Below are 115,343 nucleotides of genomic sequence, written 5' to 3' on the forward strand. Positions count from 1 at the left end.
TTCGTGGTCTTCCAGGCGCCGGGGCGGTTCAGGCTGTCGTTGCGGGTGAGGGCGTTGCTGCACAGTTGGCCATCGGGGGTCTTGGCCTGGAACTGGGCGCCGAGACCGTCCCGTAGCGCGCTCATCCAGTTCCACATGGTGTCCGGGTTGGCCTGGAACGCCTGCCAGCACATCGGATCCTGGGTTTGCATGGCCGGGTTGGTGTGCTGACTTCCCCAGGTCTGCCAGCACTGATAGGCGCGGGAGGCCGGGTTGATGATGGTGCCGTGGGCCTGGGCCGGGCTGCTCCAGGGCAGCGTGCCGATCACCATGGCGACCAGCACGACGAGCACCTGAGCAAATCGGCGGCCGGACTGAGTGGACTCGTGTGGGGGCACGGTGGTCCTCCGTTCTTCGGCGTTTCTGCGGACTCATGGGAGCGCTCCCGTGTCCAAAGCATTGCATCCATGTTTCGGGATATCAACCGATGTCTATCTGGTTTGGCGCGTTTGGGGGTCGTCCCCGGCCAGGCTGAGATCGACAGGGTCGTCTAGGGTGGGCCGCTGATGTTCCGAACCGGGGGAGAAAAACATGAAAACGGCACGTTTGAGCATCGCCGGAGTGGCGTTGGCGACGATCGCCGCGCTCGGCGCCTGCGGCAGTGGTGACGACACCGCCACGACCAGCACCGGCACCACGGTCACCGGTTCGTCGGCCGCCGCCACCAGTGCCGCCCCGGTCCCGGCCGGCGCGCTGGGCGAGCTCGTCGCGGCTTCCCAGAAGACCGCCACCACAACGGCCAAGATCGCGATGAAGAGCGGCGGTATGACACTCGGAGGAGTGTTCGACGCGCCGAACGAACTCGTCGAGATGGATTCGGACTTCGGCACCGCCGGCGGCATCAAGATCCGGCGGGTCGGCAACGACCTGTACTTCAAGGCCAGCGGCGGCATCGCCAGCTCCTACGCCGGCAACGGCAAGAAGTGGCTGCACGTCGACGCCAGCAAGCAGACCGGCACCCTGAGCGTGGAGCAGAACGACCCCGGCAGCACCGCCAAGCTGCTGAGCACCCTCGCCTCCGGAGTCACCGGCTCGGGCGGCACTTACAAGGGCACCCTCGACATGAGCAAGGCACCGACCGTGGCCAGCACGATCGGCTCGGCGGCCGGTGAGAAGTTCAAGGCGATCCCGTTCACGGCCGAGGTCGAGAACGGATACCTCACCAAGGTCACGATGGACATGAGCGGGGTCGCCAAGGGCGCCGGCAAGTCCGTCACGTCCTACTCCGCCTTCGGCGATCCCGTCGCCGTCACGGCCCCGGCCGCCGGCGAGACCATGGAGATGCCCGCCGCCGACATCAAGAAAATGGGCGGCTGACACTTCTGACAAAGGCGCCCCAGGTGATGGGGCGCCTTTTCGGTCAGTCCGGGAGCAGGGCTCGCAGTGCGGGTTCGGCCAGATCGAAATCAACTTCCGGCACGCCCAGTACGCTGCTGTAGACCACCGATTCCATCAGCCGCACATAAAGGAACGCCCGAAGTCGCAGTTCGTCCGGATCAGCGGTGACACCCGACTCGTGGAAGATCTCCAGTTGCGCGTCGACCGCCCGGTGGTGCACGTCGGTCGCGGTGGTGAGCAGCACCCGCGCCGCGGTCTGCGGTTCCGCGGCCACGAACTGTCTCAGCTGCTGGGCCCCGGTGACCATCTCGGCGAACGCCCGCGACAGGAACAGCACCCGGTCCGCGCCGGTCCCGGTCGCCTCGCCGGCCGCCTCGGCCAGGAAGATCCGGCCGATCGCCCAGAACACCTCACCGAACAGAGCGTCCCGGCTGCCGGCCGCCCGGTAGAGAGTCGCCCGGCTGATCACCATCTCACTCGCCAGCAGATCCATGTCGATTGTCGAGTGCTTCAGGTAATGCATCGCCGCACTACGCAGCAACACCTCAGAATCGATGACACGCCGAGCCGGCAAAGCGAACACTCTCCCTGTTTCTCCAGGGGATGCTAACCACGCGAATGCCGATCACCAACTGCCGGGAATCACCCTGCGGAACCGTCCGGACACGATTTCGCGCCCGATTCCTGTCCGCCTCGTCAGCGCTGTCCCTCTTGATCGGGGCCGGAACGCGGACCCACGCGCGCCCGAACCGCCGCCGATCTCACCCGTTCGACCTTCCGAGGTCACCGAGTCGGCGCCGAATCGCCGAGCCGCGCCTGGTGGCCGGGTCAAGCGATCTTGATGACTACCTTCCCGAAAGGGCCCTGGTTCAGGCGTTCATAGGCCTCGCGGGCGTCTTCGAGGTCGAAGACGGAGTCGACGACCGGCCGGATTCGATGCTCGCCGACGAACCTGAGCAGGCGTTCGAACGCCCGGACGTGACCGACGGCGATTCCTTGTACGCGGGCTTGCCGCCAGATCACGCTCATCAGGTCGAGCGGCGAGGTCTGGCCGTCGAGGAATCCGACGACGGCGACCATGCCGGAGCCTTTGACGGCCCGGACCGAGTCGGTGAGACCGGTACCACCGACGACGTCGATGACCATGTCGACGCCTTCGCCGCCGGTGAGTTCGAGTGCGGCGGCGGCCCAGTCGGGGGTGGTGCGGTAGTTGATGGTGTCGGTGGCGCCGAGTTCGCGGATGCGTTTGAGTTTGTCGTCGCTGCTGGAGGTGCCGATGACCCGGGCGCCGAGTGCGGTGGCGATCTGGGTGGCGAAGACGGAGACGCCGCCGGTGCCCTGCACGAGCACGGTGTCGCCGATGCCGATGTCGCCGTACTCGCGCATCGCGAACCAGGGGGTGAGTGCGGCGATCGGCAGGGTGGCGGCCCCCTCGTCGGACAGGTGCGCGGGCGTGGACATCGCGGCGGCCTCGGTGAGCACGGCGTATTCGGCGAGGCCGCCGTCGAGCGGCCCGCCGGTCTGGCGGTCGGTGTAGGACTCGCGCCACGGGCCGTCGATCCAGTCGAGGTAGAAGTGCGAGGTCACGCGGTCACCGACGGCGAACTTCGTGACTCCCTCGCCGAGGGCCGCGACGGATCCGGCGAAGTCCGCGACCGGGATGAGTCCCTTGGGCATCTTCTCGGGGGCGTAGATGCCCTCCACCAGGGCTTTGTCCCGGTAGTTCAGCGCGGCGGCCGCGACCTTGACCAGGATCTCGCCAGGCCCGGGCACGGGTACGGGCACGTCGTCGTAGAGGTGCAGATTGTCGAAGCCGAAGTCGTCGAGTTTCCAAGCGCGCATTGGTTGGACCGGTCCCGTTCGCAGGTGTGGCGGTGGCGTTCGGCGAGTGCCGACAGCCGCCACCGTACGACCTAATCTCGATTATGGTCAAACTTCAGCTCCATCAAACTTGATGTAGGTCGCTGATTCGACCGGCGTCGTACTATGGGAGATCCGTACTGTGATCCCTCCGAGGAGACGCCTGTGCCCCGCCCCCGCGCCACCCCCCGGATCATCGAGCACCCTGACGTCTCGCAGGTCTCCCTGCAGCAGGTCCTGGAGGCTTTGGTCGATCCCGTGCGGCGCGGCGTGGTCTCTCAACTGGCACGGGCGGGCCAGGAGTTGAGCTGCGGCACGTTCGACGCGCCGGTATCGGTCTCGACGTTGACGCACCACTTCAACGTGCTGCGTGAGGCAGCGGTGATCCGCCAGTACTACGTGGGCACGACGAAGATGAACGCCCTGCGCCTGGAGGAGATGGAGAGCCGTTTCCCCGGCCTGCTCCCGGCGGTCCTGGCAGGCTGCGTTTCATAGCAGGTGAGGCGCTTGTGCGCGGCGGTCTCACACTTTCACCGGGTGGTCGTCGGGCCTGGTTGACGTTCCCGGTCTACCGAGGTGAGAAGGCGGGCAACGATGGTGCGAGCAGTGGCGATTCAGCGGTTCGGGAACCCGGACGGGATGGCGCTGGTGGAGATCGCGGCCCCGGAACCCGAGGCGGGGCAGGTGGTCATCGCGATCGAGGCGATCGGGGTCGGTGGGGACTTCGTCGAGCTTTCCGGCGGAGTCAGTTCCGTGGACGCGGTGGCTCTCGGTGGCCCGGTGCCGGTCGCGCACTTCGCCCTCCAGCACGCGCACTTCAAGACCGGAGACACCGTTCTGGTACGTGGGGCGGCGGGCAGCATCGGCATCGCGGCCGTGGAGATCGCCGCCCGCGGTGGAGCCGGAGCCGTCGCGGTGACGACGTTGTCAGCGCAATGGGGCGAGCGGCTTCGGGCCCTGGGGGCGACGGAGGTTCTGGATCGTTCCGGGAAGGGCGATGCGGCGTACGACCTCATCATCGACATCGTCGGCGGCCCTGACCTGCCGGACTTCATCGACCGGCTCGCCCCGAACGGGCGCCTGATGGACGGGATCGTCCTGACTCCCTGATCGGGGTCAGTAGCGGTCCAGCCAGAGGACGTCAGTAGCGGTCCAGCCAGAGGACGACACCTGTCACGTCGTGCAGGACAGCCGCCGCGCCCGCCCGGATCGCGGCCGCGCACCGGGCCTCGGTGAACGTCGCCGGGTCGAAGGCCGAAGCCGCGCCGAGGCCCGCGCCGCGGAACGAGGCGCCGGTCCAGTCGACCGCTGTCACGTTGGCGGTCGGTTCGGCGATCTCCGCGCCCACGATCAGGAACTGCTGGTCGAGGTGGCTGGGGCTGACCAGGGCGAGCGGATCGATCAGGCCGTTGCCGGCGCTGACGATCAGATCCGGTCGCAGCGCCATGGCCTCGACGATCGCGTCGACGGGTTTCGTGGCGTCCGCGGTGACCGTCCGTAGCGACACGTCCTCCGCGGATGCCCAGTCGTGGACCGCTGTCACCAGTGCTTCCGCCGGGGCATCGGTGCCGATGGTCAGCAGGACCACCCGGTAGCCGGCGGGCGGGCGCACCGACGACCACGAACCCGGGCTCGGCGTGATGATCGCTTCCGGGGTGGGCGGCGCCGACGGGTCGGTGAAGCCCGTTCCGAGCGCGCCCAGCGGAGCCGGAGCGGGCCGTGATCGGGACCAGTCGTCGTGGTCGGCACAGGCGGAGACGAGGACGGCGGTCGCGGTGAACAAGACGACGGCCCGGAGAAGGCGGCGCACGGTGATCGTCCTCTGTCGGGGGAACGGAGCTTTGCCGGGGGAACGGAGCGACCCCTTTCCTACACCGGATCCCGCGCTGGTCCACGGGTTGCGCGGAGTTGTCGTCAGCGGTTCGCCCGGCATCTTGATCTTGTTAACCCGCGGGGTGCAGCGTGCCATCGCATGTCATCGCTCCACCGTCTCCTGGTTCCACTCGCTGCCGCCGTCCTGATCGGAATCGGCGCCGGCCCGGCCGCCGCACACGGATTCATCTCGACCGTCTACGCCGATGTCACCGCCGCCGGACAGGGTCACGTCCGGACCGTGCTGGAGCTGGAGTACGACCTGTTCGTCGTGTCGGCCGCCGACTCCGGTGGGAACGACGGCCTGTTCCAGGACGGCACCGCGGCGTTCGAAGCCGGTGACCCGCAAGCGCAGGCCGCCGCGCTGGACACCCACGCCACGACCGCGGTCGGCTACGTGACCAGCCGTTTCACGGTCGCTGCGGGTGGCCGGGCCTGCGTGCCGGTTCCGGTCGAGGGCTTCCGGATGGGTACGCGGGAGAACGTTCCGTACACCACCCTGGTCCTCGACTGGACGTGCCAGGCGGCAAGCGACTACGAACTGCGCAGCGTGCTGTTCCCCGCGTCCGAAGAGTTCGTCCGGGACACCAAGACGATCGTCACCTACGCGATCGGCGGCCGGACCGGAAGTGCCGCCCTGGACGCGGGCACGCCCGGGTTCTCCACCGCGCAGCCCTGGTACCAGCGGTTCGCCGAGTTCTTCGTACTCGGCGCCGAGCATCTGCTGTTCGGACTGGACCACGTGCTCTTCCTGCTGGCGCTGATCGCCGGATCCCGTCGCCTGCGGGAGATCGTGCTGGCAGCGTCGGCGTTCACCGCGGCCCACTCGGTGACGTTCATCCTGGCCGCTCTGGGCCTGGTCACGGTGCCGGCCAGCATCGTCGAACCGATCATCGCCCTGTCGATCGCGGTGGTAGCGGGCTGGGACCTGTGGCAGTTGCGGCGAGAAACCCCGGCCACGGGCCGGCTCGCGGTGGTGTTCCTCTTCGGTCTCGTGCACGGAGTCGGGTTCGCCGGTGCGCTCGGGATCGACGAGCCGTTCTCGTGGACGCTGCTCTGGTCACTGCTGGTGTTCAACGTGGGCATCGAGACCGTGCAGCTCGCTCTGATCGCGGTCACCTTCCCGCTGCTGACACTGCTGCGCCGACGGTCGCCCCGGACGGCACGCTGGGTGTCCGGTGTGATCGCGGCCGGGGTGTCCACGATGGGGCTGATCTGGTTCGTGCAGCGCCTGACGGGAAGCTGAGGTCTTCCGGCGTACGCCATCAATGATCTTGATCTTGTTAATGATCGGTTCATCGGACTGGACGAGCTTGATCCCCGCTTCCCGAACTTTCCCACTGGGAAGCGATCTCTCTCATCTACGGAACGGAAACCGATGAGAACGCACCTCATCCGTAACGGGGCAGTCGTCCTGGGGATGGCGGTGGCCGTCAGCGGCCTGGGCGCACCCGCCTACGCCGCCGACTCCGCCACGCTGAGCGCCGTCGTCCTGGGCGTCGGCGCCAACGAGACCCAGCGCATCGTGAGCTGGTACTCCTCGGCGGACACCACCCAGTCGGTCCAGCTCGCCCCGGCCGCTTCGGTGGTCGGCGGCGAGTTCCCGGCGAACGCGCCGACGTTCGCCGCCCTCGGCTCGGCCAACATCGCGAGCAGCGGCGGCTACAACCGGCACGCCACCATCACCGGCCTCGCCGAACACACCGCGTACCAGTACCGGGTGGGCTCGGAAGGCAACTGGTCGGCGGCGTACCCGTTCAAGACACAGGACTTCGAAGGCGACTACGACTTCCTGTTCTACGGCGACCCGCAGATCGGGGCGTCCGGCAACGTGGCCAACGACCAGGCCGGCTGGACCGACACCCTGGACGTCTCGCTGGCCGCCAACCCGAACGCCGAACTGCTGGTGTCCGGCGGCGACCAGGTGGAGACCGCCAACACCGAAGCGCAGTGGAACGCCTTCCTGGCCTCCGACAAGCTGCGCCAGTACCCGTGGGTGGCCACCATCGGCAACCACGACGTCGGCGGCAAGGCGTACGAGCAGCACCTCTACACCCCGAACACCGACCGTTCGGGCTCGTACTACTCCAACGGCAACCCGGCGTCCAACACCTCGGGCGGCAACTACTGGTACGTCTACAAGGACACGCTGTTCATCGACCTGAACAGCAACTCCTACGCCACCTCGCAGGGTGGCGGAGGCGACGCGGCGCACGTCAAGTACGTGACCGACGTGGTCAAACAGCACGGTGCCGAGGCGAAGTGGACCGTCCTGGTCTACCACCACTCGATCTACTCCGCCGCTGCGCACGCCAAGGACAGCGACGCGAAGGTCCGCCGGGTCGACTTCCCGACGACCTTCTCGGATCTGGGCGTGGACCTGGTGCTGCAGGGTCACGACCACGTCTACACCCGCAGTTACCTGATCAAGAACGGCCAGAAGGCGAACTCCGACGAGCAGCCCGGTGACGCCGAGGTGTTCGCCGGACCCGGTGGTGTGCTGTACGTGACCTCGAACTCGGCGTCGGGTTCGAAGTACTACGACATCACCAAGCCGGACGCCAGCGGCACCAACGGCCCGGACCCGTTGAAACCGGCGAACTACTGGTACAACTCGGTCCAGAACCAGGAGCACGCCCGCACGTACGTCAAGGTCGAGGTCCGCAACGACAAGCTGGTCGTGGCGAACGTCCGCAGCGCCGCCTCCACCGAGGCCGGTCAGCCGGTCGGCTCGATCGTCGACAAGGTGACGGTCCGCCCCTACCACGGTGACGGCCAGCAGATCCAGGTCGGCGTGCCGACGGCGGTTCCCGGCGAGTTCGGCTGGACCATCGACGGCCACAACGACCTGGTCGACCTCGGCACCGCGGTCGAGACGAACGGCGAGTACTTCGCCGCCACCGGCAAGATCAACCCGATCAAGGTGTCGGACAGCCGCCGCTCCCTCTCGCCGTGGTCGATCTCGGCCAGCGTCGGCGACTTCACCGACGCGGACAAGAAGTTCTCCGGCTCCTACCTGGGCTGGGGACCGTACCTGGCGACCGCCGGTGCCGGCGCCGAAACCGGAGCCGACGTGGCCTCCGGTTACGACGACGACGGCAAGGGCCTGTCGGTCTCCCGTGGCCTCGGCTACGCGGAACAGGGACACGCCCGCGGCACGGCAGTGCTCGGCGCCGACCTGGATCTGAAGATCCCGGGCGAAGCCGAGAAGGGCAACTACCGCACCACCTTGACGATCACCGCGCTGAGCAGCTGATCGCACCCCCTGGTGGGCGGGCGTCCTCCGGCGCCCGCCCACTTCTTCTAGGAGCACTCACTGATGAAGACCGTCGTTGTCGCCCTGCTGGCCGCCCTGGCGATACCCCCTGTCCAGGCCGCCGACGGCGACGTCACCTGGACGGTGCGCACCGCCTCCAACAGCCTCGGCGCCACCCGGTCGAGCTTCGGCTACGACGTCAGCCCCGGCACCACCACCAGTGACGCCATGGTCGTCGCCAACAAGGGCACCGAGGCGGTGAACCTGAAGGTCTACACGGCCGACGGCTACACCACCGACGCCGGCCAGCTGGACCTGCTGACCGGCGACAAGAAATCAAAAGCCATCGGCGCTTGGGTACGTCCGACGAGCACCGCCGTGACCGTGGCCCCCGGCAGGACCGTCGAAGTGCCGTTCACCATCACGGTCCCCGCCGACGCCACGCCCGGCGACCACGTCGGCGGCATCGTCACCTCCCTGACCGCCCCCGACAAGACCGCGAACGTCAACGTCGAACGCCGCCTAGGCATCAAGATCAAGCTCCGGGTGGCGGGCGACCTGGCTCCCGCCCTGGCCATCGAGAACCTGGACGCCGACTATCACGACGGTTCGGCGACGGTCTCCTACACGATCCACAACACCGGCAACGCCGTGCAGACGGCCAGTCAGGCGGTCACGGTCAGCGGCCCGTTCGGCTGGTTCCGCGCCGACGCCACCGGAATCGTCACCCCACCGGAACTACTGCCCGGCGAGTCCTGGCAGGTCAAGGTCCCGATCTCGAACGTCACCCCGGCGCTGCTGCTGACCGCGACGGCCACGGTCACACCGTTGCTGACCGACGCATCCGGCTCGACGACCGCCCTGAATCCGGTCACCGCCACCGCCACCACCTGGGCGTTCCCGTGGATGATCACGCTGCTGGTGGCCGTACTCATCGCGCTCGTGATCCTCGTCGTGGTCCTGAACCGCAAGCGGCGCGCCCGTCGCAAGGAACGCGAGGACGAACGCGTCCGCGAAGCGGTCGAACAGGCCCTGCGCGAGAAGGACACCGCTCACTGACACCGTGTACGTGACCTTGCCGTCCGGTGCGGAAACGGGTGTTCAGGGGTTGTGGATCTGGATCGGGAAGGACTGGGTCAGTGGGTTCGTGATGCCCGGGGCCGGACACCGGGCCCACAGGATCGGGGTGCGGATCGTGACGTCGGCGGGAATCGTGGCCCGCACGGTGAAGGTTCCGGTGGCGAGGTCGGTCGTCGTGGTCAGGTCGCGGCTGCCGGCGGTGGGTGCGGTGGCCAGCGGGCTCGGCTGCTCCTTTCGCTGCGCCATCGTCGGGCTCAGCGGGGCGCCCCGGTCCCAGCGAAGGCCGACCGACCCGGCCCGGCCCGGTGTACAGCCGGCGCCGGAGATCGTGATGAGGCCGCCGGAGACGGTCGTCGCCGGATCGGCGGTCAGTGTCCGGGGGTCGGCTGTCGTCGCCGGGGTGGGCTGATAGCGGTCGTGGCGGGTCAGCGGAAGAGCAGCGGTGGCGGCGGCGACCAGGACCACCGCGATGGCGGCGCCGCGGGCCGTGCGGCGGCGCTGGGCGCGGCGGTGCAGGCTCGCCGACGGCGGCTGCCGGGCGGCGAGAGCGCCCTCTTCGACCAGGCGGCGGAGGCTGTCGCGAGGATCAGACATGACGGGATACCTGTCCTTCCGCATCGGTGTCGGTGGCGACGTGCCGGGTCAGGATCGAGCGGGCCCGGGCGAGGCGACCACGGACTGTACTGACGCGCAGATTCAGCTGGGCGGCCACCTGCTCCCGATCACCGGTGTGCTGGTGCTCCACTCAGTTACGACCCACCGGGGCGGCGTTTTCGAGTTTCTCGGCGGGCGTCAGGGCGAGCCAGGTGAGCTGTTCCCACGTTGCCTTGCCGTCCGCCTTCAACTCCTTCACCAGTCGGTTCATCTCGGCGACCTGCACCGAGGTCCACGGCCCGCCTACTTTGATCTTCTCCTGGAGGCGCAGCAGTTCCTTGTTCGCCGACGTCTCGGCCTTGGCCTGGGCGACGGCGTTGTGGGACACGGACTGCCGAGCCGGTACGGGTGCGGCAACGGCCACCGGCTTGGCTCCGTTACCGGTGGAGGCGATCGCGGTAGTGGCCAGTGCGCCGCACAAGCCGGTGGCTACGGCACCGATGGCGATGGCCGTGAGCAAGGGCTTTCGCATGCTGGGTCCTTACTTCCCGAGGACATTGTCGAGACTTCCACGCCCCCGCCCATCGCCACGGCACACGACGACGATCTTCGTTACCGACCCGTTACCTTCGGCAGGGCCTCGGTAAACCCTACGGATCGATCGCACTCTCAGAGCTGGTGCTGGGCCCACTCAGTGCATTGCGCCCCGTACTGCTCCTCGCGGTCGACCGCGTTGTCGGTCCGGCCACTGGTCAGCCATCGGCGTTCGCCGTCACCGGTTTGGACGTATGTCATCCTGTACGACTCGAGATTTGCTCGGTCCTTGCGAACCTCGGATGCGTCCTCAACACCACGCCAGTAGCCGCGATCGGTGCAGAACGTGACCCGGGCCTCGTCCGGGCCGGTCTCCTCGACGCCCATGGCCTTGGCCCAGAGAGGACCCCTCGATGGGTTCTCGGCGTCCGTGACTTCGGCGGACGGCGCAAGGACCTCCTGGTAGTGCTTATCGGTGAAGAGGAACCGGCCGATCGGAATGATCGGGGTCCAATCGGTCTCGCTCCGCAGCCAATAGCTGAACACGAGACTCCGCCTGGCGGCAACGAGGTCTTCTGTCGCCGGCACCCCAGCAGGCTCCCAGGTGATCGGCAGTTCCTTGGTTCCGTCCATCGGCAGTTTCTGGTATGCCTCCTCGAAAGTCATCGCCGGCGCATCGCTACCTATCACACCTGGCGACGGCGATGCCCCCGGATTCGAGGGCGCATCGGTATCCGTGCAGCCTCCCGCTACAGCGCAGACCATCACGGCAACGACCGCCGCACCCCACCACTTCACTTCGATCCACCGTTCGCCGCTTCGGTCGTGAGGCCTTGTGCCCATGCGTAGCCACCCTGGTAGGACTCTGCTGCTTCGGTGGCGGCCTTGCCGACGGTGTCCAGGCCCCGATCACCCTTGTACTCCCGCCAGTCCACGATCTCCTCTTCAGCCCACTCTTCCATTGGCTTCAGATGGCCGCCCCGGTCGAAGAGGCTGTCGGGCAGGCCTTCGAGTCTGCCGCTGTACAGGAGCGCCGCTTCGGTGCCGGCAACCGCGGCGGCGCGGCTGCCGCCTAACATGGCGCCAACCTCGTACGTGACCCGGCCGCTACTGTCGATCTTCCCGCTCTCTTCGAGATCGCTGAGCACGTTGCCGGCGAATCCGTTGATCAGGTCGCTGGCGCCGGGCACTCGTGAGGTCGCCGCGCCCACGACCATCTCAGCGAGCGGGCCGGCGATCTTGTATCGGTCCTCGACGCTCGTGTTGTGTTTGTCATCCGACTCGGCGCTGGTCGCGTGTTGCTCCAGAGCCGCCCCGAAATCGACGGCGCCGAGCACACTGCCGTGGCGGTGCGAGATGACCTGCATCGCGTCCACGTTGGCATGGATGTCGGCGTCCGGGTTCAGACGACCGGCAAGGATGTTGTCGTACGTGCCAGCTGCATACACCGCCTCGGCCGCCGTTATGGTTCCGTGCGCGCCCTGATCCTTGCCGAGGTCGGCCAGAAAGCGCAACATATGGGTCTGATCGACCCGGAACGACTCGCTACCTGTCGGCTGCCCGGCGGCGATGTTCTCGTTCACGTCGACGATGTACGCCGACATGATCGTGCCTATCGAGTCCCGCAGCTGCGGCTTGATCAGATCCGTTTCCGCGAAGGTCTTCGTGTCCCCATTGTTCTCGCCGTTCGCGAGGCCCTCGGCTTCTTCGTCGACGTTGGTCTCGAAGATGATCGCCTCGACCAGGCGCCGCGAGTCCTCGCCGGGCTGACCGATCGTGGCACGTTCGAGGGCGGTGCCGAAGTCGTCGAGGGCGCTGCTCTTGTAATCGTCGCCGTGCCCAAGCACCTCGGCCGTCCAACCCGGCCCGCCAGGAGTATCCGCCGTCGGATTCCACTCCCGGTCGGTGAGCAGGTAGTCCAGCCGAGGAAGCCGCTCAATCGCGTGCCTCTCGCCTTGGGCGTCGGTGACACTGGTGTACTCGCTGACACCGGTGAGCAGGTCCCGGCCAGCCTCGCCGTTGCGAGACAGTGCGTCCATCAGGCCGTTCATCGGGTCGTACCCGGCGGGCGTCTTGTTGTCGTCGTGTCCTTGGGTCCAGTCAAGGCGCACGTTCTCCCCACGCGCCTCGCCCCACAGGTCGCTGCCCTTGCCCTGCTCGATCTCGAAGTCGACGATGTCTCCACCGATGGTCGACAGGAACCCGGAGTCGAAACCACCACTGTGCAGCAGCGGGCCGAGCAGCTGGTAACCGTAGACATCCTCCACGTACCGCATCGGGCTGGACGGGTCGCCGATGTCCATTCGGCTACGCCCGGCGGCCATCAGATCGGTGACCCATTGACTGGACAGCTCGTGCTGTCCGGGCACGTAAGTCTCGCCGCGTAGCCCGGTCGTGGCGCCGGTCTCGGTGGTCGCGGTCCCCAGCATCACTCCGAGGCCGTTCTGCAGATCGCGTACCAGATCAGCGGTGTTGTTGTTGAACAAGGCGTTGTCAGCGTCCTTGCCGGGGTAGTCGAGCTGGTAGGTGGCGAGGGTGCCGCTGAGTTCCAGCAGGCCCTTCGGCCCGAGAGCGGTGAGAAGATCAAAGGCGAAGACCTGATCCCTGCCGTACGTCTGGATAAGGTCCAGCAGTTCGTCGAACTCCGCGGCTGTCGGCTGGTACGCCGGGTCCTTGATCTTCCGCGCCAGCTCGGTGGCCCGGACGATCGCGCCGGGCGGGCTCGCCCCGAAACCGCTCTGGGCTGACGGCACGTTTTCGTTGATGATCCCGGCCGTCGCATCGTCCTGCGCCCGCGCGTACTCCACGACCGACCGCAAATCGTTGAGCAGCATTCCGGTCTCCCGGCCGGTCCGGTCCAGGTTCCCGCCCATGTACGCGGACGCGGGCGCAGTGATCGTCCCGGCCGCGGTATCCACGGTGTAGCCGCCCTGCTGGGCGGCTGCGACGATGCTCTCGGCCTGCTGCCGCAGCGAGCCCATCGCATACGCATGCTGATCCATCGCCTCCCGGATCCGCCGCGCCGGCCCGTAGGCGTTGCCCACTGCGGCGCTCACGGCGGCGGCCTCCTGCAACGTCGCGGCCGAACCCGCACCGCTCGGCCAGGCGAACGAGAAGTCACGAGTACCCCGGATCACCTGATCGGTGGCGTCGTCGATACCCCGCTCGAGTTGCCGCCACCGCTCTGCCGCCGCATGCCACGGGGCGGCGTCGAACGCCAGGAGAAGCTGCAGCGTCATCTCACTCATCAGACCACCTGCGATCCGCTGTGCCGCAACTCGTCAGCACCGGCCCGGTCGGTGACCTGATAGCTGTCAGCGGCATCCGTCATCGTCCGGCCGAGCCTTTCCACTCGGCCAGTCAGCCGGTCCAGACTCGCCGACCAAGCCGCCTCCGCGGCCTGCGCCGCCGTCCCGGCCGATGACCCGGGCTGAGCAGCAGGTGCAAGGCCGGTTCCGGCAGCCTTCATCGCCTCCAGCAACGTGACGGCGGCACCGGCGAGATCTGAACCCATGACACGCAGGGCCACCACATCGACCCCCAGTTGTCCCGGTTGCATCGACGCCCTCCCCCCGTCACGTTCCGCGATGCGCGCCTCTACCGGAACGTACGCCGGCATCGATGTCTCGGTTCGCCGAGCCGGTCCAGATTCTTCGGTCAGCTACCTGACATCGGCGTCAAGGCGGCCTTGGCGGTGCGGGCTGTGCCGGAGGTGGTCACCGGACCTGACAGCAGCCGGTGTCCCCGCGCCAACGCCTAACCTCGGACGTGCAGGCTGAAGCCTTTGCTGCCCGGCGCTTCCAGGTTCTCCTTCAACCGCAGCGACGGGATCTCGTAGTCGCCGAAGTTCTGACGCCGGAACGCGATCGGTTCGGTCGTCTCCAGGGACAGCAGTCGCTCCTGCCAGGCCTTCGCGACGTCCTCGAAGGCGCCGCCGGTGATCTTGTCGGTGCCGTACAACACGAACGGTGGCAGCACCTCCAGGCCCGGGTAGTACAGGATTCCGTGGTGGATCGGGAACAGCAGGTCCTCGATCGGGCCGTTGATCCCGCGGTCGGTGTAGTGGGACTCCGGGCCACCGACAGTCACCGACAGGAGCGCCCGCCGCCCCCGCAGCGTCCCCTCACCGAAACGCTCGCCGTAGTGGGTCTCGTCGTGCCGACCGACGCCGTACGCGAAGTGGAAGGAGAACACCCGGTCCACCCAGCCCTTGAGGATGGCCGGCATCGTGTACCACCACATCGGGAACTGGAAGATCACCGTGTCGGCCCACAGCAGCTTCTCCTGCTCGGCCGCCACGTCGAGGGTGAGCGCGCCGGCGTCGTACGCCCCACCCGAACTCGGGATCACTCGCAGCGGGCTCGTGGCGTGGGCACCGAAGTCAGCCGCGTCCACCACGGCCTTCCAGTTCATCGCGTACAGGTCGCTCACCCGCACCTCGTGCCCGGCGGCTTCGAGGGTCGACACGGCGATGTCCGTCAGCGCGCCGTTCAGCGAACGCGGCTCGGGATGGGCGTGAACGATGAGCGTCTTCATGGTTGTCCCCTTCAAAAGGCGTCTCGGTAGATTTTCGGCCGCCGGGACCACGGTCATTCAGGGGCGCCTCTTCCATCGGACCGGACTTCCTGGTACTGACAGGGCCACCTTCATGTGCGTCACCCGAGCCATACTGGCGGCATGGACGACCTGGCAGGCTTCCTGCGCACCCGGCGTTCCCGGGTCGACCCGGCCACCGTCGGCATCCCCACCGACAGCCGGCGCCGTGTCGAAGGGCTGCGTCGCGAAGAGGTCGCGCACCTGTCCGGAGTCAGCGTCGACTACTACGTGCGCTTGGAACAGGGCCGCGCCACCCAGCCCTCGGAGCAGGTCATCGACGCGCTCGTCCGGGTCCTGGGCCTCGACGAGACCGAACGCGGGCACCTGTTCCGGCTCGCCCGGCAGCGCCGTCCCCGCGCGAAGTCACCCAGTGGGCGCCTGCGGCCGGAGCTGCTGCGTGTCCTGGACCTGGTCACCGACGCGCCGGCCCTGATCATGGACTACCGGCTGGACGTGGTCGCCGGGAACCGTCTCGCCAGGCTCCTCTACGGCCGGGACGTGCCGGGTTTGAACACCGCCCGGCACCTCTTCCTCGAGGAGGCCGAGCGTGGCCTGTTCGCCGACTGGGAGAGTTGCACCCTCGACGTGGTCGGGCACCTGCGCCTGGCGGCCGGAAAATACCCCGACGACCCGCGCCTGGCCTCGCTCATCGGCGAACTGGCGATGGGCAGCGAGCGTTTCCGCCGCCTCTGGGCCCGTGCGGACGTGCGCGCCCGCACCCATGGACGCAAGGCGTACCGGCATCCGATGGTCGGGCTCCTGGAACTGCATCAGGAGAACTTCGCCCTGCCGGATGCCTCCGGCATGGAGCTGATCGTGTTGTCGGCAGCGTCCGGGAGCCCCGCTGAAGACGGACGGCGCCTGCTGGGCGCGCTGAGCGGGGACAGGGATAGCTACGGTGGGTTCGGGTGCGATCCGCACCCGAACCCACCACACGTCAGGCGATGGTGACGGCTGTCCAGGAGACCGCGGGCAGGTCGATGGTCAGGACGCCGTCGGTCAGCTTTGCCGAGTCGTTGGGGCGGGGCTTCACCCGGTCGGGGTCGGTCAGGGTGTTGGTCGCGTAGTGGTCGTCGTCCCAGATTCCTGTCGCGGTGGCTGAGGAGAAGTCGCCGAAGCTGGACAGGTCGATGGTCACCGTGGTGGCTTCGGTGGTGGAGCGGTTCTGCAGGAACAGCTGGACCGACGTGCCGTCAGTGGTGGCTGCCGCTGCCACGGCCGGGACGTCGCCGTACTTGGCGGTGGTGATGGAATCGACGTCGAGCGAGATGGAAAGAGCGGTGCCCTGGGCGGCGGCCGCGGTGATCGAGAACGGGTAGAACGTGGTCTGACGCCATGCCGGGCCGCCGGGCTCGGTCATGATCGGGGCGATCACGTTCACCAGCTGCGCCAACGAGGCCGTCGTTACGCGGTCGGCGTGGTTCAGCAAGGTGATCAGGAGGCCGCCGAGGGTCACCGCGTCGGCCACGTTGTAGACGTCTTCCAGCTGGCGTGGGGCGACCGGCCACTCGTCGATCGGGAAGGTGCCCTCGACCTCGTTCCAGCGGGTGAAGTACCAGACGTTCCACTCGTCGAACGAGATCTTGACCTGCTTGTCGGAGCGTTTCACCGCGGCCACGTGGTCGATGGTGGCCGCCACCGAGGCGATGAAACGCTCCATGTCGACGCCGGAGGCCAGGAAACTCGCGAGGTCGCCGTCGTACTCCTGGTAGTAGGCGTGGCAGGAGATGTAGTCGACGTCGTCCCAGGTGTGTTCCAGGACGGTGCGTTCCCACGTACCGAAGGTGGGCATGTCGCGGTTTGACGAACCGCAGACGACCAGCTTCAGGCGATTGTCGACCATTTTCATGGCCTTGGCGGTGCGGGACGCCAGCTTGCCGTAGTCGTCGGCGCTCAAGTGGCCCAGCTGCCAGTCGCCGTCCATCTCGTTGCCCAGGCACCACATCGTGACGCCGAACGGTTCGTCGCGGCCGTTCGCGCGGCGCTGGTCGCTGCGGGCGGTGCCGGACGGGACGTTGGCGTACTCGACCAGGGCCGTCGCCTCGGCCACGTTACGGGTGCCCAGGTTGACCGCCAGCATCAGGTCGCTGCCGACCAGATCGAGCCAGGTCTGGAACTCGTGCAGGCCGACCTGGTTGGTCTCGGTGGAGTGCCAGGCCAGGTCCAGGCGGCGCGGGCGGTTCTCCACCGGCCCGACGCCGTCCTCCCAGCGGTAGCCGGAGACGAAGTTGCCGCCGGGGTAGCGGATCGTGGTGACGCCCAGTTCCTTGACCAGCTCGACCACGTCGCGGCGGAAACCGTCGGGGCCGGCGCTCGGGTGGGCGGGTTCGTGGATGCCGTCGTAGACGTGCCGGCCCAGATGCTCGACGAAACCGCCGAACAGCCGGCGATCGACCTCGCCGATCCGGAACGCCGGGTGCAGGGTCAGACGGGCGTCACCCATGGTGCGACTCTCCTAGCTGGTGCTTACTGCCGAGCAGACGGTGGAAATCGGGGAACGGGTCGGCTTCGGGGCTCAGGCCCCGCGCAATCGTGAGCTTCACGGCCAGCAGTTGCAACGGGATGACGGCGGCGAGGACCGGCGCGCCGTCAGGGAGCAGGTCGCGGACGTCCAGGACGCGGGCTCCGAGGCCGTGAACGAAACCGGTCAGGGCGTCGGCTCGTTGGCCGCGCGGGTCCCGGTCGCCGACGATCACCAACAGGCTGGTGGGGGAGAGGCGGCGGTGCGGGCCGTGCAGGAACTCCTCGACGTCCCAGACCTCGGCCGGCAGCAGTGAGGTCTCCAGGATCTTCAGGGCGCCCTCGTCGGCTGCCGGGCGCCAGGAACCCCAGGTCACGATGTGTACGGCGGTCGGCGGGGCGGTGCCGATCAGCGCGTCGACGGTCGGGGCGGAGCGGTCGATCAGGTCGGACAGCAGGACGTCGAGGCCGGGGTGCGGGGCGAGTCCGGCGAGGGCCTGGAGGGTCAGGACCGTTGCGGTGAAGCCTTTGGTCTTGGCGCCGACCGGCTCGGGGCCGCAGCCGATGTCCAGAGTTACATGTCTGGGCGACGGCTGGCCGGACACCAGCAAGGTCTGCGACCCGGCGGCCTCAGCCCGGTCCAGCACCGCCAGCGTGCCGGTGCTGCGACCCGATTGGGACACCCCGACGACCAGCACATCGGGTCCCAGCTTCAACTCGGCATCGTGCAGCGCGTCCGACGGGATCATCACCCGCACCGGCACGGCGAAGGAGGCCGCCGCGATCCGGGCCGCGTGATACGAGGTTCCCGACCCGACGATCAACACCTTTTCCAGCAGCGGCGGTACGGGGGACAGCACGGTCCCGCGCGCGATCGCCGGCTGCTCCCGGATGAACGAAGCGACCGTCACGGCACCACCGAACCGAAGCGGACACCGACCGGGGCGATCGTGCCCACCGGCTCGGTCACGAGCGGATCTCCAGGCGCACCGTGCTGTCGCTCCATGCTCCGAGCAGGACGCGCTGGCCGGGTACGGTGTCGTGGCCGTGGACGTAGGAGTACGCCTCGCCGTCGTCGAAACTCGGCGGGAGTGTGTCGTCGTGACCTGTCACCCGTACCCCCAATCGGTCTTGATCTTGGTCCAACCGCACTGTCTCACCCCGGAGCCACCCGGTGCCAGCGATTGTCGGGTGCGCATCGACACCGGTGAGGGTGCCGTCGCCGAAGACCAGTTCCACCGCCACTCGGGTACGGGGACCGGTGATCCGCAGTTCCACGTCAGCACCGTCGTCCAGGAGTGTGACCTGTAGTTCCGTGGTCAGGGTCAGTGCCGAGAACGGACGCGCGGGGAAGTCCATCCGGGCGAAGAACCGGCTCTCGTCGGTCAGCGGATAGAGGCCGTCGGGGCGGCGGGAAGCCTGCGGCAGCGGCTGGTAGTAGCCACTGACCCGATCCTCGGACAGCACCAGCCGATCCCCGGTCACCTCCAGTGACGGGGGACGGAACGCCCCCAGCCCGAAGAACTGCGGAGCGACCCGCAGCGCGCGCAGTCGCGCCGTGCGATTGCGGACCTGGATGACTGTCGCGCTGTTGGACAGCCCGGAGGCGATCCGGCCGGTCGCCCGGGTGTCGGAACCGGCGAACACCGTGGTCGTAGTGGTGCCGGTGTGCTGCCGGACCAGGTTGACGGTGGGCCAGACGGTGCGGCCGCCGGCTCTTTCAGTGGCCACGGGCAGCGGGTCGAACAGGACCGGATCGACCAGGGCCTCGGCCAGATGCCGGGTGTACTCCAGTTCCCCGGTCACGCCCAGTGACGCCAAGCGGGCGAACTCCGGATCGTTGTCGGTCACCGCGAAACGGCGGAGCTGGCTGACATATGAATGCACGTGGAAGGTCTCGCGCTGGTCCTGGCGCCGGGAGTGCACGGTCACCACCTCGCCGTCGTCGTCGACGAGGCTGGTCAGGGTGCGCAGGTTGGCCCGTACCGGATCGAGTAGTTCCGGCCGGTTCAACAGCCGGGCCAAGGTGATCAGGGACGGGTTGGTGACGACCGAGGCGTAGATGGCGCTGCGTTCGGAGTAGAAGCCGTCCGCGTCGATGTCGACACCTTCGGCCAGCCACTCGTCGATCCGGTCCAGGAGCCGTTTGTCGCCGGTCACGTGGTGCAGGCCGGCCAGGGCGCTGGCCAGTTCCCAGCGGTGGTTCGGAGTGTGGACGCCGCCGGTCAGCATGGCCTCCACCGAGCGTTCGGCGATCTGTTTCAGCCGGAGCGCCACGGGGGAAGCGTTGTCCAAGATCTCAATGACCAGGCACACGTCGTTGAGAGTGAAGGCGCTGTCCGGCGGAGAGACCAGGTTGTCACCGTCGAAGAGCCCGGTCGGCCCCTGCAGACTCTCCAGGTGATCGAGCCACGGGTCGCTGGGAAGAGAAGCCAGGACCAGCGTCTTCACCGCCCGCATCGTCTCCCGGTGCGGCAGCCAGGGCACGACGTCCGGCAAGCCGGCGGCTTCCGCGTGCACCCCACGGAGCAGCAGATCGTGATAGTCCATCCGGATCAGTCCTTCAGGCCGGAGTTGAGGTCGGAACTCATCACATAACGTTGCGCCACCAGGAACATCGCCACCAGCGGAATGATCGAGATGATCGAGGCGGGCAGCAGCACCGTCCAGTCGATGTTCTCCGCGCCGATCAGCGACCGCAGCGCCACCTGCAGGGTGAACTTGTCCGGGTCGCCGAGCACGATCAGCGGCCAGATGTAGTCGTTCCACCGCCACTGGAAGCTGAAGATGCCCAGGGTGATCACGATCGGACGGGCCAGCGGCAGCATGATTCGGAAGAACACCGTCAGCTCGCGGGCGCCGTCGATCCGGGCTGCTTCCAGGAGCTCGTCCGGGACGGTCTTGTAGAACTGCCGGAACATGAAGATGCCGCTCGCGGTCAGGATCGACGGCACGATGATGCCGGCCAGGGTGTCGTAGAGGCCGAGGTCGCGGATCACCACGAAGGTCGGGCTCAGGATCACCTCGGTCGGCAGCATGGTGGTGGCCAGGATGCACATGAACAGCGCGGTCAGCCACCACGCCTTGTACTTGGCCAGGGCGTAGCCGGTGGCCGCGCTGACCACCACGGTCAGGATCGTGGTGATCGTCGCGACCAGCAGGGTGTTGCCGAAGTACAGCGAGAAGTCGACCCGGTCCCAGGCTTTGACGTACCCGGCGGTGGTCCAGTCCCGGGGCAGGATCGACAACGGGTAACTGAACAGTTCACCGCCCGGTTTGAACGAGCTGAGCAGGAACCAGGCGAGCGGGAAGAGGAACAGCCCGGCCAGCACCCACAGGGTCACGGTCGCCGGGGCGGAGACGGTCCGCCGGGTCCTAGATGTCACGGGTGGCCCTCTTCTCCAGACGGGTCTGCGCGTAGGCGACGATCAGCAGCAGCACCATCAGCACGATCGAGACGGCGCTGGCGTAACCGACGTAGGCGGAGTCGAAGCCGGTCTCGTAGATGTACTGGACGATCAGCCGGTTGGAGGTGCCCGGGCCGCCGCCGTTGAGCGCCTGCACCATGGCGAACTCCTTCATCTGCCCGATGATGCTGAGCAGCACGACCATGTACGACGTGGGCGCGATGGCCGGCAGGGTGATGTGCCGGAACCGCTGCCACGCGTTCGCCCCGTCCAACTGCCCGGCTTCCAGGTAGGAGACCGGCACGTTGCGCAGCGCCGCGATGAACAGCAGCATGTTGAACGCGGTGGCCGCCCACGCCGAGGCGACCACGACCACGGCCAGGGACAGGTCGGCGTTCGACTGCCACGGCACCGGGCCGAAGCCGAGCGTGCCGAGCAGGTAGTTGACGAAGCCGAAGCTCTCGCCGAACGTCCACCGCCAGATGACCCCGGTGACGATCGGTGAGATCAGCCAGGGCAGAAAGAAGATCACCTTCGCGGGGGTACGGCCTTTGGCGCGCTCGTTGGTCAGCAGCACCGCCACGCCGAGCGACATCACGTAGATCAGCGGCACCGAGCAGCAGACGAACAGCACCGTCCGCAGCAGCGAACTCCAGAAGTCGGCGTCGCCGGCCAGTTCGGTGTAGTTCTCGAAGCCCACGAAGTCGAGCGAGCCGATCCCGCGGTAGTCGGTGAACGAGTAGATCAGCCCGAGCGCTCCGGGCCAGACGAAGAAGAGGGCGAACAGCACCGCTGCCACCGCGGTCAGCAGCAGCGGCGCCACGGTGTAGCGGCCCGATTTGTGGGCTCTGGTCAACGGGTCCTCCGGTACCGTGCGCCGGCGGACCTGAGAAGGCCCGCCGGCGCGGCTGTCACTACTTGCTGTACTGCTTGGTGGTGTCGTCGCCGATCGCCTTGACCGTGGTCGCCAGGTCCTGCTCGCCGGCCAGGTACTTGATGGTCTGGTCCTTGAGCGGCTCGGAGTTCAGCAGCCGGCCCTCGTAGCTGTCGGCCAGCGCGGTGGTCGCCTGATAACCGGCGATCTCGTCGGAGGCGGCGATCTCGGCGTTGAACATCGCGAACGCGTCCTGGCTGGTCTTGTAGGTGACGCTCAGGCCCTCCTCGGCGGGCAGGAAGCCGGCGATCTGCGACAACTCGGTGTAGTTGTCCTGCCGGTACAGCCAGGACAGGAACTCCTTGGTCTCCTTCTCCACACCGGTGCCGTCGAACGCGACGATCCAGTTGGTGCCGATGTTGGTGGCGCGCACCGGCTGGGCCGGCATCAGCGCGGTGGTCCACTCGAAATCGGTGATGTTCTCGGCGAAGTCGGTGACCTGCCAGACCCCGGAGTAGTACGCGGCCACCTGACCGCTCTTGAACAGTGCCGACGGGTCGTCACCGGACACCCACACCGACTTGGGCATCACCTTGTCGTCGTTGAGGCCTTTGAAATACTCCAGGGCCTGACCGCCGGTGGCGTCGAGCGCGTAGGAACCGTCGGCCTGCTTCTGCACACCCTTGGAGCCGAACTGGTAAAGGAACGAGCGCAGCCGGTGGGCGGAGCCGTCCATCACCATGCCGTACTTGGCGCCGGTGGCCGCCTGCACCTTCTTGAGGGCGGCGACGTACTCGTCCCAGGTCCACGGCTTGTCGTCGATCCCCGGGTACTTCACACCGGCCTTGTCGAACAGTGTCTTGTTGAGGAACAGGCCGACCGCGGTCAGGTCGCTGGGCAGCGCCTGCACCTCGTCGTCGGCGTTGCGGACCAGCAGCGACGGCAGCACCTTCTCCTTTTCGGCGATGTCGCTGAGGTCCTGCAGGGCGCTCTGCCAGAGCGGGTCGACCTCGGAGGCGCGAGCCAGGGCGGGCAGGTTGTTCGCCTGGGCGCCGCTGCGCAGCCGGGTGGTCAGGTCGTCGTAGGGCACGTCGACGATCTCGACGTGGACGCCGGTCTCCTTCTCGTACTTGTCGGCCATGGCCTGGTAGCCGCCGCCCTGGCTGGCGTCGCCGGAGAGCAGGAACTGCAGGGACTTGGCGCCGGCCGCGTCATCGGAACCGGAGCAGCCGCTGAGGACAAGGGCACCGGCGAGCAGTGCTGAAATCAAGGAGTACTTGCGCATGCTGACCTCTCGGAAAGTCCTGGGGCCTCATTTGTTATCAGTCTGATGAGAAAGCCCTCAAGGCCTCTGACCTGGAATTAACGCAACTTAACGACCGCGAAACCTGGGAAACAGCCTCTTGAACGGAGCACGCAAGTCGTGGTTTCATCTCGCATTGATGACAAAGGGCGGGGAGGGCTGAGATGACCAGAGGGACCACACGAACCGCTACGACCAAGGTCGTCACGGACATCAACCGCACGGCCGTGCTCGACACCCTCGAACAGCGCGGACCGCTGACCCGGACGGCCCTGCGCGAACACACCGGCCTGAGCCCGGCGACCGTCGACCGGCTCTGCTCGGCCCTGCTCGACGAGGGCCTGATCGAACGGTCCGGCGTCACCGCGTCCCAGGGCGGACGCCCGTCCACCCTGTTCCGGTTCGCCGGCGAGCGCCGGGTCATCGTCGCCGCCGCGATCGCCGCCGACGGTCCCCGCGGCATGCTGGTCGGCGTCGACGGGTCGATCGTGGAACGCGCCGTCCGCCCCGCCGACGGTGATCAGCTCGACAGCGCCCTCGACCTGATCGCGCACCTGCTCGGCCGGGCCGCCGCCACCGGCCGGTCCAGCCTCGGCGTCGCCCTGTCGGTCCCCGGAGTCGTCGACGCCGAGGGCCGGGTCTCCAACTCGGTCGAACTCGGCTGGCAGCGCCTCGCCGTCGGCTCGGTGATCGAACACCGGTTCGGCCTGCCCTGCCTGGTGGAGAACGACGCCAACGCGATCGCCGTCGGGGAGTGGACCCAGGGCGCCGGAACCGGCACCGACAGCCTGGTCGCCGTGGTGCTCGGCATCGGTGTGGGCGCCGGCCTGGTCTCCGGCGGCCAGCTCGTGCGCGGCGCCCGGTCCGGCGCCGGCGAGATCGGCTACCTGCTCACCGGCCGCGACTCGCTCAGCCGCCTGTTCACCCGGCAGGGCGACCTGGAATCCCGCATCTCCGGTGATCAGCCCACCGACGAGGTCCTCGACTACCTGGCCCTCGCGATCGCCGCCCTGGCCAGCGTCTTCGACCCGGAGATGGTGATCCTGTCCGGGCGCCTGCCGGAGAAGTCCATCGTCCCCGCGCTGGAACAGCGCCTGACCGGCCGCATCCCGTTCGTCCCGCAGATCACAGCCGGCAAGCTCGGTGCCGACGCCGCTCTGCTCGGCGTCGCGGAGTTGCTGGCCCGCCGCACGAAGGGCTCCGTCTACCTTGCCTAGTACCTCCACGATCGGCGTCGACGTCGGCGGGACCAAGACCCACATCGCCGTCGTCGAGGCCGGTGCTCGCCGCGACGTGCTGGTCCCGTCCGCCGACTGGCGGCGCGGCCAGCTCTTCGACGACCCCGGCAACCTCACCCGGCTGGTCGAACTGATCACCGCGACGGTGCCCGGCCCGTACCGGATCGCGGTCGGCCTGCATGGTCTGGACACCGACGAGCAGCGCGCCAACGCCGTCGGCGAACTCACCCGGCGGCTACCCGGCAGCGTCCACGTCGTCAACGACGCGGAGCTGCTCGGACCCGCCGCCGGGCTCACCGAATGTCTGAAACTGATCGTCGGCACCGGTGCCATCGCCCTCGGCACCACCGACGACGGCACCCTGCTCGCCGCCGACGGCCACGGCAGCCTGCTCGGCGATGTCGGCAGCGGGCCCGCCCTGGTCCGGGAGACCGTCCGGGCCGGTCTGCGGCTCGCCGACACGCACAGCCCGGAGGCGGCCCTCGACGATCCGGCGATCGCGCTGCTCTGCGCCGCCTACGGCACGCCCACCCCCGGTGAGCTGGCCGTCGCGGTGACCGCGGACGACCCGTACCACTGGGGCCGGCACGCACCGCTGGTCTTCGACGCCCTGCACCGCGGCTCGCGGCTCGCCGCCACCGTCCTCGACCAGGCCGCCGACGCACTGGCCGGCAACCTGGCCGCGCTGCGCCGCCGGGGCGCGCGCGGTGACGTGGTCGTCGGCGCCGGTGGTGTGCTCACCGCCCAGGGTGAACTCCAGTCCCGTCTCACCGCCCGTCTGAGCGTGCGCGCCCCCGGTCTGACGCTGCGGGTTCTCGCCACGCCGCCGGTCGACGGGGCCCTGGTGCTCGCTGACCGACTTTGATCAAGAAAGACTCTGTACCTGTGACTTCCTTTCTCGAAGACCTGGCGTCTCCACAGCCCGGCCGTGGCGGCCTGCCCGCCCGCGCCCACCTGCACACCGACGCGCCCCGGCAGTCGCTGGACGGCACCTGGCAGGTGCGCCGCCACCCGAGTCCCCGGCACCTGACCGACGACCTCGACTGGTCGCCGATCCGGGTGCCCGGTCATCTGCCGCTGCAGGGCCACGGCGCGCCGATCTACGCCAACCTGGCCTACCCGTTCGCGGTCGACCCGCCGCACCCGCCGGACGACAATCCGGTCGCCGACCACCGACTGGAGTTCGCGGCGGACACGGCGGTCCTCGCCCACCCGTCGGTGCTGCGGTTCGAGGGTGTCGACGGTGCCGCCACGGTCTGGCTCAACGATGTCGAACTGGGCACTCTGCGGGGTAGCCGGTTGACCACGGAGTTCGACGTCACGGGCGTACTGCGTGGTGGAACGAACGTTCTTTCCGTCCGCCTGGCCCAGTGGTCCGCCCACAGCTACCTCGAAGACCAGGACATGTGGTGGATGCCCGGCATCTTCCGCAGCGTGACCTTGCTGGCCCGGCCGGACGGCGGCATCCGCGACGTCTTCGTGCACACCTCCTACGACCACCGCGACGGCTCCGGCACCCTGCGCGTCGAGGTCGACTCCTCGTCGCCGGTCACGATCAGCCTGCCCGCCTTCGGCGATCTTCAGCCGGGGGAGACCCATCACTTGCGGTTGGTGTCTCCCTGGACTGCCGAAACCCCGATTTTGTACGATTTGAGCGTACGCACGCCGAGCGAGTCAGTCGACCTGCGCATCGGATTCCGCACCGTGCACGTCGAAGACGGTGTCCTGAAGCTCAACGGCGCCCCGCTGCTGCTGCGCGGCGTCAACCGGCACGAACACGACCCGAAGCACGGCCGGACCGTCGACCTGGAGACCGCCCGCGCTGAACTGCTGCTGATGCGGTCGCACAACATCAACGCGGTCCGCACCTCGCACTACCCGCCGAACGCCGCGTTCCTCGACCTCACCGACGAACTCGGCTTCTACGTGATGGTCGAGAACGACCTGGAGACCCACGGCTTCGAACTCAACGGCTGGCGCGGCAACCCCAGCGACGACCCGCAATGGTCGGACGCCTACGCCGACCGGATGCGCCGCACCGTGGAACGCGACAAGAACCACGCCAGCGTGCTGTTCTGGTCACTCGGCAACGAGTCCGGCACCGGCGCCAACCTGGACGCCATCGCGGTGTGGGCGAAAGCCCGCGACCCCGAGCGGCTGGTCCACTACGAGGGCGACCGGCGCTCGATCTACACCGACGTGTACTCGCGGATGTACGCGATGACCGACGAAGTGGAACGCCTCGGCGCCGGCACCGCCCCGTCACCCCGGAACCTGCCGTTCGTGCTGTGCGAATACGCGCACGCGATGGGGAACGGTCCCGGCGGGCTGACCGAGTACCAGGACCTGTTCCACAAGTACCCGCGTCTGGCCGGCGGTTTCATCTGGGAGTGGGTGGAACACAGCCTGTACGGCGGGACCACTGAGGCCGGGCGGACCATCGAGCTGTACGGCGGGGACTTCGGCGAGAAGGTGCACGACGGCAGCTTCGTCGTCGACGGCCTGGTGCACGCCGACAAGACGCCCGGTCCGGCGTTGATCGACCTGGCCCGGGTGTACGCCCCGGTCTCTGTCGAGATCACCGGGGACACGCTGACGATCGTCAACCGGTACCACGGGCTGGATCTGTCGCACCTGGACGCGGAGTTGACCATCGGTGACGCGACGTCGGCGTTCGAGTTGCCGAAGCTCGAAGCGGGCGCTGCGACGACCGTACCGCTGGAAATCGATCTGACCAGGCCCGTCACGCTGACCTTGCGCCACCGCGAACACGGCCACGAAGTGGCCTGGGCCCAGCATCTCCCGGCCCGCCCGCCGGTCACCCTGACCAGCGCTGTCACCCCGGCCCTTGCCCCGGCCGGCACCGTTGTCCCGGCTGGCATCACGCTCGGTACGGCTGTCTTCGACCCGGCCACTGGCATGCCGATCCGGCTCGGGGACCTGGACCTGCACGATGTGGCGATCAGTCTGTGGCGGGCGCCGACCGAAAACGATCGCGGTGTCGGCTGGGACGAGACGCACCTGCCGCCAGTCGCCGACCGGTGGGCCGCCGCCCGGCTGCACGACCTGCGCACCCGGCTCGTCGACGTCACCACCGACGGTGCCGCCCTGGTCGTCCGGACCCGCAGCGGCCCGCCGATCATCGACGCCGGAGTAGACGTCACCTGGCGCTGGACCAGCGACGGCACCGCGCTGGCCCTGGACCTGACCATCACGCCGTATGGACCGTGGCCCTGTGACTGGGCTCGTGCCGGTGTCGACCTGCGCCTCGACCGCCCCACCACCCGGGTGGGCTGGACCGGTTACGGGCCCGGCCCGCAGTACCCGGACACCGGCCAGGGCGCCCGCCACGGCTCGTGGAGCGCCGATCGCGACGACTTCGCGGTCCGCACCGTGCGCCCGCAGGAACACGGCTCCCGCCGCATCGACGACGCCACCGTGGACCTCGGCGGCACCGGCCTGCAGATCTCCGGCGTCGACGTACCGATCACGGTCCGCCCGTGGTCCCGCGAGCTGATCACGGCCACCGGACACGACCACGAGCTGCCGGAAGCCACCGAGACGTGGATCTCGCTGGACGCGGCAGTCGCCGGAGTCGGCACCGCTTCCTGCGGCCAGGGAGTCCTCCCGCAGTACCGGCTGGCCCCGTCCACTCAACACCTGAAAGTGGTTCTGCGACAGTCATGAGTTCCCCTTGGCGGCTGCGCGGCCCGGTGCTGGCGGCGTACGCGATCAACGGTTTCAGCCTCGCGTCCTGGAACGTGCGGCTACCCGCGATCGCCGAAACCGCCGGCCTGGACACCGGCGAACTCGGCCGGTTCCTGATGGCCGGCGCGATCGGCACCCTGGTGACGATCCCGCTGACCGGCCGGTGGGTGGCCCGCTGGGGCGAGGCCCGCGTCTACTTGACGGCCACGATCGGTTTCGTGTTCGCCTACCTGGCGCTGGGCCTCGCCCTGCAGACAGCTTCGGTCGCCCCGCTGTTCGCCGCGCACGCACTGCACGGGGCGGTGTTCGCCGCCACCAACGTGCCACAGAGCGTGCTCGGCACCATCGCCGAGGCCAGGGTGGGCCGGTCGATCCTGTCCCAGTTCCACGCCGCCTACTCGATAGCCGCCGCCGCCGGCGCCGCCGCCGGGGGTGTAGCCGCCACCGCCGGGATGCCCCCAGACCTCCAGTTCGTGGCCCTAGCGGTAGTGGCCTTGGCAGGCCGTGGCGCAGTGTCGCTGACACTGCGCCACGCCCCATCCATGCCCACCCCCAGCACCGACCCGTCTCGCCGTAGCGCCGATGCCTCCCATTCCGGAGCCACCCCGTCCGGTTCCGGCGCCCGTCCCGTCCGGGCATGGCGGGACTCTCAAGTTCTCTTGCTGGGCCTGGTCGTCTTCGGTGCCGCCCTGTCCGAAGGCGCCGCCAACAACTGGGTCACCCCCACGCTGGTCGAGAACTTCCCGATCAGCGAGGGCGCGGCCGCCACCGCCGTCTCGGTGTTCCTGATCGCCCAGACCATCGGCCGGCTGGCCGGCGGCCGCTTCGTGGACCGGGTCGGCCCCAAGGTGACCCTGATCGTGTCCGGCTTGGTCGCGACCGCCGGCATCGTCGCCTTCAGCAGCGCCCAGGCCCTCTGGGTGTGCTGGATCGCGGTCGCCGTCTGGGGTTTGGGCGCCGCCTTGTCATTGCCGGTAGCGGTTTCGGTGGTGGCCCGAGGCCCGAACGCCGCCCACCGAATCGCCGCAGTGGCCTCCCTGTCCTCCCTGGCCAACGTCGCCGGCCCCCCACTGATCGGCGCGGCCGCCGACTTCATCGGCTTGCGCTGGGCGCTCGGCTCCCTGACGGTGATCCTGCTGTCCGGCGTGCTCGCGGCCCGCTTCGCCGTCCGCCCACCCACTCCCGCCGTCGCCGCGTTGGCCGCTTCCGCCGCCGTCTCCGCGTCCGCCGTCACCTCGGCCTCCGTCGCGTCCGCGTCTGACTCAGCTACCTCCGTGCCCACCCCGCGTGCCACCGAGGAAAGCCGCAGCGTCAACCGAAACACCGCATAGTCAAGGGCTCCACCCGACGGCGACACCGTCCTGGCCGATCGGTCTCCCGCAGCTCCGTTGCCGGTTACCGGCTTCGGTTCTGGCTGTCGGTTCCGTTTCTGGCTGGCGGGCCGGTGTGGCTGGTGGATTCGGTGAGTTCGAGGCGAGTCGCGACATCCGAGTTCGGGAAGCGAGAACGGCGGCATTCCTCGGAGATTGGATAGTGGTGTTCCGAAGGGTGTATCTTTGGGTGGCTTATATGGCGAAGATTGGCTTCGCCTACACCATTCTCGAAGATCTCGCGCAATGCACAGAGAATCAGACGAAGGCCCGTGGGATTTTTCCTCGGCCATCGCACGGTGACCACCACATGCACGGTCGTCCGGAGATACACCGAGTGTTACCGTGGCCAGCGCCCGACCGACACCACACTCATTCAATAGAATCCCACCCCGGCCCGATCGAGGCGGCGGCGTTCCCTGCTGGAGGCAGACCGGCACGAGAACGTTCGGTGCCGTCCGATCCGTGCCCGCCGATCGCCGAACGGAAGCCCCAAGCCGGGCCGCCGCGACCGGCGGCGTAGTCGCCAGCGCTGGCTGAGCAGTTGCCGCATCACAGGCCGAGGGTTCCGGCCCCAGTTCCGGCTTCGGTCCAGGCTCCGGTTCCCGCCTCACCTCGGGCTCCGGGACTGGCTCCGGCTCCTGGGTTGGCTCCGGGACTGGCTTCGGGGGCGAGGGGGCGGGCTGGGGCGCGGTCGAAGTCTGTGGCTGCTCAGGGGATGGCGGAGTCTGTGGCGTGAGAGAGGCCAACCACTCCCGGTCCTCGGGGGAGAGGTGCATGGAGTCGCGCGCTCGGATACGGCGAAGTTTCTCGGCGTGGCGGCGCTGAAGTCCCCAAGCGCGACGCATTTCATGCTCACGACGAAATTCGTCTCGGCTGGGAGAATAGTTCCTCGCCTTGGTCCGGTCACGCATTCCGGCAACGCTGAACAACGCTGGCTGACTCATACAAGAATTCTCCCGCACCCCTACGGAAAACTGTAAGAAGTGAATCATGCCAATTTCACCGGCGCCCCTCACCGAATAGGAGGCCGCCGGTGTGATCTCAGTGAGAAGCACATTTAGACCGCCGCATTCCCGAGTCTCGGGCACATCCGGGATGAACGTGGAGCCGTCGACAGGCAGACAGCCGAGGGACTTCGTCCGCCACCGCCTGCCACCCCGCTCCACTCCGGTCCGATCCCTCGAAGGGGTGCCGCCGGTCGGCAGGCGCGGGCTCGGCGTTAACCCGTGTGGATGACGGCCCTCCCTGTCCGGCCCCGGCCTGGCCCAGAATGGGGCGTCCGCCGGTTCAGCCCTGAGCCGTCCGTATGCATCGCCGGATCGCGGCTGGTCAGGTGGAGGGCGAACGGTGATGCCCAGGACGGTCGAATATCTCGCCGCGCGTACCGTCGACGACGTGTTGTCGGCGCTGGCAGACGGTTCCACGGCGGTGCTCGCCGGTGGGCAGAGCCTGGCCGTCGAACTCGGCCGGGCGGATCTGCCGGTTCGCCGGCTCGTCGACATCAACCACGTCGCGGGGCTCGCCACCCTCCGGCAGAGCGACGGTGTGCTGCGGGTCGGCCCGTTGGTGCGGCACCGGGTCTTCGAGACGGGCCGGGTCGGCGGCGCCCTCGGTGACCTGATGCGTGACGTCGTACGCCATATCGGGCATCCGCCGATCCGGGCCAGGGGCACGATGGTCGGCAGCCTCGCTTACGCCCATCCGGCCGCCGAATGGCCGGCTCTGGCGGTGACCGTCGACGCGCGGCTGCGCCTGACCGGCCCGGACGGCACTCGCATCGTGTCGGCCGAGGACTTCTTCACCGGGCCTTTCACCACCGTACGCCGCCCGGAGGAACTGCTGGCCGAGTCGATCCTGCCGGTACTGCCCGCAGGAACCGGGGTGGGTTACGCCGAGGACCGCCGGTTCACGATCTTCCCGCAGGCCGGTGCCCTGGCGATCGTGACGGTCACCGAGGGGCGGGTCAGTGCGGCGGCGATCGGCCTGGTCAACGCCGGTCCGCGCCCGCTCCGGGCACCCGCCGCCGAACGTGTCCTGCTCAGCTGTGGCCTCAGCGACGCCGCCATCACGGCCGCCGCCGAGACCGCTGCCGACACCGACGCGGACCTGCCGCTGACCGGCCACGATCACCGCCGGGAACGCCGTAACGCACTGCGAACCCTGGTCCGCCGAGCCCTGACCCAGGCCCGCTCCCGAGCGGACTCCCACCCGGTCTCCGCCACTCCGAGCGGCCAGGAGACGAGGCCAGGAGACGCGGATGGGAGACGCGGACGGGAGACAGGGATAGGAGACGCGGACGGAGACTGGGCGGGAGACGCGGATAGGAGACGCGGATAGGAGACGCGGACCGGAGAACGTGGGCGGGAGACGTCCTGATCAGCGCCGAGGTGTCTCCGGGGTGGCCAGTTTCGCGGCCACGTGGGTCCGGTCGGGGTGGCCCAGTTCGTCGAGGATCCGGTGGGCGTCCTGCCAGGCCGCACGCGCCTGGCCGGGCCGGGACGCGGCAGCGTGGGTGTCGCCGATCGCTACCAGGCTCTCCGCCACCAGCAGGCGTTCGCCGGTCTCCCGGCGTAGGGTCAGCGCCGTCTCGTGGCAGGTCACCGCGGCCCGGTCCCGGCCCAGCGCGGCGTTGATCAGCCCACAGCCGGACCACGCCACCGCCTCGCCGATGCGGTCGCCGATCGCCCGGTAGGCGGCCACCGCCGCCTGGCAGACCTCCAGCGCCCGAGGGCGGTCCCCGGTCAGGTAGTGGACGCAGGCGAACAGGTACAAGGCGAACGCCGGGCCCGCCCGCAGACCCGCCGTCACCGACAGTTGCAGCACCTCGTGGATGTGCCGCAGCGCCTCGGACTGCTGCCCGCCGCGCCAGCACAGCATGGCCAGGTCGCGGTGGGCGCGGGCCCGGCCGATCCGGTCGTCGTGCTGTTCGGCCAGGGCCAGTGCCGCACCGGCCAGGTCGGCGGCCGCATCGTGATGGCCGAGCCGGGCGTACGCGGTGCCGAGCACCCGCAGCACGTGGCTCTGCCCCACCGGATCGTCCCGTTCGCGGGCCGCGGCCAGGGCCTGCCGTAGCGCGGCGACCTCCTCGTCCCAGTAGCCGTGCCGGTCCAGGAACGTGACCAGGGCCAGGGCGAGCCGGAACGCGTGTGCCGGGAATCCGGACGCGAGCGCCTGATCGACCACGGCCAGCAGGATCGGGCGTTCGGCGGCCAGCCACGCGGCCGCGTCCCGGTCGGAGGCGAACGTCTCCGGTTGCACGCCGTCGCCGGGCGGGTCCAGGTCGACCTCGTCGCGATGCGGATAGAGCAGACCGTCCGCCGCGTACGCGCTGTGCAGGTAGTAGTCGAAGACCCGCCGCAATGGTTGCGCCGGGTCCTCCGGCTGGCGCCCGGCCGCGTACGCCCGCAGTAGATCGTGCATGCTGAACCGGCCGGCCACGTCTTCGACGACCAGGTTCGCGTCGGCGAGTTCGGCGAAGAGCGCTCCCGCCCGCCGGACCGGCACCCCCATCATCGCGGCTGCCGCCGGTGCCGTGACGGCCGGACCACAATGCAGCCCCAGCAGCCGGAACAGTGTCGCGGCATCCGCCGACAGGCCATCGAAGGACCACGAGAACACCATGCGTACGTCGATACTGCGGTCCACGCTGGACAGTGCGTCCAGCGGATCGGTGGTGGCCCGCAGCTCGCCGGCCACGGCCGCCAGGGTGAACCGCCGGTTCACCGCGGCCCGGGTCGCGACGAGTGTCATCGCCAGCGGCAGGCCCGCGCACCGGTCGATGATCTCGTCCACCGGCGACGGTTCGGCCGCCACCTGGTCCGCGCCGAGCCGGGCGGCCAGCAACTGCCGGGACTCGGCGACGCTGAGCGGCTCCACCGGCAGCGGGTAGGCGCCGTCCGTCACCACCAGCGCCGACAGCACGTGCCGGCTGGTCACCACGGCCAGGCAGCCGGCCGAGTTCGGCAGCAGCGGGCGGACGTCGTCGGCGTCGCGCGCGTTGTCGAGCAGCACCAGCATCCGTTTGCCGGCGACCAGCCGCCGGTAGAGGCCGATCTGGGCGGCCGGGGTGACCGGAACGCTCTGCGGTGGGACGTCGAACGCCTCCAGGAACCCGCGGATCGCCTCGGCGGGTGTCGTCCCGGCCCCGCCGGGGTCGTAGCCGCGCAGGTTGACGTGCAGGATCCCGTCCGGGAACCGGCTCGCCATCGTGGTCGCCCAGTGCACGGCCAGGGTGGTCTTGCCGACGCCGGCCATGCCCGAGATGAGGATCAGCGGCCGTCCGGCGGCGGCGTCGAGCCGGTCCAGGTCGGCCCGGCGGCCGGCGAAGGCCGGAATGTCCGCCGGGAGCTGGGCGGGCCGGGGCTCGTGCACCTCGTTGCGCAGCACCCGGCGGTGGGCGTCCTGGACCAGCCGGCCCGGGTCGAGGCCCAGTTCGCTGCTCAGCCGCTCGCGGGCCTCGGTGTGCACCCGCAGCGCCGCCTCGGTGTGCCCGCTCTCGTGCAGGGCGGTCATCAGCAGCGCCTGGAACCGTTCCCGGAACGGCTCCTCGCCGACCGCCTGGTACAGCTCGCTGACGATCCGCTGGTGGCCACCGAGCCGGAGTTCCACCTCGAACAGGTCTTCCAGCGCGGTCAGGCGGCGCTCGGCCAGCGCCGGCCCCTCCAACTCCGCGAGGGATCCGCACGTGCCGCCGAGTGCGGGGCCGCGCCACATCGCCAGCGCTGCCCGCAGTCGTTTCGCCGCGTCGGGGTCCCGCCCGGCTGCCAGGTCGGCCCGGGCCAGCCGAGCCTCACTGTCGAACTCGGCCAGGTCGAGTTCGGCGGGATCGACGGTGATCCGGTAGCCGCCGCCGTGGTGGGCGATCTCCCGGCCGTTGAGGGCTTTGCGCAGCCGCGACACGTAGAGCTGAAGTTGCCCGCGCACTCCGGCCGGTGGCCGATCACCCCAGGTCAGGTCGGTGAGGGTGCTCTCGCGCACCACCCGGTTCGCGTTCAGCAGCAGGGCCGCGAGCACCGTCCGCTGTTTCGGGCCACCCAGCGGCACGGAACCGCCGTCCCACACCTCGACCGGTCCGAGGAGCCGGAAACGCATGCCACCGCCTCGCCACGTCGACTGTCTTCTTTGCCGAGGAAACCACCGCCGAGGAGCCATCGCCGAGAAACCACCGCCGAGGAAACCACCCTAGGTCAAGCACGACACCAGTACACCTTTCGGGTGAACAAGGATGTGTGAAAGATTGATGCGGCACGTTGGCGGGGGCGGAGGGGTCGGAAGCGACATGGTGAGAGTCCTGAGTGGACCACATTCGGGCCGGAGGGTGCTGTCCGTGGTCACCGTCGCAGCCGCAGTGCTGGCCCCGGCCGCTCCGGTGGCCGCGGCGCCGCCGGTGGCACTCGCGGCACCGGCCAAGATCGCCCCGTGCGGGCCGGACGAGGTGACCGCCGCCGACACCGCGATCGCCGATCAGGTGCGGCCGTCGATGAACGGCCCGCGGCTCGGCCGGGCGATCAACGGCCGCGGCATCGCCTGTGCCCGCGCGATCGTCGCCACCGTCCAGGACCGCGGTCTGGGTCACCGGGCCGCAGTGATCGCGCTGACCACCGCGATCGCCGAGAGCACCCTGAACAACCACACCGTGGCGTACGACCATGACAGCCTCGGCCTGTTCCAGCAGCGGCCGTCGCAGGGCTGGGGCCGGCCCGATCAGCTGATCGACCCGGTGTTCGCCACCAACGCCTTCCTCAGTTCGATGCTGCGCAAGTACCCCGGCGACCGGTGGATGAGCGGGGACATCGGCGCGATCTGCCAGCGTGTGCAGGGCTCGGCGTTCCCGCTGGCCTACGCACCCGAGGCCCACGACGCGCTGCTCATCGTGTCGAGGCTGTGGGGGACGAAGACGAAGGAACCGGCGGCGGCACCGTCGGCGGCGGTGCCGTCCGGCCCGTTCCAGAAGGCCCTCGTCGTCTCCGGAGCCGAGCTGGGCCCGCTGGGTGAGCGGCACGAACTGGCGCTGACCGACTGGAACGGCGACGGCAAGCCCGATCTGACCGTCGTCAAGGGCTCCGGCACGGTCACCGGCAAGACCGAGGTCCGCATCCTGGACGGGGCCAGCGGGTTCGCCAACCTGCTGCTGGACAGTGCGACCGCGCTCGGCCCGACCGACGCCACCCACGCGTACGCGTTCACCGACTGGAACGGCGACAAGAAACCCGACCTGGTGGTGGTGCAGCGGTCCGGTGCCACCGCCGACGGCCTCACCCGGGTCAGTGTCCTGGACGGGGCGTCGTCGTTCCGCCGGTTCCTGATCCCGGCCGGAAGCGTGCCGGCCGTCACCGGTGACCGGCACCAGTTCGCGGTGGCGGACTGGAACGGCGACGGCCGCCCCGACCTGGTGATCACCCAGACGTCCGGTACGGCCAGTAAGAAGATGGAGATCCAGGTGCTCGACGGCGCCGCCGGTTTCCAGCGGCACCTGACCCCGACGCTCGTCACCTCGGAGCCGGAGAGCACCGACCGGCAGGTGATCGTGACCGATTTCGACGCCGACAAGCGGCCCGACCTCGCGGCGATCCAGAAGGCGACCGCAGCCGACGGCAAGACCCGGCTCAACGTTCTCGACGGTGCCTCGAACCTGCAGGACGTGCTGCTGAGCGCCGACACCGCGCCCGGTGCCAGCGCTCACCTGGACGTGCTGGTCACCGCCTGGAACGGCGATCGCAAGCTGGACCTGATGATGGTGCAGAAGACCGGCACCCCGAGCGGCCGGGCCGAACTGGTCGTCCTCGGCGGCTGACCCCCGCGTACCACCCGGCCCAGGGTGGGCGCGACACGGCGTACCGCAGCGGTCTTTTCGGTCTCGACGTCTCCAACGGCTCCGGCATCGTCCAGAACGTGACTGTCTCGTAGTCCTGACCCGGCCGGCGTGACTACACTGCCGCGATGCGGCGAGTCACCCGGCTGGGCCGGCCGTCCTGTTCTTGGTCGCCGATGAGTGCTCATGATCGGGCCGAGCCGGCCGATGATGCGCCCAGCTCGATCGGTGGCCACTCGGCCCCGGGGCTGAAGGGGGACGGCTTGACCACCGTGAACGCCACCGCCAGTGCTGCCCTGCCGGTCGACGTCCTGTTGGCGCGGGCCGAGGAGAAACGGCTGGCCGGTGACTACCGGGCCGGAGGCGAGCTGGCCCGGACCGCCGCGGATCTGGCGGCCGCCACCGGGGACGCCGCCGGTGAGGCCGCCGCGCTGCGTTCCCTGGCCAACCAGTTGATGCGGCTCGGCCGGCAGGAGGAGGCGATCGCGGCCTGCCGCAAGGCGGTCGTGACATTGGAGGCACTCGACGACCCGGTCGGCCTCTGCGAGGTGCTCACCCTGCAGGCCATGCCGCTCATCGACCTCGGCATGCACGACGAGGCCCTGGACGTGCTGGCCACCGCCCGGGACATCGCGCAGCGCCTCGGCGACCGGGAACTGCTCTACTGGGTGCACAACCGGACCGGCGTGGTGCACGGCCGGATGGGCGAGCACGAGCTGAGCACCACCTACCTGATGCGGGCCCTCGGGATGGCCGACGGGATGAACGCCGAGGCCCGGTTCTGCATCCTCAACAACGTCAGCGACAACGCGGTGTACGAGGTACCCCGGCTCCGTGGCCGTGGCGACCTGGAAGCCGCCGACCAGGTGCTCACCGGTGCTCTCGGCTACGTGGCCGAGGCCCTGCGCCTGGCCCGGGAGGCGCGGCATCCGTACCGGGAGGCGATCAGCCTCGACAACCACGGGATGCTGCTGGCCCTGGCCGGTGACCTGGACGGCGCGGGCCGGTCGGTCGAGGAGTCCCGGCTGATCGCGGTCCGGGCCGGTTACCGCTCGCTGGAGTCCGCGGCACTCCAGCACCAGGCCCGGATCCGGATGATGCGCGGCCATCACACCGAGGCCATCGAGGGCCTGCGGCTGGCACTGGAGCGGGCGCATCAGGCGGGCGAGAAGCCGATGGCGATGGAGATCTCCCAGGAGCTGTCCGAGGCACACGAACGGATCGGTGACTTCGTCGCGGCTCTGGCCCACTACCGGGACTTCCACGATCTGGAACGTGAGCTGCACAATCAGGTCGCCGCGGCCCGGGCCCGGATGGCCGCGCACCACTTCGAACTGGACAACGTCCGCCTTGAGGCGGAGAACGCGCGCCTGGAAGCGGAACTGCACCGGGCTCGCAGCGCCGAACTGGCCGCCGACAACGTGGTGTGGCAGCGCCAGGCCACCGAGGACGCGCTGACCGGCCTGCCGAACCGGCGATCGGCTGACGAACGGCTGCCGAAACTGGTCGCCGCCGGAGGCCCGGTCTGTGTGGCGGTGGCCGACGTCGACCGGTTCAAACGGGTCAACGACGAGTACGGCCACTTCATCGGCGACGAGGTGCTGCGCCGGATCGCGGCGATCCTGCTGGACCGGATCGGCGAGACCGATCTGGTGGCCCGGTTCGGTGGCGAGGAGTTCCTGATCGCGCTGCACGGCTCCGGTATCGAGGAGGCGCGGGCGCGGTGCGAGCTGCTGCGGGCGAGTGTCGCGGCGTACCCGTGGGACACGATCGAACCCGGTCTGACCGTCACCCTCAGCATGGGCCTGACCGAGGTCACCGGCCCGGCGTCGCTGGCGGACGCGATGAGCCAGGCCGACCAGCGCCTCTACCAGGCGAAACGAAACGGGCGCAACCGGGTGCAGGCGGACTGACCGTTCGGGTGACGGTGACCTGTGCGGGTAGACGGTCGTCAGTGTGTCCGTCAACACGAATCAGGCCGTTCTCCCGTATTTGTTCATCTTGCACTCGTAGCTTCGGGTGTTGCCGCAAACGGCGGGTGAACCAGAGGTGAAGGTGGAGCGCGCTCAGTGACCGTGACGACTGATCTGCAGCTGATCGAATTACCTGAATTGTCGCTCGCACCCGAGGCTCCGGCGGTTTTCCGCTCCAGCTCCGCCCCGCTCCGCCGCACCCTGATCGACATCCTCGACGCCACCGTGCAGGCCCACCCGGGCGCCCTCGCGATCGACACCGGCACCGCCACCCTCACCTACCGGCAGCTCGCCACCGAGGTCGAGACGCTGCGCACCACCCTGACCGGGCACGGGATCGGCCCCGGCGACCGGGTCGGCATCCGGATCGCCTCCGGCACGGCCGACCTCTACCTGGCGATCCTGGGCGTGCTGGCGGCCGGGGCGGCGTACGTGCCGGTCGACGCCGACGATCCCGGCGAGCGTGCCGAACTCGTGTTCACCGAAGCGCGTGTGTGCGCGGTGCTCGGGGACGGCATGAGCCTGTCGGTCCGGCGTGACCCCGGCGGCGAGACCGGCCGACCGGAGACCGCCGACGACGCCTGGATCATCTTCACCTCCGGCTCCACCGGCACCCCGAAGGGGGTGGCGGTCTCGCACGGTGCCGCCGCCGCGTTCGTCGACGCCGAGGCCCAGCTGTTCCTGGTCGACGACGACGTGGAACCTCTCGGCCCGGCCGACCGGGTGCTGGCCGGCCTGTCGGTGGCCTTCGACGCGTCCTGCGAGGAGATGTGGCTCGCCTGGCGGCACGGCGCCTGCCTGGTGCCGGCCGCGCGTTCGCTGGTCCGCAGCGGTGTCGACCTGGGCCCGTGGCTGGCCGAGCAGCGCATCAGCGTGGTGTCCACGGTGCCGACGCTGGCCGCGCTCTGGCCGGCCGAAGCCCTCGAGGACGTCCGGCTGCTGATCTTCGGCGGCGAGGCCTGCCCGCCCGAACTCGCCGAACGGCTGGCCGTCGAAGGCCGCGAGTTGTGGAACACCTACGGCCCGACCGAGGCGACCGTGGTGGCGTGCGCCGCCCGGCTGACCGGTGACGGCCCGGTCCGGATCGGCCTGCCCCTGGCCGGCTGGGAACTCGCCGTCGTCGACGCGGCCGGTCAACCGGTCACCATGGGTGAGACCGGTGAACTGGTCATCGGTGGTGTGGGCCTGGCCCGCTACCTGGACGAGGCCAAGGACGCCGAGAAGTTCGCCCCGCTGCCCGCTCTGGACTGGGCCCGCGCCTACCGCAGCGGCGACGTGGTCCGCGCCGAAGCCGAGGGCCTGCTGTTCCTCGGCCGCGGCGACGAGCAGGTCAAACTCGGCGGCCGCCGGATCGAGCTGGGCGAGGTGGACGCCGCCCTGCAGGCGCTGCCCGGAGTGGCCGGTGCGGCCGCCGCGGTGAAACGTACCGCCGCCGGTAATCAGCTCCTGGTCGGCTATCTGGTGCCGCACGACGCCGCCGGCTTCGACGTCGCGGCCGCCACCGCGCGCATCCGCGAACAGTTGCCGGCCGCGCTCGTGCCGCTGCTGGCCGTGATCGACGACCTGCCCACCCGCACGTCCGGAAAGGTCGACCGGGCCGCCCTGCCCTGGCCGCTGGCCGTCACCGGCCCGGCCGACGCCGAGCTGACCACGGCCGAAGAGTGGCTGGCCAGTGGCTGGGAGGAGATCCTCGGGGTTCGCCCGGCCGAGGCCGGCGCCGACTTCTTCAGCAGCGGTGGCGGCAGCCTGTCCGCGGCCCAGCTGGTGGCCTGGATCCGGCGGACCCACCCGCAGGTGTCGGTGGCCGACATCTACCAGAACCCCCGCCTCGCCGAGATGGCGACGGTACTCGACGGCCTCGACGCGGCGACCACGGTCCGCCGCGCGGTGCGGCCGACTCCGCTGCGGGCCGGGCTGGTGCAGTTCCTGCTGATGCTGCCGATGCTGGCGCTGGTCGGGCTGCGCTGGCTGACGGTGCTGGCCGCGCTGGGCACGGTGACGGCGCTGCTGCCGACGGTCTCCTGGTGGTGGCTGGCGGTGTCCTGGCTCGTGCTGTTCAGCCCACCGGGGCGGGTGCTGCTGGCCGCCGGTGTGGCCCGGCTGCTGCTGCGCGGCGTCGGCCCCGGGAAGTACCCCCGCGGCGGTGGCGTCCACCTGCGGCTGTGGGCCGCCGAACGGTTCGCCGAGTTGACCGGTGCGACCGGTATCGGCGGGGCGGGCTGGATGACCACGTACGCGAAACTGCTCGGCGCCCGCCTCGGCCGCGACGTCGACCTGCACTCGGCACCCCCGGTCACCGGGCTGCTCAAACTCGGCCGTGGTGCCGCCATCGAACCGGAGGTGGACCTCTCCGGCTACTGGGTGGACGGTGACGTCGTCCGGGTCGGCACGGTCCGGGTCGGTGCCGGTGGCCGGGTCGGGGCGCGCAGCACCCTGATGCCCGGTGCCCGGGTCGGCAAGGGCGCGAAGATCGCCGCCGGGTCGACCGTGACCGCCGCGGTTCCGGCGAACCAGAGCTGGGCCGGTTCCCCGGCCGTCCCCGTCACCGGTAAGGGCGCCACCACCTGGCCGTCGCAGCGTCCGGCCCGGTCCCGGCTGAGCAGCCGGTCCTGGGTGGCGGCCTACAGCCTGACCGCGCAGCTGCTGGCCCTGCTGCCGGTGGTGGCCGCGCTGCCCGCGCTCGCGCTGCTCGGCTGGGGGCTGAACGGGGGCGGCCTGCTGATCGCGGTTCCGGCCGCCGCCGTCGCGTACCTGACCGGTTACGCCCTGCTCGTCCTGGTCGCCGTCCGGCTGCTGGGCATCGGCCTGCGGACCGGGTTCCACCCGGTTCAGGGGCGGGTGGCGTGGCAGGTGTGGACCACCGAGCACCTGATGGGGATGGCCCGGGTCGCGCTGTTCCCGATCTACTCCAGCCTGTTCACCCCGGTCTGGCTGCGGCTGCTCGGCGCCAAGGTGGGCCGGGGCACGGAGATCTCCACGGTGCTAGCGGTCCCGGCGATGACCACCGTCGACGACGGCGCGTTCCTGGCCGACGACACCATGGTCGCCACCTACGAACTCGACCACGGGTGGCTGCGGGTCGCCCCGGCCCGGATCGGCAAGCAGGCGTTCCTCGGCAACTCCGGGATGGCCGCGCCCGGCCGGTCGGTGCCGAAACGGGGTCTCGTCGGGGTGCTGTCGTCGGCGCCGCACAAGGCCAAGAAGGGCTCGTCGTGGCTGGGCGCCCCGCCGATGCCGTTGCGCCGGATCGTCGAGACCGCCGACAACGGCCGCACCTTCGACCCGCCGGCCCGCCTCAAGGTGGCCCGGGCCGTGGTCGAACTGTGCCGGGTCGTCCCGGTGATCCTCGCCGGGGCCCTCGCCGTCCTGGTGCTGGCCGCACTGACGCTGATCTGGGACACCGCCGGTGGCTGGGCGGCCGCGCTGGCCGCCGGGCCGGTGCTGTTCGCCGCCGCGATCACCGGCGCGCTGACCGCGACCGCCGCCAAGTGGCTGCTGGTCGGCCGGTTCCGGGCCGGGGAACGCGCGCTGTGGACGTCGTTCGTCTGGCGCAACGAGCTGGCCGACACGTTCGTCGAGGTGCTCGCGACGCCGTGGCTGTTCCGGTTCGCCGCCGGCACCCCGCTGCTGACCCTGTGGCTGCGCACGCTCGGCGCGAAGATCGGCCGTGGTGTCTGGCTGGAGACGCTGTGGCTGCCGGAGTTCGATCTGGTTCGTCTCGGCGCCGGCGCGACTGTGAACCGGGGGTGCGTTGTTCAGACCCACCTGTTCCATGATCGGATCATGAGTATGGATGAGGTCACTCTGGCCGCGGGCGCCACACTCGGCCCGCACGGGATCGTGTTGCCCGGCGCGAGCATCGGCGCCCGGACCACCGTGGGTCCCGGCTCGCTCGTCACCCGCGGTGACGCCGTGCCCGACGACAGCCGGTGGCTCGGCAACCCGGTCGCGACCTGGCCCGCGACGGCCTCCCGCCGGGTATGACCCCACCTGCCGTGCCGGTCGGCGCCGCCCCGGGCGCCGACCGTTCGACCGACCCGTACCTGCCGGAGAACGGCAACGGCGGCTACCGGGTTCTGCACTACGACCTGGAACTCGACTACCGGGTGGTGTCGAACCGGCTGGCCGGCCGGGCCGTGGTCACCGCGCGGGCCGTTCAGCCGCTGTCCCGGTTCAGCCTCGACCTGGCCCGGCTGCAGGTCAAAGACGTGCGGGTGGACGGGCGGCCGGCCAAATTCGACCATCGGGCCGGCAAGCTCCGGATCAAACCCGAGCGCCCGATCGGCTACGGAGCGACATTCAAGACCGAGATCCGGTACGGCGGGAAACCCGGTCCCGTCTCCGGCCGCTGGGGTGACATCGGCTGGGACGAACTCAGCGACGGGGTGCTGGTGGCCAGTCAGCCCAACGGGTCGGCGTCCTGGTTCCCGTGCAACGACCGGCCCGACGACAAGGCCACCTTCCTGGTCACGATGACCACGGCGACGCCGTACACCGTGCTCGTCACCGGTGACCTGGTGTCCAAGAGCCGCGGGGCGGGCACCACCACCTGGGTGTACGAACGGGAGGAGCCGACCGCCCCGTACCTGATGAGTGTCCAGATCGGCCGTTACGAACTGGTCGACCTGGCCACCGGGGGAGTGCCGCAGCGGGCCGCGATCACGCCCCGGGTGCGCCGCGTCTTCCAGCACGACTTCGGCCGGCACGGCGAGATCATGGACGTGATGCAGCGGCTGTTCGGGCCGTACCCGTTCCGGGAGTACATGGTGGTCGTCGCCGACGACGATCTGGACGACCCGATCGAGGCACAGGGCATGGCCGTCTTCGGGCGCAACCACCTCGACGGGCGGCGCACGCACGAGCGGCTGGTCGCGCACGAACTCGCCCATCAGTGGTTCGGCAACAGTCTGACCGTCGCCGACTGGCGGCACATCTGGCTCAACGAGGGCTTCGCGACGTACGCCGAATGGTTGTGGTCCGGCGCCTCCGGCGGCCCCTCGACCAACGCCCACGCCACCGGATGGCACGCCTGGCTCGCGGCCCACCCGGCGAACGTCGTGGTCGCCGACCCGGGTGTCGACCGGATGTTCGACCCGCTGGTCTACAAGCGTGGCGCGCTGACCCTGCACGCCCTGCGCGCAAGCGTCGGCGAGCAGGCGTTCTTCGCGCTGCTGCGCACGTGGGTCGCCGAACACCGGCACCGGACCGTGACGACCACCCAGTTCCGCGAACACGCCGCCCGTTATGCGACCGGGTCCCTCGACGGCCTGTTCACCGCGTGGCTGGACCGTCCCGCGCTGCCGCCGCTGCCCCGAATCCTCTGAACTTTCCCCAATCCGGCCACCGGCGACGTGTGCCCGGCGACGATGGAGGCATGCTCTCCACCGCCGAACGCTACGACTGGTTTCGTAAGCAGTACGCCCGGTTCGCCGACTCCTACTGCCTGACCCTGGTCGGGGAACTCACGCTGGACGAGGCGATCCAGCGCATCGGGGGCGAGAACCCCCAGGCCGTACCGGGTCCGCTGGTCGTGCACGGGCTGCCGGCCGAGGTCGTCGCCGAACTGCCCGGCGACCTGGGTCCGGTCTTCGAACGGCTGGAGACCGAGCGGGTCGTCGCCGTTACCCAGCTGCCCGGCTGGGTGCTGCTGGTCGAGTGGGGTGGCGACTTCCTCGGCCGGGAGGGCGCGGTCCGGCTCTCCCGGGGCACCACCCTGGTCGCGCACGGTAACGAACAGAGCGGGGCGCATTTCCTGTGGATGCAGGACGGGGCGGTCCAGCTCGCCTTCGACCCGGCGCACGCCGGACTGCGGACCGGGGAGAAGGCCGACTCGCTGGTGCAGATCATGGCCGAGGTCGGGTTCGTGCTGGAGGCGGGCGGGCACCGGGCCGGGCCGCACGATCCGGCGGCCTCCCTGGCGCTCGCGGACTTCCTCACCGGCCTGCGACTCGGGCCGTCGGTGCTGCACGAGGCGGTCTATGTCTGCGTGACCCCCACCGAGTGATCGTAGCCGTTATCTTTCCGTTACCGTCGGTCTGAAATCAGGGCTCCGTACGGGGCGTGTCCATGGCGATTGCAGGACACGCCCCCTTGAAGGAGCACCCCCATGCGTTCGTTCGTCTTCGGAGCTGTCGCGGTTCTGAGCGCCGCCACCCTGTCCGCCCGCGCCAACGGCACCCCGGCTGCTTATCTCCCCGCAGCCGCGCCGGCCGCTTCGTCTGCCGCTGTGCCGGCCGCCCCGGCCACTTCCTTGAAGGCGACCGCCGCGACCGCTAAGCCGAAGGTCACCAAAGCGCCGGTCTCGGACCTGAGCCAGTTGAATCGGTTCGGCATCGACGTCGGGAAGAGTGTGCTGATCGACGTCGCGGACGACGGCCAGGACCGCTGGCGCTCGATCAGCAAGAACGGCGTCGACACACCTCCAGCACACCGCCGGCCTGGCACCCTCCGCGGAGATCCGCCGCCGCGGCGACCGGCGGCGCCGCAAGCGGGCCGCCGGCGCCGCCTTCACCGCCGTCCTGATCACCGCCGCCGGCCTGGGTTTCCTGACCCGCGGCCCCAACCCGGACCGCCCGATCCTGCCGGCCGAGACACCGGCACCATCAGCCTCAGTGCGGGCCCCGCGGCCGTCCGCGATGCCGTCCTGGACCGGCGGAGTGACCTCGGACGTCACCAAGCTGCGGGAACTCGGCGTCGACCTGGAGACCGGCGTCCTGCTCGACGTGGCCGACGACGGCATCGACCTGTGGCTGGCCGCCAGTCCCGACGACGTCGTCGACTTCACCGGAACGGCCCGCGACGCCACCACCGAGATGTCCCTGACCCCGGCCCCGGTGCGCGCCGCCGACCGGGTGCTCATCGTGCCGGTGGCGCGCACCGGCTGGTGCGTGACGGCCACCTCCGGAGTCCCGCTGGCCCTGCAGCCGTGCCGAGAGGGCGACGCCGCCCAGACCTGGCGGGTGATCCCGGCCGGCGACTCCGGCCAGATCAACCTGAGTGGCCCGAACGGCGAACTGCGCATCGACGAGACCGGCCTGGTGGCCACCGGCGGTCGCACCGGCTTGCAGACGCTGCCCTTCAACCGCTGACCGTTCCAGCCGTCGCCGGATCAGAGGACCGTCACGGGATCGACATGAGTTCGACTGACGTTCGACTGACGTTCGTTGAAATGCGGCAGCAAGATCAGGCCGCTGAACGTCCCTTGTGACCGTGCGAGCCCCACCCGCACGGCGCCACCTGGCATTTTCCCCCGAAATGCCAGGTGGCGGCATGGGCGGATCAGCGTAGTGACGCGCAGTTCGAGGTCGCGGGGGTGCCGGTCAGGCGGCGGGTCAGCCAGTCGACGGCGGTGGGCTGGTCGGTGAGCAGCGGGCCGAAATGGTTGAGCAGCGGGCTGACCGTCCACGGCAGCACGATCGGGTCGTAGACCACGGTGCCGCCGAGCCGGCACCAGTCGGCGGCCATCGTGCGGGCCTGGGCGTGCGGGACCAGGTTGTCGAAGACGCCGGTGGCGACCCGGATGACACCCGACGGTTTACGGGTGCCGATCGTCTGGTCGTCGATGAAGGCTTTCAGGGCGGGTTCGGCGGCGATGACGGCGGCGAGGGTCTTGCCGTCACGGGTCCAGGCCGAGCTGCGTTTGCCGGCGTAGGACAGGATCGCGTCACCGACACACATGGTGGACAGCCTGGTGAGGACGGCCCGGCCGGCGTCGGTGAGGTAGGCGTCGAGGATCGGCCGCAGCTCCGGTTCGGCCTGGGCGAACCCGTTGATCGACCAACCGAGGGCGCCGGCGAGTTCGCTGCCGTCGATTCCGGCGACGACACCGGTCAGATCGGCCGGCGGCGCCCCGGCGTAGCCCGCGGTCACCGCGATCTCGGGAGCGTAGGTGGCCTGCAGTTCGGCCGCCGCGGCGACCGCCCCGCCGCCCTGGCTGTACCCGTAGAGCCCGACCCGGGAGTCCGCGGTGACCGAGGTGCCCGGCAGCGCCCGGGCCGCGCGGGCGGCGTCGAGGACGGCGTGCCCCGAGTCCACCCGGTTGACGTAGGTGTGCACCCGGTCGGTGGTGCCCAGCCCCGCGTAGTCGGTGGTGACCACCGCGATGCCTTTGGCCAGCAGCCGGTAGACGGCCAGGACCTCGTAGCCGACCGACAGTGTCGTCTGGTTGTTCTCGGTGCCCACGATCAGGCCGCGTTGCAGGGCGAGCGAGGTGGAACACTGGTCGCCCTGGCCCATCGTGCCGGGCGCGAGCACCACCAGCGGGCGGGCGCCGCCGCCGGTCCAGCGCGCGGCCGGTTCGAGGTAGGCGCCGGTGATCGCGACCGGCCCGCCGGTGGAGTCGGTCGACTTGTACATGATCCGGGTGGCCCGGCCGGGCAGTGGCCCGCTGATACCGGGCAGTGACAGGGCCAGGGGCAGCGGTTCGGTGCGGATCAGCGCCCCGTCGGCGGCGGGCAGGGTGTTCGGCGGGGTGTAGAAGGCGGGGATGGTGACGGCGGCCCGGGCGGGCTGAGCGGGGACTAGCGCAGCGGTGCTGAGGAGAAGAGCGAGAACGACTGCGGGCATGCGGGTACGCGGTGACATTGGCCCTCCACTGACGGGGATTGTCAGTTACTGATGTCTATGGAAACCGCGCGGTTACCGGACGGTAACGAGGGGAACCGAGAACTGACAGGGGGCCGCGTTCTCACTCCGGAGAGGGGCCACGGCGGGCGGGCCGGCCCGATCACCGCTACCGTCGACGCATGTCCGGAAGCGCTTTGATCATGTACGAGACCAGCAACGACGGCGTCACCCTGCGTGCCGCGCTATCCGGGGAACTGGACCTCAGGGACGCTGACGAGGTCCGTGACAACCTGGCGGCGGCAGCCAAGGCGTCCACGTACCAGGTTCTTCAGATCGACGTCTCCGAGGTGACCCTGATGGATTCGTACGCCCTGGGTGCCCTGGTCAGTGTCCGCAACACCGCCGCGGCGGCCGGCGTCACCGTGACACTTGTCAACCCGTCACCGCCGGTGGCCAAGGCGATCCAGGTGACCGGGCTGTCCGACGTGTTCGGGCTGCCCACCGAGTGAGCTGATTTAACCGGGTGCGGGCGGCCCGGCCCGGGCGTTACCGTCGCCCGATGCGCACCAGTGCGGAGATCTATCACCGGGTGCGATGGGATCCCCGGCTCGATCCGGCCCGGTTCGTGTTCGGCGTCGACGTGCGCGGGCCGCAGGCCGAGCGGGTGCCGTTGCCCGCGTTCGTGCCCGGCGGCGACATCCCCTGGCATCGGGTGCTGTTCATCGAGGCCGACGGCGAACGGCTCTGGGACCGGGCCTCCGGCGTGGACCGGCTCGACACGTCGGCCGCCGGCCGGGTCCGTGTCCCGCGCCGGCTCGGTGCCCCGTTCTTCACCGCGCGCACCCCACACGCCTGGTGCGAAGACGGCGGCTGGGTTCCGGCTACGGCGAACCCGGCCGCACCGGCCACCGCGCTGCGAGTGCTCACCTGGAACACACTGTGGGACCGCTACGACGCCGACCGGATCGACACCGCCCGGCGACGCCCGCTTCTGATCGCCGCACTGGAGCGCGCCGACGCCGACGTGATCGCGCTGCAGGAAGTGGAACGCGACCTCCTCGAACGGCTGCTCGCGGCGGACTGGGTGCGCCGGAACTACACGCTGTGCACCGATCCGGCCGGTAAGGACGTCGACGACAGTGGCGTGCTGCTGCTCAGCCGGGTTCCGGTGCTGGAGGCGGGCCGGCACGTGCTGGGCCCGTTCAAGCAGGTCACCGCAATCACCGTGGCCGGGCCGGTCGCCGAGAGTGGGCCGGTCGCCGTGGCCGGGCCGATCGTGGTGGCCGCGGTTCATTTCACCAGTGATCACGCCGCTGACGGTCCGGGGCGCCGGGCCGCTGAGCTGGCCGATCTCGCCACCGGGCTGGCCGGACTGGACGTGCCGGTGGTGGTGGCCGGGGACGTCAACGACAGTGGGGACACTCCGGCCCGTCGGCTCGGGATGCGTGACGCGTGGCTCGAAGCGCACGGGCCGGACGACCGGACCGCGACCTTCGACCCGGTTCGTAACCCGCTCGCCGCCGTCGGGTCGCTGACCGGCCGGGCGTCGCGGCTGGATCGGGTGCTGCTGCGGGGCGGGGACCTGACGGTGTCGTCGGCGGGGCTGCTCGGTGACGTACCGGACGGCGGGTTGTTCGTTTCTGATCATTTCGGTGTGGTCGTTGATCTTGCGGTGGGAGCGGACCCGACGGCGACGGCTGCGGCCGTGGGGCCGACGGCTCGGACCGCGGTGGCGTGGCTGCCGCCGGGACGGCTGTGGCCGCCGGTTCAGGAGGTGCGCCGGGTGCTCGACCCGCAGTTCGACAGGTGGCCGCCGCACGTCAACGTGCTTTTCGGCTTCCTTCCGGAAGCCGATTTCGAGGACGCGGCGGCACATCTGGCAGGCGCGGCGGCCGAGGTCTCCCCGTTCGAAGTGACAATTGCGGGGGTACGGACATTCGAGCACCGCTCCGACGCCACGGTCTGGCTCGACCCGGCCGCCGCCGACCCGGCACCGTGGGCGGCACTGCACCGGGCGTTGCAGAGCCGGTTCCCGCAGTGCCGTGGCCGGGCCGAGGGCTACACGCCACACCTGACGTTGGGCCGTGCCGAGAGCGACGCCCCGCACCCGGGATCGGGTCGGGCCGGGAGTGACACTCCACATTCGGGATCGGGGCGCGCAGGGGGCCACACCTCGCACCGGACATCGGATCGGGTCGCCGCGACCATTGCCGGTCGGCTGCAACCGATGGCGGCGACGGTGGACCGGCTTACGCTGCTGTCGCGTCGTGGTGACGAGCCGATGCGGCCACGGGCGGAACTGCTGCTGGGCGCCGGTGCACTGCGCTGGCTGCCCGAACCGGACGGGCCGGAGCCGGTCGCGATCGGCACCACCGGGGTTCTCGGTGGACTGCGGGCGGCGCTGCCCGAGGCTGCCGTTCACCTCGTCGGGTCGCGGCGTCTCGGCTGTGAGCTGCCCGGTGCCGACCTCGACCTGGTGGCCGTGTTCCCCGGGGCGGTGGATCTGCGGCGACGACTCGCCGTCGATGGCTGGTCGGTGCGGCAGGTGATCGGTGCTCGCGTACCCGGCCTGCGATTGTCCCGTGGTGGTCTCGACGTCGACCTGGTCACCGTCGACTCCGGCGGGCTGCCGGTGGCTGCCACGGTGGCTCGGCGGGCGGAACTCGACGAGGCGCCGGCCGTCGCGCTGAGTGCGGTGGCGGACGCCGAAGCGGTACTGGCGGCTACGGCCGAGGTGCCCGGGTTCACCGGCCTGGCGCGCTCGGTGAAAGCCTGGGCACGGGTGCGGGGCCTGGATTCGGCACCGTTCGGTGGACTGCCGGGCCTGGCGTGGGTGGTGCTCGCGGCCCGGACCGCCCGCGACGCCGGTGACCTGCCTCCGGATGAGCTGCTGCGACACTTCTTCGGCACCTGGGCGGCCTGGGACTGGGCTGAAACGGTCACGCTCGACGGGATCGGCACAGCGCCTCCGGGGGCGTACCCGCTGACGGTCTTGACCCCGTCCTTCCCGGTCCGCAGCTGCACCGGTCAGGTCGGCGCGGGCCTGCGGGACCTGCTGACCCAGGAGCTGTACCAGTCGTGGGAGGGCCAGCCGGCGACCCCACCACACCGGCGGCACCGAACCTGGGTGGTGCTGACCGTGGACGCGGTGACCGGCGAGCCGTTCGAGGAGACCATCGGCCGGTTCCGCGGACGGATCCGTGCCCTGCTGACCGCCCTGGAAGAGGCCGGTGTCACCGATGCGCACGCGTGGCCACGACCGTTCAAAATCGGACATGCCCGGCGTGAGTACGCGGTCGGCCTCGGCCGCCACCCCGGTGACGACTCGGTCCTGTCCGGCTGGGCCACCGGCCTACCGGGAGTCCGCGCCGAGATCGTGGACGGAGCGGCGGTGCCGACGCTGTACTGACGGTTGCTCAGCGAGCTTCAGTAGCCGAAGTCCTGGGTGTAGTAGGGGGCGCCGTTGGCGGCGCGGGCGATGCCGATGCCGGTGGTCTTGGACTTGCAGTTGAGGATGTTGGTGCGGTGGCCGGGGCTCTTCATCCAGCCGTCGACGACGGCCGACGCGGTCTGGTAGCCCCAGGCGATGTTCTCGGCCGACGGCTTGGTGTAGCCGGCGTTCTTGATCCGGGTGGAGAAGCGGGAGTTGTTCTTGCCGGTGTGGGAGAACTTGCCGGTCTGGGCCATGTAGGCGCTGTGGGCGCGGGCGGCCTTGGTGATCTGGGTGTTGACCTTCAGGGAGCTGCAGCCGTGCTTGACGCGCTCGGCGTTGACGAGCTTGTTGACCTGGGTTTCGAGTGCCTGCGCGGAGGCCTTCGCGGCGTTGGCCGGGTTCGCGGTCATCGTGGCGGCGCCGAGTGCGGCGACCGGGGCGAGGAGGGCGGTCACGGCGAGGCGGCGAAGGATCTGGCGCAAGAAGTCGTCCTTTGTTCGGGTCGTGCTCGCGGCGTTGCGGGCACACTGATGACTTCGGTCCGGCCCGGGAAGCGGTGATCGCAGACCCGGTGCGTGATCGTTTCGGATCGGTTGCCAGGATCGCGGCATGTCGCTGGAGCTTGGCGAGCTGTCCGCCGAGGTCGTCGCGGCCACCGCTATCACGGCACGGTGTGGCTGATCCGCGACGTCGACGCCGTCTCGACGAGGTCGACGTGCGCCTCGATCAGCCTTTTCCGCTGGTCCGGGCGATGATCGGGTCGCCGCAGTACCGCGACGTGTTGCTCAACCGGCTTCGGCTGGAGCTACCGGGCGGCCCGGTGACGCTGACCGTGAAGAGCTGGCCCAATCCGATCGACCTGGAGTATCAGGCGGTCACCCCGTTCTGCCCGGAGGGGGGTTACCGGTTCGACGAGGCCGACACCGATGCCGAGGCGCGGGCCGCGAGGCTGAGGGACGGTTTCTGGGGTCATCTCAGACCAACCGTCACCGCGACCTTCCGTCACCTGCCGGACCGCACCCTACCCAGTCCCGCCTACATCGACTGAACTCGACTGAAGAGTCGCCAGCAATCGCCGTAACGCCGGCTCCAGCACGGCCTGGTCCTCGGCCGGCAACTCCGCCAGCCACGACGACTCCAGCCGCTGGATCGCCTCCAGGGCGGGGGCGACGACGGCCCGGCCCCGCTCGGTCACGTCGAGCATCACGCTGCGGCCGTCCTGCCCGTGCGGGTACCGGACGATCAGGCCGGCCGCCTCGATCTGGCGCACCCGTTTGGTGATGCCGGCTCGGGTCAGGTGCAGGTCGTCGGCGATCTGAGCGGGCGGAACCGGCCGCCCGGCCCGCACGATCACCGACAGCACCTCGAACCCGGCCCGGTCGACGCCGTGCTCGGCCAGCGCCGCGTCGGCGTGCTGGTGCACGAGCCGGGAGATCCGCATGATCCGCAAAAACACCCCGGCCGGGCCGACGTCGAGATCAGGCCGTGAGAGACGCCACTGTTGCTGGATCCGGTCCACCTCGTCACGCATGCCACCATGATAGTTAACTGGTTAATCAGATGGCGACGGGAGTGGGCGATGACGGCGACGGCGACGGCTCTGCGGCAGATGTGGCACGTCGCCCCGCATGCCGGAGCACACCGCCCGGCCTTGCGGATGGGCATCGCCGCCCTGGTCCCGATGGTCCTGCTCACCCTGACCGGCCACCCCGAGTGGGGCGGCTGGGCCTTGCTCGGCACCGTGACCGCGGCGTACGCCCGCTCCGACTCGCCACGCCGGCGGTTCCGCGTACAGGCGATCGCTGGTCTGTTCCTGCTCCTCCTCGTGATCGTCGCGACCGTGCTGGTCGCCGCGGCCGTGCCCGGCGTCGTCCTGGTCGGGGCCACCGCCGTGGTCGCGGGCGTCGCCACGGTCCTCGCCGACACCGGCCGCTGGAGCCCACCCGGCGCGCTCTTCCCGGTGTTCGTCTTCGGCGCGGCGACCGCGATCCCGGCCACCTTCGGTGACCTTCCGGCCGCCGCCGGTTTCTCCACCGCTGGCTTGGCGTGGGCGCTATCGGTCACGGCGTCAGGCGACAGCTTGCGTACGAGGATCGCCCGCCATCGTGCGAACCCGGCACCGTCACCGGCACCGCCGCGGCCCGCCGCCCGGTTGACCGCCCTGCACGCCGCGATCTGTTTCGCCGGTGCGGGAATCGCCGGCGTGCTGGCACTGGCGGCTGGCCTTCAGCACCCGGCGTGGGCGATGGTCGCCGCCGTGGTGCCGGTCGTCGGCACCGCCACCACCGGCCAGATCGTGCGCGCCGGCCACCGTCTCGTCGGCACGCTGCTCGGTGTCCTGGTCGCCGGAGTGCTGTTCCTGCACACTCCCGGCCCGCTGGAGATCGCGGTGCTGACGGCGGTCCTGTTGTTCGGCGCGGAACTCCTGATCGCCCGCAACTACTCCCTCGCACTGCTGTGCATCACCCCGGTGACGATCGGACTGGCCCACCCGGGCAGCCCGCAGCGGCTGCTCACCCTGATGGCCGACCGGGCCCTGGAGACAACGATCGGCGTCGTGGTCGCGGTGACTCTGATTCTCGCCGTGCACCGTCTCCGGATTAGGCTGGTCGGGTGATCGAGAGTCGCCAGCGGGAACTGTTGGACGAGTGGTTCCCCGGAGCGGAGATCGTCCGGGACCACAGCTGGGGTCTGGTGCAGACCACGGTGCTCGAGTTGGCGTACGACAGCAGGCAATTGATCGTGAAAGCCGGCGGCGACAGCGACCATCACATCGCCCGGGAACTGCACGCCCACCGGCACTGGCTGCGACCGTGGACCGGTCTCGGCCGGGCGCCGACGCTGCTGCACGGCGACAGCGAGGCGAAACTGCTGGCCACCACCTATCTGCCGGGCCGGCTGGTGCTGGACACGCCACACGTCGGCGATCCGGAGACGTTCCGGCAGGCCGGCGAGTTGCTGGCCCGGTTCCACGGGCAGACCGCAGTCGCCGACGACGGCCACGAACGGCGTGAGAACGAGAAGTCGCTGCGCCTGCTCGACGGCCCGCACCGCATCGACCCCGCGACGGTCCGGCGGCTCCGAGCCGAGATCAGCGGCTGGCCGGCCCCGCCGGTGACACTGGTGCCCACCCACGGCGACTGGCAGCCGCGCAACTGGCTCGTCCACGACGGTGTCGTCAGCATCATCGACTTCGGCCGGGCCGCGCTGCGTCCCACCTGGACCGATTTCATCCGGCTGGCCGTGCAGGATTTCCGTGCCCGCCCCGACCTCGAAGAGGCTTTCCTGCGCGGGTACGGGTCCGACCCGCGCGAGCCGCAAGCTTGGTACCACACCCGCGTCCGGGAGGCGATCGGCACCGCCTGCTGGGCCTACGCGGTGGGCGACGAGGTGTTCGAGGCCCAGGGGCATCGGATGATCGCTGAGTTACCGTGAGACCGTGACGACTGACGAACCGGCCCGGATGGAGTTCGCCTTCCCGGGGCCGCTGCGGGACAAGTTGGTGGCCGCGGTGCTGTCCGGTGCCAAGACGACAACCACCGGACTGCTTGCGGGGTACGAGGTGGACGGTGAGCCGCTGCCCGAAGCGGGTCAACGGCTCACCGTGATCGACTCGGCCGAGCAGCCGGTGGCGACGATCGAACTGACCGAGGTGCGGGTGCTCCGGCTCGCCGACGTCGACCTGCGGCACGCGATCGACGAGGGCGAGGGCGACGAGACCGTGGCGCAGTGGCGGGCCGGTCACGAGGAGTTCTGGAACACCGCCGAGGTCCGCGGCGAACTGGCCGACCCCACGTTCACCGTCGGCGACGACACCCCGGTCGTGACGAAACGATTCCGGCTCGTCCAGTACGGCAGCCGCCATTCGTGACCATGGCTGGAGCTCGCTGGGGCGGGCAGATCGGCGGCCAGCCGGTCGGCGCGACAGCGGGTCTTACCCGCGTCGGCCGGCACAAGGAGACCGCCAGGACCTAGCCCAGCCGGAGTTTGCGCAGTTCACTGCGTAGCCGGCTTAGCGGCGGCGGTGACATATTCCGTCACGAATGTGTCGAACGCGGCGCTGCGTACCCCGTCGGTCGCCGCCATGTCGGCGAGATCCCGCGCGTTGCGCTTCACGCACTCGGTCGCGCCCCCAGGGGAGCCGAGCGAGTTCTCGTACGGGTACTTGACGAAGGCCAGCAGCGGCTCGCTTTCCATCCGGCTGGCCGAGCCCTCGTTGTACGGGATGATCAGCCGAAACCGGTACACGGTCGCGCCGACGATGTTCGGGCCAGCGCCCTCGGTGCCCAGCCGTAGAACGAATCGGTCGACTTTGCCCGGTGCGACCTCGTGGTCGAGTGCGAACCGGCGGGTGTACGGCAGGTCCTCCGGCTCGGCGGGCAGGGCGATGTCGTAGGTCGCGGTCACCGGTACTGGCATCGGGGCGGTGCACCCGTCGATCCGGCGCGAGTCGAGGATCTCGATCTCGACGCCCTTGATATAGCCGACCTCGTCGCCCTTGGACCGGACCTTCACATCCACGTCCGCGGTGTTGGTGCCCGGTTCGAGGTCGTGGACGGCGACGTCGACCAAGCCGAGGATGTCGTCGTCACTGGTCAGCGCCGGCACGACCGCCACGACGACGCTGATGACGCCGGCGATGGCGGTGGTGGCCAGCGGTACGGCGATCGCGATCCGGTTGGCCAGCGTCGTGGACCGCCACCACGCGGCCAGGCGTGCCGTTCGGGAGGCCGAGACAGCCGGAGTCCCCGGGGTGGCTGAAGCAGCCGGGGTGGCCGGGGAAGCAGCCGCCGACACGGTTTTCGGCGTCCCGCTCCTGGGTTTCTGCTTCTTGCTCAACAGACCCTCTTCCCGCTCAACAGACTCTCGCGAAATCGACGGCATCGAGATACTGCCGGGTCTCGTCCTCGGTGAAGTCGGTGCGGATCGTGCGGCACAGCCGGTCGAGCACGGCCGCCTCGTCGGTGTCCCACAGGTACAGGCGCCAACCGCGCGGCTGACCGCCGACGGCCGTCGCGATCCATTTCCCATCGTCGCTCACCGCGACCGCGCTCGCCCAGCCGTGCATCCCAGTGATCGTCACCGGGACGTCGCCCGGGTCACCCAGCGACCAGATCCGCATCGTCGTGTCCAACCCGGAGGTCACCAGCGTGCGACCGTCCTTGCGGTACACGGCCGCGAGGATCGTGTCGGTATGGCCACCCAGCGCCGGACCGACCGATGTCCGGGCTGCCATGTCCCACCGGCGGACCATCTGGTCCCGCCCGACCGTCACCAACTCGCCGCCGTCGGGGCTCACCGCGATGTCGAAGATCGCGCCACGGTAGTCCCGGAGCGGTTTGCGGACCGCCTCGAAGGTGCGCATGTTCCAGAACTGGACACCCTCGTCGGCGGGTGTGTCGTAGGCGGCGGTGACCACGGTCTGGCCGTCGGCGCTGAACCTGGCCCGGGTCACGGTCGGCGCTGCCTCATGGTACTGGTCACCGCCGGTGAAGATCGGCTCGTTGACGGCGGCGCCGGAGGCCGTCTCCCAGACCCGGATGGTCCCGTCGTCGCCTCCCGACACCAGCTGGGCGCCGTCCGGGCGGAAGGCCACCGTCCGGACCGGACCGCGGTGCCCGACCAGGTCAGGACCCCGCTGGCGGCGACCCGCGACATCCCAGATGCGGACCGTCCCGTCCTGCCCGCCGCTGGCCAGCAGCGTGCCGTCCGGGCTGAACGCCACCGCGTACACGGCACCCCGATGGCCGGTCAGTGCCGCGCCCGCGGTCTTTCGGGCGGCCACGTCGAACAGGTTGACCGCCGCGCTCGCCCCGGCCGTCGCGAGCAGCGTGCCGTGGGGTTGCATCGCCATGCCGAAGACCGGCTGAGTGTCCGGCGAGATTGTCCGCACCGGCTCCCACAGCATGATGCCGCCGTCGAGGGCGGCACTGACGACCAGGTCACCGCGTGCCGCGTAGGCGATGCCCATCGCCACGTCCCGGTGCCCGGCCAGCGGTGGTGCCATCACCTGCTGGGTGCCGACGTCCCAGAGGTAGATCTTCTTCTCCTGGGTGGACCCGGCCAGGTATTTCCCGTCGGGGCTGAATTCGACATCGGTGGTCGCGTCGCCGCCGTAGGTGACCATCGGGGATCCGATGACCCGCCGGGTCCGGGTGTCCCAGAGCAGCGCCTTCTCGTCGTCGCCGGCGCTCGCCAGCCGCGTGCCGTCCGGGCTGAACTCGACCGTCCGGACCGGCCCCCGATGCCCGGTCAGCGGACCGCCGATCTGCCGCCGGTCGGACACCCGCCAAAGCCGGACCGCGTTGTCCCCGCCGCCGGTCGCCAGGACCGTGCCGGCCCGGTTGAACGCGACAGTGTGGAACGCTTCCTGACCCGTCGGTAACAGTCCCGGCACGGAGAGGCTACCGACCTCCGCGCCGGTCCGCACGTTCCACAGCACGACGTCGCCGTTCTGCTGCGCCCCGGCCACCATGGTGCTGTCCGGGCTGAACGCCACGTCAAGGGTCGCGCCGTGGCGTAGCCCCAATTCCATCTGGATCCCCAGATCCTGGGCGAACCCCTGGGTGAGCGGCTCACCCAGGGGCTTGCCGACCGGTGCGCCGGTCCGCGCGTCCCACACCCGGATCGACTCGTCATGGCTCGCCGAGGCGATCAACCGGCCATCGGGGGAGTACGCCACCGCGTTGACCTGCTCCAAGTGCCCGTGCAGCGGAGGGAAGGCCGGGCGGCGGGTCCGCAGATCCCAGACGCTGACAGTGCCGTCGGAGACAGCCGCGGCGATCTGGTCGCCGGTCGGATTGATGGCGACGTCGCGCAGCGGCCCCGGCCCGTCCATCGCGCCGACGAACTGCTGTGCCTGGGTGCTGAGCAGGGCCCCGCGCGCCTCGACGGTCGGTGCGGCCCGCCACGCAGCCGCGGCGAGCAGCATGGACTCCCGCGGTCGGTTGGCCGCGAGGTTGACCGCCAAGGCGGCAAGCTGCCGCGACGTGGCTGTCCGATCGGCCGCGCCGCGCTGCCGGTACAGGTGTGCGGAGGTCGCCATGCCCGCTGCCGCTGTCACCAGGGCGACGACTGTCATGGCGATCATCGGGAAACGCGACCTGTGACGTTCGCCGGGCAGGTCGCCCTCTGTCGACTCCAAGTGAGCGATGATATCGACGACCGGCCATGATTCGAACCCCCGCGTTCGGTGGTGTCGCGTTCCAGACCCTGTCCTTGACACGGCGCCTTTCCAGTGATTGGCGCATTATGGGTGGCGGCGGTGTCCGGGTCCGTCGAAGGCTTCGATACCGCGGGTGAGCAGATCCTGCCCCGAGTGCGTCGAGGTGCGATCGCCGCTGGGCGAGTCTTCAGGGCCGATGACGGTCGGCGTACGGCAGCCGCCCCTCGTGATCAGGGCGAGGGTGGTGAACCGGGTGCCAGGAGTTCCAGGCGGCTAGTCCTCGTCCTTGTTGTCGTCCTTCTTCTTCTCGGCGCGTTCCAGCGCCAGGTCCAGGGCGATCACACTGCCGATGATCAGCAGCGGTTCGACCCCGGCGGCGACCTTGACGGCATAGGTGTCCCGGATCGACAGCCAGCGCTTCGACACCGACGCGACCTCGGTGCCACCCTGCTCGATCACATACTCGTGGTCGAGCAGGTCACCTTTCATCTCCAGGTCATCCGGTCCCGGCACGTCGATGGTGAACTTGTCCCGGAACGGGGTGAACAGGTTCTTGCGAACCTCGGCCGCCTTCTCCCCACCGATCCGGATCTCGTAGGTGGGCCGCAACGCGATCAGATGCCGGTGCACGGTGGCGACCTCCGTACCGTCCGGATCCTCGATGATCACCTTGTCCCGCACGCTGAGCACTTTGCCGTCCACGTGATAGACCTTCGTCCCGTGTTCGTCCAGCACGTCGAAGTCGTCACCGATGGCGAAGAACCGTTCCCTGATCACATACATGCGTCAAGTATCGACCTCCGCCGAGGCGCGCGCTGATCCGACCCGGTCGCCACTCCACCCGATTCCGCTGCGTCCCCAGCGAGAGCTGGATCGCGGCTTCCATCAGCCACTTCCGTAATGTTTGGCTAGCCACATGATTTCCTGCTACGGTGATTAGGTGGCCAGCCACACTTGGGGTGGCCGTACGGAACGGAGTCGTCATGAAGGCAATCGTTTTCGATCAGTTCGGTGGCCCGGACGAGCTGCACGAGATGGATGTCGAGGTCCCGCAGCCTGGCCCCGGCCAGGTCCGGGTCCGGGTGAAGGCCGCCGGGCTGAACGCGGTGGACGGCAAGGTCCGCGCCGGGTTGATGGCGGCCGTCCGTCAGACGGTCTTCCCCGCCGTCCCCGGTGGTGAGGTCGCCGGCGTGGTGGACGCCCTGGGTGCGGGGGTGACCGAGGTGCGGGTCGGCGACGAGGTGCTGGGCTGGTCGGACACCGGTTCGTACGCCGAGTACGCGCTGGCCACCGCCGTGGCCCCCAAGCCCGCCGACCTCGACTGGCAACACGCGGCCGCGCTTCCGGTCGCCAGCGAGACGGCCGAGCGCGTCCTGAACCTGCTGGGGGTGGCCGCCGGTGAGACCGTGCTGATGCACGGCGCGTCCGGAGCGGTCGGAACCCTCGCGATCCAACTCGCCGCGGCCCGCGGAGCACGCGTGATCGCCACCGCTGGGCCCGCCAACCAGGAATACCTCACCTCGCTCGGCGCCACCGCGACCCTTTACGGGGAGGGCCTGGTCGAACGGGTTCGCGCGCTCGCGCCCGATGGGGTGGACGCGGTGTTCGACCTCGCCGGGAAGGGAGCCCTCGAAGACTCCATCACCCTGCGCGGCGGGACCGAGCGCATCGTCACCATCGCCGACTTCGGGGCCCGGCAGCTGGGCATCACCTTCTCCCAGGGATCGCCGCAACGCTCGACCGTCCGCCTGGCCGCTGTGGCGCAGGCCGCCGCGGCCGGCAAGCTCGTCACTACCGTCACCGCCTACCCGCTCGATCAGGCGGCCACCGCCCAGCGGGTCAGCGACGCCGGGCACGTGCGGGGCAAGCTCGTCCTGACCGTCGACTGAGCACGCCCGCCACTACTTCAGTGCGGTGGCCGGCCGGTCACCGCCCGATGAAAGGACCCCCCTCATGCTGGATTCCCTATGGACGCCGACCGCTCTCGGTGGCATTTCTCTGCCGCACCGTCTGGTCATGGCCCCGATGACCCGTGACCGCTCGACACCCGAAGGCGTACCGACCGAGCTGAACGCCGAGTACTACGCCCAGCGGGCCTCGCACGCCCTCATCATCACCGAAGGGACCCAGCCGTCCGCCGACGGCCAGGGCTACCTGCTCACCCCCGGCATCCACGACGACGCCCAGATCGCCGGATGGCGCAAGGTCACCGACGCCGTGCACGCGGCCGACGGCCGGATCGTCATCCAGCTGATGCACACCGGCCGTATCGCGCACCCCGACAACACCCCGCACGGGCGCCAGCCGGTCGCACCGTCAGCGGTCCGGCCCGCAGGCGTGATGTTCACCGCGTCCGGGCCGCAGGAGATGCCGACGCCCCGCGCGCTGTCGACGCGGGAGGTCACGGCTACCGTCGACGACTTCCGCCGCGCCGCGGCCGCCGCCGTCGCGGCCGGCGCCGACGGTGTGGAGATCCACGGCGCCAACGGCTACCTGGTGCACCAGTTCCTGTCCGGCAACACCAACCAGCGCACCGACGAGTACGGCGGCTCGATCGAGGGTCGCATCCGCTTCGCCGTCGAGGCCGCCACCGCCGTGGCCGGCGAGATCGGCGCGGAGCGCACCGGGATCCGTATCTCTCCCGGCAACCCCTACAACGACATCGCCGAGTCCGACACCGCCGAGCTGTACCCGGCGCTCGTGAACGCCCTCAGCCCGCTCGGCCTGGCCTACCTGCACGTCATGCACGTGGGCGACGAGGAACTGCTCGGCACCCTGCGCGCGTTGTGGCCGAGCACGCTGATCCTCAACCGGGGCGGCACCGACCTGCCCGTCCGTGCCAAGGACATCGACAACGGCACCGCCGATCTCGTCTCCGTCGGGGCTCTCGCGCTCGCCAACCCGGACCTGGTGGAAAGGCTCCGCACCGGCGCACCGCTGAACACCCCCGACCCGGCGAGCTTCTACGGCGGCGGAGCGGCCGGCTACACCGATTACCCCACCCACACCGCCTGAGGAAACGAACCGTGGCCCTTCCCGAACCCCGCATCCCCACGACAGCAGGCGCAGGACCGGTGAGTTACGCGATCTTCCAACTCGCCCGCGCCCACCGCGCCTACGCCGCCGCCCTGCTCCGCGAGATGGACCTGCACCCCGGACAGGAACTGCTGCTCATGCACCTGCTCGACCGAGACGGTCAAACCCAGTCCGAACTACTCGACAGCGTCGGCCTGGACCACTCCACCGTCTCCAAGGCGCTACGCCGCATGCAGGAAGCCGGACTACTCGTCCGCGAACCGGCCGCCCACGACCGGCGCGTCCTGGTCGTCCGCCTCACCGACAAGGGCCGGGCCATGCGCGAGCCAATCGCAGCCCTGTGGAAGGCCCTGGAGGAGACCTCCGCCCAGAATCTGTCACAGCAGCAGACGGAGTCCTTCATCGAGACCGCGTACGCCATCACCGAAGCGATCGGCGGCCGCGCACTGCCGGAACAACCCAGGTGACTCCCGCTACCCACCGAACCCCTCGCATGACCTGACGGACCCGGTCGAGACGGGTCGACATCGGCCGGGACCGTCCGGTCAACATGCGAGAGGTGGCCGATGCGATCGGCAGACGGGCCGGAGAGAAGATCGAGGTGCGGGCCGTCCCGTCCGCCGTCGCCCGCACCGTGGGAGCCGTCACCGGTCGCTACCGGCAGTTTTGCTCGGCACCACTCGAGGAGGGACACACTCATGCACGGATCGATCATGCAGACGTACGCCGCCGAGTGCGCGGAGGAACTTCCCGGAGCCCATCTGGAGCATCCCTTCGGCCCGGACTGGGAGGTCTTCACGGTACGCGGCAAGATTTTCGTGCTGATGACCGAAGTCCCCGGGCGGCCCGTCGTGATCCTCAAGGCTGATCCCGGCGACGCCCAGGCTCTCCGGGAGCACAACCGCCACATCACACCCGGCTACCACATGAACAAGAGACATTGGATCACGCTGGAAGGCGGGTCAGGCATCGACAAGGAACTCGTCAGGGAACTCGTCACCGACTCCTACCTGCTCGTCGTCTCCCGCCTGCCCAAGGTCGAGCAGCCCGTCGACCCGGCCACCTTTGGCGCCGGCTCGCGGTGACCTGGTGAGCGCGGAAGGCCTCCCGGTTCCTCAGCGACACGGCCTTCCTTGCCGAACAGGGTTTGGTGAGCTCTGGTGGCGTGGAAGACGTCCTCTACGAGAGCGAGCGCACCCGTGTGGTCCGGGTGCGTCCCGCCGATGGTTCCCGCCCCGTCGTGCGTAAGCGGCCACTCGGGCCGAGCGCGGGTAGTCGGCTGCGCAACGAGTTGTTCATGCTGCGCCGGCTCGCGGGAGTCGAGGGGATTCCGGAACTCGCCGACGACCCCACGCCCGGCATCGTCGCCTTCGTCGACGTCCCGTCGCGTTCGCTGGCCTCGTTGCCGTCGCCGTGGAAGGCCGGGCCGCTGTTGAAGCTGGCCGGTGGACTGGCCACTCTGCTGGCGGCCATCCATCGTCGCGGTGTCGTACACCGCGATGTCAGTCCGGGCAACATCCTGGTGCCGCTGGTCGACGGTGTTGCGATGGTGGACCGGCGGCCCGTCCTGATCGACTTCGAACTGGCCACCTCGCTCACCGAGGACCGCTTCACCCCGGCCCGGGAGGAAGGCCTTGCTGGCACATTGCCCTACCTGGCCCCCGAGCAGACCGGCCGTACCGGCCGTCCGGTCGACAACCGCGCCGACCTGTACGCCCTGGGTGCCACCCTGTACGAACTGGAGACCGGGAATCCGCCGTTCGGCCGGGACGGGGACCCGCTTCAGCTGGTCCACTACCACCTGGCCCTGATGCCAGTACCGCCGGCCGAGCTGAACCCGGCGCTCCCCCGTCTGCTGTCCGACATCACGATGCGGCTTCTGTGTAAGGAACCGGAGCAGCGTTACCAGAGCGGCGAGGGGCTCGCCTACGACCTGGCGCGGCTCTGCGGCGGCGACACGGGATTCCCCCTCGGCGAGCGGGATTTTCCGATGCGACTTGCCCCACCGAGTCGACTGATCGGCCGGGACGAGGCCCTTGCGACACTGAACGGGAAGTTCGCTGGCGCAACCGCCGGTAGCCACGGCGTCGTCCTGGTAACCGGCCCGCCCGGGGCCGGTAAGACCGCGCTCGTCGACCGGCTGCGACCTGCCGTGACGGTGTCCGGTGGCCGGTTCGTCACCGGCAAGTTCGACCAGTACCGGCGAGACCTCGGCGCGGACGCCGTCGGGCAGGCGTTCTGCGCACTGGGCTCCCAGCTGCTGACGGAGCCGGACGAGGAGGTGGCCCGGCTGCGTGGGCGTCTGTTGGAGGTGCTGGGCCCGAATGCGAGCCTCGCGGCCGCTGTCATGCCACCGTTCGCGGCGCTGCTCGGCGTGACGCCCGATGAGAAAGCCGAGGATCCGCGCCTGATCGGAGCCCGTATCCTCCAGATCGGCCTGGGCTTGCTGCGTACGATCGCGAGCGGCACCCACCCGATTGTCTTCTTCCTCGACGACCTGCAGTGGGCCGGCCCGACCGCGTACGGCTTCTTGGACGCGGTCCTGGACGAGCCGGAGCTGCCAGGATTGTTGGTCTTGGGTGCGTTCCGCGAGGCCGAGGTGGACGAAGCGCACCCGCTCACCGCGATCCTGGCCCGGCTGCGCCGCATCGGTGGCGCAGCCACCGGGGAGTTGCGTCTGGACAATCTCTCCCCGGACGATATGGGTGCGCTGCTGGCCGAGATGCTGCGGCTGCCCGACCGGGAGGTGCAGCCGCTGGCGGAACTGCTCGGCGCGCGCACCGGCGGGAACCCGTTCGACACGGTGGAGTTGGTCAACGCACTGCGCCGGGAGGGCGCACTGGTGCCCGACGGCGACCGGTGGCGATGGGACCCCATGACGCTACGCAGGTTCGTCGGCCGTGGTGACGTGGTCGATCTGCTCGGCGCACGGATCGAGGCGCTGCCAGCGGCCACCCGAGAGATCCTTGAGGTGATGGCCTGCCTGGGCGGGGAAGTCGACCTGGAGTTGCTGAGGGCGGCGTCCGGCCTGACCGCTGAGGCGGTCGCGGCCGGGCTGCGGCCCGCGGCCGAGGACGGCCTGGTCACGGTGAACCGGGAGGGCATACCGGCAGCGAGCTTCCGGCACGACCGTGTGCAGCAGGCCGCGTACGGCCGGATGAACGCGGCCGTACGTTCCAGGCTGGGACTGGCCGTCGCTCGCCGGCTCGCCACCGTGCCCGAACACGCGCACGCCGCGGCCCGGCAGTACCTGTCCACGCTGGACGAGGTGATCGACCCCGGCGAACGTCGGCGGGCAGCGTCGGTGCTCCGCGGCGCGGCGGCCGCGGTCAGACTGGTCGCCAACCACGCCGCCGCGGAGACGTTCCTGGCCGGGGCGCTGGGCCTTCTCGACCCGGCTGATGACGACTACCGACCGATTCAGGCCGAGCGGCACGCCGCACTGTGCAACCTGGGCCGCTTCGCCGAGGCCGACGTGGTGTACGAGGTTCTGGAGGCGGCCGGCTCCGACCCGGTACAGCACGCCGCCACGGCCTGCGAGCAGATCGTCAGCCTCGCCAACCGCAACATGATGCCGGAGGCACTCCGGTTCGGCTTGGCAATGCTCGGCCGCCTCGGCATGCCGGTGCCGGCACCGGCCGAGATGGAAACAACCGCCCGCGCCGGCCTGGAGGCGGTGTACGCGTGGCTGGCCGGTGGCAGCGCAGCGGAGGACCTACGCCGGCCCGAGGTCACCGACTCGCGACTGGTCGCTGTGGCCGGCGTGATCGACCGCCTGCTCCCGCCCGCCTTCGTCTGCGATCACCCCACCATGGCCTGGCTGGTGTCATGGACCGCGATCATGTGGGCGGAGCACGGCCCGGCGGCTGCGCTGGTCGGCCCGCTCAGCCACGCCGGGCTCGTCACCATCCCGCTGTGCGGCGACTACCGCTCCGGGTACGAGGCAGTCCGCCGGGTGCTCGCGGTCAGCGAGGCGCGCGGGTACGAGCCGGCCACGGCGCAGGCCAAGTTCCGGCACGCGGTCGCCACGATTGCCTGGTTCGAGCCGCTCGAGGAAGGGGTGCGGCTGGCCCACGCGGCCCGCGACGGGCTGCTGCGCGGTGGGGACCTGCAGAACGCCTCATCGACCTACCTCGTGTCCACCGCCTACCTGCTCGACTGTGCTCCCGCCCTGGACACGTTCAGCGCCGAGGTAGAGGCCGCCCTGGCCCTGTGCGACCGGATCGGCAACCAGCACGCGGCCGCGAACCTCATCTCGTACCGCCAGCTGGGGCGAGCCCTGCGTGGGGAGACCGCACGACAGGACAGTTTCACGGACGCCACATTCGACGAGGGCACCTACCTGGAGAAGAACCGGGCCGCCTTCCCGATGGCGTGTGTCGCTTACCACGCCTGCCGGGCATTGGCTGCGGCTCTGTACGGCGATGAGGCGGCGCTCATACACCACAGCGCCGCATCGATGCGGCGGCCGCCCTTTCTCACCGCGACCTACGGCCAGGCGGTCGTCCACGTGCTGGGCGTGCTGGCCGCAGCCGTCCGAGCCCGCGATGCCGCCGGCCCCGACCGCGACGCCGCGCTCGCGGATCTGAGGCTCAGCCGAGAGTTCCTGGCCGCCCGCGCGGCCGACCAGCCCGGCAACTTCCGGCACCTGTGCCGCCTCGCCGAGGCGGAGACCGCCCGGCTGGCCGGCGACTTCGCCTCCGCCGCGGCAGCCTACGATCGCGCCGTCGACGATTCCGCCGGTGCCGGTCGCCCCTGGCACGCCGCGCTCATCGCCGAACGAGCCGGCCACTTCTTCCGGGCACACGGCCTCGATCACACCGGGCGGCACCTGCTGAGCGAGGCTTGCCGGCGGTACGCCGAGTGGGGCGCGCACGGAAAGGTCCGCCACCTGCAACAGGACCACATCGTCGTACCGCAAGCACCGGCCCGGGCCTCTCTGGGGATCACGAGCAGCATCACTCTCTCCGCTGACGTGATCGACCTGCTCGCCGTGCTGGAGGCGGCGCGGGCACTGAGCTCGGAGACCGACCTGGCGCGGCTGAGGGTGCGGGTCGAGCAAGTGCTCAGCGCGATGACCGGTGCCACCGCCGTGCACATGGTGCTCTGGGACGACGTCACCGCAATGTGGGTGCTGCCCGCCGATGCCGACTCGGGCCGCCCGGCGCTGGCCCTGCCGGACGCCGCCGGGCGCGGCCTGCTGCCGTTGACCGCACTGCGATACGCCGAGCGGACCCAGGAACCGATGCTGGTGGACGACGCGTCCCGGGACGACCGTGTCTCCCGGGATCCGTACTTCTCCGGCCTCGACCACTGCTCACTGCTGGTGGTCCCGGTACTCAGCCAGGGCGTCCCCCGCGCCATGCTGGTGCTGGAGAACCGGCTCACCCGGCGGGCCTTCTCAGCGGGCCGGCTCGACGCCGTGCAACTCATCGCCGGGCAACTGACCGTCTCCCTGGACAACGCCCTCGCCTACGCCTCATTGGAACGCAAGGTCATCGAGCGCACCAAGGCGCTGGGCGAGATGAACCGGCAGCTCGAACTGCTGACGCTCACCGACCCGCTGACCGGCCTCGCCAACCGGCGCCGACTCACCGACACACTCGACGCCGAGTGGCAGCGTGGGCTGCGTCTTGGCGAGCCGATCGGGCTCGCCATGATCGACATCGACAACTTCAAGAAGTACAACGACCACTACGGCCACCAGGGTGGCGACGAATGCCTCCGGCGTGTCGCCGGCACCCTCGCCGGCGCCGTACGCAACACCGACCTGGTCGCCCGCTACGGCGGCGAGGAATTCGCCGTCATCATGCCCGGCACGGCACTCGCCGATGCCGTCCGGGTGGCCGAACGGGTCCGCCGGACGGTGGCCGACCTGCACGAACCGCACGCCCTCTTGGATAGCGGCATCGTCACCATCAGCGTCGGCGTCAACGCCACGACACCGACCAGCGACAGCCACCCCGACCACCTCATCAAAATCGCCGATGAGGCGCTCTACCAGGCAAAGCGCGGTGGCCGCAACCGGGTCGCCACCAGTTGACAGCTGGCCTCGCCGGGTGTCAATCCGTCTCGGGTGACTCCTCGTGCGCGTGCAGTGAGCAGGCGTCGCTCTGGTGGGCTTCGAGGCCGTTCAGGACGGTCCGGGTGATCGTCGCGAGAGTGTCGAGACCGTCCGGCCCGAGGGGTTCGATGAACAGGGCGTGCACGGCTGCCGCGTGCTGGGGTGCCGCCCGGGCGATGACGGCGAGTCCTTCCTCGGTCAGGACGGCGTCGGGGTAGCGCGCCTCGTCCGAGGGCACGCGGTCGATCAGGCCGCGTTTGCCGGTCCGGGCGAGTTGATGGGAGAGCCGGCTCGGTTCCCATCCGGTGACGGTGGCCAGGGTGGCGACCGGCAGGCGGTGTCCCGGTGCCTCGGACAGCCGGGCGAGCAGTTCGAATTCGGTCACCGACATGCCGCTCGCCCGCTGGAGATGCTGCCGTAGATGGCGGTCGAGTTCGCGGACCATCGTCAGGTAGGCGCGCCAGGCCTTCTGCTGGCTGTCGTCGAGCCAATGTTCTTCCACCATGGTCACTGATCCTACCGGCTAGCTTGACGTATCAAGCTAGCCGGGCCTACCGTTGCTTGACGCGTCAAGCTAGCGAAGGGCTCACGGATGAGCGACAGACGAGTGATCACAGTTCTCGGAGCGACCGGCCGGCAGGGCGGCAGCGTGGTGCGGGCGATCGCCGCCGATCCGGACGGCGGATTCACCGCACGGGCAGTGACGCGTGACAAGAACAGCGCGAAGGCGAAGGAACTCGGCGACCTGGGCGTCGAGGTCGTCGAAGCCGATCTCGACGACGAGGCGGGCCTTCGGCGTGCGTTCGACGGTGCCCACGGTGCGTTCGTGGTGACGAACTTCTGGGAGCCGCTGGATGCCGGTTCGCAAGCGACGACCCGTACCGAACGCGAACGGGCGCAGGTCCGCAACGCGGCCGGCGCCGCCGCGGCGGCGGGGCTCCAGCACGTCATCTGGTCCACCCTCGAGGACACCCGGCGATACCTGCCGGGCGCTTCCCGGCCGGAGGGCGGCTACCCGGTGCCGCACGCCGACGGCAAGGCGGACGCGGACGCCTTCTTCCGGGACGCGGGGGTGCCGACGACCTTCGTCAACGCGCCGATGTACTACGAGATGCCGTTGACGTTGACCCCACCCCGGCGCGCCGAGAACGGCGCCGTCGTCCTGGCGTTGCCGATCGGAGCGGTCCAAGTGGTCAGCGGCACCGTCGAGAACGTCGGCCGCGTCGCGTACGGGATCTTCAAAGCCGGCGACCCGATGATCGGCCGGACCGTACCGATCGCCTCCGATCTGACCACCGGAGAGCAGTTCGCCGAAGGGATCGCCGCGGCGCTCGGTGAGCCCGTCCGATATGTTCCGCTCGACCCCGCCGCTCTTCTGGCGTCCGGCATGCCCGACGCCGAAGAAGTAGTGAACATGTTCCAGTTCTTCATCAACGCGGAGAAGGACCTGGTCGCCGGCGTCGACTTCGACCTGCTACGCCGCTTCGGCGCGGATCTCCAGCCCTTCGCCGACTGGGCGGTCGCCAACCGGGACCGCTTCCGTGCTCTGGGCCTCTGACCGCGGGGCACCCTTCGGGGCATGACCGACCCGGGTCTCCGCCTCGGCGAAGCCGGTGTCCTCGCCGCCGAGAGTCTCGCCCAGCTCGGTGCCGCCGTCGCTGATCGGCGTGGACAGGCTGGTGGAGTTGTAGGCGCGGGCACCTTCGAGGCCTTCGATGACCTCGTCCTCGCTGATCTCCAGGTACGTGGCGATGTCGGTGACGGTCGGCGCACGCCCGAGGGTGTGGCTGAGCGTGTTGTTGGCGCCGGTGATCGCCAGACGCGAGGACGAGGGACTCGCACTCCACTGCCGGATACCATGCGCAAGTCCGGTACCCCGGCCGGGTGATGTCAGAGCTTCACGACGAGGCCACGGCAGTCGTAAACGGCTCCGACTCCGGTGGGGCTGACAGTATCGGGACGTGCGTTCCTTGCTGCTTACCTCGATCATGGCGGCCGTGACCAGCGTCGTAATCGGTGTTGTCGCACCCGCCGCGGCCGACGACGGCTACCGGGCCTCGATCAAGACCATAGGTCTCGCTGACGCGCGCGCGATGACCGGGGTCTCGTGGCACCGGGGCTGTCCGGTGCCGATCTCGGACCTGCGCCGGGTGAAGTTGACACACTGGGGCTTCGACGGGGTCCGGCACCGCGGCGAGTTGATCGTCCACCAGAAGGTGGCGCGCAGCGTGGTGGATGCGTTCCGCGTGCTGTACTCGACGCGTTTTCCGGTCCGGACGATGCTTCCGGTGGATCGTTTCGGTGGCGATGATGACGCGTCGATGGCCGCCGACAACACCTCGGCGTTCAACTGCCGGCCGAAAACCGGCTCGACGAGCGGCTTCTCGGTGCACTCGTACGGCAAGGCCATCGACATCAACACGCTGGAGAACCCGTACGTCAAGGGCACGGTCGTGCAACCGCCGGCCGGCAAGACGTTCACGAACCGTGCGAACGTCCGGCCGGGCATGATCAAGCACGGTGACCGGGTCTGGCGGGCATTCACGACGCGCGGTTTCACCTGGGGCGGGGACTGGACGTCACTCAAGGACTACCAGCATTTCGAGGCCCCGATCTGACAGCGGCCGCAACCGTACGGCGAATCAAAGGACCCGGCCGTCAGACCGAGAAGCCGCCGTCGACGTTGATCACCGCGCCGGTGATGTACCGGGCGCCGTCGCCGGCGAGGTAGGCGACCGCCGTCGCGATCTCGGCCGGTGTTCCATAGCGGCCGAGCGCGGTGAAACCGGTGATCGTGGCTGCGGCCGGTCCGTCAGCCGGGTTCAGGTCTGTGCCGATCGGGCCGGGGTTGACCAGATTGACGGTGATACCGCGCGGGCCGAGGTCCCGGCTGAGCCCCTTCGTCAGGCCTACCAGGGCGGTCTTGCTCATCGAATACAGCGAGAAGCCCGGGAACACCGTGCGTTCCACTATGTTGCTTCCGATGGTGATGATCCGTCCACCGTCACCCATGTGCCTGGCCGCAGCCTTCGACGCTAGGAACGGCGCCCGCACGTTGACCGCCATCATGCGATCGAACTCCTCCAGCCCGAGATCCTCCACCGGCCCGACGAAGAACCACGCCGCGTTGTTGACCACAATGTCCAACCGCCCGAACTGGGCGACCGCACGGTCTACCGCGGTGGTCACCGCCTCCGGGGCGGCGCAATCCACCTGCAGCGCCATGCCGCGGCGGCCGAAGCCCTCGATCTGCTTCATCACGCCCGCGGCCTTGTCGTCGCGGTGCTGGAAGGTCAGCACCACGTCAGCGCCGTCCTCGGCCAACCGTGCCGCCACACCGGCGCCGATGCCCCGGCTCCCGCCGATCACCAATGCCACCTTGCCGTCGAGATCGTTTGTCATGTCCCCACTGTCGTCTTCACACGCGCGCTCGTCTGGCGACAATCGGACCCGGCGTTCGCCAGCGGGGTCGTCTCTGACCGCGCCCCGACAGCCGCCCGCAGCGACTGGTCGAACGACGAGCGAACCGGAATCACCGGACAGTCTGGACCTCGCCGGGCCTCAACGAGTGGCACAGGATCACCAAGGCCCTCCGGCGTGGTGGCCAGGTGCAACTACCCATGGCTGACCTCGATCAGGTGGGTCAACAGAATCGGCCCGGGCGACGCTCCAGGTGTTCGCGTTGAATTACCGGGCGGGAGACACCGGGAGAACCGGGTTCGTTGGTGTGGTGTTCAACCGGGCGCCGTGCCGGTGTCGTGCGGGGTGGGCAACCATCGGTGGAGACGACATCGATCGATCGAGGTCTGGACATGTTCGTTCTGACAGTGGGCGCGCTCGCGCTGCTCGGTGGTACCACCTGGCTTGCTCTGCAGGAGTCGGTGGCCGCCGACCCGGACCGGCATCACCGGCTGACCGCGACCGGCCTGCTCCTGTGCCTGCTGACCGGCCTGGCCGCCGTGGCGGCAGCCATGCTGATCTGACCGTGAGAACGTGCCGGGCAGCCATGCTGACCTGACCGCGGGAACGTGCCGGCCCGCCGTACCGGAATGAAATCTGCTCGGATTTTGAACCGTCGGGTGGGGTGCCGCCGTAATGCCCTGTGGAAGTCCAGGTGGTTACGGAAGGGCGGGGCGGGTTTCGTGGCACCGGCACTCCACACGGAGTACTCGACTGACCCTGCGCAGTATCGGCGGCAGGGTGGGATTCCGCGGCAGCGTGTCGCGTTCGTCCAGACGGGCGAGGACGAAACGCCGATGATGCCCGGCTCCGGACCGGACATGTATCAGACCGACTGGGCGCCGCGCCGCCGCCGTAAGGGCCGCCGCCGGGCCAAACGGACCGGTCGCACGGTGGCGCTGCTGGTGGCGGTCAGTGCGGTCGGCGCCGCCGTGGGCGGGGTCATCGCCGTCGGCGGGACCGGGCTGCCGGGTACGGCACCGGTCACGGTCGACGCCGCGGTCCAGCAACGGCAGATCGTCCCGGAGGCCGCCAGCCGGGGCCGCGTGCGAGTATCGCCGGCGCCGTCGGCGTCGTCGAAGGCCGCGTCCACGAAGTCGGCCCAGGTCACCAAGTCGCCGGCGAAACCGCAACCGCCGGAGCCGGTGACCGGTCTCAGCCAGGCGCAGATGAACAACGCCGCGGTGATCGTGCGGGTCGCCCAGAAGCGCAAACTGCCCCGCCGGGCGATGCTGGTCGCGATGATGACCGGCCTGCAGGAGTCCAGCCTGCGTAACCTGGCCAACCCGACCGTCGCGGGCTCGCTGAGCCTGCCGCACGAGGACAGCGGCGACAACTTCGACTCGCTCGGTGTCTTCCAGCAGCGCCCGAGTCAGGGCTGGGGTTCGGTGAAGGAGCTGATGACGCCGAGTTACGCCGCGGGCGCCTTCTACGAGAAGCTGGTCGAGATCGACGACTGGGAGTCGAAGGATCTCGGTGAGGCGGCGCAGGCGGTGCAGCGGTCGGGGGTTCCGGACGGCTACGACAAGCATGAGGACCGGGCGGCCGAGGTCGTCGACGCGCTGTTGTGAGTCAGGCGTAGGTTGGTCCGATGCGGCTGGACGCGTTCGGGGTTCTCACGGCCGAAGTGGATGGTCAACCGGTCAATCTGGGGCCGCTCAAGCAGCGCATGCTTCTCGGGTTGCTGCTGTGCGGGGCCGGTGCGGAGATCCCCTCCGAGGAGTTGATCGCGGCGCTGTGGAGTTCGCCGCCGCCGGCGTCGGCCGGAAACAACCTACGGACTTATGTGTACGGGTTGCGCAGAGTCCTCGGCAAGGACGTCATCACCGGCAACGGGCGCCCGGGCTACCGGTTCCAGGCCGGCGGGCTGGCGGTGGACGTCCTGGAGTTCGAGGAGTCGTGCCGCGCGGCGGAGGCGGCCACCGGCCCGGACGAGCAGCGTGCCGCTCTGACGGCCGCGGTGGCGCTGCGGCGAGGGCCGGCGTTCGCGGACATCGGTGAGTCGCGGGTGATCGCCGCCGAGGCGGCCCGGCTGGAGGAGCGCTGGCTGCTGGCCGTGGAGCAGCTCCGCGAGCTGGATCTGCGACAGGGCCGGGCCGAGGAGCTGGTGGGGGAGCTGACCGGACTGGTGGACCGTCACCCGTACCGGGAAAGGCTCATCTCGCTCTTGATGCTGGCGTTGTATCGCTCGGGGCGGCAGACCGAGGCGCTGGCGGTCTATCGGCGGGCGGCGGCCACGCTCGCCGAGGAGTTGGCGGTGGAGCCGGGGCCGGAGCTGACCGAATTGCATCGGTCGATGCTGCGGCAGGACACCGGGCTGGACCGGCCGGCCCCGCCGGTGGCCACCACGTCGGTGCGGCCGGCCGAGATTCCGCCGGGGTCGGTGCATTTCACCGGGCGGATCCGGGAGAGTGACGCCCTGACCGCGGCGCTGGCGGCCGGCCGGAGTTCCCGGACGGTGCCGGTGATCGCGGTGGTGGGCCCGGCCGGGGTGGGCAAGACGTCGCTGGTGGTGGAGTGGTCCCAGCAGATCGCGCCGGAGTTCCCGGACGGGCAGATCTTCGCGGACCTGCGCGGGTTCAGTGCCGAGCCGGCGACCGGGACCGCGGACGCGCTACGGCGGCTGCTGTGGTCGCTCGGCGTGGAGGCGAACCGGGTGCCGGGGACAGTCGAGCAGGCGTCCGCGTTGCTGCGGTCGATGCTGTACAGCAAGCGGCTGCTGATGGTGCTGGACAACGTGAGTTCGGCGGCTCAGGTGGCGCCGCTGATGCCCGGCGGGCACGGCAACGCGGTCGTCGTCACCAGCCGTAGCCGGCTCGGCGGGCTGACCGCCCGGTACGGTCTGCAGCAGGTGCAACTCGACGCGCTGGCCGAGAACGAGGCGTTGTCGCTGGTGCGCCGGATCGTCGGGCCGCGCCGGTCGGAGGCCGAACCGGCCGCGGTCCGGGAGCTGGCCCTGCGGTGCGGGCACCTTCCGCTGGCGCTGTGCATCGCGGCGGCCAACATCGCCGAGGAACCGGCCCGCAGCATCGGCGACTACCTGGCCGCTTACCGGGACGGGATCTGGGTGCGCGCGCTGCGAGCGGCCGGCGACCCGGACCGTACCGTGGTGGCCGCTTTTGATCTGTCGTTGCGGCGTCTTACCGAGAGCCAGCAACGGCTGCTGATCCTGCTCGGCCTGGTGCCGGGGCCGAACTTCACGGCGGACGTCGCCGCGGCTCTGGCCGACGTCGATCTGATCACCGCCGAGGACGATCTGTTGCGGCTGGTCGACGCGCACCTGGTCCGGCGTACGGCGACGGCGCGTTTCGCTTTTCACGATCTGATTCGGGAGTACGCGCGAGGCAGGTCGGAGATGGTCGGGGAGAGGGACCGGGCTGCCGCACTGACCAGGCTCTACGCCTTCTACCGGGACATGTCGGACGTGGCGGACCGGGTGCTGCAGCCCGGGGCGCTGCGGCTGCCGATGCAACGCCGGATCATGAAGACCGACCGGCAGGCCGCCCAGACCTGGTTCGCCGAGGAACGTGACAACCTGGTCGCCGCCTGCCGGGCCGGTGTCGAACCCGAGGTGACCACCCGCCTTGCGGACGCCACCGCCGGATACCTGTGGACCCGGGTCGACCTGGACGCCTGGTCGTCGATCGCCGAGGCGGAGGCGCACGCGGCCACCGCCACCGGGGACGTGCAGGCCTCGGCCGCCGCGGAGATCGCCCTGGCCCGGATCGCCGACGCCCGGTGCGACTTCACCGCCGGGGTGGCCCGCTACGGCGCCGCGGTGGAACTGGCCCGCAAGGCGCGCTGGCGTGAGGGTGAGGGGGTTGCGCTCGGGTCGATGGCGGCACTGCACGGCGAGCTGGGCAACCCTGATCTCGCGGTACGCCAGCTGCAGGCCGCTCGGGTGATCAACCAGGAGATCGGGTCCCGTCTGCAGGAGGGCCGGACCCTGCTGCTGATGGGCGCCTACCGGGTCGACCAGGGCGAACTGGACCTGGCCGAGGACCTGTTCAGGCAGGCCATGGCGTTGATCGAGCAGGAGGGCTCGCGGATCGGCCGGGCCATCATCCTGGACAACATGGCCGAACTCGCCCTGATGCGGCGCCGGTTCGACGAGGCCGCCGGTCACGCCGAGGAAGCGGTCCGGATCTGCGACGAGATCAACCACGTCGCCTGCAAGATCTCGTCGACCGTCGCGCTGTCGGCCGTACATCGGGGCCGGGGTGACGCGGCGGCGGCTCTGCCGTTCGCGCAGCGGGCCCTCGCCATGTCGACCACGCCGGACGCCCGGGATCTGGGCGTCGCCCTGCACGAGACGGCCGAGGTGTACGACGCGCTGGGTGAGCCGGTGCGGGCGGTCGAATACCACCGGGCCGCGTACCGGCTGACCAACGACGCCCAGACCCGCTGGCTGGGCATCTCGCACGCGATCGCGCTCGGGCTGGCCGAGGCGCGCCTGCCGGTGTCGGGTGACCGCCCGGCCCCGCCCGATCTGGATCAGGCGCTGGCCGACGCCAGGGACTGCGGGTACCGCGGTCTGGAAGGTGCCGCCCTGGCCGCGCTGGCCGAAGTCCACGGGGACGCCGATCAGGCCTGGCAGGCGCGGAAACTGCAGAGCGAGTCCGGCTGGCGTACCGACCCGCGCCTGCTGGACGCACTGGTGGCCGGCGCGGAAGGTGCTCCGCGCCGGCCGTGAACGTCACCTGGTGCTGAGGGTCGCCCGGATCGCGACCGGGTGCGTGGTGCGGGCCTCGACGTCGATGGTGACCGCCCGGGTGGTGCGGTTCTTCCAGTAGAGGCGCTTGATGCCGTTCGGCGCGAGCTGCACGGCCGGGCTGGCCACCACTCGCCCGGTGGCCCGGTCCTTGATCCGGAACTGGACCCGGCGGCCAGACGAGCTGTTCAGAGCCAGGAAGACCTGCTGGTTGCGGCTGACCTTGACCCCGTCACCGGTGCACTTGGTCCAGGTCGCGGCCCGCCGGACCGTACAGCCGATCCGTTTGGTCACGGCCTTCGCGGTGACCGCGGACGCCGTGGTGACCGTGGGCGCCGCCGGTGCGGCCTGGGCCGGGGCTCCGACCGCCAAGGCGGCGGCGAGGAGCGTGACGATGATGCCGGCGCGGTTCCCGATGGGCGTCATCAGACGTTCTTGATCTTGCCGCGGTACGTGTACTTACCGTTGCCGTAGAGCCCGAACGAGCCCTCGACCCCGTTGCCACCGATGCAGCCCAACTTCGGGACGCACTGGTGCCAGATGCCGGTGACGGTGACCGCGAGGCTGTAGTGGTTCGCCCGGGTCCAGACCTTCGCCGCCTTCACGCTCTTGATCCGGACACCCGGGTACTCGCCGTGACCCTTGAGGTAACCGGTCGTGGTTCCCTTGTTGAGAATCTTCTTGCCGTTGTACGTCCAGGCCGCGGTCAGGTGGAACTCGAAGCCGTTACCGACGCTCAGGAACGACTTGACCTTCACGTACCGATCGACCTTCTTGGTCTTCCACTTCTTCACGGCCGTGACCGTGACCTTCTCGGTGACCTTCGCACTGGTCACGTCCAGGGTCTGCGCGGCCAGGTCCGGCCGGGTCAGCAGAGCGGTCCGCTGCGCGCCACTGTAGACACCGGCGTCCGCTCCGGCCGCCACGATCTGGTAGAACTGCACGTCGCTGAGGGCGACGGGCTTACTCGGAACAGCGGCACTGGCGGCCCCCGGAGCAGCGACCAGAGTGCCGGCCATGGCGACCAGCCCAGCGGTGACACAGGCGAGCCGGATGAATGTTCTACGCATCGACGATGCCTTCCGTTGTGGATTTCCCGACATCCACGAACTTAGGTATCCGCTGTATACGCCCCGTATATCATCTGTACGCCGCTGCCCCCATGCGTTCGTGGAGGGCCCGAAGCTCGGTGCCGCCTGCCTGGCGGCGGGAACGGTCCAGCAGGAGCCGGATGGCGGCGGCCAGCTCGGGACACGTGCGCACGTGCTGCGGCGCGACGCGTCGTCCTTTGTTCGGGTCGTGCTCGCGGCGTTGCGGGCACACTGATGACTTCGGTCCGGCCCGGGAAGCGGTGATCGCAGACCCGGTGCGTGATCGTTTCGGATCGGTTGCCAGGATCACGGCATGTCACCGGAGCTTGGAGAGCGCCGCTCGCTGGAGCCTGGCGAGCGGCGCTCATCGGAGCCTGGCGAGCGTTGCGAGGTGGCGGGAGTCTCGGAGCAGCGCACGTTTCTCGCCGCGCGGATCGACCGGTGGGGGCGGGAGCGGCCCAGCTCGCAGGACCTTCTGGTCGCCGGGCTGATGTGGCTGTTCCTCGGGTTGCCGGGGCTGGCGCTGGCCGGGGTCACCGGGCTGGCCGTGGGCACGCTGACGATCGGGGCGCTGGCGTTGCGGCGGCGGTCTCCGGTGGGGGTGCTGGGGTGGTCGGTGGGCGTGTTCGCCGTACAACTGCTGGTGGTCCCGATTCCGCTGCCGGCCAACGCGGCGCAGGCGGTGGTCGTCTACACCGTGGCCGCCCACGTCGGCTCGTCGGCCGTACGAACGCTGGCTCTGGGTCTGGGGGTCCTCGGGTCTCTGGCCGGTGGGTTCCGGTGGAGCACCCCGCCCCGGTACCTGCCGAACGCACTGGTGATCGGCGTGATCCTCGCGGTCTGCACAGCGCTGATCTGGGTGATCGGGGAGCTGGTGCGCGGTGGGCGGGTCAACACGGCGGCGCTGCACGAGGCCCTGCGCCGGCAGGAACGCCTGGTGGCCCAGCAGCGGCGGGTGCTCGCGGCCGCGGAGATCCACGACATCGTGGCGCACTCGCTCACCGTGGTGATCGTGCAGGCCGACGCAGCCGCGTATGCCGCCGAGCACGGGCGGTCGTGGCAGCGGGCCGACGCGGGCGCGGCGCTCACCACGGTCGCGGGTACGGCCCGGACGGCTCTCGCCGAGGTTCGCGGGGTGATCGAGATGCTGCACCGGCCGGAGCCCGCCGAACAATCGCCGGGTGCCGCGGTGACCTGGGACCAAGTGCGCCGGTTGATCGAGTCGGTGCGGGCCGCCGGCCTGCCGGTCGACCACACGGGCGCACCCGCGTGGTTCGACGAGCTGCCGGGCGAGGTCCGGCTCACGGTGTTCCGTGCGGTCCGCGAGGCGTTGACGAACGTCCTCAAACACGCCGGCGCCGGAGCCACCGCCGAGCTGACGTTCGACCGTGACGGTGACACGGTCCGCGTGCGTGTCGAGGACGACGGCCCGGCCGGGAACACGCCGGTGGAGCCGGGGCACGGCCTGACCGGGCTGCGGGAACGGCTGCGCCCGCTGGACGGGGTGCTGACGGCCGGGCCCCGGCTGTCCGGCGGGTTCGCCGTCGACGTCACGATCCCGGGAGGACGGCGATGAGCGGCGGGCCGATCCGGGTGTTCCTGGTCGACGACCAGGAACTGGTCCGGACCGGATTCGAGCTGATCCTGGGTACGACATCCGACCTGCTCGTGGTCGGTTCGGCCGGGGACGCGGCGACCGCGATCGCCCGGCTCAGCACCACCGCCCCGCGGGCCGACGTCGTCCTGATGGACATCCGGATGCCCGGAATGGACGGTGTCACGGCCACCCGGCATCTGACGGCGCTCCCGGACCCGCCGCGAGTGGTCATGCTGACCACGTTCGACGCGGACGATCTGCTGGTCGCGGCGTTACGGGCGGGTGCGGCCGGCTACCTGCTCAAGGACGCGGGCGCCGCCGAGCTGGTGGCCGCGGTCCGGGCCGCCGCCGCGGGTGAGGCGCCGGTGTCACCCCGGCTGGTGCGCCACCTGATCGACTCCTTCCTGCTGTCCGCCCCGCCGGAACCGGCCCGCCGTCCGGCTCATCCCGGCCTGGAGCGGCTCACCGGGCGGGAGCGGGAGATCCTGGCAGCGGTGGGTCTCGGCCTGACCAACACCGAGATCGCGGTACGCCTGTCGGTGGCCGAGTCGACCGTCAAGACCCATCTGGGGTCGGTGCTGCGCAAGCTCGGCATCCGGGATCGGGTGCAGGCCGTCATCGTCGCGCAGACGATCGGCTGACGGCGAGCACCGCGACACACGCGGCGGTGCCGAGCAGCACGAACAGTCCGGTGTCCCCGGCCAGGTATTCGTCGACGAGCGCCGGCCGGTCCGTCGTGATGACGTGGGCGCCCAGCATCGCGAAGGTGGCGTTGTGGGCGAAGTGGGCCAGCACCGCCGGCCAGACACTGCCGGTGTCGTCACGGAACCGGCCGAACAGCAGGGAGAACACCAGCACCGAGGCGGCGAACAGCGGCAGGACCAGCCAGAGTGACCCGTCGGCGTGGTAGTACGGGGTGAACACGATGTACGGCACGTGCCAGGCCACCCACACCACGCCGACCGCCAGCCGCGCCGCCCGCTCGCCGAGGAACCTCAGCCGTGGTTGCAGATAGCCGCGCCAGCCGAGTTCCTCGGCGAACGCCAGCAGCGGCCCGGTGACGCACAGCGCCAGCAGGTCGGTGGCCCACGCGCCGTCCGGCAGGGTCAGCCGGGCGAACCCGGCGGCGGCGACCGCACCGGTGGCGACGACCGAGACCCCCGTGGTGGTCAGCAGGACGAGGGTCCAGGAGCGCACCCCGAGCCGGGCGAGCCCGAGCCGCCGCCAGCCCGCCCGGGAGTGCCCTTCGCGGGTCACCGCGAGCATCATCACCAGCGTGACCAGAAGTGGTGACAACGCCAGCAGGAGCCCGCCGGCGACGGTGGCCGTGCCCGCGGAGACCGCGAGGACGAGCACGATGAAGGTGATCGCGGTGGCGCGATCGGAGAGGTTCACGAACATGCGCCAAGTCTTCGGATTCCGGGCCCGGCAGGCTTCCACCCCGGATCGGATCTTCCCGGCGCTCCTGGTCCCCCGGGACTAGTACCGCGGTCGGGCCACCGGCTACCGCAGGCAGGCGTCCGGGAGCAGGAACCAGCGGAGCCTCTCGAAGGCCGGTGGCAGGTTCAGGCGGGTGCCGTCGCTGGGGCAGGTACGGGCCGCGAGCAGGGTGCGGGCCTCGGCCAGGTAGCCGGCCAGGGCGTCCTCGCCGGTGCGGGCGGCCGGGACCGGGGGAGCGGTGACCGTGCCGTCGGCGTTCAGGTGCAGGTCGGCCAGCCGGATCGGCGGCGGGGTGTGCCGCAGATGGGTCCAGCGGCCGGTGTGCGGGTCGAACCGGTAGTCGGGCAGCAGCCGCGCGCCGTACCGGGCGGCCAGCAGCACCGCCTCGATCAGATAATCCGCGACCGTGTCGGTGATGAAGTAGTTCAGGTTGAGGCGGCTCCAGCCTGGTTTGATGCCCTCCCAGCCGTCGATGATCTCGCCCCGGAACTCGCGGGAGTGGGCCTCGTCGATGCCGAGGAGGCGGTGGCCGTAGGGGCCCGCGCATGAGCATCCGCTGCGCGCCTGGATGCCGAACAGGTCGTTGAGCAGCGCGGCGACGTAGTTGTGGTGCAGGTGGCGGTGACCGGCCCGGATCTGGAACGAGATGATCGACAGGCGGTGGGCGTCCAGGTCGCCGAGGATCTCGATGGCCGGTTCGGTCGCCCACCGGGTCCGGGCGCGCTGCCACAGTTCCTGTTCACGTTCCTCGATCACCGCGGTGCCGACCGCCTCCTTCACCGCGAAGACCAGTCCGGCCCGGATCGATTCGACGATCGCGGGGGTGCCGCCCTCCTCACGGGCGACCGGGTCGGTCAGGTAGCGGTGCCCGCCCGGGTCGACGTAGGCGACGGTGCCGCCGCCGGGCACCACCGGCACCGGGTTGGTCATCAGCCGGCGGTGCACGACGAGCACGCCGGGGGTCTGCGGGCCGCCGGGGAACTTGTGCGGGGACAGGAAGATCGCGTCCTTGCCGTCCATGGTGATCGGCACGTACGGCCCGGCCGCGGCATAGTCCCAGATCGACACCGCACCGTGTTCCCGCAGCAGGCGGCAGACTTCGACGGTGTCCGTACGGATGCCGGTCACGTTGGAGGCCGCCGAGAAACTGCCGAGACGCAAGGGCCGATCGCGGTACGCGACCAGAGCCGCCCGCAGCACCCCGAGATCCACGTGGCCGGTGTGGTCGGCGTCGATCTCGACCACGTCGGCGATCGATTCCCGCCACGGCAGTTCGTTGGAGTGATGCTCGTACGGCCCGACGAACACCACCGGACGTTCGGAAGGTGGGATCCGGGCGCTCCACCCGTACCGCCGATCGAGGTTCTCCGGAATGCGCAGCCCGAGCAGACCGGCGAGCTTGGCCACCGCGGCCGTGGCCCCGGAACCACAGAAGATCACCACATGGTCGGGGCTCGCACCGGTGGCCCGGTGGATGATCCGGCGGGCCTCCTCGCGCAGTGCCCCGGTCTGGGCTCCGGTCGCGGACGCCTCGGTGTGGGTGTTGGCGTACCGGGGCAGGACGTGGTCGCGCAGGAAGTCCTCGACGAAGTCGAGTGCCTGGCCGGAGGCCGTGTAGTCGGCGTAGGTGATCCGGCGCGGCCCGAACGGCCCGTCCAGGGTCTGCCCGGTGCCGACGAGTCCGTCACGAACGCGATCCAGCATGCTCATGACCGGGGCCCCATTCGACGAAGTTCGATGGACCCCCAGTCTGCTCAACTCGTGACATGTATTCCAGGACTGTTTCGTGCGGATCCGGCGTCAGACCCGGAAACGGGCGACCAATGTGGTCAGTTCCGATGACATCCGGGCCAGTTCGGCGATCGCCTGCTGCGTCTCGGCGACGCCCAGGCTGGTGTTCTGGGCCGCCTGGGCCACGCCGGTGATGCTGCGGGAGATGTCGCCGGTGCCGGAGGCCGCCTCGCTGACGCTGCGGTTCATCTCCGCGGTCGTCGCGGTCTGTTCCTCGACGGCCGAGGCGATCGTCGTCTGGAAGTCGCTGATCCGGCCGATGACCTCGGAGATCTGTTCGATCGCGGTGACCGCCCCGGCGGTGTCGCTCTGGATCGTCTCGACCCGTCGCGAGATGTCCTCGGTGGCTCGGGCGGTCTCCTGCGCCAGGTCCTTGACCTCGGAGGCCACCACGGCGAAACCTTTGCCGAGTTCCCCGGCGCGCGCCGCTTCGATGGTGGCGTTCAGGGCCAGCAGGTTGGTCTGCTCGGCGATCGCGGTGATCGTCTTGATCACGTTGCCGATCTCGGCGGACGAGTCGCCCAGCTTGTTCATGGTCGCCGACGTGGTCGCGGCGAGGCTGACGGCTTCGGCCGCCACCTGAGCCGCCTCGCTGGCGTTCTGCGAGATCTCCCGGATCGACGCGCCCATCTCCTCACTGCCGGCCGACACCGTGTCGACACTGCGGGAGATCTCCTCGGCCGCGCTGGACACCGCTACCGACTGCTGCGAGGCCTCCTGCGCCGATCCGGCGATCTGGGCGGCGGTGCTGGTCATCTCCTCCGCGGCCCCGGCCAGCGACAGCGCCGAACTCTCGATGGTCCGCACCGCGTCCCGCAGCGACTCGGTGGCCAGGTCCAGGGCACGGCCCATCCGGCCGGTCTCGTCGTCGCTGGTCAGCCCGGTGCGGTGGGTGAGGTCGCCGGCGGCCAGGGCCTCGGCCACGTCCTGGACCGTACCCAGCGACTTCACGATCCGGGTCGCCACCCAGTAGCCCAGGCCCAGGGCGGCGATCAAACCCACGATCAAGATCACCAGCTGGGTCGTACGGCTGGACTCGTACTCGGATTTGGCGAACGCCGCATTCTTGGCCGCGTCCGCGGTCTCGGCCTGGTCCAGTTCGGCGAGGTCCGCGGCCATCGCCTCGACGAGCGGCGCCACCTCAGCATCCCGGATCTTCGACCAGGTGGCGAGCTGGTTGGCCGCTCCCGCGGGCAGCAGCTCCTCCTTGGCGACGGTGACGTACTCCTGCCACTGGGCCTCGAGATGCTCGAGCGTGTCCATGTTGCCGGCCGGGAGACTGTTCCGGTAGGCCGTGAACGCGGTGGCGACCGTCTCCAGGTCGGTGTTGAACGCCTCGGTGTACTTGGTCGTGCCGGCCTGGTCCGGCGACAGCGCCTGGTTCGTCAGGTCGACCCGTGCCTGGTTGACCGCCGATTTGATCTGGCCGACCGCCTTGATACTGGTGATGTTGCTCTCCGAGATCAGGTTCGCGGTCTCGCTGCTGTTGGCGAGCGCGATCAGCCCGAAGACGCCGACGATCACGGCCACCGTCGCGGCGACCGCGATCGCACCGAGAATCTTGATCCGGACACTGAGGTCGGCGAATGACGGCACGTGATCAAGGTAGGCCGCACCGGACGTTCATGCGGCCCACTTACCGGTTCCGCTCCCCGCTATCAGGTGGGGCCGAGCATCGGCGCGTTGTCCACGTCGGCGAGCTGGCCCGCGACGTGCCGCCGCAGCGCCTCCCGGTAGTACCCCGCGAGGCTGGTGAGCTGCTGGATCTCGTCCAGTGCCGTGGCCCGGCGGACGGCCAGGCCGTCGAGCGCGTCCGCGTGCCGGCGCACCGCCTCGCTCTCGATGGCGGCGGCTCTCGCCTGGACCTCCTCGGCCAGCTGGCCGGCCCGGTCCCGGGCGTCGGCGATCAGGCCCTCGGACTCGCGCTGGGCGTCCCGCAGATGCTCGTCGGCGGTCCGCTGGGCCATCGCGAGTACCCGCAGGTTGCCCTCGCCGCTTCCCGGGCCGGGCCGGGGCCCGCCCTGATGCGCCCGATCCAGTTCGGCCCGCAGCTCCCGCGCGTTCTGCTCGGCGAAGTCCCGCTCCTGCTCCATCCGCTGCAGGTGGGCAGCCAGAGCACGGACCTCGTCGTAGTCGCCGGGCGGATCACCGTGCTGGACGGCCATGGTGCGGAGCGTGCCGTTCTCGGTGAGGAGCCGGGCCAGTTCCCGTTCGGCCTCGTCCAGGAAGGCGTCTACCTCCTCCTCCACATACGCACCGCGGCCGACGGCCGGCTTGGTGAAGGAGACGTTGTGAATGTCAGCGGGGGTGAGCGGCATGCTGCTCCCTAGGAGACACCGTCGCGAGTCGCACACGTTACGCGCATCCGCCCATGAACGGATCCCCCTAACAGGTCATCAGAGAGTCACGAGGCCGTCGCCATGTCGTGCAGCATGCTGGTGATCACGTCGGCGCCGACCGGCTTGGCGAACAGGTAACCCTGGCCGTAGGTGCAGCCCAGCCCGGTCAGCAGCGCCTGCTGGTCGGGCTGCTCGATGCCCTCGGCGACGGTCTGCAACCGCAGTGCCTTGCCCAGGCCGACCACCGCCTCGGCCAGCGCGGCGTCCTCCCGGTTGGCGGTGATGCCGTCGACGAACGCCTTGTCGATCTTCAGGATGTCGATCGGGAACCGGCTCAGGTACGACAGCGACGAGTACCCGGTGCCGAAGTCGTCGATGGCCAGCCGCACACCCAGCTCCCGCAGCCGGTGCAGGACCACCACTGTGGCGTCCACGTCCTCCATCAGCATCGACTCGGTGATCTCCAGAACCACCGTCTCCGGCGCGATCCCGGTCTCGGTCAGCACGTCGCGCACCGTGTCCAGCAGGTTCGGCTCCTGGAACTGGCGGGCCGACAGGTTGACACTGACCCGCATCGTGTCGGCGCCCGGGATCTCCCGGTGCCAGCGGGCCATCTCCTGGCAGGCCACCCGCAGCACACCCGCGCCGAGCGGGACGATCAGGCCGGTACGTTCGGCGTGCGCGATGAACTCGTTCGGCCCCAGCAGGCCACGTTCCGGATGCTGCCAGCGGACCAGCGCCTCCACCCCGATCGGCCGGCCCGACGGCAGGTCCACGATCGGCTGGTAGAACACCACGAACTCGTTGCGGTCCAGAGCCCGCTCCAGCTCGGAGCGGGCCTCGGCCTCGGCGACCGCGGCGGCGAACATCGAGTCCTCGTAGCTGACGGCCCGGTCCCGGCCGGCCTTCTTGGCCGCGTACATGGCCAGGTCGGCGTCCCGGATCAGCTCGTCGGTCAGATCGATGTCGCTGCTCTCGCCGGCTTTCACGGTGGCGATGCCGATGCTGGCGCTGCCGCCCAGGACGTTGCTCCCGATCCGGACCGGCTCGTGCACCGCTGCGAGCAGCCGCTGGGCCAGCGAGTGCAGGCCGATCTCGTCGAGGTCCTCGACCAGTACCGCGAACTCGTCGCCGCCGAGCCGGGCCAGCGTGTCGCCGGGCCGCACGGTGGCCGCCATCCGCCGGGCCTGGGCCAGCAGGAACTCGTCGCCGGTCAGGTGCCCCAAGGTGTCGTTGACCTTCTTGAAGTCGTCCAGGTCGATCAACAACAGCGAGACCCGCCCGGCGGTACGGGTGTGCCTGCGCACCGCCGTACCGATCCGGTCGCGCAGCAGGGCCCGGTTCGGCAGCCCGGTGAGTGGGTCGGAGATCGCCTGCCGGTCCAGTTCGCCGCGCAGCGCCTTCTGCGTGCTGACGTCCCGGATCGTCAGGATGACCGCGCCGATCAGCGGGTCGTGCAGGTGATTGGTGCCGATCACCTCGACGTCGAGGTAGCCGCCGTCCCGATTGCGGCTGCGCGACTCGATCCGGCCGGTGTGCCGGGGCGGGCCGGCGATCAGCTCGCCGAGGAACCCGGCCACCCGTTCCTTCTCGTCCGGATGGATCATCGCGGTCAGGGCGTCCATGGTGAGTTCGCCGGATTCGTGGCCCAGCACCCGGCCGGACGACGAACTGACGTAGCCCACCCCGTCGGAGTTCACCGCCAGGATCGCGTCCGAACCGTTCTCCAGCAGGGCGGCCGTCCGGTACCCGACCTCGTCCCGCTGCTCCTGCTGCAACTGCCGGTTGTGAGTGGTGATCGCGCACAGCACGGTCACCACCGCCATGATGATCAGCAGCGACAGGTTCAGGTAGTTGTCGTGCGCGCCGTCCAGGGCCAGCACCGTCAGGAACCCGGTGACGGCGGTCGCGCCGACCCAGAGACCGTCGCGGACACCGCAGGTGGTCGCCGCGGCCACCATGATGGCGAGCGCGCCGGCCGGGAACATCACGGTGCCGTGCGGGTCGGCGACCGAGAACAGGGCGTGCGCGACGAGGGTCGCGATGTAGACGCCCGCCAGCATCGGCCGGATCTGTGGCCGCGCCGCCAGCTTCTCCAGCGGCAACCGGGTCGCGGCGGCGAGCACCAGCATCGACAGCCCCAGCGGCACCAGCGCCCAGCGCGTCTCGGCCGGCCAGTCGAAAGCGACCCGCACCAGGCCCATCGCGGTCAGCGCCGTGAAGATCCACAGGTTGTGCCGGATCTGGCGGGCCAGGTGCCCGTGCTCCCGCGACTCGAAGTTCGCCCAGCGTTTCACGGGGCCTTGCATCGGCGCGGACGCCACCGATCTGAGCCCCCGCCGGGGTCCGAAACGCCTGATCATTCGCGGTCTGCAGGCGTAAAGTCAGTCCGTGGGTCGTCGCCCGGGTCGCTCATCGGTGGCGTTGCTGGCGGTGTTCCTCATCAGTCTGACCAGCACCGTCTCGGTGGTTGCCGCCCTGCGGCGCGGGGACGACCGGCTCGTCGAACAGAAAGCCGACCAGCAGGCCCAGGCGGTGGTGCGGGCCATCGCCACCCAGGCCCGGCGCTACAACGAGCACCTGGCCCAGCTGGCCGCCTCGCTCGGGGCGCAGTCGCAGCTCGAGTCGTCGGAGTTCGCCGCGACGACGGCGCCGCTGCGGGGCGCGGTGCTGCCCGGAGTCACCGGCGTGGCATACGTCGTACCCGCCGAGACGTCGCAGGTGAGCGTGGTCCAGGCGTACTGGCGGGCCCGCGGTGTCACCGACCTCCGGCTGGTACCCGCCGGATCGGGCACCTCCCCGCACCTGTTCCTGGTGATCAGGCAGTCGTTCGACGACGACCCGGCACTGCCCGGCGCCGATCTGTCGGTCGTACCGGAGGCGGTCGAGGCCCTGCGCGCCGCCCGTGAGTTACGGCAGGTGATCACCAGCCGGCCGTACCTGCTGCTGAAGGACGCCGACCGGGCCGAAGAGGGAATGGAACCCGGATTCGTGCTGGCCGCTCCGGTGTTCGCCACCTCCCCGGCGGCCGAGAACGGCCGGTTCCGGGGCTGGGTGCTGCTCGGGGTCCGCGGCGGCGAGTTCCTCGAACAGGCCGTCGCCGCCGACGCCGGCCAGTCCGCGGCCGTCGAACTGGCCTCGGTGACCGTCGGCGACCGCAAGATCATGGCCCGGTGGCAGCCGGCCAGCCGGATCGATGCGCGGGTCGCGACGCGGCGGCCCACCATCGACGTCCCGTTGAGCACCTGGCAGATCACCGTGGCCCCCACGGTCGCCCTGCTGGCACACCGGAACCCGTCGGCCGACGTCGTCGCGATGCTGATCGGCACCTTCATCACGCTGCTGCTGATGGCCCTGACCGCAGCGCTGGTCACCTCCCGGGAACGGGCGTTGCGCCAGGTCGCGGCGGCCACCGCGGTGCTGCATGCGGACATCCGCCGCCGCGAGGAGGTCGAGGCTCAGTTACGGCGCCGCAAGGCTGAACTCAAGGGCTTCGCCGGGATCGTGGCGCACGACCTGCGCGGCCCGCTGGCCCGGATCAGCGGCTACATCGACTTCCTCAGCGACGACCTGGGCTCCGGGCTCGACGACCAGAACCGGGACTTCCTGGACCGCGCCGGTAAAGCCGCCCGGCAGATGTCCACCCTGGTCGACGACCTGCTCGGCTTCTCGATCGCCGACAACCAGCGGATCACCGAACGCCAGGTGGACCTGAAACGGCTCGTCGACGACCTGGTGAGCGAGGGCTTCAGCCGCCCGGCCAGCATCGAGGTGGGATCACTTCCGGTCATCGGCGGCGACGAGACCCTGCTGCGGCAGGTCTTCGCCAACCTGATCGGCAACGCCGTCAAATACACCGATCCCGACGACGAGCCGTGGGTACGTGTCAGCGGCCGCCAAGACGGCGACCAGTGGCGGATCGACATCGAGGATCACGGCATCGGCATCCCGGACCGCGAGAAGGAGACCGTCTTCACCGCCTTCACCCGGGCCGACGGCAGCGAGGGCTATCCGGGAACCGGCCTCGGCCTGGCCATCGTGCACCGCATCGTCGAACGGCACGGCGGCGACGTGCGAATCTCCGACAACCCCGGCGGCGGCAGCCGCTTCCACCTGACCTTTCCGCTCCGTATCCCGGCAGGGCTCTCTCAACTCGACGCGGATCCTGCCGAACGGTAGGTACCCGAACCACGCGACGCCCCGAGGGAGAGACCGGCCCCATGCCGATACTGGCGGAACTCGCCGTACCCGCGGCGGTCTGGGACGCGGACACCGGCATCCCGCAGGTCGAGGCGGCCATCCATGCCGACCACACCCTGCCCGGCCTGATCACCCGGGTCGACGGTCGGATCCACCTGCTCGACCGGGCCTACCTGCTCAGCGCTCTGACCGGGCGACTCGGCTACGGCCGCCCCCTGCTGCACCGGCAGGCCCTGCGGGTGCTCTGCCGGGAACGGGAACCCGCCCTGGTCCTACCCGGCGACACGGCCTGGGACGACGCCGCCCGCGCCGCCCTGGCCCGGCCGACCGGCCGCAAAGCGCTTCCGGTGGTCGTCACCCTCGGCGAGCACACCCTCGGCACCGCGCCGGTCGGGCCGCTCGTCGACCACCTCAGCCGGCGTTACCGGACGATGGCTCTGGAGGACGACCTGACCGGGCTCGGCAACCGGCGCATGCTCACCGAACGGGTGACCACGGCCCTCGCCGGTGGTGCGTCGGCGGCCCTCACGATCATCGGCCTCAACCGGTTCAAGGAGATCAACGACAGTCTGGGCCACACGTCCGGGGACGAACTGCTCCAGCATGTCAGCGGGGCACTACGCCGGGAATGCTCCGGCGGCACGGCGTTCCGGCTCGGCGGCGACGAGTTCGTGGTCTTCTTCGACACCGCGACACTGACCGCCGTACACGGCCGGGACGGACTTGCGGAGGCGCTCCGGGACGTGGGTTTCCGGGTGCTGCACGCCATCCAGGGACCGTTCCCGGTCGCCGGCGTGCCGATCACCGTCGAGGCCTCGCTCGGCATCGCCCACACCGGGCAGGACGGGATGGACAGCGTCGGCAGGCTGCTCGCTGGCGCCGACGCGGCGATGAACACCGCCAAACACGACCGCACCCGGATCGAACTGTGGGACCCGGCCCGCCCCTCCCCGCACACCGTCGACCTGGCCATCCAGACGGAACTACGGGACGCCGTCCACCAGGGGCACCTGGTCCTGCACTACCAGCCGCTCGTCGACGCGCACACCCGCCAGATCGTCTCCTTCGAAGCCCTGGTCCGCTGGGCCCACCCGCAGCGCGGCCTGCTCTACCCGGGCGCCTTCCTGGCCCAGGCCGAACGGTCCGACATCATCCACGCGCTCACCGAACGGGTGCTGGCCGAAGCCACCGCACAGGCCGCCGCCTGGCACCGGTCCGGGTGGCCGGTGCCGGTCGCCGTCAACCTGGCCGCCCCGGTACTGACCTCGGACCAGTTCGTCGACTCGATCGCCGGCCACCTGCACCGGACCGGGCTGCCACCCACCGCACTGATCGTGGAGATCACCGAGAGCGCGGTGATGACCCGGCCCGAGGAGAGCGCCCAGCGCCTGAAATCCCTGCAGGACTCGGGCGTACGGATAGCCATGGACGACTTCGGCACCGGCTACACCTCCCTCGCGCTGCTCACCAAGTTGCCGCTGGACGAGCTGAAACTCGACCGGACGTTCATCATGCGCGTCCACGACCGGCAGGAGCAGGTGATCGTGGACGCGGTCGCCCGGATGGCCAACGGCCTGGGCCTCACCCTGGTCGCCGAAGGAGTCGAGGACGAGGCGACCGCCCGTACCCTCGCCGGTTTCGGCATCGACCTGCTCCAGGGCTTCCACTTCAGCCGCCCGCTCCCGGCCGCCGATTTCACCCCGCTGTCCGGCCTCACCCGCGTCTAGGCGACGTCGAGGTCCGTCGTCATCGCGCCCTCTCGCCAGGCCCGCCGCCCCGTCGATCTCCACCACCGTCACCCGCGTGAGGTTGCCAGCCGGGACCAAAGGCCCTACCGAGTGTGGACCTTGGGCCTTGGTGTGGCTGACCGTTTTCTTCCAGTCTGGACCGGACGGCAGGTGGCGCGGGTGGCTGGAGTGTGAGCGCGGTGGGCAGGCAGACACGGGAACGGTCCAAGGATCTGCGCAAGGGGCGGGCGGCGATCGCCGGCCGGACCGGGGCGCTCAACCCGGTGATGATCGGTGGCCTGGTGGTCATCGTGGCCCTGGTCGCGGCGATCGGGTTCATGGTGGTGCGGGCGGGCGGCGGGTCCGGGTCCGTGTCGTCCGGTCCGCTGGTCGTGCCGAAAGGTGCCACCGCCGGGGGAGCGCTGGCCGTCGGACGGCCGGAGGCGCCGGTCAAGCTGGAGATCTACCTGGACTACATGTGCCCGTACTGCGGCAAATTCGAACGGGCCAACACCGCCGAGATCGACGAACTGATCGCGGACGGTACGGCCCGGGTCGAGCTGTATCCGCTGAACTTCCTGGACCGGTTCTCGTCGGGCACCCGCTACTCGACCCGGGCGTCGAACGCGGTCGCCACCGTGGCCGACCGGGCGCCGGACAAGGTGATGGCGCTCAGCAGGGCGCTGTTCGAGAACCAGCCGGCCGAGGGCGGCGCGGGCCTGACCGATGCCCGGATCGCCGAACTGGCCACGGCTGCCGGGGTGCCGCAGGACGTCGTCGGTGTGCTGGCCGACGGGCTCTTCTCGACGTGGGTGACGCGGTCCAACGACGCCGCGTTCGAGGCGGGCATCACCGGCACCCCCACCATCAAGATCAACGGGCAGAAGTACGCGGGTGACCTGTACACCGCCGGCCCGCTCACCCGGGCTGTCACGTCAGCGGCCGGCAACCAGTGACCACCCTGGCGAAGGTTCGCCGGCTGCGCCACTCCGACGCCTGGATCTTCGGCACCATGCTGTTCTCGGCGTGCCTGAGCCTGCTCGCCTCGTTCGTGCTGTCGGTCGACGCGGTGCGACTCGCCGCCGACCCCGGCACCGCCCTGTCCTGTGACATCAACGCGGTCATCAGCTGCGGCACGGTCGCCCAGTCCTGGCAGGCCCAGTTGTTCGGGTTCCCCAACGCGTTCCTGGGCCTGGTCGCCGAGCCGGTGGTCATCACCGTCGCGGTCGCCTGCCTGGGCGGGGTCCGGTTCCCACGCTGGTTCATGTGCGCGGCCCAGACCGTCTACACCGTCGGCGTGGTCTTCGCGTACTGGCTGTTCTACGAGGCGATGTTCCACATCGGTGCGCTGTGCCCGTGGTGCCTGCTGGTGACGGTCTCCACCACGCTGGTCTTCGCCACCCTGACCCACGTCAACCTGCGCGACGGCAACCTGCCGGTCCCGTCCCGCCTGCGGGCCCCGCTGAAGTCGGCGATCGACGCCGACCTGGACGCGGTGCTGGTGACGATCTGGCTGCTGATTCTGGTCCTGCTGGTGGTGTCCCGGTACGGCGCTCAGCTGTTCGCGTGACGGCGGCCCGGATGGCTCGATCCGCCGCCGTTAGGATCTCTCGGGTGACGAACTCGATCGCGCCGCTGCGCTGGTACGCCGGACTCGCCGTGGTGTTCTTCGGCATCGTGCCCGCGGTGATGCTGACCCTGCTGGTGACCGGGAGCGACAGCCCGTTCCCGATGGGTTACCTGCTGATCGGTGGCATCCCGCTGGTCCTGGCCGCGATCGTCCTGGCATTGCGCGGCATGACCGGCGGCGGCGAACCGGAACTGGCCGCGCAGCGGCTCAACCGCAGCATGGCCCTGGTAGCCGGCGCCGACGTCCTGATGCTCGGCGGCAACTTCCTGATCCGGATGGCCACCACCTGAGGCTATTCTGGCCGCGTGTGCGACTCCAAGACGATCTACCGGGTCCACTACGTCTGTGTCCCGTGCCGGCGCAGCAGCAAGCTACCAGGGGACGGCCTGGACCACCCGTGTCCACAGTGCCGGGTGCCGATGGTGAACGCCGGTCATGACTTCGCCGCACCCCGCCGCCGGGACCTGTCCGGTTGGCGCGCGGTGGCGGCGGTGGTCGGTGCCGGGCTGCGCTACGAGGGTTTCGAGGCGTGCGGGTGCGGCCGGGAGCCGCAGTTCCGGCCACGGACCAGTGCGCAGGTCCGCCAGCGCCGCCGCCTTGCCGTCCGCCGCGACGTCCCACTGGTGGAGGCACTGGCGGCCCGGGACCCTTACGAGACCGGCGGTTCCGGGGTCTCCTGACTGTTCGCGCCCGGGTTCCGGGGCGGTCGAACGGGGCTGTGCCAGGGCGGTTGCGTAGTCGGTGAAGGGGTCTGTGAGCTGGGGTTTTAGGTAGCTCTGCGAGAAGACCGGGTCCATGTAGGACGGGTGCGGCCCGTTCGTGATCATGGTGTTTGCGAAGACAACCGTGATCGAGAACTGGACGCACCCGCTGATGACATCATCACTGACCGAGATCGTGCTGCCGCAGCGACCCCCGGGTATGCCGTGCCCGGCGGTGGTCACCGATGGTGATCGCCGGAGCCTGTTCGTCGCGTTGGCGGCGGTGGACGACCCGCGGGATCCGCGGGGCCGCCGGTATCCCCTCGTCGCCATCCTGGCGGCAGCGGTGTGCGCGGTGATCGCCGGAGCGTGCACGTTCGCCGCGGTCACGGATTGGGTGCGTTTCCAGGACCGCACGGTCTGGGCACGGCTCGGATTCGATGACCGGGTACCCGTCGCGACGACGGTGTGGCGGCTGCTGATCCGGATCGACGCCGAAGCGTTGTCGCAGGTCCTGGCCCGCTGGCTGCGCAGCCGGGTGGCTCCGGTGCCGGCTGCCGGCCACTGGTGGCGCCGGGTCATCGCCGTCGACGGCAAGGTCGCCCGCGGAGCCCGGCTCGCTGACGGCAGGCAGGTCCACCTGCTCAGCGCGTACGACACCAGTACCGGCATCGTGCTCGCCCAGGTCCAGATCGCGGTGAAGTCGAACGAAATCCCGGCGTTCACCCCCTTGCTGCGCCAGGTCAAGAACGTGCTGGGCTCGCTGGACGGCGTCCTGATCGTCGCGGACGCACTGCACGCCCAGGTCGGGCACGCCGACCTGCTCGCCGCAGACAGCGCGCATCTGATGGTCACGATCAAAGCCAACCAGCCGACGCTTCACGACCAGGTCAAAGGCCTGCCCTGGAGCAAGGTTCCGATCGGAGCGCAGACCCGCGACACCGGTCACGGCCGTAAGGAGACCCGTACGGTCAAGGCGCTCACCGTCGCGACCCCGGGCGGGCTGGGCTTCGCCCACGCGCAGCAGGCCGTCCGGATCACCCGCACCCGCACGGTCAAGGGCAAGACCAGCCGCGAAACGGCGTACCTGACGAGCTCACTGCCCGCCGGCCAGGCCCGGCCCTCCGACCTGGGCGCATGGGCGCGGGCGGAATGGCAGATCGAGAATCGCCTGCACTATGTACGAGACGTCACGCTTCGTGAAGACGCGCATCAAGCCTGGACCGGCAACGGCCCAGCCGTGTTCGCCACCCTCCGTAACACCTCAGTCGGGTACCACCGCGTCAACGGCGCCACCAACATCGCCGAAGCCACCCGAGAAGCCAACCACCGCCCCCACGACCTCATCACCGCCGTGACCACCGGAAAACCGACCGTGAACAGCGAAAAGGCCACTACGCAATAGCCCTGGGGGCTGTGCCCACCCGTACGAAAAGAAATGGTGTCGCCTTTCGCTCGGGGGTGAATGAAAGGCGATCGGATCCCTGATTTCTACGGAAAGTCCCGGTCGCCTATTCAGGTGCTGTTCTCCCGCGCCACCGGTCCCGATGCCGAGACCGCCGGGCATCCGCGACGGCCATCGCGGACACCGAACTCCGGTGTCCTTTCCAGTCCCGTATCCGGGAATGCAATGCCCGCACCAGATCCCGGCCGGCGGGGGTGAGCCAGGGATTCTCCCGAAGCCCGGCGGTGACGTCGGCGCTGGCCGCCGACCATCGGGCGAATTCCACCTCGGCGTGCTGCTGGGCCCGGCCACTGAGCCCGGCCTCGAGTTCGCCGTGCCAGAAGCCGGCTACGCCCACGTGGGCGTACACGCCGTGGATCAGCCCGATCAGGGGGCGGCGATCGTTGCGCCACGGCGCGTAGTACAGCTCCCGGCAACCCGGTCGGACCAGCGGCATCAGATGATCGATCGCCACCAGTTTGTTGTGCTGCAGTTCGTGCGCCAGGGTCAGGGCCAGGGCCTGCGGGCTGTCCGGGCGGGAGGTGGCGATCGCGCCGAAGGCGTGGTGGAAAGTGCCGCTGGTCTGGCCGCCGGCGGGGGTGCCGATCGGGAGGATCTGGCGGAGCGCGACGCCGAGTTCGGCGGCGACTCCCTGATGCCGGCGGGTGAGTCCGGCCAGTGCCCGGTCGAACAGTTCCCGCCATACGGCCGGGTCGGCGGCCGGTTGATCGCCGGTGAGAAGCAGCGGACCGAGGGTGATCCGGTGTCCCTCGCCCAGCCACGCGGCCGGTGTCCAGCCGGTCGCCTTCCGCCCGTCGCGGGTGATCAGTGCCCGCCCGGCCGCCACGTCGGCGGTGAGGGGGCGCCCGGGTGCGCCGGGCAGCCGGACCCGCCCGGCCGTCGGCAGGGTCAGCCGGCCGCTGAGGTGGTCGGGCAGTTCCAGTCGTGTGGTGGCTCCACATCGGAGGGCGACCGCCACGGCCACGGCGCCGAGGAGTCCCGGTTCGCGAGTGGCCGGGCCGGCGCTGATCTCCCGGGCGGCCCGGCTGCTCCACGCCAGGACGGACGGATTCTGAAGAACGGCGAAAAACGCTTCCGGGTGGTTTCGCCGGAATTCGGTAAGTGCACCGTACGCTGCACGGGCAATTGCGGCGTGCGGATGACCGAGAGTCCCCGCGCGGCGTACCACGAATTGGATCATGAGGATTGTCTTGCTGTACTGCGCAGCGGCTATTTCACTTACCGCGTGGGCTCCTCCGTGGCCCTGGAACAGGCCTTCCAGGAGGTCGGGGCGGACGCCGTGAAGCGGTGTATCCGGGTCGCCGATCATGAATGATTTTCCCTTCCGATGCGACTTCGGCAGATACTCGACGGCCGTCTCGGACGCTACTATGAGCGTGCGCCGAGGAGCTATAGAGCGATCAATATCCGATGCCGGTGAGTATTGACCATTTTCCGCCCGGCGAGGCTGGGGAAAAGGTTCATCAGGGGAAGGTTCGCTGTGGGAGCTGTTGGACCTGTTAGTTCGGCTTGCCCTGGTGGCGGCCGGGAGACCGGCTCCCACCTGATCGACGTCACCCGATTGGACCTTGATCAGATCGCCGCCCTACCGGACTCGGTTCTGATCAGCGCCCTGCGCCGGGTGATCGACGAGGCCCGGACCAAACCGGAAAGCTATTCCCAATTCACGAATGGACCAGCGTTCGATGATGAGTGACGATCCTCGTGAGCGCCCCCATGTCCTCTCGTTCGCCGAGCCCGTCGCCAGCGAGGACACCGCCACGGTCATCGCGGCCGTCGCCACGCTGCTCGCCTTCGCCGGGCAGCGGGTGCTGGTGATCGACGGGGACCGGGCCCGGCTGCGGCTGGAGCGGGAGTTCGCCCGGCTGCCGACGGTCGACATCGCCGACCGTCCTGAGGTCGGCGACTACCTGGCCGGTCTGCTGGAGGACCCGGCATGGGGCCGGATGTTCCGGGGGATCAAGATCGCCCGGCACCTGATCCCCGAGCCGGCCGGTCGCCTCGACCTCGCCACCCTGGCCCGGCCCGGCCGGGCCGACGCCCTGCCCGGCGCGGACCGGGTGATCAGTCGCTTGCGGTACGACTACGTGCTGATCAGCGCCCCGGCCGGCGACTCCGGCGGTGCCGTGGCCGGTCTGAGCGATACCACCGTGGTCAGCTTCCGCCTGAACGAGGCGTCGGCCCGCCCGGCGGCGCTGGCCACGACGCGGCTGTTGTCCGGGGCGCCGGCCGGCCGTGGCGTGCTGCCGCTGGCGACCACCTCCGAGGACGAGGTGCACCGGGCCGTCGCCGAGTCGGCGACGGCCCGGGTGTTCGAGCAGATCGTGGGCGGCCGGGGACCGCGGCCGGTGGTGCTGGCGCTGCCGCCGGGACTCCACCCCCTCTTCGTGCTGACCGCCGGCGAGATCCCCGCCGGGATCACCGGGCTGCTGGCGGCGATCGGTGCCCCACCGTTCCCGGACGGCTCGCCGGTCCCGCCGCGGATCCGGTCCGGGTACCGGCTGGCCGACGCGGGGGTGGACGGCGGCACCGTGCTGGTCGCCGCCCCGGGCCGGCTGCGCGCCTGGCGAGAGTGGATCGTCACGGACCTGGAGGGGCTGGGCGTGCGGGTGCGAGTTCTGGACGCCGCCTCCGCTCCCGGGCCGGACGTGCGGACCGTGCTGGTCGTGGGGGCGGACGACGAGCTGCCCGACCCGCTGCGCCGTGCGGTCGGCGCGGTGCTGGACAACGGCTCGGAATCGCCGGAACTGTTGCACGTCCGGGTGGCCCTGCAACATCAGGTGCCGTCGCCGTCGGTCGATCTGACCGTCCAGAAGCCCGAGGTCGCCACCGCTCGGCTGCAAGCGGCACTGTTCCTCGTTCCGCGCCTGCCGGCGCCGGCTCGCGGCTGGCCGATCCGGTTCCCCGGGGCGCCGGCACCCACCGAGCCCATCAGCAACTTCGTCAACACCAGGTACGACTTCGTCGGCCGGGAAGCGGACCTGGACCGGGTGCGCGATCTGCTGCTGGACGGCCGGATCGCCCTGATCAACGGCGAGCCCGGCACCGGCCGCCGGGAACTGCTGGCGGAGTACTCCCGCCGGTTCCGCCATGATTACGACGTCTGCTGGTGGATCCCGGCCGGTGACCGGTCGGAGGCCCGTCGGCAGCTTGCCACGCTGCGTACCGAAGAGACCCGGCAGGGTGTCCGTGGATCCCCGCGCCGGCTTCTCATCTTCCACAACGCCGACGACCTGGAGGCACTGCGCGGCCTGGTGCCGGAGGGGGAGACGACCCATGTGCTGGTGACGTCGGAGTCCGGCCGGGCCGCCGATCTGCCGCGCCTGACCGGCCGCCCGGCCGGGAGCGTGACGGCCCGGCCGTTCACCCCGGACGAGGGCACCGAGATTCTGGCCCGCTACCTGCCCTCGCTGAGCCGGGAGGACGGCACGGCGCTGGTCGCCCGGCTGGGCGGGGCGCCGCTCGCCGTCCACCTGGCCGCCACCACCCTGGTGACCCGGATCCCCGCGTACCGCAAGCAGGGTCTGGTCGGCGACCAGTTGGTCCGGGCCGCGGTCGACGAGTACCGGAACCGGATCGACGCCGAGACCGGCGGGGACCCGGTGCGGCACGCCCTCGCGGTGGTCCTGGAGGACCTGGCGGCCGCGGGTACCTGGGGGAGGTCGACGATCGCGTTGGCCCGGCTCTGTTCCTTCCTCTCCCCGGACGGGGTGTCGCTGTGGCTGCTGCGCCATCCGGCGTTCCTGAGCGGGCTGACCTCGCTGGTTCCCCGGGAGGACGCGCGGGCCGGCACACCGGGTATCGAAGCCGGCCCGATCCTGCTCGGGCACGACGGTATCCCGGCCCTGGCGCCCGGCATCGAGCGGCTCGACGCCGACCCGGCGGTGGTCGACCAGATCATCTGGCTGGGGGCGCGGCACGGTCTCTTCGCCATCGACTGGGACTCCGGAGCCTTGCGCATGCACCGGCTGATCCAGGACGGGGTGCGGACACTGACCTCGGTAGGGCTGGACGCGGTCCAGGAGGTGCTGATCGAGGCACTGGCCGCCTGCGCACCCAGCGACGCCCAGGTCCTGTACGAGCGGAGTGCCGACACACAGGTCGAACTCGGCCGTCACCTACGGCACTCCGGGGCGCTGACGAGCAAGAGCCGAGCGGCGCGGACCTGGGTGGTGAAACAGGTGCGGTACGTAGCCCTCTACGGTGACGACGATCAGCGCCGGGCGGTCCTGCTCCAGGCCGACGCCGTGGCCGAGCTGTGGACCGCGGCACCGGCCGACGAGGACGTCCGTCTGCGGCTGGACGGTGAGCGGGCCAACCTGCGGGCCGCCCTGGGCCAGCACGCGGTGGCGGTGGAGTTGTTCGGTCAGGCGCAGGCCACGATGCGGACCGTGTTACCCGCCGACCACATCCGCAACTTCCTGCTGGCCCGGGGGAAGGGCCGGTCGCTGCGCGGGGTGGGGCGGTTCGCTGACGCTCTGGTGCAGGACGACATCGCTTTCGAGGGCTTCCGCCGCACCACGGGTGAGGACAATCCGAACACCCTGTGGGCCGCGAACAACCTGGCGTTCTCCCAGTTCTTGACCGGGAATCTGCGGGAGGCGCTGACCATGGGCCGGCACGTCCTCGATCGGTGGCTGGATCTGCAGGGCTGGTCCGGTCCGGAGGCGTGGCGGTCGGCCGTCAACCTCGCGCTGTATCTGCGGGAGATCGGCCGGTACGACGAGTCGGACGACATACTGCGTGCCGCCCGGTACCGGACCCAGCAGCGACGTGGCGCGGATCTGGCGCAGGACCGGGTGCTCCGGATCAGCCGGCACCGGGCGGCTCTGGACCGGATGACCGGCCGGCCGGCCCGGGCCGAGAGCACCGACCGGCGACTGCTGACCGAGTACCGGCGGGATTTCGGGGATGACAACACCGAGACCCTGCTGTGCGCACTCGCCTGCGCGGCCGACGCCCACCTGCTCGGGCGCTCGGCGGAGGCGCTGGCCGAGGCTCTTCCGGTGATCGAACGGTACCGCGGCCAGATCGCGGACGGTCACCCGTACGCCGCGCTCTGTCTGATAAATCTGTCCGCGATCCAGATCTCGGCGGATCCCGGGCGGGCTGTGGCGACCGCCGACGAGGCCTGGCTCAGCCTGCGCGGCACCTTGGGCGCCCGGCATCCGTGGAGTGTCGCGGCCCGGATCAATCTCCTCGTCGCCCAGGCGCCGGCCGCCGACCCGGCCGAGTCCCGGCGGGCCTTGGCGCAGTTGGCCTCGGGGAGTGCCCGGACGCTCACCGATTCGCACCCGTTCGCGCGGGTCGCGGCGGCCAATGCGCGTCCCGGCAACCCGCTAGCATCGGTAATCGTCGATGTTCCGCCGACCTGAGGAGAGCGCCGTGAGTTCCCGAGACCATCGCGACACCCCGGCCGGGGTACGCGAGACTCCGGCCGATCACTTCCAGGCGGCGTACCCGATGCTCCGCCCTCTCGTCCTGGCACAGGTCGCGGACGGCGGCCCGCTGCACCACCTGGCGCAGTGCCGCAACGGTGTCCTCGACTACTCGCTGGACGTGCTCGGCGACGGCACCCCGATGCAACGGCTGGCCGACTCCGGCTGGGCGGACTCATCGCTCGACCAGCAGCTGGCGATGACCGTGACACAGCTGAACCGGCGGCTGGCCGACGCCGTGACCGGGGAGCTGATCCGAGTGGTGGTGGAGTGCGACGACGGCGGGGTGATCTGCGACAGCATCGTCCCGGGCATACACCTGATCGGCGCGGTCGCGTTCGACGACGACGGCGGCCCGGACGCCCGGGCCCGGGTGGCCGAGGCCGACCGCGGGGTCGCCCTGGTCGCGAGTGAGGTGCGCAACCGGTTGCGGCTGGGCTCGCTCAACTTCGGGTCGTACGAGACGCCGTCGGTCCCGGAGGCGTCCCATCCGGACCGTCCCCGGCTGTTCACCTCGGGAGCCACCGGCCATCCGCACTTCAGCCTGTGCGTGGCCGCGCTGGACACCCGTGACGTGCACTACGTGGCGTTCTATCGCGGGGGGAGTCTGCTGTTCGCCGTGGACGTCTTCGACGACGGCGGGGTCGAGCACTTCTTCGCCTTCATCGCCCGGACCACCCGGCGCCGCTTCTACGAGAAGGTGTGCAACGACTCCGAGGCGATCGTCGCCGACCTCTGCCGATCGGCGTGGCCGCTGGTCGACCTGCCACCGAACCGGGTCGTCCTCGACGTCGAGCAGGGTGCCATCTTCTTCTTCCAACTCTCCGGCGACGACTATCTGGTCGGTGTGACCCTCGACCAGACCCAGGTGGCGAACTCCGACCAGAAGCTGCACGAGCTGGCTGGAGCGATCCGATCGGACGCCTCCCCGTGAGAGAACTGCGCTGGCTGTCCGGTCTGATCGTGGTCGCCGGGCTCGGCTGGGTGGTGGCCGCCGCCGCACACACCCGGGATCTACCCACGTCCACCGGCTACCAGTACCTGGCCACCGCCCTGCTGGCAGCCGGCCTCTACGGCGCGGCCCACGGCATCTCGCTGCGGGACGCCCGTGAGTCGCTGAGCCCGATCCTGTTCGCCGCGACCATCGGTGTCCTGCTCAAAGCCGCGCTGCTGGTCGCCGCGATGTACTTCCTGGTGGACCCGCGGTACGCCGTGGTGGGGCTGGCGGTGGCCCAGATCGACCCGCTGTCGGTGGCGGCGTTGCTGGACCGGGCCGGCATGTCGGAGCGGGCTCGCACGATCCTGCTGGCCTGGGCCGCGTTCGACGACCCGGTCACCGCGCTGCTGACCGTCTACGCCGGAGCGTGGCTGATCAGCGGCGGATCAGCCGGGGGCGGGCTGCTGTCGTACGCCGGTGACCTGAGCGCCAACGCGCTGCTCGTCGCGGTGGCCGCCGCGGTCTGGGCGGTGCTGTGGTGGGCCGGCCGCCGGATCCCCTCACCGGCGTGGGGAGCGGCCGGGGTCGGCGCTCTGCTGCTGCTGATGGTGTGGTCCGTCGAGGGGGTGCTGATGCTCGGCCTGGCCGTCACCGGTCTGTTCTTCCGGCCGCCGCTCGGGCGGGCTCTCGACGTCGTGCTGCGTGGCGCGCTGGTACTGGCGATGTTCCTGCTCGGCCTGCTGCTGACCGGTGGCGTCTCGATCGTCGCCGGGATCCTCCTCGGGGTGGCCGCCTTCCTGGCGCAGGCGGTCGCGGCTCTGGTGCTGCCGGCCCGGCTGTCGCGCCGGGACCGGGTGCGGCTCGCGGCCGGCCAGCAGAACGGCATCACCGCCGTCATCCTGGCGCTGGCTCTCGAACCGACGTTACCGGGCACGGTGGCGATCGTGGCGCCGGCCATCCTCGTCGTCAACGTGCTGCACTGGGCGGTCAACGCGGCTCTCGGCTCCGCACGGATCACGTGGCCGCGGAGCCTGCCGTCTCACGGGCCGGCCCCGGCAGAGGATCGCCGGGCGGCTTCCTGAACCCGTGCCCCCAGTTCCTCCAGCTGATCCTGGAGGTCGTGCCGCCAGATCCGCCAGGTGCTCTGCGAGACGTCGTCGGTGTCCGGCCCGGTCGCCAGCGCCGGGAAGTGGTCCAGCCGGGGAACCTGGACCTCGAAGTACAGAGCGTCGTAGGTTCCGCAGATCCGGGTGAGCAGCCGTACGTCGGGGTCCGGCCGGGCGAACCACTCGCTGATGCCCCAGCGGAACGCGTTGACCAGATCGGTCAGCAGCGCCACCACCCCGTTGGCGGCGTACAGCTCCGGGACGCTCAGCTGGTCCAGCAGCTGTTCCCGGTAACGCTGGGCGTCCTCGGGGCCGGCCGCCACGCTCAGGGCCGACTGCATCGCCGTGGCCGTCCGGTTGAACCGCCCGAGCACCTCGTACGCCTCCCGGAACGCCTCGTCCACCGGTTCCGGGAGGGCCCCGCCGGCGGTGACCGCCGACTCCCGCCAGGCACCCAGCTCGGTGCGTAAGGTGGTGAACTGCCGGTCGACAGCGGCCCGGACGTCCTCGACCCGGGCGGCCAGACTCTCGTTGTACGACTGCGTGTAACTCTGCTGCTGGGCCAGCCAGGTGACCCGCTCCAGCAGGCGGGCCTCGACGTTGCGCGGGTCGAGCCCGGCGATCCGGGCCAGTGCCGCGGTCACCGTCGTGGTGAACTCCTCGGCGAAGTCGTGCCGGCTGAACAGCAGCGGCTCGTTGCCGAACTCCCCGCTCAGCCGCCTGGTCAGGCGCTCGTCCAGATAGCCGATCACCACCAGGACCGCCTCCGCGCCGGGAACCGCGGCCCGCAGTTGCCGGGCCCGGGCCTCCAGGGCCGCGCTGTCCTGTTCGGTGGTGATCGAGAGACTGACGAGGACGGCGCATCCGGGGTCCCGGCCTTCGGACGTCACCCAGAAGTCGACGGGTGTGCTGCCGGCCCGGGCGGCCGGAACCGTGTCCCGGGCCGCGATCAGGCCGCGGGCGCTCAGCAGGTGCCGGATCTCCCGCCGGACGCCCTTGCGGTCGGGCAGGTCCGGCCGTTTGGCGGCCACTTCGAGGACCACGTCGGTGTCGATCTGCGGCAACTCCGGGGTACGCAGCAGCCGGTCGTACGCGCGCTGGCAGATCTTGATGATCTGCCGTGGGTTGCCCTGGGTGACGCTCGCGATCAGGGCGGGCGCGCTGTCCGCGAACGGCGCCAGCACCGGTGCGGTCCGGAACACCTCGGCCTGGGTCTGCTCGATCAGGTTACGCACGTCCCCGGCTTCGAGCGGGGCCATCTCGATCGAGTCGACCAGACGTTCCCGGGTGCTGCCGCCGAGGATCTCCCACAGGTCCGGCAGCCCGACCATCACCAGGCAGGCGCCGGCCGCCTCGAAGACCTCGAACAGTTTGCGGAACCCGATGAGCAGTTGCGGGTCCGGTTCGCGGTTGCCCTTGAGGATGTTGTGCAGTTCGTCGATGACCATGACGAACCGGTGATGCCGACGGCCGTAGAGCATCGCGAAGACACCCATCGCCTCCAGCGCCATGTCGTTGCCCCGGATCGGGCCGGGGAACCCTCGGTCGATCAGCGCCTGAGTGGCCTTCCCGCCGGACAGCCACGTCCAGATGTCCTCGGCGAACTCCTTACGCCGCAGGAACATGGTGAGCGCCACCGCGAACTCCTCGCGCTGCGTCACGGCGAGCAGGTTATCCCGCAGCCGGTCCGACAGAATGCTGTCGATCAGCCCCAGTTTCTCCACGACGTCGTCCGCGTCCACCTCACGATTCCGGAGGCGGCGGGCGGTATCCACCGTGAGCGGAGAACGGGCTAGCACATCGGCGACGGCATCCGCGTAATAATGGCGTAACGTGGTGCGCAATTCGTTCGGGTCCTGTCCCTCCATGAATCGCCGGTAAAGCACGTCGAAAGTGCCGTCCGGTGCTTCCATGTAGGACTCGTGCAGAATGGCGCCGAACCGGGATTCCTCGCTGCGCAGGCGAGCCGAGCGCAGCAGATGCATCGCCAGGTGGGTCTTTCCCGAGCCGTACTCACCGACCAGGCCGACCGTGATGCCCCGGCGCCGGAGCGCGGCTGGATCGGCCACCGGCCCGGACTCGGCCGCGGCGTCGTTGCGTTCGCCGGCCTGGGGCTCCAGATAGCCGTAGACCCGGCGGAGCGCCTCCTCGGTGGCATCGGTCGAAACGGTCACCGGAGCTCGTCCGGTCCAGTTCGTCGCCGCGACCGCGGACGGCGAGAACGGATTCGTGCTGCGGAGTTCTCCGTCGGCACTCACCGGTGATCACCTCCGGTTCCATAACCGGTGTCGCCCGTCCGGATGTACTGGTCGGCCGTTCCGATCAGGTCGAGCGCGTCGAGTGCCCGTGGTGACGTCGATGTGGCCGTGGGCTCCCAGGCCTTCCAGCAGAGCGCGAGCAGGCGGCCGATCGTGAGCGGGGCGTAGTCCAGCCATGTCAGGGCTTTCTGGACCTGGTCCCGTGCGATGGAGGTCGGATGGCTGCTTCGGTCGATGGTGCGATCCTTGATGAACGTCCATCCGTCGCCTCCGTCGAGAGGTTCCACCCGTAACGCGATGATCTCGTTACGGTCCCTTTCTTGATCGACGAACCTTGCGACTTTCCGATCCGAACTCTCTGCCAGAAAAACAATCCTCCCATGCTCCCGAGTGATATGTGAATACTGCTGCAGTTCATTCACAAAGTCAGAAATGGGGGGTAACAGGACGATGAGGGTGTAGGACGTTCCCTCGAGCGGCTGGATCAGGGTTTCGACGGCCTGCCGATGCCGGTCGGAACTGAGTAATCTCGCCGTCTCGTGACGATCCACCGGGGCGACATTCGCCCGGATCAGGAACCGTCCGATCTGGTCGGCGACCTCGCACAGTCGTCTTATCTCGATGTCGTCGTCCCGCTTGAACGGCGGAAAGACGTAACGGCTCAGGTCCAGGATCAACTTGCCGGCTTCCAACGGCGTCGACGCCTTCTGATTGGTCCGTGCGTCGATGTGCTCGGCACACCGATGCGCCAGGGAGGTCTTGCCGCAGCCCTTCAGCCCGGCGATCACCACCAGTTGGCCCCGATCGGCCAGGCCTGCGACGTCGATCCGGTCGGTGAACCGCTGGAACTCCTCCTCGGCCGAGTCGACGTCGGCGTACCACGTCATCTGATCCGGGAACCGCCACGGACAGAGCGGATCGTCGGGCGACACCGCCCCGGGCGGGATGAAGGGATTCGTCAAGTAACTCGTCCTCTCCGCGATCAGTCCGGCAGGGGGCGGCGCAGGTGCAGGGGGTGCCGCTCCGGGCGGCGCATGGCGCCGGCCAGGCGACGGGTTCCCCGCACCAGCCGGTCGGTCCGTTCTTCGGTATCGGCGAGGATGGCCGCCTGTTCGGCCGGGGTCCTCGCCTGAAGACGCAGCCCATCGGTGATCGGAAATGTCTCCAGTGCGGCGCGGAGGTCGCTGGCCAGCACCCACTGGCGGTGCTCGACCTCGATCGCCCGCAGGGCTCCGTCGAGCCGTCGGGCGGCGGCGACCACGGAGTCCGGATCCTGTTTGTCTCCCTGACCGCGCCAGCCGGCCAGATAGGCCCCGGCCGCGGTGTGCAACGCCTCGGCCAGGCCGGTCACCTGGTCGGCGGCCAGTCGCCGCCGGCCCGCGCCGGCCAGGAAACCGGTCGTCGCCGCGGTCATGATCGCACCGACGATCGCCGCGAGCAGCGCGAAGATCGCCGCGATCCACGGCGAGGAGTCCCCGCCGCCCCCGCCGCCGGCGGGGACGGGCAGCGCCAGGCAGGTCCGGTCGAAGTCATCGGCTCGCTGCTTACGCCATTCCGCGAGAGTCAGGACCTTCTTGCCCACCACGACATGGGTGCCGTCGGCGGCCGGCGCCGCGACGGCGAGAGCCTCCGCCGCGGCGACCATCCTGGACCGGTTCTCCGGGGCCAGACAGCGCACCAGATCCTGGTCCGCCAAGGAGCCGCAGCCCGCCACACTGAACATCCCCGCCACAGTGAGCGGCAGGAGAGCGGCACACATCGACCACCGTCGCCGACGGAGTGTGTGCCTGGACCCAACGGCCATGAAGTCACAGTATCGGCCCGGACCGTGCGGGGAACCCCTTCGAGTGATGCCGGTCAGTTAGGCGACAGGCACGCCAGATCGGTGATGACACGGCCTCTGATGTGCGCGATCAGCCGGATTATGTCAGCACAGTAGACGGACGGGTGCCGGAAACCCGACTCCGGCCGGAATCGATGCGCGTAGTGCCCGCCGCCGCAGACGGAGCATTCGGCGCAGGCATGGCAGGTGTCGGAGAGGGCCTGCCGGCCGATCTGCCGTGCGGCCATGCCGGGGTACCGGAGCGCGGCGTCCAGGGTGTCGGCGAAAACGGTCAGCCCGGTCCGGCACGCCCCCGGGTACGCGGATTTCAGCGAATCGACCAGCTCGATGGAGCCGTCGGTCTCCGCGATCAGGACGGCTACCGGGCTCAGCCCGGCCTGCTCGGACCGGCCCGCCCCGCCGAGCACCAGCGCGGTCAGGTCATCGAGGAGACGGATGCGCGTCTCCCGATGGGGTGCGCCGTACCAGCGGTCGAACACGGTGATCAGCCAGTCCGCGTACGGTGCCGGCCCGGAACCGGGCGGCCGAGGTGGCGGCACCTGCCAATTGGCGTGCGGCAGCAGCAGGTCCACCGACGGCGGCCGGTGGGCGAGCAGCTCCCGGTAACACTCCAGCGGATCGGTGGTGACGTCGATCGTGCAGAGCAGGCCGCCGTACACCGCCCGGTATCGCTCCTGGCCGAGCAGCCGCAGCGCTCGCTGTACGTCGGCGTGACTGCCGCGCCCGTCGGCCCGCCGGCGCCGCCGGTCGTTGGCGTCCGCCGGGCCGTCGAGGCTGACCCCGACCGTGACCCGGTGACCGGCCAGCAGTTCCAGGGTGTCCTCGTCGAGCAGGGTGCCGTTGGTCTGCATCCGGACGTCCAGGCGGCTGACCCCGGTGAAGGCCGCCCGGAAGTCCTCGATCAGCCGGCCGAGCAGGTCACGCCCGGCGAGCAGTGGTTCCCCGCCGTGCAGCACCAGCGCCATCGACGGCAGGTCATGCGCGGCGGCGTGTTCGGCCATCCGCCGGGCCACCGCCAGCCAGACCTCCCGGGAGATCACCGGCGGCCGGTCGCGCCAGCTGCGGTCGGCCATCGTGTAGACGTAGCAGTAGTCACACGCCAGGTTGCAGCGCTGATGAACCTTGAGCACGACCTCGCGAACCGGAGTGGGCCGCCATCCGGAGGCCAGCAGGGTGGCGACGTCGAGACCCTGATCCGGCCAGATCGTCGCCATCCCGCCCACCTCTGTCGAAGCTCGTCGATTCAAGCTAGCAGTGGCTCACGGCTTGGTGAGCAGGCAACCGGTGACGGTCAGGTCGATCGTCCGGCTGGAGTTGACGCACGTGGTGAACCAGTAGGTCTGCTGGCCGTAACTACGGCCCTTCAGCACGGTGATCACGCCGGTCGAGCTGACCTCACACGGGTTGTTCAGCGTGCAGCTCGCGCCGTCCTCGTTGCCGGTGTTGTTGATGCCGATCACCTCGCCGGTGACGGTGCTGACGATCGGTGATCCGGAGGTGCCGCCGATCGTGTCGCAACCCGCGTCGTAGCGGACCGAGTCCTTCCACGTCCAGGTGGACTCCCGGAGAGTGGGCACGAAACCGTCGATCGAGCAGCTCCAGATCTCCTTCCAATAGCTGGACGGGATCGCGATCGAGGTGCCTGCGACCGGGTGCGCGGCGGAGAGGGTCAGCGGGGTGGCGCCGTACGAGCTGGACAGTGCCGCGAACGTGGTGTTCAGCCGGTAGAGCGTCACGTCGTTGCCGGTCATCGTCGCGTACAGCACCCGGTTCGCCCGCACCGTGCCCAGCGCGCCCCCGGAACTGTTCAGGAGGGTGCCGGAGCGAGTGCTGGAGACGTTCTGCAGGACCCGGCCGGCGGCGATGAAGCCACCCTCGTAACAGTGCCCGTTGGTGAGCATCATCGCGCTGTCGGTGCTGACCGAGGTGGGGAAACGGACCAGCGAGGCCGAACAGTTGCTCAGCGCGATGGTGTTGGCCAGGGTCACCGCGACGTCCGCCTGGGCGGGTGTGGCCGTCCCGGCGAGGACGCCGGCGGCGGCGGTCAGGGCGGCGACGCCGAGTGAGAATGCCCGTCGAAGGCGCATGAAGGATCCCTTCACAGCAGGGCGGCGGGGCAGGGCGGGTCAGCGGCACGCCCCGCCGGGGGGTTTCCGGTGCCGGTACATTCCCACCAGTCATTTAGGCATGTCAATAAGCTCATGCGTTGCGCGGCCGCTGGGCGGCGCAGACTAGGGTTACCCCTCGAAAACGAGGGGAGAATTCGGTTGGGTTGCACGGTGACGGTGTGCCGGGACTGCTGTTGCGGCAGCCTGCGCAAACATCCGACGGTCGATCACGACGGCCAGCTCGACGAGCTGCGGACCGCCCTGGAACCCGAACACCGGGTGCGCACCAGCCTCTGCCTGGACGCCTGCGCCCAATCCAACGTGGTCGTGGTCCAGCCCACGCCGGTCGCCCGGCGGCAGGGCGCGCGCCCGGTCTGGTTCGGCCTGGTCCTCGACGACGACGTCCTCACCGACCTGATCGGCTGGATCAACGACGGCGGCCCCGGCGCGGCCCCTCTCCCGCCGATCCTGGAACTGTCGAAGATCAAACCGCCGGAGAACTGATCAAGCCACCATCGTCACCGCCACCGCCTCAGTGATGGGCCGCACCTACCCGGGCCCCGGCGCCACCATCGCCCCCGCCGTCGTCTTCGGCTACCGAGCCGCCCGAGCCCACCACCCCGAGACCCCCTGAGAACAGGACAACCAAAGATCAACACCCGGCTTCGGTACGCCCCGCAGCCCAGCAACCGCATCGGCCCGCCCCGCCTCGTCCCCGCGAGGTCCGCGTTCCCCCGGACCGACCCGCGACCACCGGGCCGAATGCGGCGGTCACCGTCCAGGTCACCGCGCGAAGTCGGCCCGGCGGGTCACCGGGTGGCGGTGATCCGGCCGGTCACCGCGCCCAGGTTGATCGTGGTGCCGGCCGGGCCGGGGGCGGTGGCGGTGATGACGACCTCGTCGCCGTCTTCGAGGAATGTCCGGGTGGTGCCGTCGGACAGTTCCAGCGGGGACTTCCAGGAGAGTTCGATCAGGGAACCGGGGGAGCCGCTGCTGACCGTGCCGGAGGCGTACAGGTCGCCGGTGCGCAGACTCGCGCCGTTGGCGGTGAGGTGGGCGAGCATCTGGGCGCCGGTCCAGTACATGCCGTCGAACGACGGGCGGGAGACCACCTGGCCGTTGAGCCGGATCTCGAAACGGATGTCCAGGCCCCACGGCGGGGTCTTCTCGTCGTCCAGGTAGGGCTGCAGCGGCTCGGTGCGCGGCGGCGGCGACACCCGGGCGTGATCAAAAGCGGCCAGCGGGACGACCCAGGGGCTGATCGACGTGGCGAAGCTCTTGCCCAGGAACGGGCCGAGTGGGACGTACTCCCACGCCTGGATGTCCCGGGCCGACCAGTCGTTGACCAGGCACACCCCGAAGACATGCTCCTCGAAGTCCTCTAGCGGGACCGGTTGCCCGAGGCGGGACGGCGTGCCGACGACGAAGCCCAGTTCGGCCTCGATGTCGAGGCGCTGCGACGGGCCGAAGCTGATCTCACCGGAGGGCGCGCGCCGCTGGCCGGACGGGCGGACCACCTCGGTGCCGGAGACGACGACCGTCCCGGCCCGGCCGTGGTAGCCGATCGGCAGGTGCTTCCAGTTCGGGGTGAGCGGCTCCTGCCCGGGCCGGAACATCCGCCCGAGGTTGGTGGCGTGCTGCTCGGACGCGTAGAAGTCGACGTAGTCGGCGACCGTGAACGGCAGGTGCATGATCGGATCGTCGGCCAGGACGACCGGCGCCCCGGACGTGAGCCAACCGGTCAGCGTGGCCCGCAGCGAGGCCCAGACCGCGGGACCCGCGGCGAGCAGCGCGTCCAGCGACGGCCCGGCGACCGCCCCGGCGAGCGACGAGTCGAGCCGGGCGACCGTGGCGGGCAGGTCGACGACCTGTGCACCGTAGGCCACACCGGTGCGGGGGCGCGGGTCGTCGGTGGTGGAGAAGACCCCGTACGGCAGGGTTTCAAGGCCGAAGCTCAACGTGGATCCTCCGGGAGAAGCCGGTAGCGCAGCAGCCCGTCGACGGGTTCGCTGATGCTGCACGTGCCGAAACTGATGAAGTGGTGCCGGACGGCTTTGGCGAGGACGTCGTCGATGCCGGCGACACCGGCGGCCACCCGTTCGCCGTCCTGGTCGGCGAGGGTCCGTTCGATGTCGTAACCCTGCAGGGCGCGGGCGGTGGCGAGCAGCACGTTCAGGAAACCGTGGTGTTCGAAACCGGTCACCGGGTCGCGATGACGGATCGGGTCGTGCAGGCCGGCGGTGAGTTTGAAGGCGACACCGCTGCGCACCGCGGTCCACAGGGCCCGAGCCAGGAGGTTCTCGGACGGGAACATCTCCCCGCGTACCCCACCGGTCCGTAGTTTGAGACGCAGACCCGCCGCCCGGAGAGCGGCCAGCCGGACCGCATCGATCTCCGCGCATGCAATCTCGGAGTAGCACGGAACCTCGGAGTAGGTGGGAGCCGCGTCCGGCGCCTCGATCGCGACCACCGTCACCGACGGATTGCTGGTCACGGGCGTGTCGGCGGCCGGCAGCACCACCGACACCCGTACCGGCGGGCCGGTGATGGCGCCGAGCCGGTCCGCCGAGCAGACGAACGGCCCGAGCAACGGCGCGAGCCCCGACTCCAGCCGCGCCCGGTGCGCCGCGACGGCGTCCGGCAGCTCCGCGCTGAACGGCGGGAAGATCGCCGCGTCGTCGAAGAGGTGCGTGAACAGCGGGTTCATCGGGCCCAGGTCCAGGCGTAGACCCCGTCGTCGCAGAGCCGGCCCGCTTCACCGAGCCCGAGCGGCCGGAACGTGTCCACCATGACGGCCAGCTCGTCGAACCGCTCGGCGCCGAGGCTGCCCTCGATGGCGTTCGGCTGGGGCCCGTGCGAGTGCCCGCCGGGATGCAGCGAGACCGAGCCGACGTTGATGCCGGAGCCCTTGCGGGCCTCGTAGTCGCCGCCGACGTAGAACATCACCTCGTCGGAGTCGACGTTCGAGTGGTAGTACGGCACCGGCACGGCCAGGGGGTGATAGTCGACCTTGCGGGGCACGAAGTTGCAGATCACGAAGTTGGCGCCCTCGAAGACCTGGTGGACCGGCGGCGGCTGGTGGATCCGGCCGGTGATGGGTTCGAAGTCGGCGATGTTGAACGTGTACGGGTAGAGGCACCCGTCCCAGCCGACCACGTCGAACGGGTGATGCGGCAGCACGTGCACGGTGCCGGCGAGCCCGGCCGGCCCGTCACCGCGATGTTTGATGAAGACCTCGACGCCCTCACCTTCGACGACCATCGGTGCGCCTGGGGTACGGATGTCCCGCTCGCAATAGGGCGAGTGTTCGAGGAACTGCCCGTACCGGGAGAGGTAGCGCTTGGGGGGTGCGATGTGGCTGTTGGCCTCGATCGCGTAGAGCCGTAGCGGCTCGTCCCCCGACGGCACCCAGCGGTGCGTGGTGGCCCGCGGCAGGATGACGTAATCGCCCGCTGCGACGGCTAAATGACCGAAAACGGTCTCGACGGTGCCCGTGCCGGCTTCGACGTGGACACACTCGTCCCCGGTCGCGTTGCGGTACAGCGGCGACGAGGCCCCGGCGACCACGTAACTGATTCGCACGTCCGCGTTGCCGAGCACGAGCCGCCGATCCTGGACCGCGTCACACGACTTCCATTCCTGCCCCGCGAACAGCTCGTGCAGTTTGAGATGCCGGGGCAGCAGCGGCTGATTGGCCGTCGTCGTCTGGTCGGGAAGCTGCCAGATCCGGGCCGCGGACACCGCCGACGGCACGTGCCGGTGATAGAGCAGCGACGAGTCGGAGGAGAAGCCCTCCTCGCCCATCAGCTCCTCGTAGTACAGCTTCCCGTCCGGATCCCGGTGCTGGGTGTGCCGTTTCGCCGGAATGTGACCGGCCCGCTGGTAGTGGGCCATCAGAAGTTCCCGCGCTTGGCCTGTTCCCGCTCGATGGCCTCGAACAGGGCCTTGAAGTTGCCCTTGCCGAAGCCGAGCGAGCCGTGCCGCTCGATCAGTTCGAAGAAGACGGTGGGCCGGTCGCCGACCGGTTTGGTGAAGATCTGCAGCAGGTAGCCGTCCTCGTCCCGGTCCACCAGGATGCCGCGCTTCTGCAGCTCCTCGATCGGGGCGCGGACCTCACCGATGCGGGCGCGCAGTTCCGGGTCGGAGTAGTACGAATCCGGGGTGGCCAGGAACTCGACACCCTCCTCGGCCAGCGCGTCCACGGCCCGCAGGATGTCGTTGGTGGCCAGCGCCAGGTGCTGGGCGCCGGGACCACGGTAGAACTCCAGGTACTCGTCGATCTGCGACTTCTTCTTGCCGAGGGCCGGCTCGTTGAGCGGGAACTTGACCCGGTGGTTGCCGGACGCGACGACCTTCGACATCAGCGCCGAATAGTCGGTGGCGATGTCGTCGCCGATGAACTCGGCCATGTTGGTGAAGCCCATCACCCGGTTGTAGAAGTCGACCCACTCGTCCATCGCACCGAGTTCCACGTTGCCGACCACGTGGTCCAGGGCCTGGAAGATCCGCTTCGGGGCGCCGGGCCGCTTGCGGTGGGCGGAGGTCCGGGAGACATAACCGGGCAGGTACGGGCCGGAATAGCGGCTGCGGTCGACGAGTGTGTGCCGGGTATCGCCGTAGGTGGCGATGGCCCCGATCCGGACCGTGCCGTTCTCGTCGGTGATGTCGTGCGGCTCCAGCAGCACCCGGGCACCCTGGGCGCGGGCGTGCTCGACACACTTGTCGACGTCGGGCACCGACAGGGCGATGTCGGTGATGCCGTCGCCGTGCCGGGCGTGATGGCCGATCACCGGGCTGTCCGGGTCGACGCCACCCTGGATGACGAACTTGATGGCGCCGGACTTGAGCACGTACGACAGGTGGTCGCGGTTGCCGGTCTCCGGCCCCGAATAGGCGACCAGTTCCATCCCGAACGCGGACTGGAAGAAGTGCGCGGTCTGGGTGGCGTTACCGACCGCCCACACGATCGCGTCCCACCCGGTGACCGGGAACGGGTCGCCGGCCGAGTCGTACTCGACGAGCCCCACGAGTTGCTTCAAGGTGTCGAGGTCCAGCTCGGCGAGCCGTTCCTCACTGGTCAGGGTCTCGTTGACGGACATCCTGCTCCCTCCAGCGGCGGTGCTGATGGCGACAGCATGGAAAACCCCACAGGTGATGCACAACACGTCCAAGATCAGCCGGGCATTCTGCTCAGGTTCCCCCACCGGACCCGGCACCGGCTGGACAACCTGCCCAGCCGGTGATCAACCCTCGATGACGCCGGTTTCCCGGTGCCGTCCGGAGACCATCATGCCCGTCGACGCTACTCCGCCACTTCACACCGCTTGACCCGCACGGCGGCCCGGTCACCGGAGAATCGCAGCACCGTCAGCACCGCCGCGTTGCGGTCGTCGTCCTGATCCTCGGCCGGGCTGCGCAGGCAGTAGGACTGTCCCACGATCAGCCGGGTGGTCCCCGCCGTGTGCTCCGCCGGGTCCGGGGCGACGGGGCACTCCACCGGCGCGCTACGTCCCAGCGGTTCGATCCGGCTGCCCAGCGCGGGTGTCATGACGAGCCCGTCGTCGTCCGGAAGCGCGTCGATCAGGACGTCGTGCCAGGAGACATCGGTTCCATGCTGCAACGCGTTCATGTCGATGGCGTCACCCGAGGCCATGGTCCAGTATTTGACCGGGTCGTCGTCGGGAGATCCGCTGGCCGGCGCTTCGGTGGGCGTCGTTGTCGGCGGTGTCGTCGCTTTTCCGGGTGCGGCCGGTTCGTCCATTCCCTCCGGCGCTTCCGTCTTCTCCGCTCCGTCCTTTTCGTCTGCTCTGTTCGGCGCTTCCGCTGCTTCGGCTGCTTCGGCTGTTTGGGCTGCTTCGGCTGTTTGGGCTCCTTCGGCTGTCTCGGCTGTCTCGGCGGGGGAGGCCGTTGGAGGTGCCGGTGTCGTTCGGGCGGGCAGGGCCGCCGGACCGGGCGGCCCGGGACGCCGGAGTTCGCGCCAGTCGTAAGGCCGCCGATGCTGGCCGGGCCACTCGGTGGCCGCGTGCGGTGTCTCCGCCGGTTCCTGACCCGTCGCGTAGAGGCCGAGGGCCGACAGCACGGCGATCGCGGCCATCGCTCCGGTCAACCGGAAGGCGCGGCTCATCGTGGCGGATCGCGGTGTCGGAACCCGCTGTCTCGTCGCGGTACGGCTCTGTTTCACGGCGGCCAGGCGTTGGTCGAGGACACCTCCAGCCAGTTCCGCACCGATCATCACGTCGATGTGTTCCAGCAGATCCTCGCCGGTCGTCAGGTACTCGCGATCGAACACGTCACGGGTCATCTCGTCTCCTTCGCGCCCGCCGGAGCCACGGGCGGCAGGGATTCCGCCTCACCGCGGATCAGCGTCCGGATTGCGTTCTTCGCGAGCTGGGCGAGCTTGCGTTTCGCCGCGCACTCCCGCACCGGATCCACCGGCCCGGCCCGGTGCGCCTGCTCCTCGGCGACCAGGTCGGCGTAGCTGCGGCCGTCCAGCAGTCCGCGGAGGACCGCCTGCTGTTTCGGTGGCAGCCGGCACAGCAGCTGATCGACGTACATCCGCTCGTCCACCTCGGTGAACGTGGTGTCGGTGACGCCCGCCTCCGGCAGTTCGGCGGGATCGGTGACGACACAGCGGCTGTTCTTCTTCAGGAGCCGGAACAACTGCCGGGGAAAGATCCTTTTGGCGTACGCCTCCGGATTGTCGATGTCGTACCACCGCTTCCAGATCTCCAGCACCGTGCTGGTGGCGGCGTCGTGCGCGGCCTGCCGGTCCCCGCACAGGGCGGTGCCGTACCGGAGCAGCTCCGGATACATATGTCTGTAGAACGGGTCGAACCCGGCGTCCGGCCGAGTGTCCCCCTCCGCTCGGCCGGCACCGTTGTCTTCGCCCACCGGTTGTCTCCCGTCTGATGTGCTCCCCCGATGAGAAGAGCCCGCGACGGACCGGTTCGGTGATCTACGACATCCCAGAAATATCCGATCGGGCGAATCATCCGCGATCGGCCAGCACGACAGCCACCGCCAGTGCGGTAGCCGCCACCGCCGCGGCCACCGTCACCACCACCGAAGCAGTAGCCGCGAACACCCCACCGACCCCCACCAGCATCGCGTTGGCCGCCACCACGACATCCGCGCCACCCGAATCCCGCATCCCGCTCACCGGACAACCTCTCTCTCGATCCCGTTACCGAGAAGAGCCCACCCGACCCGCGTTCTGTGAAGTGGAAGCCTTGTTCAAGCGGTCTTCTCGGCGGCGAAGTAGGGCTCGGCTGCCTCCAGGCGCGGCACTGATATGCCCAGGCGGCGTGCTTCGGCCAGGGTGTCGCGGCAGACCGCGCGCAGTTCCTCGGGGTTGGCATGGGCTTCCATCACCGTACGTATCGGTGGGAAATGCCCGAAAAGCCACGCGAGAGCAGGCGCTGCCAGCCAGACGGGCGCGGTGAACGGCAACACGTCGCTGCGATGCCGGCGCAGGTCGACGCCGCGTGCCTCGGCGAGGGGCAGTAGTTCGCGGGTGGCCAGAATCGCCTCGCGTACGTTGCGTGGCTTCCCGGCCAGCTCGGCGAGCGAGCCCAGTTTCAGGCTCTGCGTGTGCAGGCCCGCGTTCTGGATGAAATGGATCGACAGCCAGCCCCGGAAATCGGTGTTCTCCCGGGCCCTGAATCCGGCCTGGCGGAACGCCGTCCGCACGGCTTGCGCGCGCTCGCTCGGCGGTTCACCGAGGGTGCCGAAGAAGACCATCGGCAGCAGGGCGGCGCGCAGAACGCCGTCCTCGCCGAAGCCGCCACCGGCGCCGGGGAAACCCCAGGTCACCTGATCGGCGGGCAGGGCGTCGACCGCGGTCGACGGCTCGGCCCACAGGTTGTTGAAGACGAGCACCGTAGCCTTGCCCACCCGCGGCGCCAGGAACGACACCGCCTCAGCGAAGCCGTAGTGCTGCACGCTCACCACGATCAGGTCGAAGTCGTGGTCCGGTTCCAGCGTTTCGCGATAGCGCACCGGCCACTTCTCGGTGACACGTTGCCCGCGCACCCGGCGCCGCGCGTCGATCAGTTCAAGGTCGATCGCCGTCCCGTACTGCGCTGCGCGACCGGGACGTACAAAGAACTCGATCTCGTGCCCGGCCCGCTCCAGTGCCCACCCGTACGCCGCGGCGATGACGCCCCGGCCGAACATAAGAATCTTCATACCGCACCTCAGGGCCATGGTCCCGGTAGCCGTGGACGTGCTCACGGCCTACAATCTGGAGATTGTCTCCACTTCCAAGATATGGAGACACATTCCGTTTGTCAAAGGAGCTGCCGGGTGACCACCCCCAAGCCGTTGCGCGCCGACGCCCGCCGCAACCGTGACGCCCTACTGGCCAAGGCCCGTGAGCTGTTCGCCAGTGGCTGCTTCGACCTACGTTTCGACGACTTCGCCAAGCTGGCCGGCGTGGGCACGGGCACGCTCTACCGGCACTTTCCCACCCGTGCCGCGCTGGCCGAGGCGGTCTACCGCGAAGAACTCACCGCGATGTGCACCCGCGCTCGCGACCTGCAGGCCACACTTCCCGCGCTGGAGGCATTGGCGGCCTTCCTGCACGGGTTCGTGAGTCATCTGCACACTCAGCAGGGCCTGGCCCGCACGCTCGCCACCCTGATGGCCACGCGTTCGGACACTCTCGCCGACGGCGGCCGAGAACTGGACCGGGTCATAGCCGACCTACTGGCAGCAGGCGTCGAGGAAGGCACCATCCGCCCCGATGTGGGCGCCGGCGCCGTCATGATGGTCATCCAGGGCATCTGCACGGTTTGCGACCAGCTGGGCTCCCAAGCCGACGCGAACAGCGCCGTCACCCTCACGATCGACGGCCTGCGCCCCCGCACGACATGAGACCCGAGCTGAGTTGTTCTCCCTGCTTCGCGGCGGCGCCCACATCGAC

Annotated in this window: 98 protein-coding genes and 1 pseudogene (1 of these 99 cut by a window edge); 50 read left to right on the forward strand and 49 right to left on the reverse strand. The window is 69.9% G+C overall.

From position 1 onward, the window contains the following. Positions 1 to 377: the 5' portion of a lytic polysaccharide monooxygenase auxiliary activity family 9 protein gene (locus BLU81_RS04555; RefSeq protein WP_231954159.1), read on the reverse strand. 283 nt of this gene lie to the left of the window's left edge; only the first 377 of its 660 coding nucleotides appear in the window; its start codon is at positions 375 to 377; its stop codon lies off the left edge, out of view. A 193-nt stretch (positions 378 to 570) separates the two neighbouring features. On the opposite strand from BLU81_RS04555, the gene BLU81_RS04560 reads away from it, so the two are divergent. After that, the gene (locus BLU81_RS04560; protein ID WP_157751231.1) at positions 571 to 1,356 is read left to right on the forward strand and encodes a hypothetical protein; all 786 of its coding nucleotides are present in this window, start codon (positions 571 to 573) and stop codon (positions 1,354 to 1,356) included. 43 nt (positions 1,357 to 1,399) lie between these two features. On the opposite strand, the gene BLU81_RS04565 is transcribed toward BLU81_RS04560, so the two are convergent. Further along, entirely contained in the window at positions 1,400 to 1,900 is a 501-nt protein-coding gene (locus BLU81_RS04565; protein WP_092541898.1) for a QsdR family transcriptional regulator, read from the reverse strand. A gap of 305 nt (positions 1,901 to 2,205) precedes the next feature. Beyond that, positions 2,206 to 3,219 (reverse strand): zinc-dependent alcohol dehydrogenase family protein, encoded by a 1,014-nt coding sequence (locus tag BLU81_RS04570; protein ID WP_092541900.1) that lies wholly within the window; start codon positions 3,217 to 3,219, stop codon positions 2,206 to 2,208. Positions 3,220 to 3,402: 183 nt separating this feature from the next. On the opposite strand from BLU81_RS04570, the gene BLU81_RS04575 reads away from it, so the two are divergent. Beyond that, positions 3,403 to 3,732, forward strand: a complete 330-nt coding sequence (locus BLU81_RS04575) for an ArsR/SmtB family transcription factor (protein ID WP_231954161.1) — start codon at positions 3,403 to 3,405, stop codon at positions 3,730 to 3,732. 111 nt (positions 3,733 to 3,843) lie between these two features. Beyond that, the gene (locus BLU81_RS04580; RefSeq protein WP_092541904.1) at positions 3,844 to 4,347 is read left to right on the forward strand and encodes an MDR/zinc-dependent alcohol dehydrogenase-like family protein; all 504 of its coding nucleotides are present in this window, start codon (positions 3,844 to 3,846) and stop codon (positions 4,345 to 4,347) included. A gap of 31 nt (positions 4,348 to 4,378) precedes the next feature. Here the strand turns inward: BLU81_RS04580 and BLU81_RS04585 are convergent, their stop codons facing one another. Beyond that, complete coding sequence (locus BLU81_RS04585; RefSeq protein ID WP_092541906.1) at positions 4,379 to 5,047, reverse strand: type 1 periplasmic-binding domain-containing protein; 669 nt, start codon at positions 5,045 to 5,047, stop codon at positions 4,379 to 4,381. A gap of 162 nt (positions 5,048 to 5,209) precedes the next feature. On the opposite strand from BLU81_RS04585, the gene BLU81_RS04590 reads away from it, so the two are divergent. The 3 genes from BLU81_RS04590 (at position 5,210) to BLU81_RS04600 (ending at position 9,424) form a co-directional block, all read left to right on the forward strand. Beyond that, positions 5,210 to 6,355, forward strand: a complete 1,146-nt coding sequence (locus BLU81_RS04590; RefSeq protein ID WP_092541908.1) for a HupE/UreJ family protein — start codon at positions 5,210 to 5,212, stop codon at positions 6,353 to 6,355. Between the two features lie 132 nt (positions 6,356 to 6,487). After that, on the forward strand, positions 6,488 to 8,365 hold the full coding sequence (locus BLU81_RS04595) for a purple acid phosphatase family protein (RefSeq protein WP_092541910.1): 1,878 nt from the start codon (positions 6,488 to 6,490) through the stop codon (positions 8,363 to 8,365). Positions 8,366 to 8,428: 63 nt separating this feature from the next. Next, positions 8,429 to 9,424: a WxL protein peptidoglycan domain-containing protein gene (locus tag BLU81_RS04600; RefSeq protein ID WP_092541912.1), complete on the forward strand. Its 996-nt coding sequence runs from the start codon at positions 8,429 to 8,431 to the stop codon at positions 9,422 to 9,424. A 42-nt stretch (positions 9,425 to 9,466) separates the two neighbouring features. Here the strand turns inward: BLU81_RS04600 and BLU81_RS04605 are convergent, their stop codons facing one another. The 7 genes from BLU81_RS04605 to BLU81_RS04630 all read right to left on the reverse strand — a co-directional run bounded on the left by BLU81_RS04605 (position 9,467) and on the right by BLU81_RS04630 (position 15,109). Next, positions 9,467 to 10,039: a hypothetical protein gene (locus tag BLU81_RS04605; protein ID WP_092541914.1), complete on the reverse strand. Its 573-nt coding sequence runs from the start codon at positions 10,037 to 10,039 to the stop codon at positions 9,467 to 9,469. After that, positions 10,032 to 10,190 (reverse strand): hypothetical protein, encoded by a 159-nt coding sequence (locus BLU81_RS47585; protein ID WP_157751233.1) that lies wholly within the window; start codon positions 10,188 to 10,190, stop codon positions 10,032 to 10,034. Before BLU81_RS47585 ends, BLU81_RS04605 begins: the two co-directional genes overlap by 8 nt. Next, on the reverse strand, positions 10,191 to 10,571 hold the full coding sequence (locus BLU81_RS04610) for a hypothetical protein (RefSeq protein WP_092541916.1): 381 nt from the start codon (positions 10,569 to 10,571) through the stop codon (positions 10,191 to 10,193). It lies immediately after the preceding gene. Between the two features lie 137 nt (positions 10,572 to 10,708). Beyond that, the gene (locus tag BLU81_RS04615) at positions 10,709 to 11,416 is read right to left on the reverse strand and encodes a hypothetical protein (RefSeq protein WP_231954162.1); all 708 of its coding nucleotides are present in this window, start codon (positions 11,414 to 11,416) and stop codon (positions 10,709 to 10,711) included. Then, the gene (locus BLU81_RS04620; protein ID WP_092541918.1) at positions 11,368 to 13,821 is read right to left on the reverse strand and encodes a DUF6571 family protein; all 2,454 of its coding nucleotides are present in this window, start codon (positions 13,819 to 13,821) and stop codon (positions 11,368 to 11,370) included. The genes BLU81_RS04615 and BLU81_RS04620 overlap by 49 nt, the downstream gene beginning before the upstream one ends. Further along, positions 13,821 to 14,132 carry a type VII secretion target gene (locus tag BLU81_RS04625; RefSeq protein WP_092556590.1) on the reverse strand — a complete coding sequence of 104 codons (312 nt, stop codon included), beginning with the start codon at positions 14,130 to 14,132 and terminating at the stop codon, positions 13,821 to 13,823. The genes BLU81_RS04620 and BLU81_RS04625 overlap by 1 nt, the downstream gene beginning before the upstream one ends. Positions 14,133 to 14,329: 197 nt before the next feature. Next, entirely contained in the window at positions 14,330 to 15,109 is a 780-nt protein-coding gene (locus BLU81_RS04630; protein WP_092541920.1) for an NAD(P)H-dependent oxidoreductase, read from the reverse strand. A gap of 141 nt (positions 15,110 to 15,250) precedes the next feature. Here BLU81_RS04630 and BLU81_RS04635 point away from each other — a divergent pair, with 141 nt between their 5' ends. Beyond that, a complete protein-coding gene (locus BLU81_RS04635) occupies positions 15,251 to 16,120 on the forward strand; it encodes a helix-turn-helix transcriptional regulator (RefSeq protein WP_092541922.1) in 870 nt (289 codons plus the stop codon). On the opposite strand, the gene arfA is transcribed toward BLU81_RS04635, so the two are convergent. Genes arfA through BLU81_RS04665 form a run of 6 tightly spaced genes read right to left on the reverse strand, consistent with a single transcriptional unit; the run spans position 16,107 to position 23,195 of the window. Next, positions 16,107 to 17,612: an arabinosylfuranosidase ArfA gene (gene arfA / locus BLU81_RS04640; protein WP_092541924.1), complete on the reverse strand. Its 1,506-nt coding sequence runs from the start codon at positions 17,610 to 17,612 to the stop codon at positions 16,107 to 16,109. The genes BLU81_RS04635 and arfA overlap by 14 nt on opposite strands. Then, complete coding sequence (locus BLU81_RS04645; protein ID WP_092541926.1) at positions 17,605 to 18,540, reverse strand: SIS domain-containing protein; 936 nt, start codon at positions 18,538 to 18,540, stop codon at positions 17,605 to 17,607. The genes arfA and BLU81_RS04645 overlap by 8 nt, the downstream gene beginning before the upstream one ends. Before the next feature lie 55 nt (positions 18,541 to 18,595). After that, positions 18,596 to 20,179 carry a hypothetical protein gene (locus BLU81_RS04650; RefSeq protein WP_092541928.1) on the reverse strand — a complete coding sequence of 528 codons (1,584 nt, stop codon included), beginning with the start codon at positions 20,177 to 20,179 and terminating at the stop codon, positions 18,596 to 18,598. Positions 20,180 to 20,184: 5 nt separating this feature from the next. Then, entirely contained in the window at positions 20,185 to 21,015 is an 831-nt protein-coding gene (locus BLU81_RS04655) for a carbohydrate ABC transporter permease (RefSeq protein ID WP_092541930.1), read from the reverse strand. Next, on the reverse strand, positions 21,005 to 21,892 hold the full coding sequence (locus BLU81_RS04660; protein WP_231954163.1) for a carbohydrate ABC transporter permease: 888 nt from the start codon (positions 21,890 to 21,892) through the stop codon (positions 21,005 to 21,007). The genes BLU81_RS04655 and BLU81_RS04660 overlap by 11 nt, the downstream gene beginning before the upstream one ends. Before the next feature lie 58 nt (positions 21,893 to 21,950). Beyond that, positions 21,951 to 23,195: an ABC transporter substrate-binding protein gene (locus BLU81_RS04665; protein WP_092541934.1), complete on the reverse strand. Its 1,245-nt coding sequence runs from the start codon at positions 23,193 to 23,195 to the stop codon at positions 21,951 to 21,953. 182 nt (positions 23,196 to 23,377) lie between these two features. Here BLU81_RS04665 and BLU81_RS04670 point away from each other — a divergent pair, with 182 nt between their 5' ends. The 5 genes from BLU81_RS04670 (at position 23,378) to BLU81_RS04690 (ending at position 31,869) form a co-directional block, all read left to right on the forward strand. Beyond that, positions 23,378 to 24,430, forward strand: a complete 1,053-nt coding sequence (locus BLU81_RS04670; RefSeq protein ID WP_092541936.1) for an ROK family transcriptional regulator — start codon at positions 23,378 to 23,380, stop codon at positions 24,428 to 24,430. Further along, on the forward strand, positions 24,423 to 25,316 hold the full coding sequence (locus BLU81_RS04675; RefSeq protein WP_092541938.1) for a hypothetical protein: 894 nt from the start codon (positions 24,423 to 24,425) through the stop codon (positions 25,314 to 25,316). Before BLU81_RS04670 ends, BLU81_RS04675 begins: the two co-directional genes overlap by 8 nt. Positions 25,317 to 25,336: 20 nt before the next feature. After that, positions 25,337 to 28,138, forward strand: coding sequence for a glycoside hydrolase family 2 TIM barrel-domain containing protein (locus BLU81_RS04680; RefSeq protein WP_092541940.1), 2,802 nt, complete (start codon positions 25,337 to 25,339; stop codon positions 28,136 to 28,138). Beyond that, positions 28,135 to 29,490, forward strand: a complete 1,356-nt coding sequence (locus BLU81_RS04685) for an MFS transporter (RefSeq protein WP_092541942.1) — start codon at positions 28,135 to 28,137, stop codon at positions 29,488 to 29,490. The genes BLU81_RS04680 and BLU81_RS04685 overlap by 4 nt, the downstream gene beginning before the upstream one ends. A gap of 1,392 nt (positions 29,491 to 30,882) precedes the next feature. Beyond that, the gene (locus BLU81_RS04690; RefSeq protein WP_092541944.1) at positions 30,883 to 31,869 is read left to right on the forward strand and encodes an FAD binding domain-containing protein; all 987 of its coding nucleotides are present in this window, start codon (positions 30,883 to 30,885) and stop codon (positions 31,867 to 31,869) included. A 39-nt stretch (positions 31,870 to 31,908) separates the two neighbouring features. On the opposite strand, the gene BLU81_RS04695 is transcribed toward BLU81_RS04690, so the two are convergent. Further along, on the reverse strand, positions 31,909 to 34,623 hold the full coding sequence (locus BLU81_RS04695) for an AfsR/SARP family transcriptional regulator (protein ID WP_092541946.1): 2,715 nt from the start codon (positions 34,621 to 34,623) through the stop codon (positions 31,909 to 31,911). Between the two features lie 235 nt (positions 34,624 to 34,858). Here BLU81_RS04695 and BLU81_RS04700 point away from each other — a divergent pair, with 235 nt between their 5' ends. The 5 genes from BLU81_RS04700 (at position 34,859) to BLU81_RS04720 (ending at position 44,320) form a co-directional block, all read left to right on the forward strand. Continuing rightward, complete coding sequence (locus BLU81_RS04700; protein WP_231954164.1) at positions 34,859 to 36,325, forward strand: FG-GAP repeat domain-containing protein; 1,467 nt, start codon at positions 34,859 to 34,861, stop codon at positions 36,323 to 36,325. Between the two features lie 290 nt (positions 36,326 to 36,615). Next, the gene (locus BLU81_RS04705) at positions 36,616 to 38,256 is read left to right on the forward strand and encodes a GGDEF domain-containing protein (RefSeq protein ID WP_231954738.1); all 1,641 of its coding nucleotides are present in this window, start codon (positions 36,616 to 36,618) and stop codon (positions 38,254 to 38,256) included. Positions 38,257 to 38,412: 156 nt separating this feature from the next. Beyond that, complete coding sequence (locus BLU81_RS04710; protein WP_092541952.1) at positions 38,413 to 42,300, forward strand: Pls/PosA family non-ribosomal peptide synthetase; 3,888 nt, start codon at positions 38,413 to 38,415, stop codon at positions 42,298 to 42,300. Beyond that, positions 42,297 to 43,640 carry a M1 family metallopeptidase gene (locus tag BLU81_RS04715; protein WP_092556592.1) on the forward strand — a complete coding sequence of 448 codons (1,344 nt, stop codon included), beginning with the start codon at positions 42,297 to 42,299 and terminating at the stop codon, positions 43,638 to 43,640. Before BLU81_RS04710 ends, BLU81_RS04715 begins: the two co-directional genes overlap by 4 nt. Positions 43,641 to 43,690: 50 nt before the next feature. Next, positions 43,691 to 44,320 (forward strand): DUF6461 domain-containing protein, encoded by a 630-nt coding sequence (locus BLU81_RS04720; protein ID WP_092541954.1) that lies wholly within the window; start codon positions 43,691 to 43,693, stop codon positions 44,318 to 44,320. A 182-nt stretch (positions 44,321 to 44,502) separates the two neighbouring features. Here BLU81_RS04720 and BLU81_RS04725 read toward each other — a convergent pair whose 3' ends face one another. Then, positions 44,503 to 44,733 (reverse strand): hypothetical protein, encoded by a 231-nt coding sequence (locus tag BLU81_RS04725; protein WP_092541956.1) that lies wholly within the window; start codon positions 44,731 to 44,733, stop codon positions 44,503 to 44,505. Positions 44,734 to 44,927: 194 nt separating this feature from the next. On the opposite strand from BLU81_RS04725, the gene BLU81_RS04730 reads away from it, so the two are divergent. Then, positions 44,928 to 45,404, forward strand: coding sequence for a hypothetical protein (locus BLU81_RS04730; protein ID WP_092541958.1), 477 nt, complete (start codon positions 44,928 to 44,930; stop codon positions 45,402 to 45,404). Between the two features lie 190 nt (positions 45,405 to 45,594). On the opposite strand, the gene BLU81_RS04735 is transcribed toward BLU81_RS04730, so the two are convergent. Continuing rightward, complete coding sequence (locus BLU81_RS04735) at positions 45,595 to 46,899, reverse strand: lipase family protein (RefSeq protein WP_092541960.1); 1,305 nt, start codon at positions 46,897 to 46,899, stop codon at positions 45,595 to 45,597. Positions 46,900 to 47,060: 161 nt separating this feature from the next. On the opposite strand from BLU81_RS04735, the gene BLU81_RS04740 reads away from it, so the two are divergent. Further along, on the forward strand, positions 47,061 to 47,390 hold the full coding sequence (locus BLU81_RS04740; protein ID WP_092541962.1) for an STAS domain-containing protein: 330 nt from the start codon (positions 47,061 to 47,063) through the stop codon (positions 47,388 to 47,390). Positions 47,391 to 47,440: 50 nt separating this feature from the next. Beyond that, complete coding sequence (locus tag BLU81_RS04745; RefSeq protein WP_092541964.1) at positions 47,441 to 50,290, forward strand: poly(A) polymerase; 2,850 nt, start codon at positions 47,441 to 47,443, stop codon at positions 50,288 to 50,290. A 17-nt stretch (positions 50,291 to 50,307) separates the two neighbouring features. On the opposite strand, the gene BLU81_RS04750 is transcribed toward BLU81_RS04745, so the two are convergent. After that, complete coding sequence (locus BLU81_RS04750) at positions 50,308 to 50,796, reverse strand: CAP domain-containing protein (protein ID WP_231954166.1); 489 nt, start codon at positions 50,794 to 50,796, stop codon at positions 50,308 to 50,310. Between the two features lie 191 nt (positions 50,797 to 50,987). On the opposite strand from BLU81_RS04750, the gene BLU81_RS04755 reads away from it, so the two are divergent. Then, positions 50,988 to 51,362 (forward strand): hypothetical protein, encoded by a 375-nt coding sequence (locus tag BLU81_RS04755; RefSeq protein ID WP_157751237.1) that lies wholly within the window; start codon positions 50,988 to 50,990, stop codon positions 51,360 to 51,362. Here BLU81_RS04755 and BLU81_RS04760 read toward each other — a convergent pair. Beyond that, positions 51,336 to 51,845, reverse strand: a complete 510-nt coding sequence (locus BLU81_RS04760) for a MarR family winged helix-turn-helix transcriptional regulator (protein WP_092541968.1) — start codon at positions 51,843 to 51,845, stop codon at positions 51,336 to 51,338. The genes BLU81_RS04755 and BLU81_RS04760 overlap by 27 nt on opposite strands. 48 nt (positions 51,846 to 51,893) lie before the next feature. Between BLU81_RS04760 and BLU81_RS04765 the strand changes: the two genes are divergently transcribed. The 3 genes from BLU81_RS04765 to BLU81_RS04775 are packed head-to-tail and all read left to right on the forward strand — an operon-like array spanning position 51,894 to position 54,185. After that, positions 51,894 to 52,931 carry an FUSC family protein gene (locus tag BLU81_RS04765; protein WP_092541970.1) on the forward strand — a complete coding sequence of 346 codons (1,038 nt, stop codon included), beginning with the start codon at positions 51,894 to 51,896 and terminating at the stop codon, positions 52,929 to 52,931. Further along, positions 52,928 to 53,749, forward strand: coding sequence for a phosphotransferase (locus tag BLU81_RS04770; RefSeq protein WP_197686118.1), 822 nt, complete (start codon positions 52,928 to 52,930; stop codon positions 53,747 to 53,749). The genes BLU81_RS04765 and BLU81_RS04770 overlap by 4 nt, the downstream gene beginning before the upstream one ends. Before the next feature lie 28 nt (positions 53,750 to 53,777). Then, on the forward strand, positions 53,778 to 54,185 hold the full coding sequence (locus BLU81_RS04775) for an ASCH domain-containing protein (protein ID WP_092556598.1): 408 nt from the start codon (positions 53,778 to 53,780) through the stop codon (positions 54,183 to 54,185). Between the two features lie 125 nt (positions 54,186 to 54,310). Here BLU81_RS04775 and BLU81_RS04780 read toward each other — a convergent pair whose 3' ends face one another. The 3 genes from BLU81_RS04780 to BLU81_RS04790 form a co-directional block, all read right to left on the reverse strand. Beyond that, entirely contained in the window at positions 54,311 to 55,153 is an 843-nt protein-coding gene (locus BLU81_RS04780) for a hypothetical protein (RefSeq protein ID WP_157751239.1), read from the reverse strand. A 16-nt stretch (positions 55,154 to 55,169) separates the two neighbouring features. Then, positions 55,170 to 57,458 (reverse strand): WD40 repeat domain-containing protein, encoded by a 2,289-nt coding sequence (locus BLU81_RS04785; RefSeq protein WP_157751241.1) that lies wholly within the window; start codon positions 57,456 to 57,458, stop codon positions 55,170 to 55,172. A 294-nt stretch (positions 57,459 to 57,752) separates the two neighbouring features. Further along, positions 57,753 to 58,262 (reverse strand): LURP-one-related/scramblase family protein, encoded by a 510-nt coding sequence (locus BLU81_RS04790; RefSeq protein WP_092541976.1) that lies wholly within the window; start codon positions 58,260 to 58,262, stop codon positions 57,753 to 57,755. Between the two features lie 200 nt (positions 58,263 to 58,462). On the opposite strand from BLU81_RS04790, the gene BLU81_RS04795 reads away from it, so the two are divergent. From BLU81_RS04795 to BLU81_RS04815, 5 genes are all read left to right on the forward strand, one after another. After that, positions 58,463 to 59,368: an NADP-dependent oxidoreductase gene (locus BLU81_RS04795; protein WP_092556600.1), complete on the forward strand. Its 906-nt coding sequence runs from the start codon at positions 58,463 to 58,465 to the stop codon at positions 59,366 to 59,368. A 64-nt stretch (positions 59,369 to 59,432) separates the two neighbouring features. Then, positions 59,433 to 60,494 (forward strand): alkene reductase, encoded by a 1,062-nt coding sequence (locus BLU81_RS04800; RefSeq protein ID WP_092541978.1) that lies wholly within the window; start codon positions 59,433 to 59,435, stop codon positions 60,492 to 60,494. A 59-nt stretch (positions 60,495 to 60,553) separates the two neighbouring features. Beyond that, positions 60,554 to 60,982: a MarR family winged helix-turn-helix transcriptional regulator gene (locus tag BLU81_RS04805; RefSeq protein ID WP_197686119.1), complete on the forward strand. Its 429-nt coding sequence runs from the start codon at positions 60,554 to 60,556 to the stop codon at positions 60,980 to 60,982. Between the two features lie 231 nt (positions 60,983 to 61,213). Next, positions 61,214 to 61,600 (forward strand): MmcQ/YjbR family DNA-binding protein, encoded by a 387-nt coding sequence (locus BLU81_RS04810; RefSeq protein ID WP_092541982.1) that lies wholly within the window; start codon positions 61,214 to 61,216, stop codon positions 61,598 to 61,600. 80 nt (positions 61,601 to 61,680) lie between these two features. Then, positions 61,681 to 66,558 (forward strand): diguanylate cyclase, encoded by a 4,878-nt coding sequence (locus tag BLU81_RS04815; protein ID WP_092541984.1) that lies wholly within the window; start codon positions 61,681 to 61,683, stop codon positions 66,556 to 66,558. A gap of 19 nt (positions 66,559 to 66,577) precedes the next feature. Here the strand turns inward: BLU81_RS04815 and BLU81_RS04820 are convergent, their stop codons facing one another. Next, positions 66,578 to 67,084 (reverse strand): MarR family winged helix-turn-helix transcriptional regulator, encoded by a 507-nt coding sequence (locus BLU81_RS04820; RefSeq protein WP_092556602.1) that lies wholly within the window; start codon positions 67,082 to 67,084, stop codon positions 66,578 to 66,580. A gap of 87 nt (positions 67,085 to 67,171) precedes the next feature. On the opposite strand from BLU81_RS04820, the gene BLU81_RS04825 reads away from it, so the two are divergent. Beyond that, positions 67,172 to 68,137 carry an NmrA/HSCARG family protein gene (locus tag BLU81_RS04825; RefSeq protein ID WP_092541986.1) on the forward strand — a complete coding sequence of 322 codons (966 nt, stop codon included), beginning with the start codon at positions 67,172 to 67,174 and terminating at the stop codon, positions 68,135 to 68,137. Here the strand turns inward: BLU81_RS04825 and BLU81_RS04830 are convergent. Next, positions 68,126 to 68,401, reverse strand: a pseudogene (locus tag BLU81_RS04830) (sigma-70 family RNA polymerase sigma factor); the annotation flags it as partial. The gene BLU81_RS04825 and the pseudogene BLU81_RS04830 sit on opposite strands and share 12 nt — an antisense overlap. Positions 68,402 to 68,576: 175 nt before the next feature. Between BLU81_RS04830 and BLU81_RS04835 the strand changes: the two are divergent. Then, positions 68,577 to 69,197, forward strand: a complete 621-nt coding sequence (locus BLU81_RS04835; RefSeq protein WP_157751243.1) for a M15 family metallopeptidase — start codon at positions 68,577 to 68,579, stop codon at positions 69,195 to 69,197. A gap of 40 nt (positions 69,198 to 69,237) precedes the next feature. On the opposite strand, the gene BLU81_RS04840 is transcribed toward BLU81_RS04835, so the two are convergent. Then, positions 69,238 to 69,981: an SDR family NAD(P)-dependent oxidoreductase gene (locus BLU81_RS04840; RefSeq protein ID WP_092541990.1), complete on the reverse strand. Its 744-nt coding sequence runs from the start codon at positions 69,979 to 69,981 to the stop codon at positions 69,238 to 69,240. Between the two features lie 410 nt (positions 69,982 to 70,391). On the opposite strand from BLU81_RS04840, the gene BLU81_RS47590 reads away from it, so the two are divergent. The 3 genes from BLU81_RS47590 (at position 70,392) to BLU81_RS04850 (ending at position 74,731) form a co-directional block, all read left to right on the forward strand. Then, entirely contained in the window at positions 70,392 to 70,562 is a 171-nt protein-coding gene (locus tag BLU81_RS47590) for a hypothetical protein (protein ID WP_157751245.1), read from the forward strand. A gap of 297 nt (positions 70,563 to 70,859) precedes the next feature. Beyond that, positions 70,860 to 71,609, forward strand: a complete 750-nt coding sequence (locus BLU81_RS04845; protein ID WP_157751247.1) for a hypothetical protein — start codon at positions 70,860 to 70,862, stop codon at positions 71,607 to 71,609. Positions 71,610 to 71,629: 20 nt separating this feature from the next. After that, positions 71,630 to 74,731, forward strand: coding sequence for an AfsR/SARP family transcriptional regulator (locus BLU81_RS04850; RefSeq protein WP_092541994.1), 3,102 nt, complete (start codon positions 71,630 to 71,632; stop codon positions 74,729 to 74,731). Between the two features lie 3 nt (positions 74,732 to 74,734). On the opposite strand, the gene BLU81_RS04855 is transcribed toward BLU81_RS04850, so the two are convergent. Then, positions 74,735 to 75,175 (reverse strand): hypothetical protein, encoded by a 441-nt coding sequence (locus BLU81_RS04855; RefSeq protein ID WP_092541996.1) that lies wholly within the window; start codon positions 75,173 to 75,175, stop codon positions 74,735 to 74,737. Further along, positions 75,175 to 75,819, reverse strand: a complete 645-nt coding sequence (locus BLU81_RS04860; protein ID WP_092541998.1) for a hypothetical protein — start codon at positions 75,817 to 75,819, stop codon at positions 75,175 to 75,177. Before BLU81_RS04860 ends, BLU81_RS04855 begins: the two co-directional genes overlap by 1 nt. Before the next feature lie 100 nt (positions 75,820 to 75,919). Between BLU81_RS04860 and BLU81_RS47595 the strand changes: the two genes are divergently transcribed. From BLU81_RS47595 to BLU81_RS04870, 3 genes are all read left to right on the forward strand, one after another. Then, positions 75,920 to 76,075 carry a hypothetical protein gene (locus BLU81_RS47595; protein ID WP_157751249.1) on the forward strand — a complete coding sequence of 52 codons (156 nt, stop codon included), beginning with the start codon at positions 75,920 to 75,922 and terminating at the stop codon, positions 76,073 to 76,075. 156 nt (positions 76,076 to 76,231) lie between these two features. Next, positions 76,232 to 77,416: a sensor histidine kinase gene (locus tag BLU81_RS04865; protein ID WP_092542000.1), complete on the forward strand. Its 1,185-nt coding sequence runs from the start codon at positions 76,232 to 76,234 to the stop codon at positions 77,414 to 77,416. Continuing rightward, the gene (locus tag BLU81_RS04870) at positions 77,413 to 78,078 is read left to right on the forward strand and encodes a response regulator (RefSeq protein WP_092542002.1); all 666 of its coding nucleotides are present in this window, start codon (positions 77,413 to 77,415) and stop codon (positions 78,076 to 78,078) included. The genes BLU81_RS04865 and BLU81_RS04870 overlap by 4 nt, the downstream gene beginning before the upstream one ends. Here BLU81_RS04870 and BLU81_RS04875 read toward each other — a convergent pair. The 5 genes from BLU81_RS04875 to BLU81_RS04895 form a co-directional block, all read right to left on the reverse strand. Further along, positions 78,053 to 78,838 carry a CPBP family intramembrane glutamic endopeptidase gene (locus tag BLU81_RS04875; RefSeq protein ID WP_092542004.1) on the reverse strand — a complete coding sequence of 262 codons (786 nt, stop codon included), beginning with the start codon at positions 78,836 to 78,838 and terminating at the stop codon, positions 78,053 to 78,055. The genes BLU81_RS04870 and BLU81_RS04875 overlap by 26 nt on opposite strands. Before the next feature lie 102 nt (positions 78,839 to 78,940). Beyond that, on the reverse strand, positions 78,941 to 80,587 hold the full coding sequence (locus BLU81_RS04880) for an aminotransferase class V-fold PLP-dependent enzyme (protein ID WP_092542006.1): 1,647 nt from the start codon (positions 80,585 to 80,587) through the stop codon (positions 78,941 to 78,943). Between the two features lie 90 nt (positions 80,588 to 80,677). Further along, the gene (locus BLU81_RS04885) at positions 80,678 to 82,264 is read right to left on the reverse strand and encodes a methyl-accepting chemotaxis protein (protein WP_092542008.1); all 1,587 of its coding nucleotides are present in this window, start codon (positions 82,262 to 82,264) and stop codon (positions 80,678 to 80,680) included. A 62-nt stretch (positions 82,265 to 82,326) separates the two neighbouring features. Beyond that, complete coding sequence (locus BLU81_RS04890) at positions 82,327 to 82,986, reverse strand: DivIVA domain-containing protein (RefSeq protein ID WP_092542010.1); 660 nt, start codon at positions 82,984 to 82,986, stop codon at positions 82,327 to 82,329. A gap of 86 nt (positions 82,987 to 83,072) precedes the next feature. After that, positions 83,073 to 85,304, reverse strand: a complete 2,232-nt coding sequence (locus tag BLU81_RS04895; RefSeq protein ID WP_092542012.1) for a putative bifunctional diguanylate cyclase/phosphodiesterase — start codon at positions 85,302 to 85,304, stop codon at positions 83,073 to 83,075. A gap of 94 nt (positions 85,305 to 85,398) precedes the next feature. Between BLU81_RS04895 and BLU81_RS04900 the strand changes: the two genes are divergently transcribed. The 7 genes from BLU81_RS04900 to BLU81_RS04930 all read left to right on the forward strand — a co-directional run bounded on the left by BLU81_RS04900 (position 85,399) and on the right by BLU81_RS04930 (position 92,670). Beyond that, a complete protein-coding gene (locus BLU81_RS04900; protein ID WP_092542014.1) occupies positions 85,399 to 87,186 on the forward strand; it encodes a sensor histidine kinase in 1,788 nt (595 codons plus the stop codon). Positions 87,187 to 87,227: 41 nt separating this feature from the next. After that, positions 87,228 to 88,934 (forward strand): putative bifunctional diguanylate cyclase/phosphodiesterase, encoded by a 1,707-nt coding sequence (locus tag BLU81_RS04905; protein ID WP_092542016.1) that lies wholly within the window; start codon positions 87,228 to 87,230, stop codon positions 88,932 to 88,934. 200 nt (positions 88,935 to 89,134) lie between these two features. Next, on the forward strand, positions 89,135 to 89,890 hold the full coding sequence (locus BLU81_RS04910) for a DsbA family protein (RefSeq protein WP_092556604.1): 756 nt from the start codon (positions 89,135 to 89,137) through the stop codon (positions 89,888 to 89,890). Then, positions 89,887 to 90,504 (forward strand): vitamin K epoxide reductase family protein, encoded by a 618-nt coding sequence (locus BLU81_RS04915; RefSeq protein WP_197686120.1) that lies wholly within the window; start codon positions 89,887 to 89,889, stop codon positions 90,502 to 90,504. Before BLU81_RS04910 ends, BLU81_RS04915 begins: the two co-directional genes overlap by 4 nt. A 44-nt stretch (positions 90,505 to 90,548) precedes the next feature. Continuing rightward, the gene (locus BLU81_RS04920; RefSeq protein WP_231954168.1) at positions 90,549 to 90,854 is read left to right on the forward strand and encodes a hypothetical protein; all 306 of its coding nucleotides are present in this window, start codon (positions 90,549 to 90,551) and stop codon (positions 90,852 to 90,854) included. Between the two features lie 15 nt (positions 90,855 to 90,869). After that, positions 90,870 to 91,244, forward strand: coding sequence for a hypothetical protein (locus tag BLU81_RS04925; protein WP_231954170.1), 375 nt, complete (start codon positions 90,870 to 90,872; stop codon positions 91,242 to 91,244). A 193-nt stretch (positions 91,245 to 91,437) separates the two neighbouring features. Then, on the forward strand, positions 91,438 to 92,670 hold the full coding sequence (locus tag BLU81_RS04930; protein WP_231954174.1) for an ISAs1 family transposase: 1,233 nt from the start codon (positions 91,438 to 91,440) through the stop codon (positions 92,668 to 92,670). Positions 92,671 to 92,776: 106 nt separating this feature from the next. Here BLU81_RS04930 and BLU81_RS04935 read toward each other — a convergent pair whose 3' ends face one another. Continuing rightward, complete coding sequence (locus BLU81_RS04935; protein WP_231954177.1) at positions 92,777 to 93,694, reverse strand: aKG-HExxH-type peptide beta-hydroxylase; 918 nt, start codon at positions 93,692 to 93,694, stop codon at positions 92,777 to 92,779. A gap of 516 nt (positions 93,695 to 94,210) precedes the next feature. Here BLU81_RS04935 and fxsA point away from each other — a divergent pair. Genes fxsA through BLU81_RS04955 form a run of 4 tightly spaced genes read left to right on the forward strand, consistent with a single transcriptional unit; the run spans position 94,211 to position 100,187 of the window. Then, positions 94,211 to 94,426, forward strand: coding sequence for an FxSxx-COOH cyclophane-containing RiPP peptide (gene fxsA, locus BLU81_RS51925; RefSeq protein ID WP_373873378.1), 216 nt, complete (start codon positions 94,211 to 94,213; stop codon positions 94,424 to 94,426). After that, positions 94,401 to 98,105, forward strand: coding sequence for an FxSxx-COOH system tetratricopeptide repeat protein (gene fxsT, locus BLU81_RS04945; RefSeq protein ID WP_231954182.1), 3,705 nt, complete (start codon positions 94,401 to 94,403; stop codon positions 98,103 to 98,105). The genes fxsA and fxsT overlap by 26 nt, the downstream gene beginning before the upstream one ends. Before the next feature lie 10 nt (positions 98,106 to 98,115). Continuing rightward, the gene (locus BLU81_RS04950; RefSeq protein ID WP_092542024.1) at positions 98,116 to 99,102 is read left to right on the forward strand and encodes a hypothetical protein; all 987 of its coding nucleotides are present in this window, start codon (positions 98,116 to 98,118) and stop codon (positions 99,100 to 99,102) included. After that, the gene (locus BLU81_RS04955) at positions 99,099 to 100,187 is read left to right on the forward strand and encodes a hypothetical protein (protein WP_092542026.1); all 1,089 of its coding nucleotides are present in this window, start codon (positions 99,099 to 99,101) and stop codon (positions 100,185 to 100,187) included. The genes BLU81_RS04950 and BLU81_RS04955 overlap by 4 nt, the downstream gene beginning before the upstream one ends. Here the strand turns inward: BLU81_RS04955 and BLU81_RS04960 are convergent. The 5 genes from BLU81_RS04960 to BLU81_RS04980 all read right to left on the reverse strand — a co-directional run bounded on the left by BLU81_RS04960 (position 100,145) and on the right by BLU81_RS04980 (position 106,399). Beyond that, on the reverse strand, positions 100,145 to 102,469 hold the full coding sequence (locus BLU81_RS04960) for a BREX system ATP-binding domain-containing protein (protein ID WP_092542028.1): 2,325 nt from the start codon (positions 102,467 to 102,469) through the stop codon (positions 100,145 to 100,147). The genes BLU81_RS04955 and BLU81_RS04960 overlap by 43 nt on opposite strands. Then, a complete protein-coding gene (locus BLU81_RS04965; protein ID WP_157751253.1) occupies positions 102,466 to 103,356 on the reverse strand; it encodes a hypothetical protein in 891 nt (296 codons plus the stop codon). The genes BLU81_RS04960 and BLU81_RS04965 overlap by 4 nt, the downstream gene beginning before the upstream one ends. Positions 103,357 to 103,451: 95 nt before the next feature. Continuing rightward, on the reverse strand, positions 103,452 to 104,192 hold the full coding sequence (locus BLU81_RS04970) for a hypothetical protein (RefSeq protein WP_092542032.1): 741 nt from the start codon (positions 104,190 to 104,192) through the stop codon (positions 103,452 to 103,454). Positions 104,193 to 104,326: 134 nt separating this feature from the next. Then, on the reverse strand, positions 104,327 to 105,526 hold the full coding sequence (locus BLU81_RS04975; RefSeq protein ID WP_092542034.1) for an FxsB family cyclophane-forming radical SAM/SPASM peptide maturase: 1,200 nt from the start codon (positions 105,524 to 105,526) through the stop codon (positions 104,327 to 104,329). 45 nt (positions 105,527 to 105,571) lie between these two features. Then, a complete protein-coding gene (locus BLU81_RS04980) occupies positions 105,572 to 106,399 on the reverse strand; it encodes a S1 family peptidase (RefSeq protein WP_092556614.1) in 828 nt (275 codons plus the stop codon). A gap of 192 nt (positions 106,400 to 106,591) precedes the next feature. On the opposite strand from BLU81_RS04980, the gene BLU81_RS04985 reads away from it, so the two are divergent. Then, entirely contained in the window at positions 106,592 to 106,924 is a 333-nt protein-coding gene (locus BLU81_RS04985) for a hypothetical protein (protein ID WP_092542036.1), read from the forward strand. A 305-nt stretch (positions 106,925 to 107,229) separates the two neighbouring features. Here BLU81_RS04985 and fahA read toward each other — a convergent pair whose 3' ends face one another. The 8 genes from fahA to BLU81_RS05025 form a co-directional block, all read right to left on the reverse strand. Further along, positions 107,230 to 108,378, reverse strand: coding sequence for a fumarylacetoacetase (gene fahA, locus BLU81_RS04990; protein WP_092542038.1), 1,149 nt, complete (start codon positions 108,376 to 108,378; stop codon positions 107,230 to 107,232). Next, positions 108,375 to 109,127, reverse strand: a complete 753-nt coding sequence (locus BLU81_RS50255; RefSeq protein ID WP_092542040.1) for a hypothetical protein — start codon at positions 109,125 to 109,127, stop codon at positions 108,375 to 108,377. The genes fahA and BLU81_RS50255 overlap by 4 nt, the downstream gene beginning before the upstream one ends. Continuing rightward, the gene (locus tag BLU81_RS05000) at positions 109,124 to 110,314 is read right to left on the reverse strand and encodes a homogentisate 1,2-dioxygenase (RefSeq protein ID WP_092542042.1); all 1,191 of its coding nucleotides are present in this window, start codon (positions 110,312 to 110,314) and stop codon (positions 109,124 to 109,126) included. The genes BLU81_RS50255 and BLU81_RS05000 overlap by 4 nt, the downstream gene beginning before the upstream one ends. Then, complete coding sequence (gene hppD, locus BLU81_RS05005) at positions 110,314 to 111,519, reverse strand: 4-hydroxyphenylpyruvate dioxygenase (RefSeq protein ID WP_092542044.1); 1,206 nt, start codon at positions 111,517 to 111,519, stop codon at positions 110,314 to 110,316. The genes BLU81_RS05000 and hppD overlap by 1 nt, the downstream gene beginning before the upstream one ends. A gap of 203 nt (positions 111,520 to 111,722) precedes the next feature. Next, positions 111,723 to 112,721, reverse strand: coding sequence for a hypothetical protein (locus BLU81_RS47605; protein WP_157751255.1), 999 nt, complete (start codon positions 112,719 to 112,721; stop codon positions 111,723 to 111,725). Next, complete coding sequence (locus tag BLU81_RS05020) at positions 112,718 to 113,311, reverse strand: RNA polymerase sigma factor (protein WP_157751257.1); 594 nt, start codon at positions 113,309 to 113,311, stop codon at positions 112,718 to 112,720. Before BLU81_RS05020 ends, BLU81_RS47605 begins: the two co-directional genes overlap by 4 nt. 97 nt (positions 113,312 to 113,408) lie before the next feature. Continuing rightward, complete coding sequence (locus tag BLU81_RS47610) at positions 113,409 to 113,579, reverse strand: hypothetical protein (protein ID WP_157751259.1); 171 nt, start codon at positions 113,577 to 113,579, stop codon at positions 113,409 to 113,411. 74 nt (positions 113,580 to 113,653) lie between these two features. Continuing rightward, the gene (locus tag BLU81_RS05025; RefSeq protein ID WP_092542050.1) at positions 113,654 to 114,607 is read right to left on the reverse strand and encodes a ketopantoate reductase family protein; all 954 of its coding nucleotides are present in this window, start codon (positions 114,605 to 114,607) and stop codon (positions 113,654 to 113,656) included. Between the two features lie 117 nt (positions 114,608 to 114,724). On the opposite strand from BLU81_RS05025, the gene BLU81_RS05030 reads away from it, so the two are divergent. Next, positions 114,725 to 115,294, forward strand: coding sequence for a TetR/AcrR family transcriptional regulator (locus tag BLU81_RS05030; protein ID WP_092542052.1), 570 nt, complete (start codon positions 114,725 to 114,727; stop codon positions 115,292 to 115,294). The last annotated feature ends 49 nt before the right edge of the window (positions 115,295 to 115,343 follow it).

Source organism: Actinoplanes derwentensis (genome assembly GCF_900104725.1).
In the GTDB taxonomy this organism is placed as follows: domain Bacteria; phylum Actinomycetota; class Actinomycetes; order Mycobacteriales; family Micromonosporaceae; genus Actinoplanes; species Actinoplanes derwentensis.

What these genes read in the sequence shown, in the direction of transcription:
- BLU81_RS04690 (WP_092541944.1), top strand. Translation starts at nt 30,883, where the DNA reads ATGCCCAGGACGGTCGAATATCTCGCCGCGCGTACCGTCGACGACGTG.
- BLU81_RS47590 (WP_157751245.1), top strand. Translation starts at nt 70,392, where the DNA reads ATGTTCGTTCTGACAGTGGGCGCGCTCGCGCTGCTCGGTGGTACCACC.
- BLU81_RS04610 (WP_092541916.1), bottom strand. Translation starts at nt 10,571, where the DNA reads ATGCGAAAGCCCTTGCTCACGGCCATCGCCATCGGTGCCGTAGCCACC.
- fxsT (WP_231954182.1), top strand. Translation starts at nt 94,401, where the DNA reads ATGGACCAGCGTTCGATGATGAGTGACGATCCTCGTGAGCGCCCCCAT.
- BLU81_RS04735 (WP_092541960.1), bottom strand. Translation starts at nt 46,899, where the DNA reads ATGTCACCGCGTACCCGCATGCCCGCAGTCGTTCTCGCTCTTCTCCTC.
- BLU81_RS05000 (WP_092542042.1), bottom strand. Translation starts at nt 110,314, where the DNA reads ATGGCCCACTACCAGCGGGCCGGTCACATTCCGGCGAAACGGCACACC.
- BLU81_RS04890 (WP_092542010.1), bottom strand. Translation starts at nt 82,986, where the DNA reads ATGCCGCTCACCCCCGCTGACATTCACAACGTCTCCTTCACCAAGCCG.
- BLU81_RS04630 (WP_092541920.1), bottom strand. Translation starts at nt 15,109, where the DNA reads ATGAAGACGCTCATCGTTCACGCCCATCCCGAGCCGCGTTCGCTGAAC.
- BLU81_RS04825 (WP_092541986.1), top strand. Translation starts at nt 67,172, where the DNA reads ATGAGCGACAGACGAGTGATCACAGTTCTCGGAGCGACCGGCCGGCAG.
- BLU81_RS04820 (WP_092556602.1), bottom strand. Translation starts at nt 67,084, where the DNA reads ATGGTGGAAGAACATTGGCTCGACGACAGCCAGCAGAAGGCCTGGCGC.
- BLU81_RS04930 (WP_231954174.1), top strand. Translation starts at nt 91,438, where the DNA reads ATGACATCATCACTGACCGAGATCGTGCTGCCGCAGCGACCCCCGGGT.
- BLU81_RS04665 (WP_092541934.1), bottom strand. Translation starts at nt 23,195, where the DNA reads ATGCGCAAGTACTCCTTGATTTCAGCACTGCTCGCCGGTGCCCTTGTC.
- BLU81_RS04870 (WP_092542002.1), top strand. Translation starts at nt 77,413, where the DNA reads ATGAGCGGCGGGCCGATCCGGGTGTTCCTGGTCGACGACCAGGAACTG.
- BLU81_RS05025 (WP_092542050.1), bottom strand. Translation starts at nt 114,607, where the DNA reads ATGAAGATTCTTATGTTCGGCCGGGGCGTCATCGCCGCGGCGTACGGG.
- BLU81_RS04570 (WP_092541900.1), bottom strand. Translation starts at nt 3,219, where the DNA reads ATGCGCGCTTGGAAACTCGACGACTTCGGCTTCGACAATCTGCACCTC.
- BLU81_RS04685 (WP_092541942.1), top strand. Translation starts at nt 28,135, where the DNA reads ATGAGTTCCCCTTGGCGGCTGCGCGGCCCGGTGCTGGCGGCGTACGCG.
- BLU81_RS04740 (WP_092541962.1), top strand. Translation starts at nt 47,061, where the DNA reads ATGTCCGGAAGCGCTTTGATCATGTACGAGACCAGCAACGACGGCGTC.
- BLU81_RS04590 (WP_092541908.1), top strand. Translation starts at nt 5,210, where the DNA reads ATGTCATCGCTCCACCGTCTCCTGGTTCCACTCGCTGCCGCCGTCCTG.
- arfA (WP_092541924.1), bottom strand. Translation starts at nt 17,612, where the DNA reads ATGGGTGACGCCCGTCTGACCCTGCACCCGGCGTTCCGGATCGGCGAG.
- BLU81_RS04695 (WP_092541946.1), bottom strand. Translation starts at nt 34,623, where the DNA reads ATGCGTTTCCGGCTCCTCGGACCGGTCGAGGTGTGGGACGGCGGTTCC.
- BLU81_RS04760 (WP_092541968.1), bottom strand. Translation starts at nt 51,845, where the DNA reads ATGCGTGACGAGGTGGACCGGATCCAGCAACAGTGGCGTCTCTCACGG.
- BLU81_RS04860 (WP_092541998.1), bottom strand. Translation starts at nt 75,819, where the DNA reads ATGCGTAGAACATTCATCCGGCTCGCCTGTGTCACCGCTGGGCTGGTC.
- BLU81_RS50255 (WP_092542040.1), bottom strand. Translation starts at nt 109,127, where the DNA reads ATGAACCCGCTGTTCACGCACCTCTTCGACGACGCGGCGATCTTCCCG.
- BLU81_RS04565 (WP_092541898.1), bottom strand. Translation starts at nt 1,900, where the DNA reads ATGCATTACCTGAAGCACTCGACAATCGACATGGATCTGCTGGCGAGT.
- BLU81_RS04715 (WP_092556592.1), top strand. Translation starts at nt 42,297, where the DNA reads ATGACCCCACCTGCCGTGCCGGTCGGCGCCGCCCCGGGCGCCGACCGT.
- BLU81_RS04965 (WP_157751253.1), bottom strand. Translation starts at nt 103,356, where the DNA reads ATGACGTGGTACGCCGACGTCGACTCGGCCGAGGAGGAGTTCCAGCGG.
- BLU81_RS04595 (WP_092541910.1), top strand. Translation starts at nt 6,488, where the DNA reads ATGAGAACGCACCTCATCCGTAACGGGGCAGTCGTCCTGGGGATGGCG.
- BLU81_RS04635 (WP_092541922.1), top strand. Translation starts at nt 15,251, where the DNA reads ATGGACGACCTGGCAGGCTTCCTGCGCACCCGGCGTTCCCGGGTCGAC.
- BLU81_RS47605 (WP_157751255.1), bottom strand. Translation starts at nt 112,721, where the DNA reads ATGACCCGTGACGTGTTCGATCGCGAGTACCTGACGACCGGCGAGGAT.
- BLU81_RS04620 (WP_092541918.1), bottom strand. Translation starts at nt 13,821, where the DNA reads ATGAGTGAGATGACGCTGCAGCTTCTCCTGGCGTTCGACGCCGCCCCG.
- BLU81_RS04765 (WP_092541970.1), top strand. Translation starts at nt 51,894, where the DNA reads ATGACGGCGACGGCGACGGCTCTGCGGCAGATGTGGCACGTCGCCCCG.
- BLU81_RS04810 (WP_092541982.1), top strand. Translation starts at nt 61,214, where the DNA reads ATGCACGGATCGATCATGCAGACGTACGCCGCCGAGTGCGCGGAGGAA.
- BLU81_RS04905 (WP_092542016.1), top strand. Translation starts at nt 87,228, where the DNA reads ATGCCGATACTGGCGGAACTCGCCGTACCCGCGGCGGTCTGGGACGCG.
- BLU81_RS04795 (WP_092556600.1), top strand. Translation starts at nt 58,463, where the DNA reads ATGAAGGCAATCGTTTTCGATCAGTTCGGTGGCCCGGACGAGCTGCAC.
- BLU81_RS04560 (WP_157751231.1), top strand. Translation starts at nt 571, where the DNA reads ATGAAAACGGCACGTTTGAGCATCGCCGGAGTGGCGTTGGCGACGATC.
- BLU81_RS04800 (WP_092541978.1), top strand. Translation starts at nt 59,433, where the DNA reads ATGCTGGATTCCCTATGGACGCCGACCGCTCTCGGTGGCATTTCTCTG.
- BLU81_RS04975 (WP_092542034.1), bottom strand. Translation starts at nt 105,526, where the DNA reads ATGGCGACGATCTGGCCGGATCAGGGTCTCGACGTCGCCACCCTGCTG.
- BLU81_RS04650 (WP_092541928.1), bottom strand. Translation starts at nt 20,179, where the DNA reads ATGGACTATCACGATCTGCTGCTCCGTGGGGTGCACGCGGAAGCCGCC.
- hppD (WP_092542044.1), bottom strand. Translation starts at nt 111,519, where the DNA reads ATGTCCGTCAACGAGACCCTGACCAGTGAGGAACGGCTCGCCGAGCTG.
- BLU81_RS04875 (WP_092542004.1), bottom strand. Translation starts at nt 78,838, where the DNA reads ATGTTCGTGAACCTCTCCGATCGCGCCACCGCGATCACCTTCATCGTG.
- BLU81_RS04775 (WP_092556598.1), top strand. Translation starts at nt 53,778, where the DNA reads ATGGAGTTCGCCTTCCCGGGGCCGCTGCGGGACAAGTTGGTGGCCGCG.
- BLU81_RS04670 (WP_092541936.1), top strand. Translation starts at nt 23,378, where the DNA reads ATGACCAGAGGGACCACACGAACCGCTACGACCAAGGTCGTCACGGAC.
- BLU81_RS04745 (WP_092541964.1), top strand. Translation starts at nt 47,441, where the DNA reads ATGCGCACCAGTGCGGAGATCTATCACCGGGTGCGATGGGATCCCCGG.
- BLU81_RS04880 (WP_092542006.1), bottom strand. Translation starts at nt 80,587, where the DNA reads ATGAGCATGCTGGATCGCGTTCGTGACGGACTCGTCGGCACCGGGCAG.
- BLU81_RS04790 (WP_092541976.1), bottom strand. Translation starts at nt 58,262, where the DNA reads ATGTATGTGATCAGGGAACGGTTCTTCGCCATCGGTGACGACTTCGAC.
- BLU81_RS04855 (WP_092541996.1), bottom strand. Translation starts at nt 75,175, where the DNA reads ATGACGCCCATCGGGAACCGCGCCGGCATCATCGTCACGCTCCTCGCC.
- BLU81_RS04600 (WP_092541912.1), top strand. Translation starts at nt 8,429, where the DNA reads ATGAAGACCGTCGTTGTCGCCCTGCTGGCCGCCCTGGCGATACCCCCT.
- BLU81_RS04845 (WP_157751247.1), top strand. Translation starts at nt 70,860, where the DNA reads ATGTATCAGACCGACTGGGCGCCGCGCCGCCGCCGTAAGGGCCGCCGC.
- BLU81_RS04970 (WP_092542032.1), bottom strand. Translation starts at nt 104,192, where the DNA reads ATGTTCAGTGTGGCGGGCTGCGGCTCCTTGGCGGACCAGGATCTGGTG.
- BLU81_RS04720 (WP_092541954.1), top strand. Translation starts at nt 43,691, where the DNA reads ATGCTCTCCACCGCCGAACGCTACGACTGGTTTCGTAAGCAGTACGCC.
- BLU81_RS04625 (WP_092556590.1), bottom strand. Translation starts at nt 14,132, where the DNA reads ATGCAACCGGGACAACTGGGGGTCGATGTGGTGGCCCTGCGTGTCATG.
- BLU81_RS04840 (WP_092541990.1), bottom strand. Translation starts at nt 69,981, where the DNA reads ATGACAAACGATCTCGACGGCAAGGTGGCATTGGTGATCGGCGGGAGC.
- BLU81_RS04615 (WP_231954162.1), bottom strand. Translation starts at nt 11,416, where the DNA reads ATGGGCACAAGGCCTCACGACCGAAGCGGCGAACGGTGGATCGAAGTG.
- BLU81_RS04980 (WP_092556614.1), bottom strand. Translation starts at nt 106,399, where the DNA reads ATGCGCCTTCGACGGGCATTCTCACTCGGCGTCGCCGCCCTGACCGCC.
- BLU81_RS04850 (WP_092541994.1), top strand. Translation starts at nt 71,630, where the DNA reads ATGCGGCTGGACGCGTTCGGGGTTCTCACGGCCGAAGTGGATGGTCAA.
- BLU81_RS04605 (WP_092541914.1), bottom strand. Translation starts at nt 10,039, where the DNA reads ATGTCTGATCCTCGCGACAGCCTCCGCCGCCTGGTCGAAGAGGGCGCT.